The 115,343-nt window shown below is 75.0% G+C and carries 67 protein-coding genes and 1 pseudogene (1 of these 68 running past the window's edge); 34 read left to right on the top strand and 34 right to left on the bottom strand.

What is annotated here, in order from left to right; all coding sequences use genetic code 11:
- From ACFP3R_RS18805 to ACFP3R_RS18765, 9 genes are all read right to left on the bottom strand, one after another.
- Window positions 1-382, bottom strand: the beginning of a protein-coding gene (locus tag ACFP3R_RS18805; protein ID WP_380637544.1) for a cytochrome P450 family protein. It extends 770 nt beyond the left edge of the window; the window shows 382 of its 1,152 coding nt (coding positions 1-382); it begins with the start codon at window positions 380-382; its stop codon lies beyond the left edge, outside the window.
- On the bottom strand, window positions 319-1,695 hold the full coding sequence (locus ACFP3R_RS18800) for a cytochrome P450 (protein ID WP_380637530.1): 1,377 nt from the start codon (window positions 1,693-1,695) through the stop codon (window positions 319-321). The genes ACFP3R_RS18805 and ACFP3R_RS18800 overlap by 64 nt, the downstream gene beginning before the upstream one ends.
- The gene (locus ACFP3R_RS18795) at window positions 1,692-2,288 is read right to left on the bottom strand and encodes a GTP-binding protein (protein ID WP_380637529.1); all 597 of its coding nucleotides are present in this window, start codon (window positions 2,286-2,288) and stop codon (window positions 1,692-1,694) included. Before ACFP3R_RS18795 ends, ACFP3R_RS18800 begins: the two co-directional genes overlap by 4 nt.
- The gene (locus ACFP3R_RS18790) at window positions 2,266-2,619 is read right to left on the bottom strand and encodes a DUF742 domain-containing protein (RefSeq protein WP_380637528.1); all 354 of its coding nucleotides are present in this window, start codon (window positions 2,617-2,619) and stop codon (window positions 2,266-2,268) included. The genes ACFP3R_RS18795 and ACFP3R_RS18790 overlap by 23 nt, the downstream gene beginning before the upstream one ends.
- Window positions 2,616-3,014: a roadblock/LC7 domain-containing protein gene (locus tag ACFP3R_RS18785; protein ID WP_380637527.1), complete on the bottom strand. Its 399-nt coding sequence runs from the start codon at window positions 3,012-3,014 to the stop codon at window positions 2,616-2,618. The genes ACFP3R_RS18790 and ACFP3R_RS18785 overlap by 4 nt, the downstream gene beginning before the upstream one ends.
- On the bottom strand, window positions 3,011-4,273 hold the full coding sequence (locus ACFP3R_RS18780; RefSeq protein WP_380637526.1) for an ATP-binding protein: 1,263 nt from the start codon (window positions 4,271-4,273) through the stop codon (window positions 3,011-3,013). The genes ACFP3R_RS18785 and ACFP3R_RS18780 overlap by 4 nt, the downstream gene beginning before the upstream one ends.
- Window positions 4,274-5,022: 749 nt before the next feature.
- The gene (locus ACFP3R_RS18775; RefSeq protein ID WP_380637525.1) at window positions 5,023-6,060 is read right to left on the bottom strand and encodes a MerR family transcriptional regulator; all 1,038 of its coding nucleotides are present in this window, start codon (window positions 6,058-6,060) and stop codon (window positions 5,023-5,025) included.
- A gap of 57 nt (window positions 6,061-6,117) precedes the next feature.
- Window positions 6,118-6,360, bottom strand: a complete 243-nt coding sequence (locus tag ACFP3R_RS18770) for a hypothetical protein (protein ID WP_380637524.1) — start codon at window positions 6,358-6,360, stop codon at window positions 6,118-6,120.
- 318 nt (window positions 6,361-6,678) lie between these two features.
- A complete protein-coding gene (locus ACFP3R_RS18765) occupies window positions 6,679-6,843 on the bottom strand; it encodes a hypothetical protein (protein ID WP_380637523.1) in 165 nt (54 codons plus the stop codon).
- Here ACFP3R_RS18765 and ACFP3R_RS18760 point away from each other — a divergent pair.
- The 3 genes from ACFP3R_RS18760 (at window position 6,832) to ACFP3R_RS18750 (ending at window position 8,580) form a co-directional block, all read left to right on the top strand.
- Complete coding sequence (locus tag ACFP3R_RS18760; protein WP_380637522.1) at window positions 6,832-7,113, top strand: hypothetical protein; 282 nt, start codon at window positions 6,832-6,834, stop codon at window positions 7,111-7,113. The two genes, ACFP3R_RS18765 and ACFP3R_RS18760, sit on opposite strands and share 12 nt — an antisense overlap.
- Before the next feature lie 130 nt (window positions 7,114-7,243).
- A complete protein-coding gene (locus tag ACFP3R_RS18755) occupies window positions 7,244-7,693 on the top strand; it encodes a DUF2243 domain-containing protein (protein WP_380637521.1) in 450 nt (149 codons plus the stop codon).
- A 251-nt stretch (window positions 7,694-7,944) separates the two neighbouring features.
- Window positions 7,945-8,580 (top strand): cytochrome c oxidase assembly protein, encoded by a 636-nt coding sequence (locus ACFP3R_RS18750; RefSeq protein ID WP_380637520.1) that lies wholly within the window; start codon window positions 7,945-7,947, stop codon window positions 8,578-8,580.
- 6 nt (window positions 8,581-8,586) lie between these two features.
- Here the strand turns inward: ACFP3R_RS18750 and ACFP3R_RS18745 are convergent, their stop codons facing one another.
- Window positions 8,587-9,780 (bottom strand): enolase C-terminal domain-like protein, encoded by a 1,194-nt coding sequence (locus ACFP3R_RS18745; protein WP_380637519.1) that lies wholly within the window; start codon window positions 9,778-9,780, stop codon window positions 8,587-8,589.
- Complete coding sequence (locus tag ACFP3R_RS18740) at window positions 9,767-11,077, bottom strand: MFS transporter (protein ID WP_380637518.1); 1,311 nt, start codon at window positions 11,075-11,077, stop codon at window positions 9,767-9,769. The genes ACFP3R_RS18745 and ACFP3R_RS18740 overlap by 14 nt, the downstream gene beginning before the upstream one ends.
- A 101-nt stretch (window positions 11,078-11,178) precedes the next feature.
- Between ACFP3R_RS18740 and ACFP3R_RS18735 the strand changes: the two genes are divergently transcribed.
- Window positions 11,179-12,231 (top strand): LacI family DNA-binding transcriptional regulator, encoded by a 1,053-nt coding sequence (locus ACFP3R_RS18735; protein WP_380637517.1) that lies wholly within the window; start codon window positions 11,179-11,181, stop codon window positions 12,229-12,231.
- Between the two features lie 450 nt (window positions 12,232-12,681).
- The gene (locus tag ACFP3R_RS18730; protein WP_380637516.1) at window positions 12,682-17,133 is read left to right on the top strand and encodes a CHAT domain-containing protein; all 4,452 of its coding nucleotides are present in this window, start codon (window positions 12,682-12,684) and stop codon (window positions 17,131-17,133) included.
- 189 nt (window positions 17,134-17,322) lie between these two features.
- On the opposite strand, the gene ACFP3R_RS18725 is transcribed toward ACFP3R_RS18730, so the two are convergent.
- The 4 genes from ACFP3R_RS18725 to ACFP3R_RS18710 all read right to left on the bottom strand — a co-directional run bounded on the left by ACFP3R_RS18725 (window position 17,323) and on the right by ACFP3R_RS18710 (window position 22,200).
- Entirely contained in the window at window positions 17,323-19,269 is a 1,947-nt protein-coding gene (locus tag ACFP3R_RS18725; RefSeq protein WP_380637515.1) for a hypothetical protein, read from the bottom strand.
- Window position 19,270: 1 nt separating this feature from the next.
- Window positions 19,271-20,134, bottom strand: coding sequence for an SGNH/GDSL hydrolase family protein (locus ACFP3R_RS18720; RefSeq protein ID WP_380637514.1), 864 nt, complete (start codon window positions 20,132-20,134; stop codon window positions 19,271-19,273).
- Between the two features lie 103 nt (window positions 20,135-20,237).
- Entirely contained in the window at window positions 20,238-21,389 is a 1,152-nt protein-coding gene (locus ACFP3R_RS18715) for an acyl-CoA dehydrogenase family protein (RefSeq protein ID WP_380637513.1), read from the bottom strand.
- A gap of 193 nt (window positions 21,390-21,582) precedes the next feature.
- Complete coding sequence (locus tag ACFP3R_RS18710; protein ID WP_380637512.1) at window positions 21,583-22,200, bottom strand: hypothetical protein; 618 nt, start codon at window positions 22,198-22,200, stop codon at window positions 21,583-21,585.
- Window positions 22,201-22,544: 344 nt separating this feature from the next.
- On the opposite strand from ACFP3R_RS18710, the gene ACFP3R_RS18705 reads away from it, so the two are divergent.
- Entirely contained in the window at window positions 22,545-23,015 is a 471-nt protein-coding gene (locus tag ACFP3R_RS18705; RefSeq protein ID WP_380637511.1) for a MarR family winged helix-turn-helix transcriptional regulator, read from the top strand.
- A gap of 699 nt (window positions 23,016-23,714) precedes the next feature.
- The gene (locus tag ACFP3R_RS18700) at window positions 23,715-24,071 is read left to right on the top strand and encodes a MerR family transcriptional regulator (protein ID WP_380637510.1); all 357 of its coding nucleotides are present in this window, start codon (window positions 23,715-23,717) and stop codon (window positions 24,069-24,071) included.
- Between the two features lie 156 nt (window positions 24,072-24,227).
- On the opposite strand, the gene ACFP3R_RS18695 is transcribed toward ACFP3R_RS18700, so the two are convergent.
- Together ACFP3R_RS18695 and asnB are read right to left on the bottom strand one after the other, a co-directional pair.
- The gene (locus ACFP3R_RS18695; RefSeq protein ID WP_380637509.1) at window positions 24,228-26,918 is read right to left on the bottom strand and encodes an ABC transporter substrate-binding protein; all 2,691 of its coding nucleotides are present in this window, start codon (window positions 26,916-26,918) and stop codon (window positions 24,228-24,230) included.
- A 184-nt stretch (window positions 26,919-27,102) separates the two neighbouring features.
- Window positions 27,103-28,938, bottom strand: coding sequence for an asparagine synthase (glutamine-hydrolyzing) (gene asnB / locus ACFP3R_RS18690; protein ID WP_380637508.1), 1,836 nt, complete (start codon window positions 28,936-28,938; stop codon window positions 27,103-27,105).
- A 279-nt stretch (window positions 28,939-29,217) separates the two neighbouring features.
- Between asnB and ACFP3R_RS18685 the strand changes: the two genes are divergently transcribed.
- The 9 genes and pseudogenes from ACFP3R_RS18685 (at window position 29,218) to ACFP3R_RS18650 (ending at window position 68,883) form a co-directional block, all read left to right on the top strand.
- Window positions 29,218-45,831 carry an SDR family NAD(P)-dependent oxidoreductase gene (locus ACFP3R_RS18685; RefSeq protein ID WP_380637507.1) on the top strand — a complete coding sequence of 5,538 codons (16,614 nt, stop codon included), beginning with the start codon at window positions 29,218-29,220 and terminating at the stop codon, window positions 45,829-45,831.
- 49 nt (window positions 45,832-45,880) lie between these two features.
- A pseudogene (locus tag ACFP3R_RS18680) lies at window positions 45,881-57,556 on the top strand (type I polyketide synthase); the annotation flags it as partial.
- Between the two features lie 228 nt (window positions 57,557-57,784).
- A complete protein-coding gene (locus ACFP3R_RS37890; protein WP_465269996.1) occupies window positions 57,785-58,450 on the top strand; it encodes an alpha/beta fold hydrolase in 666 nt (221 codons plus the stop codon).
- Window positions 58,362-59,618, top strand: coding sequence for an activator-dependent family glycosyltransferase (locus tag ACFP3R_RS18675; RefSeq protein WP_380637505.1), 1,257 nt, complete (start codon window positions 58,362-58,364; stop codon window positions 59,616-59,618). The genes ACFP3R_RS37890 and ACFP3R_RS18675 overlap by 89 nt, the downstream gene beginning before the upstream one ends.
- Window positions 59,619-59,983: 365 nt before the next feature.
- A complete protein-coding gene (locus ACFP3R_RS18670) occupies window positions 59,984-63,046 on the top strand; it encodes a discoidin domain-containing protein (RefSeq protein WP_380637504.1) in 3,063 nt (1,020 codons plus the stop codon).
- Between the two features lie 240 nt (window positions 63,047-63,286).
- A complete protein-coding gene (locus ACFP3R_RS18665) occupies window positions 63,287-64,495 on the top strand; it encodes a cytochrome P450 family protein (RefSeq protein WP_380637503.1) in 1,209 nt (402 codons plus the stop codon).
- 301 nt (window positions 64,496-64,796) lie between these two features.
- Window positions 64,797-65,708: an AurF N-oxygenase family protein gene (locus tag ACFP3R_RS18660; RefSeq protein ID WP_380637502.1), complete on the top strand. Its 912-nt coding sequence runs from the start codon at window positions 64,797-64,799 to the stop codon at window positions 65,706-65,708.
- Between the two features lie 4 nt (window positions 65,709-65,712).
- Window positions 65,713-67,230, top strand: a complete 1,518-nt coding sequence (locus ACFP3R_RS18655; RefSeq protein ID WP_380637501.1) for an FAD-dependent oxidoreductase — start codon at window positions 65,713-65,715, stop codon at window positions 67,228-67,230.
- A gap of 69 nt (window positions 67,231-67,299) precedes the next feature.
- Window positions 67,300-68,883 (top strand): MFS transporter, encoded by a 1,584-nt coding sequence (locus ACFP3R_RS18650; RefSeq protein ID WP_380637500.1) that lies wholly within the window; start codon window positions 67,300-67,302, stop codon window positions 68,881-68,883.
- Between the two features lie 68 nt (window positions 68,884-68,951).
- On the opposite strand, the gene ACFP3R_RS18645 is transcribed toward ACFP3R_RS18650, so the two are convergent.
- Window positions 68,952-69,236, bottom strand: a complete 285-nt coding sequence (locus ACFP3R_RS18645; RefSeq protein WP_380637499.1) for a zinc-ribbon domain-containing protein — start codon at window positions 69,234-69,236, stop codon at window positions 68,952-68,954.
- A 175-nt stretch (window positions 69,237-69,411) separates the two neighbouring features.
- Here ACFP3R_RS18645 and ACFP3R_RS18640 point away from each other — a divergent pair, with 175 nt between their 5' ends.
- Complete coding sequence (locus ACFP3R_RS18640; protein ID WP_380637498.1) at window positions 69,412-69,780, top strand: STAS domain-containing protein; 369 nt, start codon at window positions 69,412-69,414, stop codon at window positions 69,778-69,780.
- A gap of 199 nt (window positions 69,781-69,979) precedes the next feature.
- Here ACFP3R_RS18640 and ACFP3R_RS18635 read toward each other — a convergent pair whose 3' ends face one another.
- Genes ACFP3R_RS18635 through ACFP3R_RS18610 form a run of 6 tightly spaced genes read right to left on the bottom strand, consistent with a single transcriptional unit; the run spans window position 69,980 to window position 78,435 of the window.
- On the bottom strand, window positions 69,980-71,263 hold the full coding sequence (locus ACFP3R_RS18635; protein ID WP_380637497.1) for a cation:proton antiporter: 1,284 nt from the start codon (window positions 71,261-71,263) through the stop codon (window positions 69,980-69,982).
- Complete coding sequence (locus tag ACFP3R_RS18630; RefSeq protein ID WP_380637496.1) at window positions 71,260-72,654, bottom strand: cytochrome P450; 1,395 nt, start codon at window positions 72,652-72,654, stop codon at window positions 71,260-71,262. Before ACFP3R_RS18630 ends, ACFP3R_RS18635 begins: the two co-directional genes overlap by 4 nt.
- Entirely contained in the window at window positions 72,651-73,850 is a 1,200-nt protein-coding gene (locus ACFP3R_RS18625; RefSeq protein WP_380637495.1) for an alpha-hydroxy acid oxidase, read from the bottom strand. The genes ACFP3R_RS18630 and ACFP3R_RS18625 overlap by 4 nt, the downstream gene beginning before the upstream one ends.
- The gene (locus tag ACFP3R_RS18620) at window positions 73,847-75,430 is read right to left on the bottom strand and encodes an NAD(P)-binding domain-containing protein (RefSeq protein ID WP_380637494.1); all 1,584 of its coding nucleotides are present in this window, start codon (window positions 75,428-75,430) and stop codon (window positions 73,847-73,849) included. The genes ACFP3R_RS18625 and ACFP3R_RS18620 overlap by 4 nt, the downstream gene beginning before the upstream one ends.
- Before the next feature lie 10 nt (window positions 75,431-75,440).
- On the bottom strand, window positions 75,441-76,898 hold the full coding sequence (locus ACFP3R_RS18615) for a class I adenylate-forming enzyme family protein (RefSeq protein ID WP_380637493.1): 1,458 nt from the start codon (window positions 76,896-76,898) through the stop codon (window positions 75,441-75,443).
- Entirely contained in the window at window positions 76,885-78,435 is a 1,551-nt protein-coding gene (locus tag ACFP3R_RS18610) for an NAD(P)-binding domain-containing protein (protein WP_380637492.1), read from the bottom strand. Before ACFP3R_RS18610 ends, ACFP3R_RS18615 begins: the two co-directional genes overlap by 14 nt.
- A 63-nt stretch (window positions 78,436-78,498) precedes the next feature.
- Between ACFP3R_RS18610 and ACFP3R_RS18605 the strand changes: the two genes are divergently transcribed.
- Window positions 78,499-80,007 carry an aromatic amino acid ammonia-lyase gene (locus tag ACFP3R_RS18605; RefSeq protein WP_380637491.1) on the top strand — a complete coding sequence of 503 codons (1,509 nt, stop codon included), beginning with the start codon at window positions 78,499-78,501 and terminating at the stop codon, window positions 80,005-80,007.
- On the opposite strand, the gene ACFP3R_RS18600 is transcribed toward ACFP3R_RS18605, so the two are convergent.
- The 5 genes from ACFP3R_RS18600 to ACFP3R_RS18580 form a co-directional block, all read right to left on the bottom strand.
- Window positions 79,988-81,484 carry a sensor histidine kinase gene (locus ACFP3R_RS18600; protein ID WP_380637490.1) on the bottom strand — a complete coding sequence of 499 codons (1,497 nt, stop codon included), beginning with the start codon at window positions 81,482-81,484 and terminating at the stop codon, window positions 79,988-79,990. The two genes, ACFP3R_RS18605 and ACFP3R_RS18600, sit on opposite strands and share 20 nt — an antisense overlap.
- Entirely contained in the window at window positions 81,481-82,128 is a 648-nt protein-coding gene (locus tag ACFP3R_RS18595; RefSeq protein WP_380637543.1) for a response regulator transcription factor, read from the bottom strand. Before ACFP3R_RS18595 ends, ACFP3R_RS18600 begins: the two co-directional genes overlap by 4 nt.
- 661 nt (window positions 82,129-82,789) lie before the next feature.
- Window positions 82,790-83,875: an NAD(P)/FAD-dependent oxidoreductase gene (locus ACFP3R_RS18590; RefSeq protein WP_380637489.1), complete on the bottom strand. Its 1,086-nt coding sequence runs from the start codon at window positions 83,873-83,875 to the stop codon at window positions 82,790-82,792.
- A 110-nt stretch (window positions 83,876-83,985) separates the two neighbouring features.
- On the bottom strand, window positions 83,986-86,376 hold the full coding sequence (locus ACFP3R_RS18585; protein WP_380637488.1) for an ATP-binding cassette domain-containing protein: 2,391 nt from the start codon (window positions 86,374-86,376) through the stop codon (window positions 83,986-83,988).
- 197 nt (window positions 86,377-86,573) lie between these two features.
- Window positions 86,574-87,569, bottom strand: coding sequence for a helix-turn-helix transcriptional regulator (locus tag ACFP3R_RS18580; RefSeq protein WP_380637487.1), 996 nt, complete (start codon window positions 87,567-87,569; stop codon window positions 86,574-86,576).
- 121 nt (window positions 87,570-87,690) lie between these two features.
- Between ACFP3R_RS18580 and ACFP3R_RS18575 the strand changes: the two genes are divergently transcribed.
- Both ACFP3R_RS18575 and ACFP3R_RS18570 read left to right on the top strand, forming a co-directional pair.
- The gene (locus ACFP3R_RS18575; RefSeq protein WP_380637486.1) at window positions 87,691-88,965 is read left to right on the top strand and encodes a winged helix DNA-binding domain-containing protein; all 1,275 of its coding nucleotides are present in this window, start codon (window positions 87,691-87,693) and stop codon (window positions 88,963-88,965) included.
- 128 nt (window positions 88,966-89,093) lie between these two features.
- A complete protein-coding gene (locus ACFP3R_RS18570) occupies window positions 89,094-89,273 on the top strand; it encodes a hypothetical protein (protein WP_380637485.1) in 180 nt (59 codons plus the stop codon).
- A 60-nt stretch (window positions 89,274-89,333) separates the two neighbouring features.
- On the opposite strand, the gene ligA is transcribed toward ACFP3R_RS18570, so the two are convergent.
- Window positions 89,334-91,325: an NAD-dependent DNA ligase LigA gene (ligA, locus tag ACFP3R_RS18565; RefSeq protein WP_380637484.1), complete on the bottom strand. Its 1,992-nt coding sequence runs from the start codon at window positions 91,323-91,325 to the stop codon at window positions 89,334-89,336.
- Between the two features lie 116 nt (window positions 91,326-91,441).
- The gene (locus ACFP3R_RS18560) at window positions 91,442-93,103 is read right to left on the bottom strand and encodes a peroxidase family protein (RefSeq protein ID WP_380637483.1); all 1,662 of its coding nucleotides are present in this window, start codon (window positions 93,101-93,103) and stop codon (window positions 91,442-91,444) included.
- Window positions 93,104-93,686: 583 nt separating this feature from the next.
- On the opposite strand from ACFP3R_RS18560, the gene ACFP3R_RS18555 reads away from it, so the two are divergent.
- The gene (locus ACFP3R_RS18555) at window positions 93,687-96,098 is read left to right on the top strand and encodes a N,N-dimethylformamidase beta subunit family domain-containing protein (RefSeq protein WP_380637482.1); all 2,412 of its coding nucleotides are present in this window, start codon (window positions 93,687-93,689) and stop codon (window positions 96,096-96,098) included.
- A 102-nt stretch (window positions 96,099-96,200) separates the two neighbouring features.
- Window positions 96,201-97,490 carry a M14 family zinc carboxypeptidase gene (locus ACFP3R_RS18550; RefSeq protein ID WP_380637481.1) on the top strand — a complete coding sequence of 430 codons (1,290 nt, stop codon included), beginning with the start codon at window positions 96,201-96,203 and terminating at the stop codon, window positions 97,488-97,490.
- Between the two features lie 61 nt (window positions 97,491-97,551).
- Here the strand turns inward: ACFP3R_RS18550 and ACFP3R_RS18545 are convergent, their stop codons facing one another.
- Complete coding sequence (locus tag ACFP3R_RS18545; RefSeq protein WP_380637480.1) at window positions 97,552-98,139, bottom strand: LURP-one-related family protein; 588 nt, start codon at window positions 98,137-98,139, stop codon at window positions 97,552-97,554.
- A 129-nt stretch (window positions 98,140-98,268) separates the two neighbouring features.
- On the opposite strand from ACFP3R_RS18545, the gene ACFP3R_RS18540 reads away from it, so the two are divergent.
- The 5 genes from ACFP3R_RS18540 to ACFP3R_RS18520 all read left to right on the top strand — a co-directional run bounded on the left by ACFP3R_RS18540 (window position 98,269) and on the right by ACFP3R_RS18520 (window position 102,122).
- A complete protein-coding gene (locus tag ACFP3R_RS18540) occupies window positions 98,269-98,748 on the top strand; it encodes a DUF2975 domain-containing protein (protein WP_380637479.1) in 480 nt (159 codons plus the stop codon).
- Window positions 98,748-99,008 carry a helix-turn-helix domain-containing protein gene (locus ACFP3R_RS18535; protein ID WP_380637478.1) on the top strand — a complete coding sequence of 87 codons (261 nt, stop codon included), beginning with the start codon at window positions 98,748-98,750 and terminating at the stop codon, window positions 99,006-99,008. Before ACFP3R_RS18540 ends, ACFP3R_RS18535 begins: the two co-directional genes overlap by 1 nt.
- Window positions 99,005-99,946 carry an ABC transporter ATP-binding protein gene (locus tag ACFP3R_RS18530; protein ID WP_380637477.1) on the top strand — a complete coding sequence of 314 codons (942 nt, stop codon included), beginning with the start codon at window positions 99,005-99,007 and terminating at the stop codon, window positions 99,944-99,946. Before ACFP3R_RS18535 ends, ACFP3R_RS18530 begins: the two co-directional genes overlap by 4 nt.
- Window positions 99,943-100,761 (top strand): hypothetical protein, encoded by an 819-nt coding sequence (locus ACFP3R_RS18525; RefSeq protein WP_380637476.1) that lies wholly within the window; start codon window positions 99,943-99,945, stop codon window positions 100,759-100,761. The genes ACFP3R_RS18530 and ACFP3R_RS18525 overlap by 4 nt, the downstream gene beginning before the upstream one ends.
- A 470-nt stretch (window positions 100,762-101,231) precedes the next feature.
- Window positions 101,232-102,122: a trypsin-like serine peptidase gene (locus ACFP3R_RS18520; protein ID WP_380637475.1), complete on the top strand. Its 891-nt coding sequence runs from the start codon at window positions 101,232-101,234 to the stop codon at window positions 102,120-102,122.
- A gap of 82 nt (window positions 102,123-102,204) precedes the next feature.
- Here the strand turns inward: ACFP3R_RS18520 and ACFP3R_RS18515 are convergent, their stop codons facing one another.
- The gene (locus tag ACFP3R_RS18515) at window positions 102,205-102,384 is read right to left on the bottom strand and encodes a hypothetical protein (protein ID WP_380637474.1); all 180 of its coding nucleotides are present in this window, start codon (window positions 102,382-102,384) and stop codon (window positions 102,205-102,207) included.
- A gap of 247 nt (window positions 102,385-102,631) precedes the next feature.
- On the opposite strand from ACFP3R_RS18515, the gene mptB reads away from it, so the two are divergent.
- Together mptB and ACFP3R_RS18505 are read left to right on the top strand one after the other, a co-directional pair.
- Window positions 102,632-104,182: a polyprenol phosphomannose-dependent alpha 1,6 mannosyltransferase MptB gene (mptB, locus tag ACFP3R_RS18510; RefSeq protein ID WP_380637473.1), complete on the top strand. Its 1,551-nt coding sequence runs from the start codon at window positions 102,632-102,634 to the stop codon at window positions 104,180-104,182.
- A 121-nt stretch (window positions 104,183-104,303) separates the two neighbouring features.
- Window positions 104,304-105,917: a glycoside hydrolase family 13 protein gene (locus ACFP3R_RS18505; protein WP_380637472.1), complete on the top strand. Its 1,614-nt coding sequence runs from the start codon at window positions 104,304-104,306 to the stop codon at window positions 105,915-105,917.
- Window positions 105,918-105,955: 38 nt separating this feature from the next.
- Here ACFP3R_RS18505 and ACFP3R_RS18500 read toward each other — a convergent pair whose 3' ends face one another.
- Window positions 105,956-106,984: a LacI family DNA-binding transcriptional regulator gene (locus ACFP3R_RS18500; RefSeq protein ID WP_380637471.1), complete on the bottom strand. Its 1,029-nt coding sequence runs from the start codon at window positions 106,982-106,984 to the stop codon at window positions 105,956-105,958.
- A 225-nt stretch (window positions 106,985-107,209) separates the two neighbouring features.
- On the opposite strand from ACFP3R_RS18500, the gene ACFP3R_RS18495 reads away from it, so the two are divergent.
- The 5 genes from ACFP3R_RS18495 (at window position 107,210) to ACFP3R_RS18475 (ending at window position 115,210) form a co-directional block, all read left to right on the top strand.
- Complete coding sequence (locus tag ACFP3R_RS18495) at window positions 107,210-108,919, top strand: glycoside hydrolase family 13 protein (RefSeq protein ID WP_380637470.1); 1,710 nt, start codon at window positions 107,210-107,212, stop codon at window positions 108,917-108,919.
- 20 nt (window positions 108,920-108,939) lie between these two features.
- Entirely contained in the window at window positions 108,940-110,322 is a 1,383-nt protein-coding gene (locus ACFP3R_RS18490) for an ABC transporter substrate-binding protein (RefSeq protein WP_380637469.1), read from the top strand.
- A gap of 3 nt (window positions 110,323-110,325) precedes the next feature.
- Window positions 110,326-111,297, top strand: a complete 972-nt coding sequence (locus ACFP3R_RS18485; protein ID WP_380637468.1) for a carbohydrate ABC transporter permease — start codon at window positions 110,326-110,328, stop codon at window positions 111,295-111,297.
- A complete protein-coding gene (locus ACFP3R_RS18480) occupies window positions 111,294-112,154 on the top strand; it encodes a carbohydrate ABC transporter permease (RefSeq protein ID WP_380637467.1) in 861 nt (286 codons plus the stop codon). Before ACFP3R_RS18485 ends, ACFP3R_RS18480 begins: the two co-directional genes overlap by 4 nt.
- Window positions 112,155-112,228: 74 nt before the next feature.
- On the top strand, window positions 112,229-115,210 hold the full coding sequence (locus ACFP3R_RS18475) for a carbohydrate-binding protein (protein ID WP_380637466.1): 2,982 nt from the start codon (window positions 112,229-112,231) through the stop codon (window positions 115,208-115,210).
- The last annotated feature ends 133 nt before the right edge of the window (window positions 115,211-115,343 follow it).

Raw genomic sequence — 115,343 nt, 5'->3', positions numbered from 1 at the left:
TCGGGATCGGGTAGGCGAACCGCTCCCGCAGGTCCACCGGCTGCTCGGCCGCGTCGAGCCCGTCCAGCAGCCGGTGGGTGATCTGCTCGATCCACGGCCGCATCGCCGCCACGCGCCGCGCCGTGAACGCCTTGGCCACCAGCGAGCGCAGGCGGCGGTGGTCGTTCCCGTACGCGGTGAACATGTTCTGCACCGACACCCACAGGTGCAGCGGCCAGTCCTCGGAGATCCCCCCGCTGGTGTAGGCCGGCCAGTGCTGCCGCGGGTCCTTCGAGACCCGCGGGTCACCGAGCAGCCTGCGTAAGGTCTCCTGCCCGGTCACCGACCACGCAACAACCTTGCCAGGGAGCTCCACCAGCGTTGCCGGCCCCCGTGCGGCGATGGCTGCGGACTCGGCGTGGAGGTCGCGACCGGTGAGGTCGAGGACGATGGGGTCGGCTGGACGTTCCAACGGGTTTCTCCAGGTGACTCGTCGGGTTGGACGGGCACGACTACCGGGGTGAAACGCACGGGGAGCGCGGTGAGCGCGCGGTGGAACGGGCCGGGTCGCCAGACCAGCTGGTCGGCGGGGACGGCCAGCCGCATGTCGGGCAGGGCGTCGAGGATCTTCTCCATCGCCACCGACGCGATCAGGCGCGCCTGCTGCTGCGCCGGGCAGGAGTGCACGCCCGCGCTCCAGGCCAGGTGGGCCCGGTTGCCGGAGCGCTGCTGACCGGCCAGCACCGGGTCGTTGTTGGCGGCCGCGAAGCTGATCACCAACGGTTCGGCGGCGGGCAGCCGGACCCCGGCGAAGTCGGTGTCCTCGACCGGGTAGCTCGCGGAGTAGTTCGCCATCGGCGGGTCGGTCCACAGCACCTCGTCGAGCGCCTCCTCGACCGGCAGGCTGCCGCCGGAGAGGTCGCCGGCGAACCGGTCGTCGGCCAGCAGCAGCCGGATGCCGTTGGCGATCAGGTTCTGCTCGGGCTCGGTGCCCGCGCCCATCAGCAGCACGAGCTGGTGGATCAGCTCCTCGTCGGTCAGCCGGGCCGGGTGGGCCATCATCCACGAGGGCATGTCCTGGCCGGGCCGCTGCCGCTTGAGCGCGACCAGCTCCAGCATGCACTGCGTCAGCTCGCCGTTGGCCCTCTCCGGGTCCACCATGTCGAAGACGCTGCGCATGGCGGAGACCAGGCGGTCGCCCAGCTGCGGCGGGCAGCCGTAGAGGTGGTTGTACATCATCAGGGGCAGCAGCTGCGCGTACTCGCCGAGCAGGTCGGCCTCGCCCTTGCGGGCGAACCGGGAGATCAGCAGGTCCGCGGTCTGCTCGACCTGGGCGCGCAGCGCGTTCGGGTCCACCCGGGCGAGGCTGTCGGTGACCACGGCGCGCAGCCGCGCGTGGGCGGCGCCGTCGGAGAACAGGCAGTTCGGCCGGTACATCATCATCGGCAGCACCGGGCAGTCCGGCGGCATCTTCGCCTGCCACCGCCGCGGGTCGCGCGGGAACGCGCTGGGGTTGCGCAGGACGTCCAGCGCGGCGGCGTAGCCGACCACGAGGTTGGCGGGCACACCGGGCGCCAGCTCGACCGGGGCGACCGGTCCGTGCTCGCGCAGGGCCCGGTACGTGGCGGCCGGGTCGGCGGCGAACCCGGGCCCGTGCAGGGGCGTGCGGCCCTGGTGTGCGGGACATGCCTGCCCGGGGGCGGCTTGCGAGGTCACGCGTTCTCCTGGTTGCGGTTCAGCAGGTACTCGACGAGGGTGACGAGTGCCCGCGTGGACGAGGTCACGTCGCGGGCGTCGCAGAACACCAGCGGGGTCTCGGGCAGCAGGTCCAGCGCGTCCCGCAGTTCCGCACCGGGGAAGGCGGGCGCGCCGTCGAAGGAGTTGACCGCCACCGCGTAGGGGATGTCCAGCTCCTCCAGCAGGCTCATGACCTCGAAGGACTGCTCCAGCCGGCGGGAGTCGGTGAGCACGAGCGCGCCGAGCGCGCCGTGGGCGATGTCCTTCCAGACCTGGGTGAACCGCTGCTGGCCGGGGGCGCCGAACAGGTAGAGCACCAGTTCGTCGCTGAGCGTCAGCCGGCCGAAGTCCAGCGCCACCGTGGTGGTGCTCTTGCCGCTCACCCCGGCGAGGTCGTCGACGAGGGCCCCGGCCTGGGTCATCGTCTCCTCGGTGCGCAGCGGGCGGATCTCCGAGAGGGTGCCGACGTAGGTGGTCTTGCCGACCGCGAAGGGACCCACGACCAGCAGTTTCACCGCCGTCCGCACGGTGTCGCGCAGGTAGACGCCGTCAGAGGCAAGCGCGGAGGCCATCGAGCACGTCCTTCAGCAGCTTCATGTCGGGGCGGGCGGTGTGCGAGACCGCGGCGTGCGTGGCGATGTGGCCGCTGTCGACCAGGTCGGACAGCAGCACCTTGGTCACGCTGATCGGCAGTGAGAGGTGCGCGGCGATCTCGGCCACCGACAGCGCGCCGCCGCGGCAGAGCTCCATCAGCCGCTTCTTCTCCGGCGTCAGGCCGGAGACCTCCTCGCGGGTGGCGATCACGACGGTGACCGCGTCGAACGTGTTGCGGCTGGCGTGGGCCCGGCCGCCGGTGACCACGTACGGCCGCACCAGCCCCCGCGAGCGCCTCTCGCCGCTCACTCCGGGCTGCCTGCGTCCTGCCGCGGCGGGCTGGTGAGTTCCTTGCCCAGCCGCTGGACCAGCTCCTGGATGCGGAAGGAGACCGCCTCCATGTCCACCCGCGAGGTCGCCGACACGGCCAGGTAGGCGCCCGGTCCGGCGGCGGCCAGGAAGACGTAGCCGCCGGTGAACTCGCTGACCGTCTGCTGCCACTCGGCGCTGGTCTGCCCGCAGAACTCGGCCGTGGCGCGGGCCAGCGACTGGAGCGCGGACATCGCGGCGGCGTGCCGTTCCGCGTCGTCCCGGCCGATGCCGGCGGAGTGGGCCATCAGCAGCCCGTCGGCGGACAGCAGGACGGCGTGCCGCGTCTCCGGCATCTTCAGTGCGTCGTCGAGCATCCAGCCCAAGTCGTTCATGCCTGGGTGTTCCCTTCAGCGACTGGCGGCGGGGTGGTGGCCCGGCCCGAATCGGTCCCGCGCTTCCAGGCGGCGAGCCCGGTCGCGACCGGTCGGTCGGGCGGCGCCGAACCGGCGGGTGCCGACGGCGGCGTGCCCTGCTCGGCGGTGCGCACCCGCCGTCGTCGGGGCAGTCCGCCGGGGGTGCGGGCGGGCTCGGTGTCGGCCGCGGGCGCGACCGGGGGCTGCTGCTCCGGCGGCGGCGCGACGGCGTTGTCCGGCACGGTGGGCTTGCTGACGCGGGTGAGCAGCTCGTTCGGCAGGAACACCACCGCGCGCACGCCGCCGTAGGGCGAGCGGGTGTCCACCGAGACGCGGAAGCCGTAGCGCTGGGCCAGCACGCCGATGACCGCGAACCCGACCTGCGGCGGGTCGCCGAGCCGGTTGATGTCGCTGGCGCCGTCGCCGGCCAGCAGCCGGGCCGCGCGCCGCAGCTCCTCGACGGTCATGCCCACGCCGCCGTCGTCGACCATGACGACCATGCCGTTGTGCGCCTGCTGGAAGTTGACCTCGACGCTGGTGTTGGGCGGCGAGTGCCGGGCCCCGTTGTCGAGCAGCTCGGCCACGGCCAGCACGACCGGCTCCACCGCGCGGCTGACCACCGCCACGTCGGACTCGGCCGGGACGTTGACCCGCAGGTAGTCGCGGATGCGCGAGGTGGCGCCGCGCACCACGTCGGTCAGCGCCGAGGCCGACCGCTGCTGCCCCGGCCAGGACCCGCAGAGCACCGCGGTGGCCTGGGCCCGGCGGTTGAGCTGGGAGTTCATGTGGTCGATGCGCATCAGGCCGGCGAGCACGTCCGGGTCGTCGTGCCGGTCCTGCATGGCGGAGATCGCGACCTGCTGCTCGTTGGCCAGGCTCTGCACCGCGCGCATCATCGACTTGAGCGTGGCGCGGGCCGACTGCTCGCCCCGCGCGGTCGCCTGCCGGACGGAGTCGGCGAACAGCGCGAGCACCTGCTCGTGGCCCTCGGCCGCCTCCGGGCGCCGCGCGCCGGGCACCTCGACGGGCCGGTGGCGCAGCGACTCGGCCAGGGCGGGGAGCCGGGCGTCGACCAGGTGCCGCTCCTCCTCGGCCAGGGCCCGCAGCCGGGCCTCGGCCGCCTCGGCCCGGAGCCGGAGCGCACGGCCGGCCAGGTGCCGGCGGACCAGCAGAAACACGGCGATCAGCACGAGGGCGAGCAGGGACCAGAACGCCATCGTGAGTCTTTGGTGATCCATCAATTCCTCTGGTGCGGGCGAGCTGCCGGATACCAGTGCGTTCAGCAGGCTCTGATCTTTATCACGGGACTTCATCGGACGCCAAGTGGTTGAGGCAGTGTCCCCCCGATGGAGCAACTGCCGGGAATACCATTACCATATGTCCACTGTGGACATTCGGCTCGGTGTCGAACTCCGGGCCGGCGGCGGGACGGCCCGTGGTGGTCCTGCTTCTGTTGTCTTGCCTGGTCAGGGGCTGGTGGTGGCTTTTCGTGCCGGGGTGGCGGCAGTGGGGGGAATCCGGGAGGAGTTCGCTCGAAATTCATGGGCGGGCGGAAGTCCCGGTCGATGCCCGATCGGCTGTCCCGGTGTCGCCCGCAGTACCACCTGCCTGCGCAAACCCATGACGGCGAGGGGGTGGGAAATGGGTGGGAATGGAATTGGCGGCGCGGTGGTGGAAACCGATGGCCGCGTGGTGTGCGCCACTTCGCCGCGCGCGGGTTCGGGTTTCCGGCCCTCGGCCCCCGCCCCCGGCCCTCGGCCCGGCCCCCGCCTCCCTGCCCGACACGCTGCCCTAAGCCCCAGCCCGACCCTCAGCCCGGCCCTCGGCCGCAGCCCCTCGGTCCGCCCCCGGCCCTCGGCTACCGGCCCACCTCCCGGCCCGGCCCTCGGCCGCGGCCACCCGGCCCGGCCCCGGCCGCCCCCCCCTGCCCCCTGGCCGCCCCCCTGCCCCCTGGCCGCCCCCTGTCCCTGGCCGCCGCCCCCGGCCGTCAGCGACCCGGTGCGTCCTCGCCCGGGGAGCCGGCCGCCCCGAGCGCCGCGGCCACCCACCGTTCGCTCTCCCGCGCCTCCTCCGGGTCCGGCTGCGGCGTCCCGCCGATGGTGGCCATCAGCGACACGTAGGCGCCGAGCAGGTCGGTGAACCCGGTGATGGCCTGCTCGGCGTGCCGGTGGGGCGCGCTGGTGTGGTCGGGGGCCACCACGGACCGCCTGGGCTCGGCGAGGCCGTCCTCGTCGAGGGGCTGTCCCGCGGTCTCGGCGGTGAGCGCGGCGAGCGAGCCCAGGAGGCGTTCGGCGATCTCCCGCGCCCGCGGCGAGTCCGGGGGCAGCCCGGCCCGCTGCGCCTCCCACGCCTCCACCTCGACCAGCCGGTGCGCCTCGATGAGCCCCATCATCGCCGGGGTGGTCACCTCCATCGCCCCGGGTGAGGAGAAGGCGTCGTGGAAGAACCGGCGGACCGACCGGCGGAAGGCGTCGTCCCGCACCAGGTCGGCCAGCTCGATCCACGCCTGGAGCTGCTCGGTGGTGGGTTCCTCCGGCAGGGTGGGCCGCATCCGGTGCAGCTGCTCGGCGAAGGACGGGTGGACGGTGAGGCCGTCGGTGACCTCGTCCCAGAACCCGTCCAGGAGCCGGTCGCGGTCGTCGTCGGACAGGGAGACGAGGTCGTGCATGAGGGCCACCCGTTCGGTCGCGGTGTGCTGGTTGACGATGGTGCGCAGGACGGCCCGCCGGGCGCGCAGGTGGCGCAGCTGCCCCTCGACGAGCGCGAGGTGGGCGGTGGCCAGGTCGTGCAGGGTCGTCTCGTCGGTCAGCAGCCGGCGGACGTCGTCCAGGCCCGCGCCCAGTTCGCGCAGGGTGCGGACGAGCTCCAGCCGGGCGATGGCGCCGACGTCGTACAGCCGGTGACCGGCGTCGGTGTGACCGGTGGGCGGGACGACGCCGGCGTCGGCGTAGAACCGGACGGCGCTCACGCTCAGCCCGGTGCGGCGCGCCACGTCCCCGATCGGGTACAGCTGGTCGTCGTGCATGGCCCCCACTGTGGGGTCTCATGCGGCTTGAGGCGCAAGTCCCCGACTCGTGAGCCCTCAACCCGCGGGTTCGCCCTCCGGGCCGGGGAGGTCGGTCGGCAGCACCTCGATGATGTGCGCCGTGTCCAGCACCGACGTGGCGCCGTCGGGCAGCATCACCGGCACCCACGTGTGGGAGGTCCGCGGGTCCACCACGTGCGGCCCCACGACCACGCCGCGCACGTAGACGCTCGGGTGGAGCACGTCGGGGTTGAGGTAGGTGACGATGGCGCCGGGATCGGGGCAGGGCGTGGTGGCCATGGCGATGTCCAAGGGCTCGGAGGCGCCTCGCCGGGGTCCCGGGCATCGAGGCGGGATGCGGATCGCCGGCTGTTCGACGTCCCCGTCGGATACCCGGGTCCGGCCGTCGAAACCACCTGTTCGTGGCCGAGTGGACCCGCCCAGGGCAAGGCGGGAACCGAGAGCCGGAACTCCGGGCGACGGGTAGTGCCCTCGTGCCCCACGAGCGAGTTGTTCTCGCACGGTAGTGGTGTTCCGGCACTCCTTTCGGTGGTCGCGGACGAGACCGCCGGGAGCACTCCTGGTCGGTCGAACAGCGTGCCGACACCCCTCGTGCGGTCATCCCGCCGGCTCCGACACCGACAGCGGCCTGCCCCTGCCGGTGGCCGGCGAGGTCGTCGACGTGGCGCGCGGGTTCGGCGCGGACCTGCGGCCGGAGCCGACCCCGGCGCGGGTGGAGAGCACCACGCCGGTGTGCCGGGGGTGCGCGAGGTGCGCGGGCACCTGCCGACCGCGCGGCCCCTCCGGCCACCTGCCGACCGCCGCGCCCCGGCCTCCCACCCGCTGGGCCGCCTCGTCCGGCACGTGCGGCCGGTGCTGCGCCGGACCGGGGAGCTGCGCGCGGTCAACTCCCTGCTCACCGAGATCCTCCAGGCAGGCAACGGGGCCGTGCGGCAGCGGCGGGCCCTCCAGCGGGACGTGCGGCCGGCGGACGTGGTGGCGGTGCTGAGCCGCCACACCGGCCAGGACTGCCTGCCGGAGACCGCGGCCTGATCGCGCCCGGTGGATCGGCGCGGGCGGTGTTTGCCCCCGCCCGCGCCGGGAACTCCGGCCCGTGGCGGAGGCCGGGCGGCGGTGCGAAGGGCGGGCACGGGTGGCGACCTCATCGGTTGGGCCGACGCGGGTGAGGACGTCGGCGCTGGCCGCGGGCGTGATCGGGGCGGCGGTGATGGCCGCGGTCGACGAGATCGTGTTCCACCAGCTCCTGGGCTGGCACCACTTCTACGACCGCTCCACCCCCACCGCGGGGCTGCTCTCGGACGGCCTGCTGCACGCGGCCGAACTGCTGGCGCTGGTGGGCGGGTTCTTCTGGTTCGCCGACCTGCGGCGGCGCGGCGACCTGGTGCCGTCGGCGGCGTGGGGCGGTGCCCTGCTCGGGGCGGGCGCCTTCCAGCTGTTCGACGGCCTGGTCAACCACAAGGTCTTCCGGCTGCACCAGGTGCGCTACGGGGTGGACGTGCTGCCCTACGACCTGGTGTGGAACTCCGCCGGCGCGCTGCTCCTGGTCGTCGGGGCCGTGATCACCCGGCGCGCTGCCCGGCGGCACCGCAGTCCGGCCCACCCGCGCGGCTGACCCGGTGCCCGCCGAACCCGGACACCCGCACCACACCGGCTACGCCGTCGAGCCGGACCCCTGGCTTCGGGCGGCGCCCGCGCTGGTGGTGGCGGCCGCGCCGGCCGTGGGCTACCTGGTCGCGGCCCGCCGCGCCGCGACCGGTCCGCGCGGCTGGAGCCGGTGGCGCACCGCCGCCTGGCTGCTCGGCTGCGCCGCGGTGGCGCTGGCCCTGTCCCCGGTGCCGGCCGGTCACGACCCCCCGCGCGCACGTGGCGCGCCACCTGCTGCTGGGCATGGTCGCCCCGCTCGGGCTGGTGCTGGGCGCGCCGGTCACGCTCCTGCTCCGCGTCGCCGACCCGCGGACCAGGCGGTGGGTCGGGCGGGTGCTGCGGTCGCGGCCCGTGCACGTGCTCGGGCACCCGGCGGTGGCGGCCCTGCTGAGCGTCGGCGGGCTGTACGCGGTCGTGCTGACCCCGCTGCACCGGGCCGCCGAGCACGACCTGGTGCTGCACCACGTCCTGAACCTGCACCACCTGGCGGCCGGCTACCTGTTCACCTGGTCCATCGCCGGACCCGACCCCGCTCCCCGCCGCCCCGGCACGACGACCCGGGCGGTGGTGTTCGTCCTGGCCGCCGCCGCCCACGCCGTCCTGGCCAAGCTCCTCTACGCCGACGCCCTCGCCCTGCCGCCGACCGGGGCGGGGGACGCCGAGGCCCTGCGGGCGGCGGCCCGGCTGATGTACCACGGCGGCGACCTCGCCGAGCTGGCGCTGGCCACCGCCCTGTTCGCCGGCTGGTACCGGCGCCGAGCCCGCACCGGCTGGTACCGGCGCCGAGCCCGCGCCCCCGGTACCGCCCACCCGCCGCCGCGCCTGCCGGACCACGTGGTCCGGCAGGCGCCGTGACGCCGACTAGGGCTGGAAGATCCAGGTGTCCGAGGTGGCGCGGGCGGTGTCCAGGTCCATGCCCAGGCCGGGTTCGGCGGGGGCGTGCAGGAGGCCGTCCACCGGGTTGACCGGGTGGCGCAGGAAGTGCTGGTGCACGGCGTTCCACTTCACCAGGTCCTCCTGGTAGGGCGTGTGGATCGGCGACTGCGTCAGCGAGAAGTGCAGGGTCGCCGCGGCCGAGTGCCCGTGGGGGATGGTGATCAGGTCGTGCGCGGTCGCGTAGGCCGCGATCTTCAGGGTCTCCGAGAGGCCCCCGCACCAGTAGATGTCGGGCTGGAGCACGTCCAGCGCCCGCGCGTCGACGAACCGCCGGAAGCCCCAGCGGGTGTACTCGTGCTCCGCGCCGGCCAGCGGGATGCCCAGCCGCTCGCGCAGCTCCCGGTAGCTGTCGACGCGGTCCGGCATCACGCACTCCTCCAGCCACCGCGGCCGGTACCGCTCGATGCGGGAGGCGAGCTCCCGGACGTAGGTCACGTCCATGGCCTGCCAGCAGTCGAACATGATGTCGTAGTCGTCCCCGACCGCTTCGCGCACGGTGCGGACCAGTTCGACGTTGCGGCGCAGGCCCTCGTGCCCGCTCGTCGGCCCGAACCGGAAGAACCACTTCTGCGCGGCGTAGCCGAGGTCCCGGTACTCGACCGCCCGCTGCCGCACCAGGTCCGGGTCCGTCACGCTGAAGCCGAGCATCGACGCGTACGCCGGCACGGTCTCCCGCGTCGGTCCGCCGAGCAGCCGGTACACCGGCCGGCCCAGCCAGCGCCCGCGCAGGTCCCACAGGGCGCAGTCCACGGCGCTGATGGCCAGCATCGCGTTCCCGGCCCGCCCGTGGACCTGGCTGCGGTGCATCTGGTCCCACAGCTTCTCGCCCGCGATCGGGTCCGCGCCGAGCAGCAGGTGTCGCAGGTCCCGCGCGACGACGTAGGCGACCTGCTCGGGCACCGGCCCGCCGCGGCCGATCAGCCCCTCGTCGGTCTCGATCTCCACGAAGTGGCTGACCAGGTGGAACCCCTCCGCCGTCTGCACCCCGCCCTCGTGGTCCTCCCGGTCCCGGTACTCCGGGTACACGTCCAGCGGCCGGACCAGCCGCTGCTCCCAGAGGTCGCCTTCGGTCGGCAGGACGCCTTCCAGCCTGCGCAGCCGGACGTCAGCGATGCGCATCGACCACACCTCCCGTTCCCGCGGTCGCCCGCGAACCCCACAACCGCAGGATCAGCGTGAGCACGAGCGCGGCCAGCACGGCCATCGCGGCCAGCCAGAGCAGCCCGCCGTTGAAGTCGCCGGTGCGCTCCCGGATCACCCCGATCACCGCGGGGTTGACCACGCTGGACAGGTTGCCCAGCGCGTTGATCAGCGCGATGCCGCCCGCCGCCGCGGTGCCCGCCAGCAGCGCGGTGGGCAGGCCCCAGAACCCCGGCAGCACCCCGAAGACGCCGAACGCGGCGAAGCACAGCGCGATGAGCTTCAGCGTCGGCTGGTCGACCAGGGCCGAGGCGACCAGGCCCACCGCCGAGATGGCCAGCGCGGTGTAGAGCGCGGTGGCGCGGCGACCGGGCCGGTCCGCGAACCGACCGATGACGAGCATCCCCACCAGGCCGAAGAGGTAGGGCACGGCGGCGACGAACGTGGTGGCGGTGTTGCCCAGGCCGAACGGCAGGAGGATCTGCGGCAGGAACGTGCTGACCGCGCCGTTGAGGTTGGTCAGGCCGTAGTAGCACAGCGCGAACAGCAGCACCTGCGGGCTGAACAGCGACTTGAGCAGGCTGTGCCCGGGACCGCCGGCGGCCTCGCGGACCAGCCGCTCCCGTTCCAGGGTGGTGCTCAGCCACTCCTTCTCCCGGGCGGTGAGGAACCTGGCGTCGCCGACCTTGTTCGGCAGCAGGAACGGGATCGCCACGCCCAGCGCGACCGCGGGCAGGGCCTCGATGATGTACATCCACTGCCAGCCGTGCAGGCCCATCCAGCCGTCGAGGTTCAGCAGCACCCCGGACAGCGGGGTGCCGATGACCAGCGCGATCGGGATGCCCGCGGTGAACCCGGCCAGGACGCGGCCGCGGTGGGCCGCCGGGATCCACTGGGTGAGGTAGAAGATGACGCCGGGGAAGAAGCCCGCCTCCGCCGCGCCGAGCAGGGCGCGCATGACGTAGAGGCTCTCCGCGTTCCAGACGATCGCGTGCAGGCCGCTGATCACGCCCCAGGTGATCATGATGCGGGCGATCCACAGCCGGGCGCCGAAGCGCTGGAGGGCCAGGTTCGACGGCACCTCCAGCAGTACGTAGGGCACGAAGAACACGCTCGCGGCCACGCCGAAGGCCGCCGCGCTCAACCCGAGGTCGGCGTTCATGGTCAGGGCCGCGACACCGAGGTTGGCCCGGTCCAGGATCGCCACGAAGTAGCCGACCACCAGGACGGGCAGCAGCCTCAGGGTCAGCTTGCGCATGACGGCGGTTTCGATCATGGGTCCTCCGTTGGACGGCCGCGGCACTCGATGATGCGCGGACGCTACCGGAAACGTTTCCGGCGAGCAACGCCGCCGCACCGGCGCGGTATCTTCGGCGCATGGGAGCCGAGGAGGGGCGCGGGGCGGCGCCGTCGCGCGGCGCGGGCATCCGCGACGTGGCCCGCCAGCTCGGCATGTCGATCAGCACCGTGTCCCGGGCGATGAACGGCCGCGGCGAGGTCAGCGCGGAGACCCGCCGGCTGGTGGCCGAGACGGCCGCGGCGCTGGGCTACCGCCCCAACCAGTCCGGTCGCAGCCTGCGCCAGGGCCGGACCAACACGGTCGCCCTGGTCATGCCCACGCAGACCGCGCGCACGCAGTCCGGCGAGACCTTCTTCCTCAACGTCTGCAACGGGCTCCAGGAGGTGCTCTGGCCGCGGGGGCTGGACCTGGTGATACTGCCGTTCGGTCCGGCCGCCAAGCCCGACGAGTTCCTGCGCAACGCGGTGGACCGGCACCTGGCCGACGCCTTCGTGCTGGCCGACACCCGCCGCACCGACCCGCGGGTGGACCACCTGGTCGAGCAGCGCGTGCCGTTCGTCAGCCTGGGCCGCACCCAGGCCCACGAGCACTCCTGGCTGGACCTGGACTTCGCCGGGGTGGCCGCGCAGTCGGTGCGCAGGCTGGCCGCCGGCGGGCACCGCCGGATCGCGGTGGCCACCGCCGACCGCGACGTCAACAGCGACGTCGAGTTCCTGCGCGGCTACCGGGAGGCGGTCGCCGAGCGCGGCCTGGACGACGACCCGGGGCTGGTCCTGCGGCTGCCGGACAACCGGGACGCGGGCGGCGTGCTGGGGGAGCGGCTGCTCGCGTCGGCCGACCGGCCGACCGCGGTGGTGCTGGCGCAGGAGACGCTGGCGCCGGGGCTCTACCGGCACCTGCGCGCCAACGGCGTGGAGCCGGGGCGCGACCTGGCCGTCATCGGGTTCCGCGAGAACCCGGTGTGCGAGCACCTGGTCCCGTCGCTGACCTGCTTCCACGTCTCGCTGGAGCACTACGGGCGCCGGCTGGGCGAGCTGGTGCTGGACCGGCTGGCGCCCGCGCCCCCGCCGCCGGTGGGCGAGCTGTGGCCGATGACGCTGGTGCCCAAGGACAGCGACCGGTCCTGCTGACCTGGCGGTGCTGCCCGGAAACGTTTCCGATCATGGTCGGGGCGCATGGTCGCGGGTCCGGCGGCCGGGATGAAAGGCCCGGCACGGACGTGGCGCGAATTCCGCGGCTTCACCGGGCTCCCGCTCGTGAATTCCCCGTCGTCGATCCTCCGCGGTAACCCCGGGGGAACGGCGCGAGATCCGCGGTCGAAAACGACAAACAATCACTTTCTCGTGTTTTCGGTTTTCCGAAGGGCGACCCCTGATCCGGTGTTCACCGCTCCTACCGGGGCGGACACTGTCGCGGTGCCGGATGCCTCACCCGAAAACCCGCGAGAAGTCACGCCTTCGCCGTGGACGGGGACGACCGGCACGGCATTCCGGTCCAACGCGGTCAGGTGGGTTTCTTCGGGCGACGGCCGCGAGTTCCTCGCGAACTGCTCGGACAACGGTTGCGGCCACCTGTGGGACGTGCGCGCGGGAGAACCGGTCACCCTGCTCTCGCGGCACGACGACCGGGCCCTGTCCATCGCGGGCGCGGTGCTGCCCAGTGGCCGGCTCGTCCTCGCCACCGGGAGCGAGGACCGGACGGTCCGGACCTGGGACGGTCGCACGGGGGAGGGGCTGCGCCTGCTCGACGGGCACGCGGGCCCGGTCAACTCGGTCGACTGGGCCGTGCTCCGGGACGGCCGCGCGTTGCTCGTCACCGGCGGCGACGACGCGACGGCCCGCGTCTGGGACGGCGCCGCGGGCCGCGAGCTGACCCGGTTGTCGGCGGGCGCGGACCACGGGCACGTCGTGCACGCGGTGTCGGTGGCGGAGCTGCCGGACGGGCGCGTGTGGGTGGCGGCGCTGGTGGACGACCGCGCCGCGCGGGTCGTCCACCTGTGGGACGCGGAGACCGGAGCCGCGGTGCGCACGCTCGGCGTCCCGGGGTCCGGGGGGCGGGGCTCCGTCGCGTTGACGATCGCCCCCGACGGGCGCGCGCTGGTCGCGGCGAACCCCGGTGGCTCGGTCCGGGTGTGGGACGCCGGGAGCGGCGAGGGGCTGTGGGCGTCGCCGGGCGCCGGGTGCCACGCCGTGGCCTGGGCCGACGCCGGCGAACCGGTCCTCGTCACGGCGACCGGGGACCGCCTCGCCGTGGTGTCCGGCGCCACGGGCCGGGAGGTGGCCGCGATCCCGGTGGTCGGCGACGGGCCGTTCCGGGGGCTGGACGCGGTGGTGACGCCGGAGGGCGACCTGCTCGTGGCGGCGGCGTGGAAGGGGGACGTGCCCGCGCGGGTGTGGCGGGTTCCCCTCCGCGCGCCGGTGGCGGTGGTGCGGCCGGCTGCGGTGGTGCGGCCGGCTGAGGCGGCGGTCTGCGCTGAGGTGCGGAACGCCGGGGTGTCGAACGCGGCGGTGTCGAGCGTGACGGTGTCGAGCGCCGGGGTGTCGAGCGCGGCGGACCCGGGCTCGGCGCTGTCCGACGAAGCGGCCGACGACCTGATCGACCGCGTCGGACAGCGCTTCGTCACCTACCTCCGGTCGCGCGACCCCCGGGTGGTCCTGGCACCGGACGCCGACCGGGACTGCGCCGACCTGCACGCCTACCTCGACGCCCGCGCGCGCGAGCGGGCCGGGGCCGTCCGGGCGGTGCCGCACGAGGCCCGCCTGCGCCTGGGCCTGCTGCACCTGGTCCGGTTCAAGGCCGCCGACCGGGACCGGGCGCCCGGCGAGCTCGCGCGCGCCGTGCTGTGCCTGCGCTCCCACACCGACGACCCGGACCCGCTGCCCCCGCCGGTGGACCGGCTCGTCGGGCCCGAGGCGCACCACGACGAGCAAGCGGGCGCGGCCACGGACTTCCTGCTCGCCTCGCAGTGGTCGGACGACCCGGCGCTGCTGGACGCGGGCATCGCCCTGCTGTCCCTCGCCCTGGCGGACACCCCCGCCGACGACCCGGAGCGGGTGACCAGGTCGGCCGACCTGTGCCTGGCGCTGCGCCGCCGGTTCGAGCGCGACGGCGACGCCCTGGACCTGGACCGGGCCGTCGGGGCGGGCGGGGTCGCGGTGTCCACCCCCGGCTCGGCCCGGGTCGACCCCGTGAACCCCGGCTTCCACCTCGCCTACGCCCTGCTGGCCAGGTTCCGGGTCCGGCACGACCCCGCCGACGCCTCGCGGGCCGCCGACCTGCTGGAGTCGGTGGCGGCGGCGTTCGGTCCCGGCCCGAACCGCTCCTCGTGGCTGGACGAGGCCGCCAAGGCGCACCTGCTGCGCTACGAGCGCACCGGGGACCCGGCGGTGCTGGAGAAGGCGATCGCCCGCGCCGGGGAGGCCGCGTCCCGGCTGCCCGAGGACCCCGCCGAGGCGGGTCCGCTCCTGTTCACCCTCGCCGGCGCGCTGTTCCGCCGCTACGAGCGCACCGCGTCCGTCGACGACCTGCGGGCCGCCGTGCGTACGGGTGAGCGGTGCCTCGACGCCCTGCCGGCCGCGCACCCGGGCCGTCCCGCCCACCTGACCTCCGTGGCCCGGTTCCACCTCGGGGCCTTCTCCGCCGGCGTCGACCCGGACGGCCTGCGCCGCGCCCGCGAGCGCGGCGAGGAGGCGGTGGCCGCGCGGCCCGGCGACCCGACCGCGGTGGCCGGCCTGCTCGCCGTCCTCCAGGAGCGCTACCGCTTCCTGGGCACCGCCGAGGACCTGGACCGCGCCGTCGAACTGGGCGAGGGCCCGCTCGCCGCCGGGGGCGACCACCGCGACCTCGCGTCGATGCTCGCCGGCGCCTACCTCGGCCGCTACCGGCACGCCGGCGCGGTGGCGGACCTGGACCGGGCCATCACCACCTGGGAGGCGGAGCTGGCGGCGCGGACCGCGGCGGGCGACCGGACCACGGGCGTGGCGTCCCTGCTGGGCAGCGCGTACCAGCAGCGGTTCACCGCCTCCCACGACCTGGCGGACCTGGAGCGCGCGATCGAGCTGGGCGAGCGGACCGTGGGCCCGGTCAACCGGCTCGACCCGGACCTGGGCGACCGCTGCGGCAGGCTCGCCACCAGCCACCAGCGCGCCCACGAGGTCGGCCTGGGCGGGGAGCACCTGCGGCGCGCGGTCGACCTCGGGGAGCTGGCGGTAGCGGCCACCCCGCCGGGGCACCCCGGCCGGGCCGGGTGGCTGGCCGACCTCGCGACCGCCTACCGGGCCCGCCCCGATCGCACGCCCGAGGACCTGGACCGGGCGGTGGGCCTGGCCGAGCGGGCGCTGGCCGAGCCGGTCGGGACCGGGACGGGCCGGATCGCCGTGGTGGGCGCCCTCGCGGGGGCCCACCGCGACCGCGCCGAGCGGACCGGGGCCGCGGTGGACGCGCGGCGGCTGCGCGACCTGGTCCGCGAACTGGCCGCGGACACCGCGCCGGCCGAACGGGTGTGGGGCCACCACCAGGTGGGGGCGCTGGCGCTCACCGCCGGCGAGCACGGGACGGCCGTGGAGGTGCTCGACACCGCCATGGCCCTGCTGCCCGACGTGCCGCCCCGGGGCGCGGGGTGGGTCGACCGGCGGTACCGGCTCGGCACGGTCGCGGGCCTGGTCGGCACGGCGGTCGCCGCCCACTGCGCCGCGGGCGACCCGGCGGGCGCGGTGGAGGTGGCCGAGCAGGGGCGCGGCGTCCTGCTGGCCGACCACGCCGGCACCCGCACCGACCTGACCCGGCTGGACCGGGTGCGACCCGACCTGGCCGACCGGCTGCGCCGGGTGCGGCGGTCGCTGAACGGGCCGGTGCCGCCCGGGACCGACCGGGAGCGGGCGTGGCGCGAGCACGACGCGGTGATCGCCGAGATCGGGGACCGCCCCGGCGGCGAGGACTTCCTGCGCCGCCCGCGCCTGGCCGACCTGGTGGAGGCCGTGGCGGGCGGTGCGGCGGTGGTGGTCAACGTGGCCGGAGACCGCGGTGACGCGGTGGTCGTGCGGTCCTCCGGCGACCCGCTGCGCGTCGGGCTGCCGGGTCTGCGGGCGGCCGAGGTGGAGGAGCGCGCCATCGCCCTGACCGAGGTGACGACCGGGACGTCCCCGGCCGACCGGCTGCGCCGGGAACGGGTGCTGCCCGAGGTCCTGACCTGGCTGTGGGACGTCGTCGCCGAACCGGTGCTGGCCGCGCTGCCGGCCGGGCCGGAGCCGCGGCGGATCTGGTGGCTGCCCACCGGCCACCTCGGGGTGTTCCCGCTGCACGCCGCCTGCCGCCCGGACCGCCCCGGCGTGCTGGACCTGGCGATCTCCTCGTACGTCCCGACGCTGCGGGCCCTGCGGGACGCGCGCCGCCGCGCGCCCGCACCGGCGCGGCGGCAGCTCGTGGTCTCCCTGGAGAGCACCCCCGGCCTGCCCGACCTGCCCGGCACCGCGCGGGAGGCCCTCGGGCTGGGCGGTCTCGGCACGCTGCTGCGCGACCGGGAGGCCACGGTCGACCGGGTCCTGGCGGCGCTGCCCGGGGCGACGTGGGCGCACTTCGCCTGCCACGCCGAGGCCGACCTGCTCTCCCCGGCCGACAGCAACCTCCGGCTCGACGACGGCCCTCTCCGGCTGCCCGCGATCGGCGGGCTCGACCTGCCCGGGGCGGAGCTGGCCTACCTGTCCGCGTGCTCGACGGCCCACCACGGCGGTCGGCACGCGGACGAGGTGCTGAACCTGGCCTCGGCGTTCCAGCTGGCCGGGTTCCGGCACGTGATCGCCGGTCTGTGGCCGCTGGACGACCGGGTGGCCGCCGACGCGGCCGCCGCCTTCTACCGCGACCTCGCCGGGACGCAGGCCCAAGCCGACATCCCCGCCGTCGACACCCCCACCGCCGCCGACACCCCCACCGCGGACGGCGCCGCCGGCGCGCTGCGCCGGGTCGCCCTCGCGCTGCGCGCCGCCGACCCGGGTGCCGCCCACCTGTGGGCCGCGCTGGTCCACAGCGGCCCGTGACGCCCGCGGCCCGCACCGAGCCGCCCACGCCGCGTTCGCCGGGGCCGTCGCGGCCGCCGGCTGGGCGTGGTCGCTGGTCGCCCCCGGTCGTGGTCGGGGTGGAAGGTGAGGGCGGGTCCCTGGTGCGCAAGGGCAGGCGAACGCGGGTCCACCGCCGCCGCCCCCTCCGGCGGCGGTGGTCCACCGGGCTCACCCCGTGGGCGGGGCCGTGCAGGGCGCTCCACCGCACACGTCGACGACCACGCCGGTGGTCAGGAAAACGGCCTTCTGCCGCCGCGCGTCGACCGACGAGCGCGGGTCGGCGTGCGGGTCGCGGCCGTGCTCCGCCCCGGTCGGCGGGGTGTTCGTGGTCGGCGGGGCGGGGGTGCCGCTGTCCCACACCACCACCGCGGAACCGGCGTGGGGCAACCGCACCGGCTCGACGCCCCAGTGCGGGACGCGGTCCGGGCTGCGGCCGGGCGCCAGGGCGGGTGCGGCGAGGCGCGCGCCGATCGTGCGGGCCTGCGCGTCCGCCGCGACGTTCGCCACCTGGTGGTCACCGAACGCGATGTGCATCAGGACGCGGCGGTCGCCGAGGTGGTTGGCGTAGCCGTTGGTCTCGCCCCGGTCCCACAGCAGTTGCAGCAGCTGGAGCACCACCTGCTGGCGCAGCCGGTCCGGGTAGGACAGGTCGAGCACCTGCTGGAACGGGGCGAAGGCGCTGCTGCGGTTGAGCAGCACGCCGTAGTTCATGCCGGTGACGCCCAGGACCGCGGTGCGGATGTCCGGCGAGGCCGCCACCAGCGCGCCGCCCAGGATGCCGCCCTGGCTGTTGCCGTCGAAGACCAGCGGGCGGGTGGTGTCGACCAGCGGGCGGCCGTCGCCGGTGCGGAACGCCGGGTGCGCCGCGAACCCCTCCGGGTGGGTCAGCGCCCGGCCCAGGAAGATCGCGTTGAGCAGGCCCTGCTGCGAGCGCTCCGGGATCGCCGGGAACGCGGTGACGTCCGCGAGCGCGGCCAGCACCACCGGGATGTCGTCCTGCGCCATGCCGATCCAGTCGGTGGCGCAGAAGGTGAACCCGTGCTCGGCGGCCATCGCCTTCACGTTGCCCGCGCCCACCTCCGAGCGCGAGCCCAGCAGCCCGTGGCCGTACAGGGCGGGCCACGACGGGCGGTCGAACGCCGAGCGCGGCACCTCGCAGCGGAACCGCGCCTCGACCGGGCCGAACGGCGAGCGGCGCGGCGCGCCGTCCCGGCCGCGCCGCAGCAGCGAACCGGGCAGGCCGCCGGGCAGCGTCAGGTAGCTGGGCACGGTGACCCGGCCGGTGACCTCGCGGGCGATGCGCGCGTCCTGCTCGGGCGTGAAGTCGGTGACCCCGGTGACGGTCGAGGCCGGCGCGCGCGACCCCAGGGCGCGCAGGGCGTCGTCGCGGAGGGTGACCAGGTCGCCGGTGAGGCTGCGCGTGCTCGCCACGGTGAAGTCCCACGCCAGGTGCAGGGAGGCCGGGTCGAGGCCGTGCGCGGCGAGCGCCGCCAGGGCCGGCCGCAGCTGCCGCTGCCGGGCGCGCAGCGGGTCGTGCCCGGCCAGGCGCGCCCCGGCGACCCGGGCGAACGCCGGGTTCGGCGGGATCTCGCGGCCGGCGGCGTCCCGCGGGCCGCGCAGCGCCACGACGTACCGGTGCCCGTCGCGGAGGTTGCGGGCGGGGTGGATCAGCAGCGCGCGCCGCCGCGGGTCGTTGGAGTCGATCTCGGCCCAGTGCGGCCACCGCTCGCCGGTCGCCTCCTCCAGCAGCACGACGGGCGAGTCCGCGTCGAGCGAGCGGCCGATGTCGGTGACCGGGGCCATCCCGCTCGCCACCGGGTCCAGGCCCGGCACGTGGGCGATCAGCGTGGCGCCGGGGGAGAAGCCGTCGGCCCGGTTCCACGCCGTCGGGTTCACCGCGCTGCCCGAAGCGTTGCGCGGCAGCACGTCCGGGGTGAACGCGACCCGTCGCCCGGTGGGCGTGGTCGGGTCGGCCCGGGTGTGCCAGTCGCTGGGGAAGGGCAGCAGGCACTCGGTGCCCCCGCCGAGCGGGTCGCAGCCCCCGGGCTGGGCGGTGGCCCGCGCGGGCGCGACGACGAGGAAGGCGACCAGGGCGACGACCGGCAGCAGCCCCATGTCACGCCCCCAGGTGGTCGGCGATGATCCGGGCGTGGTTCGCCTCACCGCGCCGGTTGGGGTGCAGGGGCGCGGCGAGGTCGGTCGGCACGTACCCCTCGACCCACTTGTCCCCGGGGAGTTGGCACGCGTCGTGCCCGGCGCTCGGCGTGCGCAGGTCGACGTACTCCGCGCCGTGCGCCGCGCTCTGCTCGGCGATGACCAGGTTGAGGCGGTCGACGCCGCCCTGGAGGAAGTCGGCGTCCGCCGGCAGGACGGGCTGGACCGGCAGGCAGCCGCCGGGCCTGAGGTAGAGGCCGTAGCCGGTGGTGACCGCGCGCGCCCGCGGCGACCGCGCGCGGATCTCGGCCAGGGCGGCGGCCAGCCGGGGCGCGAACTCGGCCAGCCGCTGGGCGAGGCGCTCCTCGTGCTCACCCCGGCACGGCGTGGCCGCGGGGTCGAGCCGCACGCAGTCCTGCGCGATGCCGACCAGGCCGACGTCGTTGCCGCCCATGGTCAGCGTGACCAGGTCGGTGTCCGGGCGCAGCGCGTCGAACTGCGGCGGCGCGGTGCCGGCGGGCAGGTCGAGCAGCGACAGCTCCTGCGGCTGGGTCAGGTGCCTGCTCGACGCGCCGCCGCACGTCACGTCGGTCAGCGCCGCGCCGAGCCGGGCCGCCAGCTCGTGCGGGTAGTTGCGCGTGGACCGGCCGCAGGCCAGGGGACCGGTCGGGGTCGGGATCAGCGGTCCGGACGCCGCGGAGTCGCCGAGCGCGACGTACGACGGGGGTTCCGCCGCCGCGACCGGCGACGCGGGTAACACCACCGGCGTGGCCAGGGCGACCACGCCCGCGGCGGCGGACAGGGCACGGCGAAGGCGTGCGTTCATCAGGGGACCTCCGGGGGAACGTGTGACCGGCGTCACTGCTCACCCGGCAGCCTGCCGGACGAGCGGTGGTCCTGACCACCGCTCCCGCCGCCGCGTCGTCCGGTCAGAGCAGCAGCGGCGTGCCCGGCTCGACCCCGCACAGCGCGCGGCCGTAGTGCTCGATGCCGGTGGTGGGGATCAGCACCGCGTGCGTGGCCAGCGCCTGGACGTCCCGGGCGATGCGGTGGAGGGGGAACGCCGTGGAGATGCCCGACGCCCCCGAGCCCAGGCGCAGCGCCTCGACCGCCTCGGCGCACAGCCGCGTCGCGTAGGCCACCTGGCCCCAGACCCTGGCCCGGTCCTGCCGGTCGCACCCCGCGCCGGTGGCCACGCGCTCGTCGAGCAGGTCGGCCGCCTGCTCGGCCAGCAGGCGGGCGGCGTCCACCTTCAGCCTGCTCTCGGCGACCTGGTGGTGGGTGATCGCGGCGTCGCGGTGGTGGGCGTGGCCGGTGTAGGCGACCGGACCGCGGCGGGGGAGGCGGTCGAGGTGGAACTCGTACGCGGCCTCGGCCAGGCCCAGGAACGACGCGGCGGCGCTGGTGACCAGGTAGGGCAGCGGGGGGTGGCGGAAGAAGGGCGAGTCCGCGTTGCGCTCGCTGCGGTGCTCCTGGTCGAGCAGCCGCGCCGACGGGATCGCGTACCGGTGCGGGACGAAGACGTCCCGGCCGGACACGGTGTTGCTGCCGGTGCCCTCCATACCGCTGACGTGCCAGTCGTCCTCGATGGTCAGGTCCCGCGCGGGGATGGCGAAGTGGGCCGGCCCGCCGCCCTCGACCACCGCCGGCTGGAGCAGGTACGAGGCGTCCAGGCAGCCGCTGTTGAACGGCCAGCGGCCGGACACGGAGTACCCGCCGTCGACCGCCACCGCCCGGCCGGGCACGGCCAACGTGGCGCAGTGGAAGGCTTCCGGGTCGGCGAAGACCTCCTCCTGCACCTCGTCGGGGAACTTGGCGAGCAGGAAGACGGAGTCCAGGTAGATCGTCGCGACCCAGGCCGTGGAACCGCAGCCCCGGGCGACCTCGGTGAGGGCCGCGAGCTTCGTGCGCACGTCGAGTTCGAGCCCGCCCAGGCGGCGGGGGAGGGCTGCGCGGAACAGACCGGTCTCGCGCAGCGCGTCCAGGTTCTCGCGCGGGACGCGGCGCTCGGCGGTGCAGCGCGCGGCGTTGGACCGCAGCAGGGGGACCAGGGCGCGCACCCGGTCGACGAGATCCGGCATGGTGTCCCCCGTACTCCCGACCCGGCGTCCGGCATGGCCACTGTGCCACAGGGATCACCGGCGATCGGGGTGCGCGGGACACGGCACCCGAACGGTGCCGACGCGCTCACCGCTGGTGCCTCCCCGGGCCGCGGCGCTGGGCCGATCGTGCCGGTCGGTGCTCGACCCGGGGGAACCCCCGCTCGGGCGCGGCTCACCGGCGCGCGGCGCGCACCAGCCGCAGCGGCGCCCACACCAGCAGCGCGAGCACGGCCACCAGCGGGTACTCGATGGCCGGGATGCGCACGACCTCGTCGACGCGGTCGTACCCGCGCCACGCGTAGACCCCCGGGGCCGCCACGCCGATCGCCCCGGCGACCCACCACCGCGTCGCGGCGCTCAACCCCACCCCGTGCGGCTGGGTGATCACGAAGATGCCGACGAACCCGAACAGGAACATGGGCCAGACCCCGTCCGGGCCCGAGTTCACCACCGCCACCAGCGTGCCGTGCAGCGCCACCATCAGCTCCAGCCCGAGCGTCCACCACCGGTTCGTGTGCGCGGTGGTGAACACCAGGCTGCTCTGGAACAGGAGCAGGAACATGTGGAAGAACCCGATGAGGTGGCCGCTGGTGCTCTCCACCGGGTGGTACCAGAACGTGTAGACCGCGGCCCAGCTGACCAGGTAGCCGTGGTAGCGCCGCACGAACGCCACGACGTCGGCCGCGATCGGCGCGGGGCGGCCGAAGAACAGGCCGCGCCGCTTGTCCTCCATCAGCAGCACGGCCACCAGCAGCAGCACGACCGAGCCCTGGGAGCTGAAGATCGACACGTCCTGGGCGGTGCCGTCGTAGGACCCGCGTCTGCGCGTGGTGGATCAACCCCCAGGACACGACCTGGTGCGCCACGTACCCGACCCACGCCGACGCGCGGGTCCAGGACGTCGGTTCGGGCAGCTGCCAGTAGTACCAGGAGGCCCCTTGTTCGGGCAGCAGGGCGATCCCGTGCAACCGCTGCCCGAGCAGTCACACCAGGCCGGTGAGCGCGACGCTGCCGACCACCCCCCACACCAGCAGCCGACTGCGGCCCCGCACAACGTTCGGCACGCGGAACATCCTGGCAAACGCTCAGCAGGCTGAACAATCGCCCTCCGGCGTGCTCTGCGAAGATGCCCGGGTGGGCCGAGGGGGCGAGCGGGAGGTGTCGGGCCGGCCGGACCGGGTGCGCGCCGACGTCGACTCCTGGCCGACCGGGCGGTTGCTGTCGGTCGCCGCGCGCGTCGTGGAGAGCCGGTTCGACGAGGTGCTGAACGGGCTGGGCCTGACGCACGCGGGCCTGATCGCGCTGCACCACCTCGCCGACGGGCCCCTGTTCCAGCGCGAGCTGGCCGCGCTGTGCCGGGTGACCGACCAGACGATGAGCCGCACCATCGAGCGGCTGGACCGCTCCGGGCACGTCACCCGCGCCGCCGACGCCCGCGACCGCCGCCGCACGCTGGTCGAGGTCACCCCGACCGGCCGGGACGTGCTGGCCGCCGCCCGCCGTGAGGAGCGGGAGTCCGAGGCGCTGCTCGGCGCGGTGGAGGACTACGACCACTTCCGCCGCCAGCTGATCACCCTGATCGCCGCGGCCACCCGGACCCGCTGAGGTTCCGCCGACCGGGCCTCCGCGCCCGGGTCCCGCGGCTCCCGGGGGTTCGCCCGTCCGGATTTCGAGGTGTTTCCCGCCGCGTTGTCGCAGGTGAGCAGGTGTGCGTCACTCGATCGAGGAAATCTATGATCGCTGGGGTAGACATTCCCCGTTCGGCAGGTGTACTGTCTTCCTTGTCGAGAGCAGAGAACGTCCTATCGGCGCGGGAGATGATGAACTACCCGCGAGTTGGGAGCAGTACGGCCCTCCCGGCCGGGACCGTGGTAAGAGGTGTTCCGGGGAGAGGTCGAAGACCATTGGCACAGGCAGTACCGGGAGCGCAACCGCAATAAGCACGACAGCAGTTCGCTTGTTCCCAGCTGATGGTCGCGCAGAGTAGTGGCAGTGCACGCAAGACAGGTAAGCAAGCAAGGTTCGGCAAGCAAGGCAAGGTCAAGGATCTAGAGGAGAAGGGAAGGGTTGCACGCCATCGGATCGCCTACCTCGGGGTGAAGTCGGCCCGGGTGGGTACCGCACTCCAATCGGATTGGATGGTGGTCTCCGGTTACGTACATGCGATCCCCGCGGGGTCCGGAGTTCGTGCGGTCGCCGTGGACACGACAAGCCGGTCTCACGACCGGTTGGTGGAAGTGAACCCACAACCCTTGGGGCCCCGGTGCCGATCGGCACCGGGGCCCCTCGTGACGCGGAGGTGCAGTGCCCCCTGAGAGAGACCAGCCGCAGATCGCGGCCGACAACTTGGACGACGACGACTACCCCGCCTACACCATGGGCAGGGCCGCGGAGATGCTCGGCACCACGCCGGGGTTCCTGCGCAGCCTGGACGAGGCGAAGTTGATCGAGCCGCAGCGCTCGCAGGGCGGCCACCGCCGCTACTCGCGCCACCAGTTGCGGATCGCCTCCCGCGTCCGGAAGCTCGTCGACCAGGGCACCGGCTTGGAAGCCGCGTGCCGGATCGTCACCCTGGAGGACCAGCTCCGGGAAGCACGTCAACTCAACGAGAAGCTCTCGCCGCCGCCCGAGCAGGACTACCCACCGCTGCGGGGCGTGTGACGCGCTCAGGCCCGGGGACGTCGGCCCGCAGGTCGGGCGACGTCCCCCGGACGACGGTGGCCGCCGGGCCCGGGTCGACCGGACCCAGCCGAACCGGCTTCGACCCAGCCGGCCTCGACCCAGCCGGCCTCGACCGATTCCGCCGCCAACCCCGCCTCAGCCGGGGCACGGCTCCGCCCGGCCGTCGCCGTAGACGAACTCGCAGCGGGGCACCGCGGTCGCGTCACCGATGTCCTCGATGCGCGCGATCATGAGCTTGCGCTGCGCCCCGGTCCGGGAGTCGCGGAAGCTGATCTCGCCGGTGGCGCCGTCGAACGGGCTGCGCTCGACCAGCTCCTGGGCGATCGCCGCGCGGTGGGGCAGGTACTCCCGGCCGTGCCCCGGGCGCTGCTGGTTGCGGCGCACGGCGGCGATGAACAGGCCCGCCGCGTCGTAGGAGAGACCGATGCCCTGCCCCGGCCACGGCGGGCCGGAGGTGTTCGCCAGCTCGCGCGCGTAGTCGTTGGCGGCCGGCGGGTTGGTGTCCAACACCTGGTACATCCGGTTGTACCCGTCGCAGAACGCGGCCAGCGACTGCTCGTTCCGGTTGGTCTCCGGGCTGCCTTTCTCGCGGCACGACCGGCCCGCCGCCACCACCCGCCCGCCCATGTCGACCCAGGACACCGGCAGGCCGTTCAGCTCGTACTGGTCGCGGCTCTCCTGCTGCGCCACGAACCTGATCACGGAGTCGTCGCCGACCACGGTCGGCGACTCCTCCCGCCCGCACAGGCTCACCACCCGGTTGAGGAACGCGGCGAACTGGTCCTCGCGGCCCGCGTAGAACGCGATCTCCCCGCGACCGCACCGCACGTCCACCTCGTCCGGCGAGCGCTCCCAGGCCACGGGCGGTCGCTCGGCCAGGGCGGGGGCGCGCTCCCGGACCGCGGCGGTCGTCTCCTCCACCAGGGTGCCGATGTACGCGTCGTCGGCGGGCGGGTGGTAGACGGTCAGCTGCCGCGACGTGCCGTGCGCGTACTCCACCACCGCCCGCGCCTGCACCCGGTTGCCGGGCGGGAGCTGGAAGTACAGCGGCGACACCTCGTCGAGGCGCTCGCCGGTGAGCACCATCGACACCACGGCCGTGCCCAGGTGCCCCAGCAGCGCGATCGCCGTCTCGGTCTCGGGCACGGTCCGGTCCATGCCGATGACGCCGAGCACGGTCGGGTCGTCGCGCAGCAGCGGCTCCAGCAGGTCCCGCACGATCCGGGCCGCGGCCGCCATGGTGTTGCCGCCGTTGGCCACGACCACCCGCAGCAGCGGCTCGGTCTGCTCCTTGCGGTTGTGCTGCTGCTGCCGGATGAGCAGGCCCTCCAGTTCCTCCGCGACGGAGTGGTCCGTGCCGGGGTCCGCCTCGGGGTGGGTCAGGCCGGAGAAGTACACGATGCTGACCAGCGGCCGTTCGCGGTTGGCCTCGTGCAGGTCGCGCGCGATGGCGTTCTGCTCGAACACGGCCAGCTGCGCCAGCCGCAGCCGCCGGTCCGAGCCGAAGACCAGGTCGCTGTTGTCGCTGTAGCCCACGCACTGGCCGAGGCCGCCGTCCCACACCGCGACGGCGCCGGAGGACGGGCTGGGCAGGCAGTCGGCGGCCCAGCGGTGCACCGCCCAGGCGCTCGCGGCCAGCACCGGCACGGCGACCAGCAGCGCCGTCACCGCCAGGGCCACGCCCCGGCGCGCCAGCCACGCGGGGGCGCGCGGCGGCAGCGAGCGGATCTTCGGCCACGCCTCGCGGTCGGCGTCGGACGGCTCGTCGGTCGGGTCGGGCAGGCGGGCGAACACGAACCGCGCCTCGCCCTCCTGCCGCTGCCGCAGCGTCGGCAGCATCCGGTACCAGCGGTCCACCACGGACTGGACGTCGCGCACCAGGGGGGTGCCGCGCGGGCTCTTCCACGACGGCGGCGCGTCGCTGCGCGCCACCACCAGCAGCGGGTCCAGGTCGCCCTTCTCGTTGCGCACGTCGTTGACCAGGCGCAACAGCTCCCAGCCCTGGTCGGTGACGTTGTCGAGCACCAGCACGACGTACGCGGTGCGCCGCCACCGCCGGGGGCGCGGGCCACGCGGCCGGTAGGCGAGGCGCAGGTCCCGCAGGAACGCGTGGACCAGCACCTTCCTGATCTGCTCCGGGTCCTCGGTGCCCCGCCGGTTGGTGGTGAGGCGCTCGGCGAAGCCCACGAACGTGGTCGAGTGCAGCGGCACCATGAACGGCTGCCGCATGAACCACCGCGGCACCCGGCCGACGATCGGCCAGCGGTGCCTCCACAGCCAGAACGGCAGCGGCCCCCCGACGACGACGAGCAGGCGCGCCCACCACGGCAGGCCGCCGTCCTCGCCCGCCATGGTCCGGGGGCGGTCCTTCTCGTACCAGGTGCGCAGCACCGCGAGGCTCGCCGCGCGCGCGTCCCGGCCGTCCGCCGGTTCGATGGTCTGCCGGGTGAGCCAGGCCGCGAGCCGGTAGTGCTGGAACCGCAGCCGCCCGCCGGTGCCCTTGTTGTCCCGCTCCAGCAGTTGGTGCACCTCGTCCAGCAGCGGCAGCAGGGAGCCGGTCGCGCCGGCCGGCGGCTCGCTCGCGTCCACCACGACGTGCGCGATCTTGTCCCGCTCCGGCTGGTTCAGCCGGAGCGCGAGCGCGCCGGGCACGTCGCCGGGCGCGGTGCCGATCAGCGACAGGATCGGCAGCGGCCGGTCGCCGCGGTACTCGCCCTCCTGGGGCTTGCGCCAGCTCCAGCGCGGTCGGTCGACGAGGTCGCGGATGACGTCCAGCAGGGCGTGCAGGCCCTGGAAGGGGGCTTCTTCCTCGGTTTTCTCGGCCATGCGGCGTCCGGCACTCCGTGGGGCGGAAGGTGACCCCGGCCCGTCGCCGGTATCACCCCCAGGTTCCAGTGATCACGTCGGTGAGCCCCGGGAACCGGTGGAATTCACCCGTTCGTAGGCAGGACGGCACCGCAGAACTGCGGTGCCGCCCGGTGCTCGCCCGCCGGCCCGCGCCCGACCGGCCTCAGGACAGCTTGAGGGTGGGCTTCGTGAGGTCCAGCCAGGCGTCGACGTCGAGGATTCGCTCGAAGGTCAGCCGGGCCGCGGGGTCCACCGCGGCGGGGTCGAGGGCGGTCGCCGCGGCGACCTTCACCGGGTCGCACACGAACAGCGCGTCGGTGCCCGGGTCGGCCAGGACGTCCCGCACCTGCCGCTGGAGCTCGGCCACGTACCGGAGGTCCTGGGTCGAGGGGTAGCCGCTCTTGCGCCGACCGGCCACCGAGTCGGGCAGCAGGTCCCGGGCCGCCGCGCGGAGCAGGCTCTTCTCGTGGCCGTCGAAGGTGTGCAGCGACCACGGGACGTTGTACAGGTACTCCACCAGGCGGTGGTCGCAGAACGGGACCCTGGTCTCGACGCCCGCGCGCATCGCGAGCCGGTCGAGGCGGTCCTCCAGGGTGCGCATGAAGCGGGTCAGGCCCAGGTAGGCGATCTCGCGCTGCTTGCGCCGCCGGGTGTCCTCGCCGTCCAGGTGCGGCACCTCGGTGAGCGCGCTGCGGTAGCTGTCCCGGCGGAACGCGGGCAGGTCGACCAGCTCGACGAACTCCCGGCTCATGTACGAGGAGGTGTTCAGCTGGGGCCAGGCCACGAACCACGGGAAGTCCTCGCCCGAGTAGACCGCCTCGGCGTGGTGCCAGAAGTGGCCCATGAAGATCTCGTCGCCCGCCTCACCGCTCAACGCCACCGTGACGTGCTCCTTGAGGGCCTTGAACAGCAGGAAGAGGGAGCTGTTCATGTCACCCATGCCGTAGGGCGCGTCCCAGGCGGCGACGACCTCCCGGCGCACCTCCGGGTCGGACAGGGCGCGGTGGTCCAGCACGAGGTGCCGGTGGTCGGTGCCCAGGCGCGCCACCACGTCGGCGATGTAGGGACCGTCGGCGCTCGGCCGGATCGTGTCGGCGGTGAAGTTCTCGGCCTGGTCGGGGAAGTCCACCGAGAAGGTGCGGACGGCCTCGCCCCGGGCGCGCAGGTGCCGGTCGGCCAGGCCGGTGAGCACGCTGGAGTCCAGGCCGCCGGAGAGCAGGACGCCCCGCGGCACGTCGGCGACCAGCTCGTGCGCGACGTTGTCCTCCACCATCGCGCGGACCGTGCGGACCGTGGTCTCGCGGTCGTCGTGGTGCGGCGCGGCCGTGAGCCGCCAGTAGGCGCGTTCGCGCAGGCCCGTGCGGTCGACGGTGATCACGGTGCCCGGCCGGGCGATCTTGATGCCGGACCAGACGCCCTCGTCGGTGGTCGGGAAGCCCAGCAGCAGCCTGCGGATGCCGTCGGTGTCCACGACCGGCTCCACCAGCGGGTGCGCCAGGAGCGCCTTCGGCTCGGAGCCGAACACGACGCCGTCCCGGGTCGGGAAGTAGTGCAGCGGCTTGGTGCCCATGCGGTCGCGGATGAGGACCAGGCGCTCGTCGCGGCCGTCCCACAGCCCGATCGCGCACATGCCGACCAGGTGCTCGGCGACGGCCTCGCCCCACTCCAGGTAACCGCGCAGCACCACCTCGGTGTCGCTGGCCGTGCGGAACCGGTGCCCACGCCGGCGCAGCTCGTCCCGCAGCTCGACGAAGTTGTAGGTCTCGCCGCTGTAGGTGAGGACGACCGGCCCGTCCGGCGTGTCGACCGACATCGGCTGGGTCCCGCCGGGCAGGTCGATGATCGACAACCTGCGGTGCCCGAGCGCGGCGTGGGTCCCGGTCCAGACACCCCAGTCGTCCGGGCCGCGCTGACGCATGGTGTGCGTCATGGTCTCGATGGTGGACCGTTCCCCGGTCAGGTCGCGGTCGAACGATATCCAGCCGGCAACTCCGCACACGGTGCGCCCCCTCCGCTCCAGCCGACCGTATCGGCACCGCGAGGCCGGTGACGAAGGGTGTAGGGGTGGTCACCGCACAAAGTAGGGGTATGTGGCCACCGGCCGGGCGTGGTGCGGTGTCCCAGGGGCGTCCGCCCGGTGGCTGCAAGTCCACAGTGGACCGAAAAATGACGGCCACCCGTTGTCGGGGCCGCGATGTGCGGCTGATCGGCGGCGCCGGGCCGGAGCGGCGGCGTGCGCGCCCGTCCCGTCACCCTGACCGGACCAGGAGGCCGTGGCATGGGTTCTTCCGAGGATGTCGCCGTCGTCGGGATGTCCTGCCGCCTGCCGGGGGCACCCGACCCGGACTCGTTCTGGCGGCTGCTGCGCGACGGCGTGGACGCGGTGACGGCGGTGCCCGCCGACCGGGTGGACGCGGGCACGGGCCGGGGTGGTTTCCTGGACCGCGTCGGGGACTTCGACCCGGCGTTCTTCGGCATCTCGCCGCGCGAGGCGGCGGCGGTGGACCCGCAGCAGCGGCTGGTGCTGGAGCTGGGCTGGGAGGCGTTCGAGGACGCGGGCATCCCGCCCGGCGGGGACGCGGGCGTGTTCATCGGCGCGATCCGCGAGGACTACGCGGACCTGCGGGACCCCGACGACATCGGCGCGCACTCCATGACCGCGCTGCAACGCGGCATGATCGCCAACCGGCTCTCCTACGCGCTGGGGCTGCGCGGCCCCAGCTTCGTGGTCGACGCGGCGCAGTCCTCCTCGCTGGTCGCCGTGCACACGGCCCGCACCAGCCTGCTGCGCGGGGAGTGCTCGATCGCCCTGGCCGGCGGCGTCACCCTCAACCTCAGCGCGACCAGCGCGCGGACCGCGGTGGAGTTCGGCGGCCTGTCCCCGGACGGCCGCTGCCACGTGTTCGACGCGCGGGCCAACGGCTACGTCCGCGGCGAGGGCGGGGCGCTGGTCGTGCTCAAGCGGCTGGCCGACGCGGTGGCCGACGGCGACCTGGTCCACTGCGTGATCCGGGGCAGCGCGGTCACCAACGACGGCGGCGGCGCGGGCCTGACCGTGCCGGAACGGGCCGCGCAGGCCGAGGTCCTCCGGCTGGCCTACCGGCGGGCCGGGGTCGACCCGGCCGACGTGCGGTACGTCGAACTGCACGGCACCGGCACCGCGGTCGGCGACCCGGTCGAGGCCGCCGCCCTCGGCGAGGTGCTCGGCGCGGGCCGCCCGGCCGACCGACCGCTGCTGGTGGGCTCGGTGAAGACCAACATCGGCCACCTGGAGGGCGCGGCGGGGGTGGCCGGCCTGCTCAAGACCGTGCTCAGCCTCAAGCACGGCGAGCTGCCCGCGAGCCTGCACTTCGGCACGCCGAACCCGCGGATACCGTTGGCGGAGTTGGGAATCCGCGTCCAGGACCGCACCGGGCCGTGGCCGGGCGAGGGGCCCCGGCTGGCGGGCGTGAGCTCCTTCGGCATGGGCGGCACCAACTGCCACGTCGTGCTGGCCGGGTGGACCGGCCCCGAACGGGCGAGCGGCACGACCGTGGCGCCGTGGGTGCTCTCCGCCAAGACCGCCCAGGCCCTGCGGGACCGGGCGTCGCGCCTGCGGGAGCACGTCGAGGCGAACCCGGCGCTCGACCTGGCGGACGCGGCCTGGACCGCCGCCACCACCCGCCCGGCCTTCGAGCACCGCGCGGTGCTGATCGCGCCGGACCGCGACCGGCTGCGCTCGGGCCTGGCCGCGCTCGCCGCGGACCTCCCGTTCCCCGGCCTGGTCCGGGGCACCGCCCGCCGGCCGGGCGGCGTCGCCTTCGTCTTCCCCGGCCAGGGCACCCAGTGGCCCGCGATGGCCGCCGAACTGCTCGACTCGTCACCGGTCTTCGCGCACCGGATGGGCGAGTGCGCCGAGGCGCTGGCCCCGCACCTGGACTTCCCGCTGCTCGACGTGGTCCGCGGGGAGGCGCGGGGCGTCGAGGTGGTCCAGCCCGCCCTGTTCGCGGTGATGGTGTCGCTGGCCGCGCTGTGGCGGTCCCTCGGCGTCGAACCCGACGCCGTGGTGGGCCACTCCCAGGGCGAGGTCGCGGCGGCGTGCGTGGCGGGCGCGCTGTCGCTCGACGACGCGGCGAAGGTCACCGCCGTGCGCAGCAGGGCCTTCCGCGACCTGCCCGGCGAGGGCGCCATGGTCGCGGTGCCCCTGCCGGAACGGGAGCTGGCGCCCCGGCTGACCGACGGCCTGTGGATCGCCGCGGTGAACGGACCCGGCTCGACCGTGGTGTCCGGCCACGCGGCGGCGGTGCGGGAGTTCGCGGCGGTGATCGAGGGCGAGGGCGTCCGGGTCCGACTGGTCCGGGTCAGCACCGCCTCGCACTCACCGCTGGTGGAGCCCCTGCGCGAACCGCTCCTCGCGGCCCTGCGCGACATCACCCCGAGGGACTGCGGCACCACCTTCGTCTCCACGGTCACCGGTGGCCCGGTGCCGGGCCCGGAGCTGGACGCGGCGTACTGGTACCGGAACCTGCGGCAGCGGGTCGAGTTCGAGCGGGCGATCCGGTCGCTGGTCGCCCTGGGCTGCGGGGTCTTCGTCGAGTCGAGCCCGCACCCCGTGCTCACCGCGCCGGTGCAGCAGATCGCCGGGAACGCGCTGGTGGTCGATTCGCTGCGCCGGGACGAGGGCGGCCTCGACCGGGTGCTGGCCTCGGCCGCCCGGCTCCACGTGCACGGCCTGCGGCCCGCGTGGGAGCGGGTGTTCGACGGCAGACGGGTCCGCCTGCCCACCTACCCGTTCCAGCGGCAGCGGTACTGGCTCGACGAGAAGCCCGCCGAAGCCCCGGGGATTCCCGAAGTCCTGGGGATTTCCGAAGTCCCGGGGATTTCCGAAGTCCCGGGGTCCGCTGGAGCCCCGACGTCTGCCGAAGCCCCGAGCACCCCGCGCCAGGTGCCCCGCGACGTCCTGGGGTTCGTGCGGGCGCACACCGCCGCCGTGCTGGGGCACCCGACCCCGGAGGCCGTCCCGGTGGACCTGGGCTTCCGTGAGCTCGGCGTCGACTCGCACCTGGCGGTGGAGCTGCGCAACCGGCTCGTCGACGAGACCGGCGTGGCGCTGCCCGTCACCGCGCTGTTCGACCACCCCACCTGCGCCGACCTGGCCGACCACCTGACCGGCCGGCACGCCGGGAGTACGCCGGTGCTCCCGGCCACCCCGGTGGACGACGGTGATCCGGTCGTGGTGGTGGGGATGGCGTGTCGCTTCCCGGGCGGCGTGTCGTCCCCGGAAGACCTCTGGGAGGTGGTGGCCGGGGGCCGTGACGTGATCTCGGACTTCCCGCCGGAGCGGGGGTGGGGGTCGGGTCTCGGTGGGTTCGTGGACGCGGCGGGGTTCGACGCGGAGTTCTTCGGGATCTCGCCGCGCGAGGCGATCGCCATGGACCCGCAGCAGCGGTTCGTGCTGGAGTGCTCGTGGGAGGCGCTGGAGCGGGCCGGTGTCGACCCGTCGTCGGTGCGGGGGAGCCGGCTCGGTGTGTTCGTCGGGGTCATGAGGGGGAACTACCCGGACGCCGGTGACTTCGGCGTGACCGGCGGCGCGGGCAGCGTGGTGTCGGGTCGGGTGTCGTACGTGCTGGGTGCGCGGGGGCCGGCGATCTCGGTGGACACGGCGTGTTCTTCGTCGTTGGTGGCGTTGCACCTGGCTGCGGAGTCGGTGCGGCGTGGTGAGAGCGAGATGGCGCTGGTCGGTGGGGTGACGGTGATGTCGTCGCCGGTGCTGTTCGAGGAGTTCGCGCGCCAGGGTGGGTTGGCGGCGGACGGGCGGTGCAAGTCGTTCGCCGGCGCGGCGGACGGGACCAGCTGGTCCGAGGGCGTCGGCGTGCTGGTCGTCGAGCGGTTGTCCGAGGCGCGTCGGGCCGGGCGTCGGGTGTTGGCGGTGGTCCGGGGTTCGGCGGTGAACCAGGACGGCGCGTCGAACGGGTTGGCCGCGCCGCACGGGCCGAGCCAGGAGGACGTGATCCGGCAGGCGCTGGCCAACGCGGGCCTGGTGGCGGCTGACGTGGACGTGGTCGACGGGCACGGCACGGGGACCCGGTTGGGTGATCCCATTGAGGCTCAGGCGGTGTTGGCGACCTATGGTCGGGGTCGGGTCGAGCCGTTGTTGTTGGGTTCGGTGAAGTCGAACATCGGGCATACGCAGGCTGCTGCTGGGGTGGCCGGTGTGATCAAGGTGATTTTGGCGATGCGGCACGGGGTGGTGCCCGCGAGCCTGCACGTGGACGAACCGTCGCCGGTGGTGGACTGGGGTTCGGGCGCGGTCGAGCTGGTGCGCGAGTCGGTGCCGTGGCCGGTGGCGGATCGGCCTCGGCGGGCGGGGGTGTCCTCCTTCGGGATCAGCGGCACCAACGCCCACGTGATCGTCGAGCAGCCCCCGGTGGTGGAGGAGCCTGCCGCGCCGACTGGTGGTGGTGTGGTGCCGTGGGTGGTGTCTGCCGCGTCCGATGAGGCGTTGCGGGAGCAGGTTCGGCGTTTGTCGGGGTGGTCGGGTTCGGCGTTGGACGTGGGTTGGTCGTTGGTCAACAGCCGGGCGAGGTTGGCGCACCGGGCGGTGCTGCTGGGAGACCGGCTGGTCGAAGGCGTCGCCGGCCCGACGGGGAAGACGGTGTTCGTGTTCCCGGGTCAGGGTTCGCAGTGGGCCGGGATGGCGGTGGAGCTGTGGGACTCCTCGCCGGTGTTCGCCGGGTGGATGGACCGGTGTGCGACGGCGCTGCGCCCGTGGGTGGAGTGGGACCTGCGTGACGCGCTGTACGCCGATCAGGTGGACGTGGTCCAGCCCGCGTTGTGGGCGGTGATGGTGTCGTTGGCCGGGTTGTGGCGGTCCTTCGGCGTCGAACCCGATGCGGTGATCGGGCATTCCCAGGGCGAGATCGCGGCTGCCGTCGTGGCCGGTGTGCTCTCGCTCGACGACGGCGCGCGCATCGTGGCCACGCGCAGCCGGGTCATCGCGCGACACCTGTCCGGCCGAGGCGCGATGGCGTCCGTGTCGCTGCCTGAAGACCAGGTGCTGGACCTGCTCGGTGGTCGGTTGTCGGTGGCGGCGGTCAACGGCCCGACCTCGGTGGTGGTGTCCGGGGACCCGGATGCGGTCGACGAGCTGTTGTCGTCGGTGCAGGGCAGGCGGATCGCGGTGGACTACGCGTCGCACTCGGCGCAGGTGGAGTCGGTCCGCGAGGAACTGCTGACCGAGCTGGCCGACATCACGCCTAACGCACCCGCACTGCCCTTTCACTCCACAGTGGAGGGTGAGACGACCCTGGACGCCGAATACTGGTACCGGAACCTGCGTCACGCGGTGCGGTTCGAGCCGGTGGTCCGGTCGTTGGGTGCTGCGGTGTACGTGGAGATGAGCCCGCACCCGGTGTTGACCGGGCACGTCGAGGACACCGTGGAAGGCGCGGTGGCCGTGGGTTCGTTGCGCCGTGAAGACGGCGGGCTGGACCGCTTCCTGACCTCGCTGGCGACGGCGCACGTGAACGGCATCGCGGTCGACTGGACGCCGCTGCTCGCCGGCGGCCGACTCGTCGACCTGCCCACCTACCCCTTCCAGCACCGGGACTACTGGCTCGACGCCAAGCGGTCCGCGCACGCGACGCACCCCCTGGTGGACACCGAGGTCGAGTTCGCGGACGGCGCGGGTTCGCTGTCGACCGGTCGGTTCTCGCTGCGCGCGCAGCCCTGGCTCGCGGACCACGTGGTGACGGGCGCGGTCCTGTTCCCCGGCACCGCCTTCCTGGAGCTGGCGGCGCACGCGGGCGGCCGGCTGGGCTGGGCCGCCGTCCGGGACCTCGTCGTGGAAGCGCCCCTCGCGCTGTCCGCGCACGACCTGGTGGACGTGCAGGTGATGGTGGGCGCGGTCGACGGTTCGGGCCACCGGCCGGTGAGCGTGCACGCCCGCTCGACGACCCACCCCCAGTGGCGCAGGCACGCGGCCGGCTCGCTGGCCGAGACCGAGGCGCCGACGACCTCCGTGCCCGTCACCTGGCCGCCGGAGGGCGCGATCCCGCTGGAGGTCCGGTACGACGTCCTGGCCGAGGCGGGCTTCGAGTACGGGCCCGCGTTCCGGGGGCTGCGCTCGGCCTGGCGGCGCGGCGACGAGCTGTTCGCGGAGGTGGACCGGCGGCCCGACCTGGCGGGCTTCGCACCGCACCCCGCGCTGCTCGACGCCGCCCTGCACCCGCTGCTGCTCGACGGGAGCGGCCTGCGGCTGCCCTTCGCGTGGACCGGGGTCCGCTGCGCCGCCACGGGGGCGACCACCCTGCGCGTGCGGCTGACCCCGGTGGGCCCCGACGCCTTCGCGGTGACCGTCGCGGACACCGACGGCACCCCGGTGGCCTCGGTCGAGTCGTTGGCGCTGCGACCCGTGGACACGGCCCGCCGCACCCTCTACGAGCTGGACTGGCAGCCCGCTCCGCCGCTCGGGCGACCGGTGGCGGCGACCGTGTTCGAGTGCCCGCGATCGGGCGCGGGGCCGGCGCGGGCGGTCCGCGACCTGCTCGGGCAGGTCGTCGGGGTGATCCGGGACTGGCTCGCGGCCGGGCACCCGCCCGAGGCGCGGCTGGTCCTGGTGACCCGGAACGCCACGGGCGCGGACCCCGACCTGGCGCACGCCCCGGTGTGGGGGCTGGTCCGGTCGGCGCAGGCCGAGCACCCCGACCGGTTCGTCCTCGTCGACCTGGACGAGGGCGGCGCGCTCCCGGACGGGGTGGGCGCGGACGAGCCGCAGCTCGCCGTGCGCGGGGGCGCGGTCCTGGTGCCGAGGCTGCGCCGGACCTCCGCCGAGCCCGGTCCCGCGCCGACGGGCACGGTGCTGGTGACCGGCGCGACGGGCACCCTGGCCGGCCTGGTGGCCCGGCACCTGGTGACCGCGCACGGCGTCCGGCGGCTGGTGCTGGCGAGCCGCACCGCGACGGCCGAGCGGTTCACCGACCTGGTCGAGCTGGGCGCGGCGGTCGACGTGGTCGCGTGCGACCTGTCCGACCGCGCCCAGGTGGCGCGGCTGCTCGCGGACCACCCCGTCGACGCCGTCGTGCACACCGCCGGCGTCCTGGACGACGGCCTGGTGGAGTCGCTGACGCCGGAGCGGCTGGACACCGCGCTGGCGGCCAAGGCGGATGCCGCCTGGCACCTGCACGAGCTGGCGGGGGACCTGACCCACTTCGTGCTGTTCTCGTCGATGGCGGGCGTGGTCGGCACCCCGGGCCAGGGGAACTACGCCGCCGCCAACGCGTTCCTGGACGCCCTCGCGGCCCACCGGCACGCCCGTGGCCTCCCCGCCGTGTCGGTGGCCTGGGGCCTGTGGGACGAGCGCAGCGGGATGACCGGCGGTGTGGGCGAGGTGGAGCGCCGCAGGCTGGCGCGCACCGGGGTGGTCCCGCTGTCCACCGACCAGGCCCTGGACCTGTTCGACGCCGCGCTGGGCGCCGGTCGCCCCGCCGTGGCCGCCACCCGCGTCGATCCCCGCCTGCTGGGCGCCGGGCCCGCGGTGCTGCGCGGCCTGGCCGAGGGCACGACGGCCGGGCGTGACCGGGCGCTCGCGGACGTGCCCGGGCCCGAGCGGCGCCGGGTCGCGATCGACCTGGTCCGCGCCCACGCGGCGGCGGTCCTCGGGTACCCGTCACCGGCGGCGGTGGCCGCCGGTCGCGCGTTCCGCGACCTCGGCTTCGACTCGCTGACGGGCGTGGAGCTGCGGAACCGGCTGGCCGCGGCCTGCGGCACGACCCTCCCGAGCACGCTGGTCTTCGACCACCCGACGCCGGAGGCGGTCGCGGACCGGCTGCTGGAGGGCCTGTCGGGGAACGACCGGGCGGCACCGGCGCGCTCCGGCTCCGCCCCGGCCGACGACGGTGATCCGGTCGTGGTGGTGGGGATGGCGTGTCGTTTCCCGGGTGGGGTGTCGTCCCCGGAGGAGCTGTGGGAGGTGGTGGCCGGGGGTCGCGACGTGATCTCGGATTTCCCCGAGGAGCGGGGGTGGGGGTCGGGTCTGGGCGGGTTCGTGGACGCGGCGGGGTTCGACGCGGAGTTCTTCGGCATCTCGCCGCGCGAGGCCGTGGGGATGGACCCGCAGCAGCGGCTGGTGCTGGAGTGCTCGTGGGAGGCGCTGGAGCGGGCGGGCGTCGACCCCTCGTCGGTGCGGGGCAGCGGGCTCGGCGTGTTCCTCGGGGTGATGCGCGGCGACTACGCGGGACCGGACGACTCCAGCCTGATCGGCCTCGCCGGCAGCGTGGTGTCGGGTCGGGTGTCGTACGTGCTGGGCGCTCAGGGACCCGCGATCTCGGTGGACACGGCGTGTTCGTCGTCGTTGGTGGCGCTGCACCTGGCTGCGGAGTCGGTGCGGCGCGGTGAGAGCGAGATGGCGCTGGTCGGCGGGGTGACGGTGATGTCGACCCCCGCCCTGTTCGAGGAGTTCGCGCGCCAGGGTGGGTTGGCGGCGGACGGGCGGTGCAAGTCGTTCGCCGGTGCGGCGGACGGCACCGGGTGGGGCGAGGGCGCCGGCGTGGTCGTGGTGGAGCGGCTGTCGGCCGCCCGTCGGGCCGGGCGTCGGGTGCTGGCGGTGGTCCGGGGTTCGGCGGTGAACCAGGACGGCGCGTCGAACGGGCTGACGGCCCCGCACGGGCCGAGCCAGGAAGAGGTGATCCGGCGGGCGCTGGCCAACGCCGGTCTCACGCCCGCCGAGGTCGACGTGGTGGAGGGACATGGCACGGGGACGCGGTTGGGTGATCCGATCGAGGCTCAGGCGGTGTTGGCGACCTATGGTCGGGGTCGGGTCGAGCCGTTGTTGTTGGGTTCGGTGAAGTCGAACATCGGGCATACGCAGGCTGCTGCTGGGGTGGCCGGTGTGATCAAGGTGATTTTGGCGATGCGGCACGGGGTGGTGCCCGCGAGCCTGCACGTGGACGAACCGTCCCCGGAGGTGGACTGGTCCGCCGGGCTGGTGGAGGTGGCGCGGGAGTCGGTGGCCTGGCCGGCGGCGGATCACCCGAGACGGGCGGGGGTGTCGTCGTTCGGGATCGGTGGGACGAACGCGCACGTGGTCCTGGAGCAGGCCCCGGTGGTGGAGGAGTCTGCTGCCCTGACCGGGAACGGCCCGGTGCCGTGGGTGGTGTCTGCCGCGTCCGCGGAGGCGTTGCGGGAGCAGGTTCGGCGGTTGTCGGGGTGGCCGGGTTCGGCGTTGGACATCGGCTGGTCGTTGGTCAACAGCCGGGCGAGGTTGGCGCACCGGGCGGTGCTGCTGGGCGATCGCTCGATCGAGGGTGTTGCCCAGCCCGTGGACAAGACGGTGTTCGTGTTCCCCGGCCAGGGTTCGCAGTGGGCCGGGATGGCGGTGGAGCTGTGGGACTCCTCGCCGGTGTTCGCCGGGTGGATGGACCGGTGTGCGACGGCGCTGCGCCCGTGGGTGGACTGGGACCTGCGTGACGCGCTGTACGCCGATCAGGTGGACGTGGTCCAGCCCGCGTTGTGGGCGGTGATGGTGTCGCTGGCCGGGTTGTGGCGGTCGTTCGGCGTCGAGCCGGATGCGGTGGTGGGCCACTCCCAGGGCGAGATCGCGGCTGCCGTCGTGGCCGGTGTGCTCTCGCTCGACGACGGCGCGCGGGTCGTCGCGGCCCGGAGCCGGGTCATCGCGGACCGGTTGTCCGGTCTGGGCGCGATGGCGTCCGTGTCGCTGTCGGAGGACCGGGTGCTGGACCTGCTGGACGGCCGGTTGTCGGTGGCGGCGGTCAACGGTCCCGGTTCGGTGGTGGTGTCCGGGAACGCGGATGCGGTCGACGAGTTGCTGTCGTCGGTGCAGGGCAAGCGGATCGCGGTGGACTACGCGTCGCACTCGGCACAGGTGGAGTCGGTGCGGGACGAGGTCTTGACGGCCCTGGCGGGGATCACGCCGCGCGCCGCCGAGATCCCGCTCTGCTCCACGGTGCCCGGCGCCGCGACGTTCGACGCCGAATACTGGTACCGGAACCTGCGCCACACGGTGCGGTTCGAGCCGGTCGTGCGGTCGCTGGGTGCTGCGGCCTACCTGGAGATGAGCCCGCACCCGGCGTTGACCGGGCACGTCGAGGACACCGTGGAAGGCGCGGTTGCCGTCGGTTCGCTGCGCCGTGAAGACGGCGGGCTGGACCGCTTCCTGACCTCGCTGGCGACGGCGCACGTGAACGGCGTGGACGTCGACTGGACGCCGCTGCTGGCCGGCGGCCGACTCGTCGACCTGCCCACCTACCCCTTCCAGCACCGGCGCTACTGGCCCGAGGTCGAAGCGCCCACCGCGGCCGACTGGCGCTACCGGATCGCCTGGCGGCGGCTGCCCGAGGCGCGGCGCGCCCTGGCCGGGCGCTGGCTCGCGGTGGTGCCCTCCGGCGGCGCGGCCCTCCCCGACCTCGGCCCGACCGTGGAGGCGGTGGCGGTGGGCGACCTCGCCGCGCGCCTGGACCGCGGCGGGGTCGACGGCGTGCTGTCGTTCCTCGCGCCGCAGGACACCCTGACGGCGGTCCGGGCGCTGGACGCGGCGGGGGTCACGGCCCCGCTGTGGCTGGTGACCTCGGGTGCCGTCGCGGCGGCCCCCGGCGATGTCGTGCGCGACCCGGGACAGGCCCAGCTGTGGGGCCTCGGGCTCACCCTCGGGCTTGAGCAGCCCGACCGCTGGGGCGGCCTCGTCGACCTGCCCGAGGTCGTCGACGGCCCGGTGCTCGACCGGCTGACCGCCGTGCTCTCCGGGGACGAGGACCAGGTGGCGGTCCGGCCGGACGGCGTCTACGCGCGGCGTCTCGTGCGCGCGCCGCGCGACCGGCCCCGGCGCACCTGGCGGCCGAGGGGGACCGTGCTGGTCACCGGGGGCACCGGCGGGCTGGGCGCGCACGTGGCCCGCTGGCTCCTCCGGCACGGCGCCGGGCGCGTGGTCCTGGTCGGCCGCCGGGGGCCCGACGCGCCCGGCGCGCCCGAGCTGGTGGCCGAACTGGGCGACCGGGTCACCGTCGCGGCCTGCGACGTGGCCGACCGCGACGCGGTGCGGGAGCTGCTGGCGTCGCTGCCCGGCCTGACGGCCGTGGTGCACGCCGCCGGGGTCGGTCGGCACGGCACCCCGGTGACCGCGATCGACGACCTCGCCGAGGTGCTGCGGGCGAAGGTCACCGGCGCGGAGAACCTGGACGCCCTGCTCGACCACGGGGCGCTCGACGCGTTCGTCCTCTTCTCGTCCGGGGCGGGCGTGTGGGGCGGAGGCGGGCAGGGCGCCTACGCGGCGGCCAACGCCCACCTGGACGCGCTCGCGCAGCGCCGCCGGGCCCTCGGCGGCAACGCCACGTCGATCGCCTGGGGCGCCTGGGCGGGCGACGGCATGGCGAGCGGCGAGGTGGGGGAGCGGTTGCGCGGGCTCGGGCTGCCCGCGATGGACCCCGGGGTGGCGGTGCGCGCCCTGCGGGAGCAGGACGAGCCCAACCTCGTCGTGGCCGACGTCGACTGGCCGACGTTCGGGCCCGCCTACGCCGTCGCGCGCGAGCGGCCGCTGCTGGCCGAGGTCTTCGCGCGGGACGCCGAGCGGCCCGGGACCCGGCGCCCGCCCGTCACCGCCGCACTGCCGCTGGTCCGCGCGCACGTGGCGGCCGTGCTGGGGATGGGCTCGGGTGACGAGGTCGACGACCGGCGCGCGTTCCGGGACCTGGGCTTCGACTCGGTCACGGCCGTCGAGCTGCGGAACCGGTTGGTCGGCGCGACCGGCCTGAGCCTGCCGACGACGGTCGTGTTCGACCACCCGAACTGCGCGGCCCTCGCCGAGCACCTGGGCGCGGACCCCGCCGAGGAGGCGGTCACGACCCGCGCCGCCGTGGACGAGCCGATCGCCATCGTGGCGATGAGCTGCCGGTTCCCCGGCGGGGTCGGCTCGCCCGAGGACCTGTGGCGGCTGGTGGCCGACGGGGTCGACGCCATCTCCGACTTCCCGACCGACCGGGGCTGGTCGGTGTCCGGCACCGGCGGGTTCCTGCACGACGCCGCCGAGTTCGACGCGGGCCTGTTCGGGATCTCGCCGCGCGAGGCGACCGCCATGGACCCGCAGCAGCGGCTGGTGCTGGAGTGCGCGTGGGAGGTCTTCGAGCGGGCGGGCCTCGACCCCGCGTCCCTGCGCGGCAGCCGGACCGGCGTGTTCGTCGGCGCGCTGGCCCAGGACTACGGCCCCCGCCTGCACCAGGCGCCCGCCGACTTCGAGGGCTACCTGGCCACCGGCAGCACCGGGAGCGTGCTCTCCGGCCGGATCGCCTACACCTTCGGGCTGGAGGGCCGGGCGGTCACCCTCGACACCGGGTGCTCCTCGGCGTTGGTGGCGCTGCACGACGCGTGCCGGGCGGTGCGCAGCGGGGAGTGCTCGATGGCGCTGGCCGCCGGGGTGACGGTGATGTCGAGCCCCGGCGCGTTCACCGAGTTCGGCCGCCTGGGCGGGATCGCGGGCGACGGCCGGTGCAAGGCGTTCGCGGACGGCGCGGACGGCACCGGGTGGGGCGAGGGCGTCGGCGTGCTGCTGGTGGAGCGGTTGTCCGAGGCGCGTCGGGCCGGGCGTCGGGTGTTGGCGGTGGTCCGGGGTTCGGCGGTGAACCAGGACGGCGCGTCCAACGGGTTGACGGCGCCGAGCGGCCGGGCGCAGCGGCGGGTGATCCGGGAGGCGCTGGCCGACGCCGGTCTGGTGGCGGCTGACGTGGACGTGGTGGAGGGGCACGGCACGGGGACGCGGTTGGGTGATCCGATCGAGGCCCAGGCGGTGTTGGCGACCTACGGCCAGGACCGGGTCGAGCCGCTGCTGCTGGGGTCGGTGAAGTCGAACATCGGCCATGCCCAGGCGGCCGCCGGGGTGGCCGGTGTGATCAAGGTGGTGTTGGCGATGCGGCACGGGGTGGTGCCCGCGAGCCTGCACGTGGACGAGCCGTCCTCCCTGGTGGACTGGTCCGCCGGGTCGGTGGAGGTGGCGCGGGAGTCGGTCGCGTGGCCTGAGGTGGATCGGCCTCGGCGGGCGGGGGTGTCGTCGTTCGGGATCGGTGGGACGAACGCGCACGTGGTCTTGGAGCAGCCCCCGGTGGTGGAGGAGCCTGCCGCGCCGGTTGGTGGTGGTGTGGTGCCGTGGGTGGTGTCCGCTGCGTCGGCGGAAGCGTTGCGGGAGCAGGTTCGGCGGTTGTCGGGGTGGTCGGGTTCGGCGTTGGACGTCGGTTGGTCGTTGGTCAACAGCCGGGCGAGGTTGGCGCACCGGGCGGTGCTGCTGGGTGACCGGCTGGTGCAGGGGGTCGCCCGGCCGGTGGGGAAGACGGTGTTCGTGTTCCCGGGGCAGGGTTCGCAGTGGGTCGGGATGGCGGTGGAGCTGTGGGAGTCGTCGCCGGTGTTCGCCGGGTGGATGGACCGGTGCGCGACCGCCTTGAGCCGGTGGGTGGACTGGGACCTGCGTGACGCTCTGCACGGTGACGAGGTCGACGTGGTCCAGCCCGCGTTGTGGGCGGTGATGGTGTCGTTGGCCGGGTTGTGGCGGTCGTTCGGCGTGGAGCCGGATGCGGTGGTGGGTCATTCGCAGGGTGAGATCGCGGCTGCCGTCGTGGCGGGCGCGCTCTCCCTGGAGGACGGCGCGCGGGTGGTGGTGTCGCGCAGCCGGGTGATCGCGGACCGGTTGTCCGGCTTGGGCGCGATGGCGTCCGTGTCGCTGTCGGAGGACCGGGTGCTGGACCTGCTGGACGGCCGGTTGTCGGTGGCGGCGGTCAACGGTCCGGGTTCGGTGGTGGTGTCCGGGGACCCGAATGCGGTCGACGAGTTGCTGTTGTCGGTGCAGGGCAGGCGGATCGCGGTGGACTACGCGTCGCACTCGGCACAGGTGGAGTCGGTGCGCGAGGAACTGCTCGCGGAGCTGGGCGAGATCGTGCCGGGTGCGCCCACCGTCCCATTTCACTCCACAGTGGAGGGTGAGACGACCCTGGACGCCGAATACTGGTACCGGAACCTCCGCCACACGGTGCGGTTCGAGCCGGTGGTCCGGTCGCTGGGTGCTGCGGCCTACCTGGAGATGAGCCCGCACCCCGCGTTGATCGGACACGTCCAGGACACCGTCGAAGGCGCGGTGGCCGTGGGCTCGCTTCGCCGCGACGAGGGCGGGCTGGACCGCTTCCTGACCTCGCTGGCGAAGGCGCACGTGAACGGCGTCGCGGTCGACTGGACGCCGCTGGTCGCCGGCGGCCGCCCCGTCGACCTGCCCACCTACGCCTTCCACCGGCAGCGCTACTGGCTCGACGCCGACGACACCGGGGCGGCGCTGCGCGACCACCCGTTCATCGGCGCCGCGACCACGCTGGCGGACTCGGGCACGGCGGTGTTCACCGGCCGGATCTCGCCGGACCGGGCGCCCTGGCTGGCCGACCACGTGGTCGGGGACGCGGTGCTGCTGCCCGGCACGGCCTTCCTCGACCTCGTGCTGTGGGCCGGGGACCACCTCGGTTGCCCCGAGGTGGCGGAACTGGCGCTGGAGGCCCCGCTGACCCTGCGGGACGCCGTCGCCGTGCAGCTGTCGGTCGACGTGCCCGACCGGTCCGGGCGGCGGCAGGTCCGCGTCCACTCCCGGGCGGCGGACGACGAGCCGTGGACCAGGCACGCGTCCGGCGTCCTCACCGCCCGGACCACGACCACCCGGACCACCGCCGACGCAGAGGAACCCGCGCCGTGGCCGCCCGAGGGCGCCGAGCCCGTGGACGTGACCGAGCTGTACCGGCGGCTGGAGGCGCTCGGCTACCGCTACGGGCCCGCGTTCCGTGGCGTGCGGGCGGCGTTCCGGGCCGGCGCGGACCTCTGCGCCGAGGTCTCGCTCCCCGAACCGCTCCGCCCGCTCGCGCGCCGGTTCCGCCTGCACCCGGCCCTGCTCGACGCGGCCCTGCACGTCGCGGGCGTCGACCGGGCCGAGCCCGCCCTGCCGTTCTCCTGGAGCGGGGTGTCGCTGCCGGCACCGGGGGCGACCAGCCTGCGCGTCCGGATCTTCCCGCGCGGCGACGGCACCGCCTCGCTGCTGCTGTCCGATGAGGACGGTGCGGAGGTCGCCCGGGTCGACCGGCTCGCGCTGCGCGCGACCGCTGCCCGGGACCCGCTGTTCCGCGTCGACTGGGTCGAGGTCGCGCCGGGGGAGCCCGAGGGGGCACACGCGGTCGTCACCGACCTGGCCGAACTCCGCGGCGAGGTGCCGGCGACCGTCTTCCTGGTGTTCGAGTGCGCCACCCGGACCGTGCGGAACGCGGTGGTCGACGTGCTGGGGGTGGTGCGGACCTGGCTGGCGGACGGCCGGTTCGCCCGGTCGCGGCTGGTGGTCGCGACCCGGGGTGACGACGTGGTCCGCGCGGCGGTCGGCGGCCTGGTGCGGTCGGCGTGCTCGGAGAACCCGGGCCGGTTCGCCCTGGTCGACCTGAACGGGGCGGACCTGCCGGTGACCTCGGTCCTGGGGGTGCTGGCGGCCGGGGAGGCGGAGTGCGAGGTGCGCGGGGGAGTTGTGCGGGTGCCCCGCTTGGCGCGGTTCACCGGGGAACCCGGGGCCGCCGGCCCGGTCCCCGCCGGTCCGGACCTCACTGGCCCGGACCTCACTGGCCCGGACCCCGCCGGCTGGGACCCCGCCGGCACGGTCCTGATCACCGGCGGCACCGGCGTGCTCGGCGCGGCCGTGGCCCGGCACCTCGTCACCGCCCACGGCGTCCGCAGCCTGCTCCTGGTCAGCCGCCGGGGCTCCGCCCCCGACCTGGTCGCGGAGCTGGAAGCGGCCGGCGCGCTGGTCGCGGTGGCCGCCTGCGACGTGTCCGACCGGGAGGCGCTGGCCCGGGTCCTGGACCGGGTGCCGGCGGAGTTCCCGCTGCGCGGGGTGGTGCACGCGGCGGGCGTGGTGGCCGACGGGATCGTGGAGTCCCTGACCCCCGAGCTGGTCGACGCCGTCCTGGCGCCGAAGGCGGACGCCGCCCGGCACCTGCACGAGCTGACCGGGGACCTGTCGCGATTCGTGCTGTTCTCCTCCGCGGCGGGGGTGTTCGGCACCCCGGGGCAGGGCAACTACGCGGCGGCGAACTGCGCCCTGGACGCCCTGGCCCGGCGCCGCAGGGCGGCCGGCCTGCCCGCGGTGTCGCTCGCGTGGGGCCTGTGGGAGCAGCGCGGCGGGCTGACCGGCGGGCTCGGCGACACCGACGTGGCGCGGATGGCCGGGTGGGGCGTGCGGCCGCTGTCCACGGCCCGGGGGCTCGCGCTGTTCGACGCCGCCTGCGCCGCCGGCGAACCGGTGGTGGTGCCGGTCCGGCTGGACACCGACGCCGTCGGGGAGGCGCCCGCGCTGCTGCGCGGGTTGGTGGTCGACCGGGTCCCGGTCGAGGTCGAGGCGGACCTGGTCCACCGGCTGGCCGCCCTGCCCGAGGCCGACCGCCGCCGCGTGGTGCTCGGCCTGGTGCGCGAGCACGCCGCCGCGGTGCTCGGCCACCCCGGGCCGGACACCGTCGAGGCCACCCGAGGGTTCATGGACTCGGGCTTCGACTCGCTCACCGCGGTCGAGCTGCGCAACAGGCTGGCCACCGCGACCGGGGTCCGGCTGCCCTCCACGCTGCTGTTCGACCACCCGACCCCGGTCGCGCTGGCCGACCGCCTGCACCGCGAGCTGCTGGGGGACCCCGGGCCGCGGACCCCGGCCGACGAGCTGGACCGGTGGGAGGCCCGGCTGCGGGAGCTGGCCGACGACGACGCCGCGCGCCCGGCGGTGGTGGGCCGCCTGCGGTCGCTCCTGGCGCACCTCGGCGGCGTCCCGGACGCCGCGCCGCTCGACCCCGCGCGGCTCGACTCCGCCACGGACGACGAGCTGTTCCAGCTGGTGGACAACGATCTCGGCATTTCCTGAGGAGCCGGTCATGGACAACGAGCAGAAGCTGCGCGACTACCTCAAACGGGTGGTCGTCGACCTTCAGCAGACCCGTCACCGGCTGCGCGAGGTCCAGGCGGAGGCCACCGAGCCCATCGCGGTCGTGGGCATGGGCTGCCGGCTGCCCGGCGGTGTGACGGGTCCGGCGGACCTGTGGCGGCTGGTCACCGGGGGCGTGGACGCCGTCTCGGCGTTCCCCGCCGACCGGGGCTGGGACGTGGACGCCCTGTACGCGCCGGGGTCCGACCGCCCCGGCACGAGCCACACCCGCCACGGCGGGTTCCTGCACGACGCCGCCCTGTTCGACCCGGGCCTGTTCGGGGTCTCGCCGCGCGAGGCGCTGGCGATGGACCCGCAGCAGCGGCAGGTGTTGGAGACCACCTGGGAGGCGTTGGAGCACGCCGCGATCGACCCGCTGTCGCTGCGGGGCAGCCGGACCGGCGTGTTCACCGGCGTGATGTACCAGGACTACGCCACCAGGCTGCACCGCGCGCCGGCCGGGTTCGAGGGGCAGCTCAGCCTCGGCAGCGCGCCCAGCGTGGTGTCCGGCCGGGTGTCCTACACCTTCGGCCTCGAAGGCCCGGCGGTCACGGTGGACACCGCGTGCTCGTCCTCCCTGGTGGCCCTGCACCTGGCGTGCCAGTCGCTGCGGCGGCGGGAGTCCTCGCTCGCGCTGGCCGGCGGCGTGACGGTGATGTCCACCCCGGTCACCTACATCGACTTCAGCCGGCAGGGCGGGCTCGCCCCGGACGGCCGGTGCAAGGCGTTCGCCGCCGCCGCGGACGGCACCGGGTTCTCCGAGGGCGTCGGCGTGCTGGTGCTCGAACGGCTGGCGGACGCCCGCCGCCACGACCACCCGGTGCTCGCCGTGGTGCGGGGCACCGCGGTGAACCAGGACGGCGCGAGCAGCCGCCTGACCGCGCCGAGCGGACCCGCGCAGCAGCGCGTGATCCGGCAGGCCCTGGCCGACGCGGGGCTCACCGCCGCCGACGTCGACCTGGTCGAGGCCCACGGGACCGGCACCACGCTGGGCGACCCGGTCGAGGCGCACGCGCTGCTGGCGACCTACGGCCAGGACCGCGCCGAACCGGCGTGGCTGGGCACGGTCAAGTCCAACATCGGGCACACCCAGGCGGCCGCGGGGGTGGCCGGGGTGATCAAGGCGGTGCTGGCCCTGCGCCACGGCGAGATGCCCCGGAGCCTGCACGTGGACCGGCCGTCACCGCGGATCGACTGGTCCCGGGGCGCGGTCGAGCTGCTGACCGCACCGCGCCCGTGGTCCGCGCCGGTCCGGCGGGCCGCCGTGTCGTCCTTCGGCGCGAGCGGCACCAACTCCCACGCGGTCCTGGAGCAGGCCCCGCCCGAGGAGGTCCCCGACCGGCCCCCGGCCGCCGGGCCGGTGCCGTGCCTGCTGTCCGCGCACGGCGCGGAGGCGTTGCGCGCCCAGGCCGACCGCCTCGCCGCCCACCTGGCGGGCACCGACCAGGACGTGCGGGACGTGGCGCGCACCCTGGCGGGCCGGGCGGCGCTCGGGCGGCGGGCCTTCGTGGTCGCGGACGACCGGGACGGGCTGGTCGAGGCCCTCGCCCACGTCGAGGGCGACCCGGTGGCCGAGCCCGGACCCGTCGCGTTCCTGTTCTCCGGGCAGGGGTCCCAGCGGGAGGGGATGGGGCGGCAGCTGCACGCCGCCCACCCCGCGTTCGCCCGCGCCTGGGACGAGGTCGACGCCCACCTGTCGGTCCGGACCGACGCGGCGGCGCTGGCCCGGACCGGGTTCGCCCAGCCCGCCCTGTTCGCGCTCCAGGTCGCCCTGTGCCGGCTGGTCGAGTCCTGGGGACTGCGCCCGGACGCGGTGCTCGGGCACTCGGTCGGCGAGGTCGCGGCGGCGCACGTCGCGGGCGTGCTGTCGCTCCCCGACGCCTGCGCGCTGGTGTCGGCGCGGGGCCGCCTCATGCAGGAGCTGCCGACGGGCGGGGCGATGGTGGCGGTCCGGGCCACCGAGGAGGAGGTGCGGCCCCTGCTGGGTCCCGGCGTCGACCTCGCGGCGGTCAACGGCCCGTCCTCGGTCGTGCTCTCCGGCGACGAGGACGCGGTGCTGGCGCTGGCCGCCCGCTTCGAGGGGGCCAAGCGCCTGCGGGTGAGCCACGCCTTCCACTCGGCGCGGATGGAGCCGGTGCTCGGGGAGTTCCGCCGGGTCGTCGAGCGCCTGACCTTCCGCGAACCGGGCCTCCGGGTGGTGGCCGGGGACGTCGCGGACCCGGAGTTCTGGGTGCGCCAGGTCCGGGAGCCGGTGCGGTTCGCCGACGGCGTGCGGGCCCTGCTCGACCTCGGCGTCCGCTCCTCCCTGGAGATCGGGCCCGACGGGGTGCTGTCGGCCATGGGCGAGGACTGCGCGGCCGGCGTGCCCGCCGCCTTCGTGCCCGCCCTGCGCCGGGACCGCCCCGAGCCGCGCTCGGTCGTCACCGCGCTGGCCCGGCTGCACGGCCGGGGCGTCCCGGTCGACTGGGGGAGCTTCTTCGCGGGCACCGGGGCGCGCCCGGTGGAGTTGCCCACCTACGCCTTCCGGCGCACGCGGTACTGGCTCGACGCGCCGCGCGCGGCCGACGACGTCGTGGTGGTCGACCTCGCCGGGTCGGACGGGCTGCTGGTGAGCCGGAAGCTGTCCGCGGCGGCGCACCCGTGGCTGACCGACCACGTCGTGCTCGGGTCGGTGCTCGTGCCGGGCACGGCGCTGCTGGAGCTGGCGGCCCTGGCCTGCGACCGGGCCGGCCTCGGCCGGGTGGCCGAGCTGACCCTGCACGCGCCCGTGGTGCTGCCCGCCACCGGCGAGGTCGAGGTGCAGGTGCGGGTGGACGGGCGACGCGCCCTGAGCATCCACTCGCGGGCCGGCTCCGAGTGGGTCCACCACGCCGACGGCGTGCCGGCCGACGAGCCGGCCGCGCCCTCCCGGCTCGTCGACTGGCCGCCGACCGGGGCGGTCGCCCTCGACGTGGCCGGGCACTACGACCGGCTCGCGGACGCCGGGCTGCGCTACGGGCCCGCGTTCCGCGGCCTGCGGGCGGCCTGGCGCCGCGACGACGAGGTGTTCGCCGAGGTCGTGCCGCCGCCGGGGGACGCCCACCTCCCGGCGCTGCTCGACGCGGCGCTGCACGCGATCGGGCTGGGACCGGTGGGCGACGCGGGCCTGGCCCACCTGCCGTTCGCCTGGCGCGACGTCACCCTGCACGCCACCGGCCCGTCGGCGCTGCGGGTCCGGGTCACGCCGACGGGACCCGCCGAGGTGGCCGTGGAGGTGGCCGACGGCACCGGGGCGCCGGTGGCCACGATCGGGTCGCTGGCGCTGCGGCCCGCCGCGGTGGACCCCCGGCACGACGGCATGTTCCTGGTCGAGTGGGTCCCCGTGCCGCCGGGACCGCCCGCCACCGACGTCGTGCTGGAGACCTGCGCCGGCGGGGCGGCGCTGCCGGCGGGCGGCCGGCGGGCGGCCCGGCACGCCCTGGAGCGGGTGCGGGCGTGGCTGGCCGAGGAGCGGCCGGAGCGGTTGGCGTTCGTCACCGGCGGCGCGGTGGCGGTCGGGGACGAGGACCTGCCGGACCTGGCGAACGCCCCGGTGTGGGGTCTGCTCAGGTCCGCGCAGAGCGAGCACCCGGACCGGTTCCTGCTGGTGGACGTGGACGACGACCCGGAGTCGACGCGGGTGCTGCCCGAGCTGCTCGGCTCCGGCGAGCCGCAGCTCGCGATCCGCGCCGGGGTCGGGTACGCGCCCAGGCTCACCCGGTTCCCGGTGGGCGGGCGGCGGCTGCACGCGACCCCCGGCGGCACCCTGGACACCCTCACCCGGGTCCCCGCGCCCGAGGCCGGGCGACCGCTGGGACCCGGCGAGGTGCGGGTGGCGGTGCTGGCCGCCGGGCTGAACTTCCGCGACGTGCTGATGACCCTCGGCCTGTACCCGGGGGAGGTCGCGCTGGGCGGCGAGGGCGCCGGCGTGGTGCGCGAGGTCGGCCCCGACGTGACCGGCCTCCGGCCGGGCGACCGGGTGTTCGGGCTGTTCCGGGGCTCGTTCGGCCCGCTCGCGGTGACCGACCACCGGATGCTCGCCCCCATCCCGGCCGGGTGGACCGCCGAGCAGGCCGCCGCGGTGCCGGTGGTGTTCCTGACCGCCTACTACGGGCTGCGCGACCTCGCCGACGTGCGGCCCGGGGAACGGGTGCTCGTGCACGCGGCGGCCGGCGGCGTCGGCACGGCGGCGGTCCAGCTGGTCCGGCACCTCGGCGGCGAGGTGTTCGGCACCGCGAGCGCGGGCAAGCAGGCCGCGACCGGCCTCGACGACGAGCACTTCGCCTCGTCCCGGGACCTGGACTTCGGCACCGGGTTCCCCCCGGTCGACGTGGTGCTGAACTCGCTGGCGCGCGAGTTCGCGGACGCGTCGCTGCGGTTGGTGCGGCCCGGTGGCCGCTTCCTGGAGATGGGCAAGACCGACGTCCGCGACCCCGCCGACCACCCCGACTTGGTCTACCGCGCGTTCGACCTGCTGGAGGCGGGCCCCGACCGGCTCGGCGAGATGCTCCGGGAGGTCGTCGGGCTGTTCGACCGGGGCGCGCTCCGCCTGCCGCCCGTGACCACCTGGCCCCTCGGCCGGGCCGGGGAGGCGTTCCGGTTCGTCGCGCAGGCCCGGCACGTCGGCAAGGTCGTGCTGACCCTGCCGAAGCCGCTCGACCCGGCCGGCGCGGTGCTGATCACCGGCGGCACCGGGGCGCTGGGCGGCCTGCTGGCCCGGCACCTGGTCACCGCGCACGGCGTGCGGCACCTGGTCCTGGTGAGCCGCGGTGGCTCGGCGCCCGCGTTGTGCGCCGACCTGGCGGCCCTCGGCGCGGAGGTCACCGCGGTGGCCTGCGACCTCGCCGACCGCGAGGCCGTCGCGGGGCTGCTGGCCTCGATCCCCCGCCCGCTGACTGCGGTCGTGCACGCGGCCGGGGTGCTCGCCGACGCCACCGTGTCCGCGTTGACGCCCGAGCGGCTCGACGAGGTGCTGCGGCCCAAGCTGGACGGCGCCTGGCACCTGCACGAGCTGACCGGGGACCTCGCCGCGTTCGTGCTGTTCTCCTCGGCGGCGGGCGTGCTGGGTGGACCGGGCCAGGCCAACTACGCGGCGGGCAACGCGTTCCTGGACGCCCTCGCCCAGCACCGCCGGGCCCGCGGCCTGCCCGCCGTCTCGCTGGCGTGGGGTCACTGGGGCCGCTCCGACGGCATGGCGGGCGGGCTCGACGAGCGGGACCGCGCGCGGATGGCCGGCTCGGGGATCGGGGCCCTGTCCGAGGAGGAGGGGCTGGCCCTGTTCGACGCCGCGCTGGGCGCGGACGAGGCGCTGCTGGTCCCGGTCCGGTTCGACCCGGCCGCGCCGCACCCGGACTCGCCGCTGCTGCGGCGCCTGGCGCGCGGTCGCGACCGGCGCGCGGTCGGGCGCGCCGCACCGGCCCCGGCGGACCTGTCCGAGGCCGCCCTGCTCGACCTGGTGCGCGACCACGCGGCGACCGTGCTCGGCTTCGGCTCGGCGGCCGAGGTCGACCGCGGCCGGCCCTTCCGCGACCTCGGGTTCGACTCGCTGACCGCGGTCGAGCTGCGCAACCGGCTCGCCGCCGCCACCGGCCTGCGGCTGCCCGCCACGCTGGTGTTCGACCACCCGACCCCGGAGGCGCTGGCCGGCCTGCTGCGCCGGCGGCTGCTCGGCGCGGCGGCGGAGCCGGGCCGGTCGGGGCCGGTCGGCCGGGATGCCCGCGACGTCGAGCCGATCGCCGCCGGGCCGATCGCCGCCGGGCCGATCGCTGCCGAGCCGATCGCCGTCGTGGCGATGAGCTGCCGCCTGCCCGGCGGCGTCGACTCGCCCGAGGCCCTGTGGGACCTGGTCGCGGCGGGCCGGGACGCCGTCGCGGGCTTCCCGGTCGACCGCGGCTGGGACCTCGGGGACCTGGGCCCGAGCGGTGGCGGGTTCCTCCACGACGCCGCCGACTTCGACGCGGGCTTCTTCGGCATCTCGCCCCGGGAGGCGCTGGCGATGGACCCGCAGCAGCGGCTGCTGCTGGAGGGGACCTGGGAGGTGTTCGAGCGGGCCGGGATCGTGCCCGCCGCGCTGCGCGGCGAACCGGTCGGCGTCTACGTCGGCGTCCTGCACAACGGCTACGCCGAGAGCCTGGGCGACGCCCGGGACACCCTGGAGGGCCACGTGGTCACCGGCACGCTCGCCGGCGTCGCCTCGGGCCGGCCCGCCTACGCGTTCGGGCTGGAGGGCCCGGCGATCACCGTGGACACGGCCTGCTCGTCGTCGCTGGTGGCGATCCACCTGGCGAGCCAGGCGCTGCGCCAGGGCGAGTGCTCGCTGGCCGTGGCCGGCGGCGTCACCGTCTCCGCGACACCGGACGTCTTCGTCGAGTTCGGCCGGCAGGGGGCGCTGTCGGCCGACGGGCGCTGCAAGGCGTTCTCGGCGGCCGCCGACGGCTTCGGCGTGGCCGACGGGCTCGGCCTGGTGCTGCTCGAACGCCTCTCCGACGCCCGGCGCCGCGGCCACCGCGTGCTGGCGGTGGTGCGCGGTTCGGCGGTCAACCAGGACGGGGCGTCCAACGGGCTGACCGCGCCCAGCGGCCCGGCGCAGCAGCGGGTGATCCGCCGGGCGCTGGCGAACGCGAGCCTGCGCCCGTCCGAGGTGGACCTGGTGGAGGCGCACGGCACGGGCACCCGGCTCGGCGACCAGATCGAGGCGCGGGCCCTGGCGGAGGTCTACGGACCGGTCCGCGTCGGCACGGTCAAGTCCAACATCGGCCACGCCCAGGCGGCCGCGGGCGTGGCCGGGGTGATCAAGGTGGTCCAGGCGCTGCGCCACGGCGTGCTGCCCAGGACCCTGCACGTCGACACCCCGCTGCCGGAGGCGGCGGACCTGCGGCTGCTCGCGGAGGCCGAGGACTGGCGGGTCGACGGCCGGCCGCGCCGGGCCGGGGTGTCCTCGTTCGGGATCAGCGGCACCAACGCGCACCTCGTGCTGGAGCAGGCGCCCGAGGAGGCCGGGGACCTGGCCGGGCCGCCCGCGCCCGCCCCGGTGGCGTGGGTGGTCTCCGCCCGCAGCGCGCCCGCGCTGGAGGCCCAGGTGGAGCGGCTGCGCGCGCACGTGCTGGCCCGACCGGACCTCGCGCCCGCCGACGTCGGCTTCAGCCTGGCCACCGGCCGGACGCTGATGGCGCACCGGGCGGTGGCGATCGGCGCGAGCCGGGACGAGCTGCTGGCAGACCTCGGCGCGGTGACCGGCGTGGCCTCGCGGTCGTCGGGCGCGGTGTTCGTCTTCCCCGGCCAGGGCTCGCAGTGGACCGGGATGGCGGCCGGGCTGCTGGCGGACTCCCCGGTGTTCGCGGAGCGGATGAGGAAGTGCGCGGCGGCCGTGCGGGCCGTGTCCGACGTCGACGTCCTCGCCGTGCTGCGGGAGGGCCGGCCGCTGGACCGGGTCGACGTCGTGCAGCCCGCGCTGTTCGCGGTCATGGTGTCCCTGGCCCACCTCTGGCGGTCCTCCGGCGTGCGGCCCGCGGCGGTGGTCGGGCACTCGCAGGGCGAGGTGGCGGCCGCCTGCGTGGCCGGCGCGCTGTCCCTGGAGGACGCGGCGAGGGTCGTGGTGACGCGCAGCAGGCTGTTCGCGGAGAGCCTGGCGGGCCGGGGGGCCGTGCTCGCGGTGGCCCTGCCCGCCGGGCGGGTCGAGCCGCTGCTGGGCCGGTGGGCCGGTCGGCTGTCGGTGGCCGGGAGGAACGGGCCCGCGTCCTCCACCGTGGCGGGTGACCTGACCGCGCTGGCCGAGTTCGCGGAGGAGTGCGCGGCCGGGGGCGTGCGGGTCCGGACCGTGCCGGACACGATCGCCTCCCACTCGGCCCAGGTGGACCGGATCCGGGACCGCCTGCTCGCCGAACTGGCCGACGTGTCCCCGCGCCCCGCGTCCGTGCCGTTCTACTCGGCGGTCACCGGCGCCCTGCTCGACCCGGCGGCCCTGGGCGCGGAGTACTGGTTCCGCAACGTCCGCGAGCCGGTCGACTTCGAGGGCGCGATCCGGTCCGCGCTCGCCGCCGGCCACTCCGCCTTCGTCGAGTGCAGCCCGCACCCGGTGCTCACCACGAGCGTCGCGGAGATCGGCGCGGAGATCGGCGCGGACGCGGGCGCGGACCCCGGCGTGGTCTCGGTCGGCTCGCTCCGCCGCGACGAGGGGCACCTGCGGCGGTTCCTGACCTCGGTGGCGGAGGCGCACGCCCGCGGCGTCGAGGTCGAGTGGTCGTTCCCGGCCGGGGCGCGGATGGTCGACCTGCCGACCTACGCCTTCCAGCGCGAGCGCTACTGGCCGGACGGCGCCCGGACGGCCGACGTGCGGTCGGCGGGCCTGAGCAGCGCGGACCACCCCCTGCTCGGCGCGGCCGTGGCCGTCGCGGAGACCGACGGCCTGGTGTGCGCCGGCCTGCTGTCGACGGGCACCCAGCCCTGGCTGGCCGACCACGTGGTGTCCGGCGCGGCGCTCTTCCCCGGCACGGGGTTCGTCGAGCTGGCCCGCCACGCGGGCGACCAGGTCGGCTGCGGCGCGCTGGCCGGGCTGACCCTGACCGCGCCGCTCGTCCTGCCCGCCGGTGAGGCCGTGCGGGTGCAGGTCGCCGTGGGCGCGCCGGACCCGTCCGGAACGCGGCCGGTGACCGTGCACTCCCGGCGTTGCGACGACGACCCGTGGACGCGGCACGCCACCGGCCTGGTCCGGCCGGCCCCGCCGGCGGACCCTCCCGCCCCGGTCCACTGGCCGCCGGCCGACGCGGTCGCGCTGGACCTGGCCGGCCTGCCCGGACAGCTGGCCGGGGTCGGCCTGGCGTACGGGCCCGCGTTCCGGGGCCTGACCGCGGCCTGGCGGCGCGGCGACGAGCTGTTCGCCGAGGTGCGCCTGCCCGCGGTGGTCCGGGACGCCGACCGGTACGGCCTGCACCCGGCCGCCCTGGACGCCGCGCTGCACGTGCTGGGCCACGCGGGCGGCGGCACGTCCCTGCCGTTCGAGTGGTCCGGGGTCTCGCTGCACGCCACCGGGGCGTCGAGCCTGCGGGTGCGGCTGACGCCCCTGGGCGCCGACGCCTTCGCGGTGGAGGTGGCCGACGCCACCGGCGCGCCGGTCGCCTCGGTGGAGTCCCTGTCGTTCCGGCCCGTCGCGGGCGCGCGGCCGGACTCGCTGCACCGGCTCGACTGGACGCCGGTGCCGGTTCCGCCGGCCACCGGTCCGGCGGCCGGGGTGGTGTTCACCGAGGACTTCGCCGACACCGCCGACGCGCTCGGGCTGGTGCAGGACTGGTTGGCCCAGGAGACCCGCGCGCGACTGGTGTTCATCACCAGGGGAGCGGTGTCGACCGGGCCCGGCGAGGACGTGACCGACCTGGACCGGGCGCCGGTCTGGGGCCTGGTCCGGTCCGCGCAGGCGGAGCACCCCGACCGGTTCGGGCTGGTGGACCTGGGTGGGGACCTGCCCGCGCACGAGGTTCCCGCGACCGCCGGGGCGGCTGTCTCCGCGGCTGGTCCCGCAGCCGTCTCCCCGGCTGTTCCCGGAGCCGTTCCCGCGGCTGTTCCCGGACCTGTTCCCGGAGCCGTTCCCACTGCCGTCCCCGCGGCCCTTCCCGTGGCCGTCGCCGCGGCCATCGAGGCGGGGGAGGCCCAGCTCGCGGTCCGCGGCGGCGAGCTGCTCGCGCCCCGGCTGACCCGGCTGGTCGACGACCCGCCGCCGACCGGCCCCTGGCGCCTGCACAGCGGCGGGGGCGGCCTGGATGACCTGTCGTTCGCCGCCTCGCCCGAGGCCGACCGGCCCCTGGCCGCGCGCGAGGTCCGGATCGCGGTCCGGGCGGCCGGGCTGAACTTCCGGGACGTCCTGGTCGCGCTGGGCCTGGTGCCCGAGGGCGACCGGGCGATCGGCGCCGAAGCCTCGGGCGTGGTCGTCGAGGTCGGCCCGGAGGTGACCCGCTTCGCGCCGGGCGACGCCGTGGCGGGCCTGTGCTCCGGCGCGTTCGGCCCGGAGGCGGTCACCGACGAACGGCTGCTGGCCCGGGTGCCCAAGGGGTGGACCCACGTCGAGGCGGCCTCCGCGCCGGTCGCCTACCTCACCGCCCACTACGCGCTCACCGACCTGGCGCGCGTCGAACCGGGCCAGGCGGTGCTGGTGCACGCCGCGGCCGGCGGGGTGGGCATGGCCGCGGTGCGGTTGGCCCAACGGCTCGGCGCCGAGGTGTACGCCACGGCGAGCGAGGGCAAGTGGGACGCCCTGCGCGCGCTGGGCCTGCCGGACGACCGCATCGCCTCCTCCCGCGACCTGCGCTTCGCGACCCGGTTCGGCCCGGTGGACGTGGTGCTGAACTCGCTGGCCGGCGAGTTCGTGGACGCCTCGCTGCGGCTGCTGCGCCCCGGCGGCCGGTTCCTGGAGATGGGCAAGACCGACCTGCGCGACCCCGCCGACCACCCGGGGGTCGACTACCGGGCGTTCGACCTGGACGAGGCCGGGCCGGACCGGATCGCGGGGCTGACCGCCGAGCTGGCGGAGCTGTTCGACCGCGGGCTGTTGGGGCCGCTGCCCACCCGGCCGTGGGACCTGCGCCGGGCCCGGGAGGCGTTCCGGTTCGTGGCGGGCGCGCGGCACGTGGGCAAGGTCGTGCTGACCGTGCCGAAGCCGCTCGACCCGGACGGCACGGTGCTGATCACCGGCGGCACCGGCACCCTCGGCCGGCTGGTCGCCAGGCACCTGGCGACCCGGCACGGCGTGCGGCGCCTGCTGCTGACCACCCGGCGGACCGACCACCCGCCGCTGGAGCCGATCCCCGGGGCGGACGTCGAGGTGGTCGTCTGCGACGTCGGCGACCGGGACGACCTGGCGCGGCTGCTCGCCCGCGTCCCCGCCGACCACCCGCTGACCGCGGTCGTGCACGCGGCCGGGGTGCTCGACGACGGCGTGGTGGAGTCCCTGACCCCGCGGCGGCTGGACGCGGTGTGGCGGCCGAAGGCGGGGGCGGCCCGGCACCTGCACGAGCTCACCCGCCACCTGGACCTGGCCGCGTTCGTGCTGTTCTCCTCCGGCGCGGGCGTTCTCGGCGCCGCGGGCCAGGGCGGCTACGCGGCCGCGAACGCGTTCCTCGACGCCCTCGCCGCGCACCGGCAGGCGCGGGGGCTGCCCGGGGTGTCGCTGGCCTGGGGCCTGTGGGCGGACCGGAGCGGGATGACCGCCGACGCCGACACCGCGCGGCTGGCGCGGGCCGGGCTGACCGGCCTGTCCGCCGAGGAGGGGCTGGCGCTGTTCGACGCGGCCCTGGCCACCGGTCTCCCGCTGGTGGTCCCGGCGAAGCTGGCGGCGCGGGCGCGGGTCCGCCGCCCGGCGGCCCGGTCGGCGCGGTCGGACGCGGACGGGCTGCGGCGCCGGCTGGCCGCCCTGCCGGCCGCCGACCGGCGCGCGGCGCTGGTGGAGCTGGTGCGCGGTCACGCGGCCGCGGTGCTCGGCCACGCCGATCCCGCGGCGGTGGACCCGGAGGGCGCCTTCCTCCAGGCCGGCTTCGACTCGCTGACCGCGGTGGAGCTGCGCAACGGCCTCAACGCGGCCACCGGCCTGCGGCTGCCGACCAGCGCGGTGTTCGACCAGCACACCCCGGCCGGGCTCGCCGCGCGCCTGCTCGACGAGCTCGACCTCGGCGGGCCCGCGACGACCGACCTGCTGAGCGACCTGTTCCGCCGGGCCGTGGCCGACGGGCGGGTGACCGAGGGCCTCGACCTGCTCAGGGCCGCCGGCGGCCTGCGGCCCGCGTTCACCTCGTCCGCGCGGCTGCCCCGGTTCCCCGAGGCGGTGCGGCTCGCCCCGGGACCGGCCGGGACGAGGCCGCCCGGCCTGCTCTGCCTGCCCTCGCCGGTGGTGATGGGCGGGGTCCAGCAGTACGCCCGCCTGGCCCGGCACTGGCGCGGGCTGCGCGAGGTGCACGCCGTGCCGGTGCCGGGCTTCGCCGAGCACGAACCGCTCCCGGCGTCGCCGGACGTCCTGGTCGACGTGCTGGCCGAGGTCGTCCTGCGCCGGGGCGAGCCCGGCGGGCAGGTGCTCGTGGGCTACTCCTGGGGCGGGCTGCTCGCGCTGGCCACCGCGGGGGAGCTGGAGCGGCGCGCGACCCCGCCCGCCGGGGTCGTGCTGCTCGACACGCACCTCACCGGCGTCGGGGACCTCTTCGAGCGGCTGCTGCACGGGCTGCTGGAGCGGGAACCGCTGTTCGGCCCGTTCACCGGCACCCGGTTGTCGGCGATGGGCCAGTACCTCCGGCTGCTCGACGGGCACCGCCCGCCGGAGGTCGCCGCGCCGGTGCTGTTCGTGCGACCGGAGGGCTCGGCCGCGCTGCGTCCGGGCTGGCCCCGCGTCCGCGACGTGCCCGGTGATCACTTCACGATGGTGCGCGAGCACGCGGGGGACACCGCGCTCGCGATCGAGGAATGGTTGGGAGAGTTGGATGAGAGTGCTGTTCACGACCCTGGCGGCCAACGCGCACCTGTACAACCTGGTGCCGCTGGCGTGGGCGCTGCGCGCGGCGGGGCATGACGTCCGGGTCGCCGCCCAACCGGACCTCACCGACGCGGTGGTCCAGGCCGGGCTGACGGCCGTCCCGGTCGGCCCCGCGCTCGACCTGGCGGAGCTGGCCCGCCAGGCGCGGGAGCGGCCCAAGGAGCAGACGGTGTTCGGCTCGCGGTACGACATCACCGAGACGCGGGAGGAGCGGCTCACCCTGGACTACGTCCGGGGCGTGTTCGCCACCTGGTCCTCGCTGGGCCTGGAGCGGCTGGCCCAGGACGCGGTGCTCGACGACGTGGTCCGGTTCGCCCGGAACTGGCGGCCGGACCTGGTCGTCTGGGACGCGCTGACCTACATGGGCCCCATCGCCGCCCGCGCGAGCGGCGCGGCGCAGGTGCGGGTGCTGTTCGGGCTCGACCACGTCGCGCGGATGCGCGCCCGCTTCACCGAGCTGGGCGGCGGCGAGGGGTCCGACCCGCTGGCGGAGTGGTTGTCCGCCAAGCTGGAGCGGTTCGGCTGCGCCTTCGACGAGGACCTGGTCCTCGGCCGGCGCACGGTCGACCCGCTGCCGCCCTGGACGAGGTTCCCCACCGCCGCGACCTACCTGCCGGTGCGCCACGTGCCCTACAACGGCCGGTCGGTGGTGCCGTCGTGGCTGGTCGAACCGCCGGCCCGGCGCCGGGTCTGCGTCACCCTCGGCCTGTCCCGGCGCGACCTGTGGGGCAGCGACCGGTTCTCCGTGGACCACCTGTTCGAGGCGGTGGCGGACCTGGACGTCGAGGTCGTCGCGACGCTGACCGCCCGGCAGGTCGAGTCGGCGTCGGCGGTGCCCGACAACGTCCGGCTGGTCGACTTCGTGCCCCTGGACGCGCTGCTCCCCAGCTGCGCGGCGGTCGTCCACCACGGTGGCGCGGGCACGACCGGGAACGCCGTGGCGCACGGTGTGCCGCAGCTCGTCGTCCCGGGCAACATGTGGGACAAGGCGGGGTTGGCGGACCTGGTGGCGGAGCAGGGCGCGGGTCTGGTGGTGGACCACGAGCGGCTCACCGCGGCGGCGTTGCGCGGGCAGCTGGTGCGGCTGCTCGACGAGCCGGTGTTCGCCGAGCGCGCGGAGAAAGCGCGCTCGTGGGCGCAGGGAGCCCCCACGCCGCACGAACTCGTGCCGGAGCTGGAGCGCGTCGCGCTCCAGCCCCGCTGAACGGGGGGCAGGCCGGGGTGCGGGACCCGCGCCCGGCCCGGCCCCCATCCCGCCACTGCCGATCGGCCCCGCGTCCCAGCCCTGCCCGTGTCCCCGTCCCACAGCCGACCGCGCCCGTCCCCCACCGCCCGCGCCCGTCCCCCACCGCCCGCCTCCCCGTCCCACCACCGACCGTGCCACCCGAACACCCACCCCACAGCCGGCCCCGGCCGGAACAGCGGCCACCCCGGGCCGAGAACCGGTCCCCGAACCCCTTGACGCCGCCCGCCGGGTGAAGTTCTCTCGTGGGAGAGCGCTCTCCCGCATCTCGCCCACCTCCCACCGCGGCCCCCGCCGCGGTGCGCACTCCCCTGCCTGGAGTCGCCATGCCCGCTGCGCTCACCCGGCACCGCCGCCGGGTCCTGCCCCTGCTCGCCGTGGTCGCGGCGCTGGTCGCCGGCCAGTTCGCCGCCACCCGCGCCACCGCCCAGAGCGCCCTGCTCTCCCAGGGCAGGCCCACCACGGCCTCCTCCACCGAGAACGCGGGCACGCCCGCCTCCGCCGCCACCGACGGCAGCACCACCACCCGCTGGTCCAGCGCCTTCGGCGACCCCCAGTGGCTCCAGGTCGACCTGGGCGCCACCGCGACCGTCGACCGCGTCTCCCTGGTGTGGGAAGGCGCCTACGCGACCGCATTCCAGGTCCAGACCTCCGCCGACGGCGCCGCGTGGACCACGGTCCACACCACCACCGGCGGCACGGGCGGCACGCAGCACCTCGCGGTCACCGGCACCGGCCGGTACGTGCGGCTGCTCGGCACGGCCCGCGCCACCGGCTACGGCTACTCGCTCTGGGAGTTCCAGGTCTACGGCACCCCCGGCGGACCGCCGCCCGCGAGCACGCCGATCTCCCAGTACAAGCAGGTCGCCGCCTCCAGTTGGGAGGGCGGCAACGCGCCCGCCGCCGCCCTCGACGGCCGCACGAACTCCCGCTGGTCCAGCCAGTTCGCCGACGACCAGTGGATCCGGGTCGACTTCGGCGGCGTCGCGGTGGTCAACCAGGTCGTGCTGACCTGGGAGGGCGCCTACGCCCGCGGCTACCGGGTCGAGCTGTCGAACGACGCGACCACGTGGACGCAGGTCTACGCGACCACCACCGGCGCGGGCGGCGTGGAGCGGCTCACCGTCTCCGGCTCCGGCCGCTACCTGCGGCTGTTCGCCACCACCCGGGCCACCGGCTACGGCGTGTCGCTGTGGGAGCTCCAGGTGTTCGGCACGGTGGACTCCTCGGCCACCACCCCGCCGCTGCTGTCGCGGCCGACCAGGGCCCCGGCGAACACCGGCCGCTTCGCCCTCACCGCGCCGGCCGACCAGGCGATGGTCACCGGCACCCGACGCCCGGCGTTCTCGTGGGCCTCCTCGCCCGGCGCGGTCCGCTACCAGGTCTGGCTCAACCTCAGCCGCGGCGACTACGACTTCGCCGCGTCCGGCAACCTGCTCGACCTCTACACGAAGGTCGCCGAGACCACCGCCACCACCTACACGCCGACCTGGGACGTCGCCGACCGGTGGACCTACCGCTGGTTCGTCGTCGCGGTGGACGGCGCGGGCGCGACCAGCGCGTCCACCATCCGGACGTTCAGCCTCTACCGACCGACGCTGTCCACTGTGGACGACGGGATTCGGGTGGTGAACGGCAGCCGGGACCTCAACCGCAACGGCGCGGTCGAGCCGTACGAGGACTGGCGGCAGCCCGTGGAGACGCGGGTCAACGACCTGGTGGGCCGCATGACCATCGAGGAGAAGGCGTACCAGCTGTTCTACAACGCGCAGGCGTTCCCCCGGTCGGGCTGGCACTTCGGGCCCGCCGAGGCGCGGGACCTGCACACCGCCCTGCTGGCCTCGTCCGGCACCCGCCTGGGCATCCCGTTCGTGTCGGCGGGCGACACCATCGCCGGGTACAAGACGACCTACCCGTTGCAGAGCGCGCTGGCCGCGGCGAAGAACTACCCGCTGGCGCACAAGCTGGGTGACGTGCAGCGGCGCGAGCAGCTGGAGGTCGGCACGCGCGGCGTCCTCGGTCCGCTGGCCGAGGTCGGCACGAAGGTGCTGTACCCGCGCATCCAGGAGGGCAACGGCGAGAGCGCCGACGTCGCCTCGGCCCAGGTCCGGGCGCTGGTGACGGGGTTGCAGGGCGGACCGGAGCTGAACCCGGCGTCCGTGCTGGCCACCGTGAAGCACTGGCCGGGCGAGGGCGCGGGCGGTGAGGCGGTCATCGTGTTCGACGAGGTGACGGTCAAGTACCACACCGCGCCGTTCCGGGCCGCGATGGAGGCCGGCGCGGTGAACATCATGCCGGGCTACGCGGGCAGCACCCTGCTCGACCCGGGCGGCCCCGGCGCGGGCGACAGCGCCAAGATCCTGGCCTACCTGCGGCAGAACCTCGGGTACACCGGCCTGATCACCACCGACTGGCTGCCGTCGGGCAGCTGGATCGGGGCGGCCAACGCGGGGTCGGACGTCATGGGCGGGGCCGATCCGGGCGCGCCGGGCTTCAGCATGGCGCAGTTCACCGCGGCCGTGCCGGCGGCGCGCATCGACGACGCGGTGCGGCGCGTGCTGCGGATCAAGTTCAAGCTCGGCGTCTTCGAGAACCCCTACGGCGACCCGGTCAACGGGCCGTACCGGTTCCACAAGCCGGAGTACGCGGCGCTGGCCAACCAGGCGTCGCGGGAGGCCATGACGGTGCTGCGCAACAACGGCGTGCTGCCGCTGCGGCTCAACCCGGGCGACAACGTCGTGGTGGCGGGCCCGCGCGCGGACGACACGGCCGCGTGCTGCATCTGGACCAGCTACTTCCACCAGGAGTACGGCTCGCGGACGATGTACCAGGCGATCCGCGACCGGGGCGCGCAGGCCGGGGTGAACGTGCACAAGGACACCGGGCCGTCGCCGAAGCTGGCCGTGGTCGCGGTCGGGGAGACCTCGTACACGCACGCGACGAGCTGGGTGAAGGAGCAGCCGTACCTGCCGCCGGACCAGTTGGCGCTGATCCGGGACTTCAAGAGCCGGGGCATCCCGGTGGTGGTCGCGCTGGTGCTGCCCCGGCCGTACGTCATCACCGAGTGGCACGAGCTGGCGGACGCGATCGTGGTCACCTACCGGGGCGGCGAGGAGATGGGCCCGGCGCTGGCCTCGCTGCTGTTCGGCGACTACGCGCCGAGCGGGAAGCTGCCGTGGCAGCTGCCCAGGGCGCTGTCGGACGTGCTGCGGCCGGGCGGCACGGACGTGCCGGCGGACGCCACCGAGGCGTGGGACCTGCCCTACGACCTCGGTGCCACGGCGGCCCAGCGCGCCGAGATCAGGGCCAGGATCGACGCGGGCCAACCCCTGCCGACCAACTACGGCAACCCGCTCTACCCGTACGGGGCCGGGCTGACCGGCTGGTGACGATCGGTGGCGGTCCCGTTCGGCGGGGCCGCCACCGGTTCCCGGCGCCCGGGGCCGCCGCCGATGCCCTGGAGCCGCCGCCGGTTGCCGACGTGCGGCGGCCCGTCACCGGTCCCCGACGTCCGGGGACCGGTGACGGGCGGGCCCTGCCGGACCGGGCCCCCGGGCGGGCCCTGCCGGACCGGGCCCTGCCGGACCGGGCCCTGCCGGACCGGGCCCCCGGGCGGGCATGATCGCGACATGACCGACGCCCTCTTCAGCCCCGCCTACCTCCGCGACCCGCACCCGGCGCTGCGGGCGTTGCGGGAGGACGGGCCCGTGCACCGGGCCGTGCTGCCGACCAGGCTCCCGGTGTGGGTGGTCGTCGACCACGAGGCCGCCAAGGCGGTGCTGGCCGACGAGCGCGTGGCCAAGGACCACCGCCGCCTCGGGGAGATCATGTCCGCGAAGCTGGAGGCGGCCGGGGGAGATCCGCGGCTCTCGGCGCTGTACCGGGGCAACATGCTGGTGATGGACCCGCCCGACCACACCCGGCTGCGCAAGCTGCTCGCCAAGGACTTCACCGGGCGCCGCGTCGAGCAGCTGCGCCCGAGGGTCGAGCGGCTCACCGCCGACCTGCTCGACGCGATGCCCTCGGACGTCGAGGTCGACCTGGTCGAGCACTTCGCGTTCCCGCTGCCCATGACGGTGATCTGCGAGCTGCTGGGCGTCCCGGAGAGCGGTCGCGCGCCGATGCGGACGTGGTCGCAGCACCTGATGGGCGAGGCGGGGGCCGCCGCCGCGCTCACCGCGTCCGGGGAGATCACCTCCTACCTGACCGAGTTGATCGCGGCGAAGCGCGCCGACCCCGGCGACGACCTGCTGTCGGCGCTGACCCGCGCGAGCGACGACGGCGACCGGCTCACCGAGGCCGAACTCCTCGGCACCTGCCTGCTGCTGGTGGTGGCGGGCCACGAGACCACCGCGGGCCTGATCGGCTCCGCCGCCGAGTGGTTGCTGCGCGACGAGCGCACCCGGGCCCGCCTGGTCGAGGATCCGGACCTGATCCCCCGCGCGGTCGACGAACTGCTCCGCCTCACCAGCCCGGTCTCCCTGACCACGGCGAGGTTCACCAAGGCCCCGGTGCGGGTGGGCGGCACCACCATCCCCGAGGGGGAGGTGGTCCTGGTCAGCCTCCCGGCGGCCAACCGCGACCCGGCCCGCTTCGCCGATCCCGACACCTTCGACGCCGACCGCCCGACCGGCCACCTCGCCTTCGGCCACGGCCTCCACTTCTGCATCGGCGCGCCCCTGGCCCGGTTGGAGGGCGAGATCGCCCTGCGGCACCTGCTGGCCCGCTTCCCCCGCTACACCGGGACCGTCCCCGCCGACGACCTCCAGCCGCGGCGCTCGCTGACGGTCACCGGCTGGCGGGCCCTCCCGGTGGTCCTCGACCCCGCCCGCCCCTGACGGCCGACGCGCCGCGCTACCCGGCGGGCGGCCGGACGACGTTCGGGCCGCCGCCGTGCGGCGTCGACACGGAGCCGGGCGCGGTTCCGGCAGCGCCGCCACGCACGCCGCGGAGCACGCGTTCACCAGCAGCTCCCGCCCACGCCGACCGCGGCCGACCCCGGCGGGGGAGGGCCCGCCTCCTCGACGCGCGCCCCGCGCGGCCACCCGGTTTTGGTGCTCGCGAAAGCGGGTATCTGTCTGTTACTGTTGGTATCAGTAACTCCGGGTAACAGCTACTTTGTCATCAGGGAGCCCCCACATGACCAGCGTCGACACCCAGGACCACGCGGGCGCGTCCGACCGCCAGGCCGTCGCGCGCCGGTTGCTGGACTCGTCCGAGGCCCTCTCCTACGACCCCGTCCACGAGGTCGACTGGGAGACCCCGCTCGACACCGACTTCCACGGCGCCAGCCCGGAGTGGAGCACCCTCTACGGGACGTCCTACTGGGACGAGATGACCCCGGAGCAGCAGCGCGAGCTGACCCGCCAGGAGGCGGCGTCGGTGGCGAGCACCGGGATCTGGTTCGAGATGATCCTCCAGCAGATGGTGCTGCGGGACTTCTACGCGAAGGACCCGACCGACCCGGCGTTCCAGTGGGCGCTGACCGAGATCGCCGACGAGTGCCGGCACTCGATCATGTTCGCCCGCGGCGCCGCGAAGCTGCGCGCCCCCGCGTACCGGCCGCGTCGCGTGGTGGTCGAGCTGGGGCGCGCGTTCAAGACCCTCGCCTCCGGCGAGGCGGCCTACGCGGCGATCCTGGTCGCCGAGGAGGTGCTCGACGTCATGCAGCGCGACTGGATGCGCGACGAGCGGGTGGTGCCCTTCGTGCGCACCATCAACAACATCCACGTGGTCGAGGAGTCCCGGCACATGAAGTTCGCCCGGGAGGAGACCCGGGAGCGGCTCCGCGGCGCGGGGTGGCTGCGCCGGCAGGTCAACGCGATCGTCGTGGCGGGCGCGTCCTACGCCATCGTCCGCAGCATGGTCAGCGACCAGGTCTACGCCACCGCCGGGTTGGACCGGGAGCGCGCCGTCCGCGAGGCCCGCGCCAACGAGCACCACCGGTCGATGCTGCGCTCCAGCTGCGCCGGCCTGATGGAGTTCCTGTCCTCGGCCGGCCTGCTGACCAGGGCCTCGACCTGGTTCTACCGGCGCGCGAACCTCATCTGACACCATGGCCTTCGCGATCACCCAGACCTGTTGCGGCGACGCGTCCTGCGTCGCGGTCTGCCCGGTCAACTGCATCCACCCGACGCCGGACGAGCCCGACTTCGGCACCGCGGAGATGCTCTACGTGGACCCGCGCACGTGCATCGACTGCGGCGCGTGCGCGGACGCGTGCCCGGTGGACGCGGTCTTCCCGGTCGACGCCCTGACCGGGCCGCTGAAGACCTACGCGAAGATCAACGCGGACCACTACGCGCACCGGGACCCGATCGAGGAGGCGGCCGACCCCGCGCCGAACTTCCACGCCTGGGGCCCGCCGGTGTTCCGCCGCACCGTCCCGGCCGACTTCGCGCCGCTGGACGTCGCGGTCGTGGGCACCGGCCCCGCCGGCATGTACGCCGTCGAGGACCTGCTGCTGCACACCAACGCCCGGGTCACCCTGATCGACCGGCTGCCCGTCGCGGGCGGCCTGGTCCGCTACGGCGTGGCGCCCGACCACCCGTCCACCAAGAGGATCGGCGAGGTGTTCGCGCGCTTCCACACCCACCCCCGGCTGCGCCTGCGGCTGGGCGTCGAGGTGGGCCGCGACGTCACCGCCGAGGAGCTGGCCGCGCGGCACGACGCGGTGGTCTACGCCGTCGGCGCGTCCGCGGCCCGCCCGCTGGGCGTCCCCGGCGAGGAGCTGCCCGGCAGCCTCGCCGCGACGACCGTCGTGGCCTGGTACAACGGCCACCCGGACGTGCCCGCGGACGCGGTCGACCTGTCCACCGGGCGCGTCGTCGTGGTCGGCACCGGCAACGTGGCGCTGGACGTCGCGCGCGTGCTGACCGCGGACCCGGCCGACCTGAAGGGCACCTCCACCGCCCCGCACGCCCTGGCCCGGCTCCGGTCGAGCGGGGTCCGCGAGGTCGTGCTCCTCGGGCGCCGCGGCCCGGACGCCGCCGCCTGCACCCGGCCCGAGCTGATCGCCCTGCTGGAGCGAGCCGGTGTCGAGGTGGTGGTCGACGCGCACGACGAGCGCACCGCCCGGACGATCGCGGCCGCCGCGCCGGCGGACAAGGCGGGCCTGCTCCAGGGCGTCGCCCGGGAGGTCGTGGACTGGTCCGCGCCGCCCCCGGCGGACCGGCGGCGCATCGTGCTCCGCTTCCACTCCGCGCCCGTGGCGGTCGTCGGGGACACCGGGGTGCGCGGCCTGCGCGTCACCGGTCCCGACGGCGAGGTGGAGATCCCCGCGGGCCGGGTCGTCCGGGCCGTCGGCTACCGGGGCACCCCGCTGCCCGGCCTGCCGTTCGACGAGGTCACCGGCACCGTCCCGCACCGCGCGGGCCGGGTCGAGGGCCTGGCCGGGACCTACGTCGTCGGTTGGGCCAAGCGCGGGCCCAGCGGCGGCATCGGCGCGAACAGGGCGTGCTCGCGGGAGACCGTCGGCTCGCTCATCGCGGACGCCGTCGCCGGCCGGCTGCCCACGCGCCGCCGGGGCCCGCTCCTGGCCGGGCTGGTCGGTCGCCTGCGCGGGCGGCCCTGAGGCGTTTGGCGGCACGGCGCGGAGGTACCTGCTGGTGGTGACGCGGGTGAGGCGAGCGGGAACGGGCTGGTGACGGCCCCGTCCGCGTGGTCGCCGCTGCGCCGCGCCACCTACCGCGCGCTGTGGCTGGCCCAGTTCGCGTCCAACATCGGCACCTGGGCCCAGACCGTCGGCGCGCAGTGGTTCATGGGCGACCTCGGCGGCAGCGAACTCCAGGTCGCGCTCGTGCAGGCGGCCACCACCCTGCCGGTGTTCCTGCTGGTGGTGCCGTCGGGGGCGATCGGGGACATCCTGGACCGGCGCCGGGTGCTGATCGCCGGCCAGGGCCTGATGCTGGTCGGCGCGGCGGCCCTGGTGGTGCTGGCCGGCAGCGGCGCGGCCACCCCGGCGACGCTGCTGGCGATGATCGCCCTGATGGGCGTGGGCCAGGCGCTGACCATGCCGTCCTTCCAGGCCGTCCAGCCCGAGCTGGTGCCGCGCGAGGAGATCCCGCAGGCGGCGCTGCTCAACGGCGTGAACATGAACGTCGGCCGCGCGATCGGGCCCGCCCTGGGCGGCGTGCTGATCGCGGCGGTCGGCCCCGAGGCGACGTTCGCGTTCAACGCCGTGTCGTTCCTGGGCGTGCTGCTGGTGCTGTGGCGGTGGCGGCGGCCGTCCGACCACCGCCCGCTGGGCGCCGAGCACGTGACCACCGCCGTGCGGACCGGCGCCCGGTACGTCCGCAGCTCGCCGCTGTTCGCCCGGGTGCTGGCCCGGTGCGTGCTGTTCGTGGTGTTCGGCAGCGGTCTGTGGGCGCTGCTGCCCGCGCTCGCCCGCGGCCCGCTGGGGCTCGACGCGGGCGGCTACGGGGTGCTGCTGGGCTGCGTCGGGCTCGGGGCGATCGGCGGGGCGTTCGCGGTGCCCCGCCTGCTGCGGCGGATCGGGAAGAACCCGCTGGTCACCCTGGCGACGTGCGCGTACGCGGCGGCCACCGCCCTGGCCGGGCTCACCGGGGTGGTCGCGGTGGCGGTGCCGGCGATGTTCGTCGTCGGCGCGGCGTGGATCGCGGTGCTGTCCACGCTCAACGCCACCGCCCAGGTGCTGCTCCCGGCGTGGACGCGGGCCCGCGCCCTGGCCTACTACCAGCTGATGCTCATGGGCGGGCAGGCGTTCGGCGCGGTGGTGTGGGGCGCGCTCGCCTCGGCCCTGGACGTGCGCGCCGCGCTGCTCGCCCCGGCCGTCGCGATGGTGCTCGTCGCGCTGGTCGCGGCGCGCCGGCTGCCGCTGACCGACCGCGTCCTGGACACCTCGCCCGCGAGCCTGTGGGACGCGCCGCCCGAGGTGGCGGACGCGGACGCCGACGCCGGGCCGGTGCTGGTGACCGTGCGGTGGCGCGTGGCGGGGGAGCGGGCGGCCGAGTTCGCGGAGGCGATGCGGAAGGTCGAGCGGTCCCGCCGGCGGACCGGCGCGACCCTGTGGGGCCTGTTCCGCGATTCCGAGGACCCCGGGCTGTTCCTGGAGACCTTCACCGTCGCCACCTGGCAGGAGCACCTGCGCCAGCACCTGGAGCGCGGCACCGGGGTGGACGTGGAGGTGGAGCGCGCCGCCCGCGCCCTCGCCGAGGGGGAACCGGTGGTCCGCCACCTGCTGTGGGCCCGGCCACCCCGCCCCTGATGCCGACCCGACCCCCGACCCCTTTCAGTCCACAGTGGACCAACGCGGGGCAGGGGCGGTGTCGGACGTCACATCCGGGGCGGGTACTGGTTCGCGCCGTACCCCCGGGGCGGCAGGGACTGGCCGCCCCCCTGCCGGAGCTGCCCGGCCTGGTCCTTGGACAGCTGGTTGGTGAAGCCGCAGAAGGTGCACTGCGTGGTGTACCGGCTCTTGACCGGGAACAGCGGGATGAAGAACAGCGTGAACTTCGTGACCGACCTGTGCAGGGGGTGTGCCGCCGGGTTGCCGCACCGGGGGCACAACAGGGTCATCATCGCCAGGACGAAGACCTTGGTCCGAAAACCGAAGATCACCACGTTCGTCGCACTCCTCGTCAACTCGTCCGACCCCCAGGGTCGCACAGGGCCGGGCGTGCCGCGGTCCGGCGCCGCGCGCATGGGATCGGCCGGCGCGGGGAAGACCATGCGTGAGGCGGGTCGTCCGGACCCGTCCGGCCACCCCGGCGCGGTTCGTGAGGGAGGCGATGTGGTGACCGATGGAGAACACCGGGACGAGCAGCTGCGGGTCCGGCGCGAGCACCGGGACGGCGCGGTCGTGGTGGAGGTGCGCGGCGAGGTGGACGGCACGTCCGTCACCCTGGTCCGCGACGAGCTGACCGCCGCCTTCCGCGAGGCGGGGTCCGGACCCGTGGTGATCGACCTGACCGGCGTGGGCTTCTTCGCCTCGATCGGCATGGCGCTGCTGGTGGAGCACCAGCGGCTCGGGGAGGTCCGGGGGACCCCGCTGCGCGTGGTGGCCCCGGCGCGCAGCCCCCTGCGCGCGCTGCGCGCCGCCCGGCTGGACCAGGTGCTCGACCTGTACCCGGACCTGGCGGCGGCCCTGGGCGCCCCCTCCTGAGCCGCCGCCACCGGACCGCCGCCCCGCCCCGCCACCTGCCCACCGGAAGCCGGGGTCACCCGTCCGGCACCGCCACCGGCGGCCCCGGTTCGGCGCGGGTCCGCTCGGCGCCCGGGAACACCGCCGCCGCGCCTTCGACGACCCCGGTGGCGTCGCCGGCGGCCGTCGCCACCGCGCCCCCGGCACTCCTCGCGCCCGGCTACCGCCGGTTCGGCAGGGGCACGGGCGACGGCGCGACCTCCTCCCGGTCCATGCCGTCGGGCAGGGACGCCCGGTAGATCGGCATCGCGGCGGCGGTGGTGACGATCGCCACCGCGACGAGGATCGCGAACAGCTCCGGCGTCACCATCCCGTGCGCGAGGCCGATGTTGATGAAGATCAGGATCATCAGCCCGCGCGCGTTCATCAACCCGCCGACCGCCGAGGCGTAGCGCCAGGAGAAGCCCTGGACGCGCACCACCGCGGCGCAGCCCAGGTACTTGCCGGCGAACGCGGCCGCCATGACCACCGCGAGCGGCAACCACAGCCCGCCGCCCGCGCCGAAGCCGGACACCTGCGTGTTCAGGCCGCTGAACGCGAAGAACACCGGCAGCAGCAGGATCGAGTTGAGGTCGGTGAGCCGGGTCTCCAGCTCCCGCCGCACCACCGCCGACTGCGGCATGGCCAGCCCGGTGATGAACCCGCCGAACACCGAGAACACGCCGATGTAGTCGGTGAACCAGCCCGCCAGCAGCACCACGAACAGCACCAGTGCCATCACGTCGCGGCTCATCCCGCCCGCCCGCTCCACCCGCTGCCCCAACCGCCCCAGCAGGGCGCGCCCCACAGTGAGCATCAGCAGCGCGAACACCGCCGCGCCCGCCACGGTGTCCAGCGCGTCGAGCGGGCTGCCCGCCGCACCGACGGCGATGATCACGGCCAGGATGACCCACGCCGCCGCGTCGTCGATCGCGGCCGCGACCAGGGTCAGGCCGCCGATGGGGGTGTTGGCGATCCCGCGCTCCTGGAGGATTCGGGCCAGCATCGGGAACGCCGTGATCGACAGCGCGCCGCCGACGAAGAGCATGAACACCCACAGGCTCGTCCCGGCGGGGCTCAGCGAGCCGAAGAACAGCGCCGCCGCGCCCGCGCCCAGCGCGAAGGTCGGCACGATGCCGGACACCGCGAGCACGGCGGCCCGCCGCATGTTCCGGCCGGCGGTCAGGCCGTGGTCGAGCGAGGACCCGACCAGGAACATGTAGAACGTCAGCCCGATGGTGCTCAGCACGTACAGGACGTCCCGCACGTCCGCGGGGAAGAGCTGGGCCTGCACGCCGGGCGCGACCGCGCCGAACAGGGCGGGGCCGAGCAGGACGCCGGCGACCATCTCGCCGACCACCCTGGGCTGCCGGACCGCCATGGCCAGGCGACCGCACAGGGTCGTCGCGGCCAGCACCGCCGCCAGCGCGGCGAACACGCGCAACGCGAACTCGATCTGGTTCACTCGGGGGTCTCCTGGGTGTGAGGCGGTCGGTGCGGCACCGGGCACCCCCGGTCGTCGCGGGTGTCGAAGTAGCGCTCGGCCAGGCGCAGCCTGCGGGCGTGCAGGACCATGACCGTGCCGAGCACGAGCTGGACCACGCTGCGCCACACGTCCTCCCACCGGTCCCGCAGGCGCAGGAGCGCGCCGAGCACGGCGAGGCGGCGAGGCGGCAGCGGCTCGCCCACCCGGACGAGCAGGCACGGGCCCCGGTTCGGCAGCGACCGGGTGTGGCCGGCGGTGGAGTGGAGCGTGACGCGCCGCAGCACCTCCCCGGTCGCGGCCCGCAGCGCCAGCGGCGAGAGCCGCCACGCCGGGCACGGCCGGTTGGCGGCGACCCCGAACGGGATGTGGTGCGCGGCGCGGGCCGGGACGCGGTCCCAGCGGTCGGGGTCGAACACCTCCGGCCGGTCGTGACCGGAGGCGTGGTAGTCGGGGTAGCTGAAGCACAGCACCGACCCGGCGGGCAGGGTGGTGCGCTCGTCGAGCGCGATGTCCCCGGTGGTGACGCGGTGCGCGATGCCGAACAGCGGGTAGAGCCGGAAGGTCTCGTCGAGCACGTGCGCGAAGTAGCGGTCGTCGTCGGGGTCGGCCGCGAGCCGGGCCGCCACCTCCGGGTGCTGGGCCAGCACGAGCAGCAGGTGGGCCATCGCCTCGGACATCTGCACCACGCCGGTGGTGAAGAGGGTGCCCTGGAGGTAGTGCACCCGCTCGGCGGGGGACAGGCTCGCGGGCAGCGGTCGCCGCACGTCGCCGGCCGCGACGCGCCGGGCGAGGTAGCGGGTCAGCCGGGCCCGCCGGGCGGGGTGGCGCAGGCCGGTGCACTTCAGCGCGCTCGCCACGTCGTCGGCGTGCCCGACGATCAGGTCCCGCGCCGCGCGGGGGCACGGCTCGCCGAACACCAGCTCGTAGAAGTACTCCGCCCACACCGGCGCCATCAGGTCGCGCAGCCGCACCAGGGTGGCCCGCCCGCCGGCCCGCTCGTCGAGCACCCGCCCGGCGCAGCGGGCCGCCGCGGCCGACAGCGCGTCGGCGGGCCCGGCCAGCAGGGCGCGGGTCGTGCGGGCCGCGTCGTCGTAGCGCGGGCCCTCCTCCAGGTGCTCCTGGTGCACCTCCGGGCCGGGGGAGAGCCAGTACCAGAACAGGTCCGAGAGCCCGGCGCCCCGGCTGCGGCCGTTCGCGGCGGGGTGGCCGTAGACCTCCAGGAACCGGTCGGGCCCGAACTCCGCGTTCGGGAACGTGATCGCGTGGTCCCCGTTGACCCCCTCGAACACCCTGCGGCGCAGGGCGACCACCCGCGCCGGCAGCCAGCGCGGCGCGGTCAGCACCGCCGCGGCCGCGAGCAACCCGGTCACCCACACCGCGCGGACACCCCCGTCCCCCGGGGCACCACCAAGTCCCGGGTGAGGTCGGCCGGGTCCCGGCCGCCGCACAGCGCCAGGACGTGGTCGAACTCGTCGCGCAGCAGGTCGAGCACCCGCGCCACCCCGGCCTCGCCGGCCGCGGCCAGGCCCCACAGCACCGGTCTGCCCACGCCGACGGCGGCCGCGCCGAGCGCGAGCGCCACGGCGACGTCACCGCCGCCCCGGACCCCGCCGTCGAGCAGCACCGGCACCCGGCCCGCGACCGCCTCGACCACCGCGGGCAGGGCGTCGACCGCCGCGGGCACCAGGTCGCACTGGCGGCCCCCGTGGTTGGACACGACGACCCCGGCCGCACCGTGCTCGACCGCGAGCACCGCGTCCCGGGGGTGGAGCACCCCCTTGAGCCACACCGGGAGCGACGTCAGCGCCCGCAGCCGGTCCAGGTCCGCCCACGACACCGCCGGCGACATCGCGATGTCCCGCGTGCCCCCGGGCGGACCACCCGGCAGGTCCCGCATGTTCTCCGCCGCGAGCCCCTCCGGCAGGTCGTGGAAGCCGTGCTCGGCGTCGCGGCGGTGCCGGCCGAACACCGGCGAGTCGGCGGTCACCACCAGGGCCGTGCAGCCGGCCCGCTCCGCCCGCCGCACCAGGCACGCCGTCACGTCGTGCTCGGGGTGCGGGTAGAGCTGGAACCACACCGCCGCGCCCGCGTCCACCTCCCGGGCCGCCGCCACCACCTCGGCGATCGCCACCGTCGAGGCCACCCCGGACACCAGCACCGTCCCCGCCGCCGCGGCCGCCCGCGCCGTGGCCAGCTCGCCGTCGGGGTGGGCCAGCCGGTGGAAGGCGGTCGGCGCGACCAGCACCGGCAGGGCGAGGCGCCCGCCGGGCAGGTCGACGGCCAGGTCACGGGTCGCCCGGCCGCGCAGCACCCGGGGCAGCAGGGCCAGCCGCCGGAAGGCCGCCTCGTTCTCGCCGAGCACGACCTCGTCCCCGACCCCGCCCGCGTAGTAGTCGTAGTGCGCCGGGTCGAGCACGGCGCGGGCCCGCTCGCGCAGCTCGGCGAGATCGCCGTGCACGGTGGGTCCGCCGCTCACGCCAGGGCCGCCGTTCGTGGAGAGGCCGCCGTTCGTGGAGAGGCCGCCGCCCGCGGTGGGGCCGCCGTTCACCGCGGGGCCGCCGCTCACGGCGCGTCCGCGGCGGTCGGCGCGAGCCGGTCGCGCAGGAACTCCAGCAGCGGCGCGCGGTGCACCTCCTCGCTGTCCCACTCGTTCTCCAGGTTCTCGGTGAGGTGGTGCTCGCCGAGCAGCTCGCCGGCGCGGAAGTGCCGCACCACCGGGTGCAGGTAGCGGCCGTCGAGCCCGCTGGTGTCCTGCTGGGAGGTGCGGCCCGCGGTGATGTCGAACGGGTTGACCCGGTCGTGGTCCGCGCCGTACTCCAGCGTCACCGCCAGGTAGGAGTCGACCTCGCCGAAGTCGCCCCGCCCGACCGCCTCGTGCAGGTGGTCCACCGGCACCTCCTCGGCGTAGCGGGTGGTCCCGTCCGGCCCGACCAGCACGGCGTCGGCCAGGAACGCGAACATCTGCCACAGCGCGGAGGTGCGGTTCACCCGCGCCACGACGGCGTCGACCACCGCCGCGGGGGTGGGGTCCAGGTCGAGGGTCGGCCAGGGCACGCCGTGGTAGCGGTGTTCGAGGACGCGGTGCAGCGCCCGCACCCCGTACCGGAAGCCGTGGATGAACCCGCTGGTCGACTTCTTGAAGTCCCGGGCCTGCGTGATGGTGCCGGCGAAGAACAGGTCGGGCACGTTCACCGACTCCCAGGCCGGGGTCTGGTCCGGGAAGCGGTCGTTGATGGTCAGCCGGGGCCGGCACTCCGGCGCGAAGATCGAGGCGTCGAAGCGGAACCCGGTCGCCAGGATCACCCGGTCGTAGCGGATCTCCTTCACCCGCTCGTCGACCCGCGCGAAGCTGACCGGCACCAGGAACCCGTCGCCGTCGGGCCGGACGGCCAGCACCCGCCCGTCCAGCACCGCGTTCTGCGACTTGAGCTGGTAGGTGTCGAGGAAGTTGTTGTTGACCGCGCGCAGGTGGCCGACGAAGTGGGTCTGCCACGCCAGCTTCAGCGAGCCGGGGCCCGCCACGTGGATGACCGCCGCGGTCTCGACGAGGTTGTCCGCGGTCTCGAACGCCGAGTTGCCGCGACCGATGATCAGCACCCGCTGCCCGGTGAAGTCGGCGGGGTCCACCGACACCTCGTCGTACCGCTCGGCGTGCTCCACCCCCTCGATCGGCGGCACGTGGGGCTTGGACACGCCGGTGGCGACGATGACCCGCCGCGCCCGGTAGGTGTTGCCGTCCTGGTCGTGCGCCACGAAGTCGTCCGGCCGGGTCACCGACACGACCCTGGTGCCGAAGCGGATCGGCAGGTCGTGCTTCGCGGCGAAGTCGCCCAGGTAGCGGACCATGTCCTCCGCGCTCGGGAAGTAGCGCGGCGTGTACCCGGTGAACAGCAGCGACGGCTCGTCGGACAGCAGCGAGTTCCAGTCGGTCCGCAGGTTCAGCTCGGGGTCGTCCCACCCGGTGTGCACCTTGTTGATGGAGATCAGGGTGCGGTGCCGGGGGAAGCGGGTGAAGAACGCGCCGGGCGCGTCCCCGGCGTCGAGCACCAGGTGGTCCCGCCCGGCCCGGGAGAGCAGGTAGGACGCCTGCAACCCCGCCGGGCCGGCCCCGATGACCAGGTACTCCGTCGAAACCTCGCTGGACACTGCTTTCTCCTCACGTCTGGGTGGACAGCAGGCGCTTGTCCGGCTTGCCGCTCGGGGCGAGCGGTGGTTCGGCGATCGCGGTCACGCGCGCCGGCGCGCACGCCGCGCCCAGCCGGTCGGTCACCAGCGCGCGCAGCGCCGCCGGGTCGGGCTCCCGGCCGGTGGTCGGCACCACGAACGCGTGCACCGCCTCGCCGGTGTCCTCGTCCGGCACCGCGACCACGTACGCCTCGGCGACGTCCGGGTGCTCGGCGAGCACCCGCTCGATCGGGCCGACGTGGTGCAGGTTCGCGTTGACGATCACCACGTCCCGGGTCCGCCCGGTCAGGTGGAGCCGGCCGTCCGGGTCGAACCGGCCCAGGTCGCGGGTGCGCACCCAGCCGCCGGTGAACACCTCGGCCGACCGTTCCGGGTCGGCCCAGTACGAACCGGCCTGGGCCGGGGTGCGGACGAACAGCTCCCCGTCGACCCCGACCGGGACCGGCGCGCCGCGCTCGTCGCGGACCTCCACGTCCACCGCCGGGGGCGGGACACCCACCGAACCCGGCGGGTCGGCGGGGCCGGCCATGGAGATCATCCCGGTCTCGGTCTGCCCGTAGCCGTGGAACACGACCGGGCCGAGCACCTCCAGCGCCTCGCGGTGCCGGGCGGCGGTCAGGGGCGACCCGGACACCACCAGCGCGCGCAGCGAGGACAGGTCGGCCGGATCGCGGCGCTGCGCGGCGACGAGCTTCGCCAGGCGCGGCACGGTGATCACGCTGGACGAGGCGCGGTGGCGGGTAATCGCGTCGGGCAGCTCGGGCCGATCGGCGACGACCACGGTGCCGCCGGCGACGACGGCCAGCACCGCGTACTCGAACACCACCTGGCTCGACAGCGTCCCGAACACCAGGTGGCGTTCGAGCCGGGGCGCCAGCTCGCGGATCACGGGCGGCCACTCGGCCGGTCGCGTGGCCCACGCCGCCGTCATCGCGGCGTAGGTCTGCGCGCACGCCTTGGGCATCCCCGTGCTGCCGCTGGTGTGGATCAGCCGGGCGACGTCCCCGGGCCGGCCGGCCGGGCGCGGCGGGCCGCCGTCGGCGCGGGTCGCGCACAGCGCGTCGACGGTGAGCGTGCGCGGGGCGTGGCGCTCGCCCGAGTCGGTGACCACTGCGGCGATGTCGAGGCCGAGGAGGTGGCGCAGCTGCGCGTCCGGCAGCCCCGGCCGCACGCCCACCACCCTGGCCCCCACCGCGTGGGCGGCCAGGACGACCGCGAACGCCTCCGGCGTGACCCCCAGCAGGAGGGCGACGCCGTCCCCCGGGCCGAGCCCCGCCTCCCGCAGCCCGGCCGCGATCCGCCCGACCAGGTCCAGCAGCTCCGCGCCGGTCACCGCGCGGGCGCCGTGCTCGACCACCGGCCGGTCCGCGGCGGCGGCGAGCGCGTCGAGCACCCGGCCCGGGAACGGCCCGGCGTCACGCGTCGGCAAGGCACTCCTTCACGAACGCCACGAGTGGCTGCCGGTGCACCTCGGGCAGGTCCCAGCGGTTCTCCAGGTTCTCCGCCAGGTGGTGGGTCGCGGTGAGCACACCGTCGCGGTGGTGGCGCACCACCGGGTGCAGGTAGCTCGCCTCGTGGGCGTTCTCCGCGTCGTTCTCCGCGACGCGCGGGACCGCGATGTCGAAGGGGTTCACCTGGTCGTGGTTCGGTCCGTACTCCAGCGTCACCACGAACCGGTGCTCGGCCGGGCCCAGCCCGCCGTCGGCGAGGTAGGCCACCGGGACCTCCTCCTGGTACCGCGCGGTGCCGCCGGAGACCGTCACCACGTCGCCCATGACCGCGAACTGCTGCCACAGCGCGGAGGACCGGTTCACCCTGGCCACCAGCGCGTCGCCGATCGCCTCCGGTGACGGGTCCAGCGCGGTCGAGGGCCACGGGACGCCGTGGTACCGGTCGGCGAGGACGCGGTGCAGGGCGCGGGCCCCGTAGCGGAAGCCGTGGATGAAGCCGCCGGTGGACTTCTTGAAGTCGCGCTGCTGGGTGAGCGTGCCCGCGAAGTACAGACCGGGCACCGTGGTCGACTCGAACGCGGACGTCTGCTCGGGGAACCGGTCGTCGATCACCAGCGCCGGGCGGCAGCCGTCGTCGAACACCGAGGCGTCGAACCCGAACCCGGTGCACGCGATGACCCGGTCGTACTCCAGCTCCTTCGGCGCCTGCGCCGCGCGGGCGTAGCGGAACAGCACCCGGAACCCGCCGCCGGGGCGGGGCTCGATCAGCTCGACCGAGCCGTCCAGGACCGCGTTCTCCGACTTGAGCTGGTAGGTGTCCAGGAAGTTGTTGTTCACCGCGCGCAGGTGCCCGACGTAGTGCGTCTGCCAGGCCAGCCGCACCGGGCTCGGGCCGGCCACGTGGATGACCGCCGCGTGCTCCACCAGCGAGTCGGCGGTCTCGAACCCCGAGTTGCCCTTGCCGAGGACGAGCACCCGCTGATCGGCGAACGACGCCGGGTCGGTGTCGAAGGTGTCGTAGCGCTCGGCGTGCTCGATGCCCGGGATCGGCGGCACGTGCAGCCGGGAGACCCCGGTCGCCACGACGAGCCGCGCCGACCGCCACGTCCGCCCGTCGCCGTCGACCACGACGAACCCGTCGGCGTCGAGGGAGATCCGGGTGACCTCCACGCCGTAGTGCGCCCGCACCCCGGTGGCCGCGGCGAAGTCGCCCAGGTAGCGGACCAGGTCGTCGGCGTGGGGGAAGTACCGGGGGCTGTAGCGGGTGAACAGCAGCTCCGGGTCGTCGGACAGCAGCGAGTTCCAGTCCACGCGCATCCGCTGCTCCGGGTCGGCGAACCCGGAGTGCACCTTGTTGATCGAGATCAGCGTGCGGTGCCTCGGGTAGCGGGTGAAGAACGTGCCCGGCCCGGCGCCGCGTTCGAGGACGGCGTAGTCGCGGCCGTCGCGCTCCAGCAGGGCGGCGAGCTGGAGCCCCGCGGGCCCGGCCCCGATGATCAGGTAGTCGTGCGCCATGGGCCAGGAAGCTACGGACGCGATCTCAGAACCCTCTGAGATCGGCCGCCTACGTTCCGTGTCGTGACCACGACCACCACCGGCGCCGTGACCGGCACCCCCGTGGACCTCGGCGCACCGCTGCGCGGTGCCGACCTCCAGCGTGCGGCATCCCCGCTCCCGGTGCTCGTCGGCCCCGCCGTCCGGGACCGGCTCGACCGCGGCCGCGAGTTCCTGCGCACCGTGCTCGCCGACGACGCGCGGCCCGTCTACGGCGCCAAGACCGGGTTCGGGGCCCTCATCGGCTTCGCCGGCCGCGCCGACGAGGCCGACCAGTGCGACAACACCCTGGCCCACCTCGGCGCGGGCCAGGGGCCCGACCTGCCCGCCGACATCGCCCGCGCCGCGCTGCTGGTGCGGACGTGGTCGCTGGCCCAGGGGCTCTCCGGGGTCTCGCCGCACGTCGTGGACGGCCTCGCCGCGATGTTCGCCACCACCTTCGTGCCGGCGATCCCCCGGTACGGCTCGGTCGGCGCGAGCGGCGACCTCATCCCGCTCGCCTACGCGACCCAGGCCCTGCGCGGCCGGGGCCACGCCTACGTCGACGGCGAGCGGTTGCCCGCCGACGAGGCCCTGCGCCGCACCGGGCTCACCCCGCTCACCCTCGACGGCCGCGACGCGCTGGCGCTCGTCAACGGCACCTCGGTCACGACCGCCGCCCTGGCCCTCGCGCTCGACGACGTGCGCGCCTCGCACCGCGCCGTGCAGGACCTCACCTGCCTGCTCGCGGACGTCCTCGGGTGCGACCCCGGTTTCCTCGACCCGCGCCTGATCACCGCGTACGGCCACCCCGGCGCGACCACCGTCGCCGACCACATGCGCGACGTGCTGGCCGGCACCGTCCCCAGCGGCGCCCGCTCCCTCCAGGAGCCCTACAGCATCCGGTGCTCCCCGCAGCTGATCGGCGCGGTCGAGGACGCGCTGCGCTACGTGGACGGCGTCGTGGCCGCCGACCTGGCCGGTGTCAGCGACAACCCGCTGTTCTTCCCCGAGGACGACCTCGTCGCGCACGGCGGCAACTTCTTCGGCCAGCCGGCCGCGATCGCCGCCGACGTGCTGGCCGCGGTCACCGCGTCGCTGGGCAACCTGGCCGAGCGGCAGCTGGACCTGCTCGTCGACCCGGTCCGCAACACCGGGCTGCCGCCGATGCTGGCGGCGGGTCCCGGGCAGCAGCACGGGCTCCAGGGCGTGCAGCTCGCCACGACCGCGTTCGTCGCCGAGATCCGCCGCGCCGCCCTGCCCGCCGGCACCCAGAGCCTGCCGACGAACCTGCACAACCAGGACGTCGTGCCGTTCGGCACCCAGGCCGCGCTGCGCGCCTACGACGTGGCCGGACTGCTCCGGCTGCTGTGCGGTTCGCTCGCGCTGGGGCTGCGGCAGGCCGTGCACGTGGGTGGCAGGCGGCCGACCGCGCCCCGGTGCGCCGCGCTGCTCGACGCGCTGGCCGACGCGATCCCGCCGGTCGACCCGGACCGCCCGCTGGACGCGGACGTCCGCCTCGCCGCCGACCTGGTCACCGGGTTCCGGTGCTGATCTCCGGTTCCGGGTCGGTCAGGCTCGGGGTGGGGCTGGGCCTGGAAGTGGGGGTGGGGGCGGTGACGGGCGCGGGGCCTGGTGCCAGGTCTCCGGGATCGGCCGCCGGCAGCCGCAGCGTGAAGCGGGCGCCCTGGCCCGGGTGCCCGGTCGCCTCGACCGTGCCCCCGTGGCCGGTCACCACCTCCCGCAGCAGCGCGAGCCCCAGCCCGAAGCGCAGCTCCGACCCGCCCGTCCCACCTGCCCCGCCCGTCCCACCTGCCCCGCCCGCCCCGCCCGCCCCGCCTACCCAACCCGCCCTGCCCGTCCAGCCCGCCTTGCCTACCCCACCTGCCCTGCTCGTCCAGCCCGCCTTGCCCGCCTTGCCCCCCTTGACCGCCCCACCCGCCCCCCGGTGGAACCGCTCGAACAGCCGATCCGCCTCGGCCTGGTCGAACCCCTCCCCGGTGTCCGAGACGGTCAGCTCGACGTGCCCGTCCCGCCCCCGCCCCAACCGCACGTCGATCCGCCCACCCGCCGGGGTGTGGCGCACCGCGTTCGCCAGCAGCTCGTCGACCGCGCGCCGCAACGCGGTCTCCACACCCGTCACCACCAGCGGCCCGGCGGGTCGCTCGACGGCCAGCGCGATCCGCCGTTCGCCGGCCCGCTCGCCCTCCGCCGCCACCGCGGCCTCCGCCAGCGCGGCCAGGTCGACGGCCCGGCCGTCGAGTCCGGCCGACTCGTCGCCCAACCGCGCCGACAGCAGCAGGTCGTCGACCACGTCCCCGAGCCCGCGGATCGAACCGGCGAGCTTGTCCAGGCCGGCGCGGTGGTCGTCGGGCAGGTGGGCCGCCGCGGCGCGGCGCACCAGCAGCTGCACCCGCGTGTGCGCCCGCGCGATCGGCGTCCGCAGCTCGTGGCTCGCGTCGGTGACGAACCGCCGCTGCCTGGCCAGCGCCTCCGCCAGCGGCGCGACCGCGCGCCGGCCCACCATCAGCCCTGTCACGACCGCCGCGACCAGACCGCAGAACTCCGCGATCGCCAGCGCCAGCAGCAGGTGCCGCCGGTCGGCGAGCTGGTAGCGGGTGTCGAACACCGCCTGCACCGCAGCGTCCTCGGCGCCCGGTCGCGTGAGCACCAGGTACCTGGTGCCGTTGCGGGTGACGGTGCGCTCGATCTCCCGGCGCGAGGCCCGCACCGCGTCGAGGTCGCCGCGCAGCGGGAACCCCCGGGGCACCCGCAGCACCCCGTCGTCGACCACGCCGCCCACGAGGGTGAACAGCCACGTGCAGCCCGGTGGTGTGGCCGGCGTCCCGTACGAGGCGCTGTACCGCAGCTCGCGCGCCACCTGCGCGTCCTGGGTGTGCGTCATGACGGCGTAGGCGATCCCGCCGACGAACGCGACCAGCACGGTGATCGCCAGGCCCACCAGCACGCCGACCCGCAGGCGCGTCCGCCGGAGCACCACGCGTTCCGCCTCGGCCCACGAACGGCTCACAACGCCCCCAAGCGGTAGCCGATCCCCGGCACGGTGTGCACCACCGAACGGTCGATCTTGTTCCGCAGGTAGTACACGTAGGTGTCCACAATGGACTGGGCGGGCGCGTCGTGGAACACCCGCCGCCGCAGCGAGGCCCGCGTGTGCACGGTGCCCGGGTGGGTCGCGAGCACCCGCAGCAGCGCGAACTCCCGGGCCGTGAGCGGCACCCGCCCGCCGTCGGGCAGCACCACCTCGCGCTGCCGGACGTCCAGGTGCCCGGCCCCGATCCGCAGCACGTCGGTCACCTCCAGCGCGCGCCGGCACAGCGCCCGCAGCCGCGCGCTCAGCTCGTCCAGGTCGAACGGCTTGACCAGGTAGTCGTCGGCGCCCGCGTCGAGCCCGTCGATCCGATCGTGCACGGTGCCCAGCGCGGTCAGCACCAGCGCCCGCGCCCGCACGGACCGCGCCCGCAGCCGCACCAGCAGGTCCAGCCCGTCCATGGCGGGCAACCCGCGGTCGATGACCACGACGTCGTAGGGGCGGGTGAGCCCGAGGTGCAGCCCGCGCTGTCCGTCCGTGGCCACGTCCACGGCGTAGCCCTCGTCGGTCAGGGCGCCGGAGAGCAACTCCACGAGCTCGTGGTCGTCCTCGACCAGGAGCAGTCGGAAGCGGTCGATCGGCGAGGTCCCGATGGCGCCCTGCACCCCATCAGAATCCCATTTCCCCGTGGTCCGTCAACGTGACGGACCACCTGCCCCCGGTGGTTGATCAGGGGGCGGCAACGCGGGTATCGCCGTTGCGCGACTACGCCTATCGGCCGTGCGACCGACAGGTGTCGGACAGTTTTTCCCGCTCACGAGACGTCCGGAGATCCGAAGATCCAGTGGATTCGCGACCGTCCCCGGTGGACCGAGGGCCGCATCGACAGCTCGGCGACAGCTTCGGCCACGGGTCCGGAGGGCGGAACTGGTGCGGTTCCTCGCACGGTTCCCGGCTCCGTGGTGTGGCGCGGCCCGTCCGACCGACGGCTGTTCGCGCACCGGCCGGCGTGGAGCCGGCACCGCCACCGCCGGGTCGGCCCACGCCGCCACCACGGTCACCGACCTCGGTCGACGCGATCGCCCGGCGCTCGGTGAACGTCACCGGGATCAACCGCGCCGGCATCGTGTCCGGCTCCGCGTCCTACGAGGACAGCGGCACCCGCGGGTGTCGGGCGACCCCCGCGGACCGAGCCGCGTGGTGCGCTGGCTCGTGGGCCGAACCGGTCGGGTGGCGGCCCGCATCGCCACCCCGACCCCGGCCCCCGGCCCGCACGGGCGCGGGTCAGCGGGCCGTCGCCGGTTCGAGCCGGGTGTTCGGGAACGACCCGTCGCCGAAGAGCAGGCGGGCGGCGGCGGCCCGGCCGAGCGGCGTGCGCAGCGCGGTGAAGGCCGCCTCGGTGGTGGCGGGGCCGCGCAGCCGGGAGAGGCCGCGGCGCAGCAGGAGCCGGAGGCGGAAGCGGGCGCGCAGGGCCCGCCCGTCGTAGTGGCGGAGCACCGAGGGGTCGCCGGTGCGCAGGTAGTCGGCGGTGACGGCGGCGGCCAGGTCCGCCATGCGCAGGCACGGGTCCAGGCCGCCCGCGGTCAGGGGTGAGACCGCGCCCGCCGCGTCGCCCACCAGCAGGCCGTCGGGGCAGGCGATCCGGCGCAGGACGCCGCCCACCGGGATGGGGCCGCCGCGGCGGTGGAGCGGGCCGGTCGGGGCCGGCGGGTCCGGGAACCCGGCGCGGAACTCGCGCAGCAGCCGGGGGAGCGGCGCGGCCAGCCGGTCGGGCAGCCCGGCCAGGCCGAGGTGCGCCTGCCGGCCGTCGTCGACGAGCCAGGCCAGGTAGCCGGGGGCCAGGCGGGGGTCCAGCACGCAGTGGAACGTCGGGGTCGAGGTGGTGGCGACCGGGAAAACCTCCTCGACGCCGGTGATCAGGTGCCGGTTGACGTCCAGGCCCAGTCGGCGGGCGACGGTCGAGCGGGCCCCGTCGGCGCCGATGGTGAAGCGCGCCTCGACGCCCCGCACGGGGTAGGGGGTGCCGAGTCGCACCCGCGCCCCCGCCCGTTCGGCCCGGGACCGGGCCTCCGCGTAGACGCCGGCCATGTCGGCCACCCGGAACTCGTCGCGGGGGCTGGTCAGCTCGACCGGCGCGCGCAGCGACGGCGGGTAGAGCAGGACGCGCCGCACGGCGGGGCCCAGGTGCCGCTCCGGCAGCGGGAAGTCCTCCAGCGTCCGCCGGACGAAGATGCCGGTGGTCCGGATGCCGACGTCCAGGTGGCGGCGGCGGTCGCACACGAGGACGTCCAGGCCCCGGGACGCCAGCAGTCGCGCCGTCTCCAGCCCGGCGAGCCCCGCGCCGACCACCACCACGTCCACGGTTTCCACAACGGCGCAACGTAGTGCGGCCGGCGCGGGAACGGCCCCGTCACCACCACACCTCCACCGGACCTCCACGGCTCCTCCACCGGAGCCGACGGGTTCAGGCGCCGACGGGTTCAGGCGCCGACGTAGGCCGCCAGGTGCTCGCCGGTGAGGGTGGAGCGGGCGGCGACCAGGTCGGCCGGGGTGCCCTCGAAGACGACGCGGCCGCCGTCGTGGCCGGCGCCGGGACCCAGGTCGATGATCCAGTCGGCGTGGGCCATGACCGCCTGGTGGTGCTCGACGACGATGACCGACTTGCCGGCGTCGACGAGCCGGTCCAGCAGGCCCAGCAGCTGCTCCACGTCGGCGAGGTGCAGGCCGGAGGTCGGCTCGTCCAGGACGTAGACGCCGCCCTTCTCGCCCATGTGGGTCGCCAGCTTGAGCCGCTGCCGCTCGCCGCCGGAGAGGGTGGTGAGCGGCTGGCCGAGGGTGAGGTAGCCCAGCCCGACGTCGACCAGCCTGGTGAGGACGGCGTGCGCGGCGGGGACGCGGGCCTCGCCGGCGCCGAAGAACTCCTCGGCCTCGCCCACCGACAGGGCGAGCACCTCGCTGATGTCGCGGCCGCCGAGGTGGTGGACGAGCACCGAGGAGTCGAACCGCCTGCCCTCGCACTCGTCGCAGGTGGTGGCGACGCCGGCCATCATCGCCAGGTCGGTGTGCACGACGCCCGCGCCGTTGCAGTTCGGGCAGGCGCCCTCGGAGTTGGCGCTGAACAGCGCCGGCTTCACGCCGTTGGCCTTGGCGAACGCCTTGCGGATCGGTTCGAGCAGACCGGTGTAGGTGGCCGGGTTGCTGCGCCGCGAGCCCTTGATGGGCGCCTGGTCGACCGGCACGACGCCCGCGGCGGCGGGGATGGAGCCGTGGACCAGCGAGCTCTTGCCGGAGCCCGCGACACCGGTGACCACGCAGAGCACCCCGAGCGGGACGTCCACGTCCACGTCGCGGAGGTTGTGCGTCGACGCGCCGCGGATCTCCAGCGCGCCGGTGGGCCGGCGCGCCGACGCCTTGAGGGAGGACCGGTCGTCGAAGTGGCGGCCGGTGGTGGTGTCGCTCGCCCGCAGCTCCTCCACCGTGCCCCGGAAGCAGATGGCGCCGCCCGCCGAGCCCGCGCCGGGACCGAGGTCGACGACGTGGTCGGCGATCGCGATGACCTCCGGCTTGTGCTCCACGACGAGCACCGTGTTGCCCTTGTCCCGCAGCCGCAGCAGCAGGTCGTTCATCCGCTGGATGTCGTGCGGGTGCAGGCCCGCGGTGGGCTCGTCGAAGACGTAGGTGGTGTCGGTGAGCGAGGAGCCCAGGTGGCGGATCATCTTCACGCGCTGCGCCTCGCCGCCCGACAGCGTGCCCGCCGGCCGCTCCAGCGAGAGGTAGCCCAGCCCGATCTCCACGAACGAGTCGAGGGTGCGACCCAGGGTGGTGAGCAGCGGGGCCACCGACGGCTCGGCCAGGCCGCGGACCCAGTCGGCCAGGTCGCTGATCTGCATCCGGCAGGCGTCGGCGATGCCGATCCCGCCGATCCGGGAGGAGCGGGCCTCCTCGCTGAGCCGCGTGCCGTCGCACTCCGGGCAGGTGCTGAAGGTGACCGCCCGGTCGACGAACGCCCGGACGTGCGGCTGCATCGCCTCCCGGTCCTTGGCCAGGAACGACTTCCGGATCCGGGGGATCAGCCCCTCGTAGGTGAGGTTGACGCCCTCGACCTTGACCTTGATCGGCTCGTGGTGCAGGAAGTCCCGCATCTCCTTCTCGGTGAACTCCCGGATCGGCTTGTTCGGGTCCAGCAGGCCCGACTCGGCGTAGGTCCGCACGGTCCACCAGCTGTCGGACTTCCAGCCGGGGATGGTGAACGCGCCCTCGGCGATCGACCTGGAGTCGTCGTAGAGCTGGCTCAGGTCGATGTCGGAGACCGCGCCCCGGCCCTCGCAGCGCGTGCACATGCCGCCGACGCGGGTGAACGTCGCCTTCACCGCCTTGGTGGCCGCGCCCCGCTCGACGGTGATCGCGCCGCTGGCCCGGACCGTGGCCACGTTGAAGGAGAACGCGTTGGGCGAGCCGATGTGCGGCCGCCCGAGCCGGCTGAACAGGATGCGCAGCATCGCGTTCGCGTCGGTGGCGGTGCCGACGGTGGAGCGGGGGTCGGCGCCCATCCGCTGCTGGTCGATGACGATCGCGGTGGTCAGCCCTTCGAGCACGTCCACGTCGGGCCGCGCCGGCGTCGGCATGAACCCCTGCACGAACGCGCTGTAGGTCTCGTTGATCATCCGCTGCGACTCGGCGGCGATGGTCCCGAACACCAGCGAGCTCTTGCCCGAGCCCGAGACGCCGGTGAACACCGTCAGCCTGCGCTTGGGGATCTCGACGCTGATGTCCTTGAGGTTGTTCACGCGCGCGCCGTGCACGCGGATCAGCTCGTGGCTGTCGGCGACGTGCCGCGCGGACGAGCGCGCGGACGACCGGGTGTCCGTCATGGAGGTCACCCTAGGTGCCGGTGGCCGGCCGGCGCTTCTCGGTTCCTGACCGATCGGCTGCCTGGTCGCGACGGCGGCCCGGTCGGCGGGCGCGGCGCGGGTCGTGGTGTCCGACACCGCGCCCGAACTCCTGGCCGCGGCCCGCGCGCCGGGTGCCGACGAGGTGCGCGACCTCGGCGCCGGCGACGTGCCGCACGTCACCCCCGGCGTCGACCGGGCAGCGCCGCGTCGGCGTAGCGGCGGGCCAGGTGCGCGCAGGCGTCCCCGAGCTCCGCCGGGCCGACGACCTCGAAGTCCGCGTCGAACCTGCCGACGGCGGCGGCCAGGCCGGACCACGACCACGAGCCCAGGACGAGCCGGCACCGGTCCGGGCCGAGCTCCTCGACGACCCCGTCCCGGGTGTGGCGGGACACGGCCGCGGCGGGCAGGTCGAGGATCACCTCGCCGCGGCAGGGCCAGTCGCCCGAGCCGTCCGAGCCCCGGAACCTGCCGGTGACGAAGGTGGCCACGTCACCGCCGGGCAGGTCGCGCGGGGTGAAGCGGGGACCGGTGGGCACGCGCGGGGTGATCCGGTCGGCGCGGAAGGTGCGCCAGTCCTCCCGGTCGAGGTCCCAGGCGACGAGGTACCAGCGCCCGCCCCGGGTGACGAGGTGGTGCGGCTGTGCCCGGCGCGGGGGCCGCGTGCCGTCGACGTCCGGGTCTCCCGGGGACGCGTAGTCGAAGCGCAGCACCTCGCGGGCCTGGACGGCGGCGCTGAGCGCCACGAGCACGGCGCCGTCGACCTGCGGTTCCGGTCGGGTCGCGGGCGGCTCGACGGCGGTGATCCGGAGGGTGTCGACGCGGTGGCGCAGCCGGGCGGGCATGACCTGCCGGACGGTGGCCAGCGCGCGGGCCGCGGCCTCCCCGAGGTCGGCGCCGGTCGTGGCGGCGACCTGGAGCGCGACGGCGAGCGCCACGGCCTGCTCGTCGTCGAACAGCAGCGGGGGCAGTTCCGCGCCGGCGTCGAGCCGGTACCCGCCGTCGGGACCCTTGGTGGCCACGACGGGGTAGCCGAGCTCGCGCAGGCGGTCGACGTCGCGGCGCACGGTGCGCGGGCTGATGTCCAGCCGCTGCGCCAGCAGCGCCCCAGGCCAGTCCCGGCGCGCCTGGAGGAGCGAGAGCAACGAGAGCAGTCGCGCTGAGGTCTTCGGCACGACCTCCATGATGCCGGGAGAAGAGGACAGGAGCTGACCGGTATCGGTGCGAGGGTGGCGCCGTGCCGAACACCACGACCACCCCGTCCACCGCGATCCCGACGCCGGGCGGGGGAACCCGGTGACGCTCCTGGACCGCCGGGCGCTCAACCGCGCGACGCTCGCCCGGCAGCTGCTGCTCGACCGCGCCGACCTGCCGGTCCTCGACGCCGTGGCGCACCTGTGCGGGTTGCAGGCGCAGGAGCCGCAGGAGCCGTTCGTGGGGCTGTGGTCGCGGTTGCGCGGGTTCGACCCTCGGGTGCTCTCGGACCTGCTGACCGGGCGGCGGGTGGTGCGGACCCACCTCATGCGCCGGACCGTGCACCTCCTCGCCGCCGAGGACGTCCTGGCGTGGCGGGCACGCCACGACGCCATGCTGCGGCAGCGGGTGCTGGGGGTCTACCGCCGCGAGCTGGACGGGGTGGACCTGGAGGAGCTGGCGGCGGCGGGCCGGGAGGTGATGGCCGACGGTCGGCCCCGCTCGATGGGCGAGCTGGCCCGCGAGGTGGCCGAGCGTTGGCCGGGGGTGGGGACGCGGGCGCTGGGGGAGGTGCTGGTGGCGGCCCTGATCCCGGTGGTGCAGCTGCCGCCGCGCGGGGTGTGGCGCGCCAAGGGGGGTGTGCGCAACGCCCTGCTCTCCTCGTGGTTGGGGCGCGAGGTCGACCCGCCGGCCGGGGATGGTCGCGATCCGGGCGGCGTGGGGCCGGGCGGCGTTGGTCCGGCCGGCGCGGGGTTGGGAGGCGCGGGGTTGGGCGGGGCAGTCCCGGCCGGCGCGGGCTCGGGTGGCGCGGGCTCGGGTGGCGCGGGCTCGGCCGGGCGCCACCCGGCCGGCGCGGGCCCGGCTGCCGGAGATCCGACCGGCACCGACCCGGTCGGCCGCGAGCTGGTGCGCCGCTACCTCGCCGCCTTCGGCCCCGCCGCGACCGCCGACCTGCGCGCCTGGTGCGGCCTGACCGGGCTGCCCACCGCGGTGGCCGCCGTCCGCGAGGAGCTGGTCCGCTTCCGCGACGAGCGCGGCCGGGAGCTGCTGGACCTGCCCGACGCCCCTCGCCCCGACCCCGACACCCCCGCCCCGGTCCGGTTCCTGCCCGCCTTCGACAACGCGATCCTGGGCTACCACGACCGCGACCGGATCATCGACCACGCCCACCGCGGCCTCTCCGTCGCCGGCCACCGCGTCGTCCTGGTCGACGGCCGGGTCTCCGCGACCTGGACCACCGAGGCGGGCACCGTGGTCGTCACGCCGCTGCACCCCCTGCCCCGAACCGACCGCACCGCCGTCGCCGACCAGGGGCGGGAACTGGCGCTGTTCCTGACCGACGGCGACAGCGACCGCGTCCGGATCGCCACCACCTAGCGGGGCCGTCCAGGGGTGTGCATCAGGTCCCGATCGACCGCTCCACCACCGCTCCCGCTCTGCCAGACTGGACCGGCCTGCGCCCACCAGGCGGCCAGGCCACCTCACCGCACCGGGAAGGAAGCGCCATGGCAAAGATCCTGCGGATGCTGCCGGTCCTCGCGCTCGCGATCGGCACGGCCCTGCTCGTCCCGGCGATCCCGGCCGCCGCCGACGAGGCCGTGTCGACCGACGGGTTCACCTGGAGCAACGGGTTCACCTGGAGCAACGGCCACCTCGGGACGAACGGGTACACCTGGAGCAACTGACCGACCGGCGGGCCCGGCTCGACGACCTGCCGAGCCGGGCCACCGCACCGCACCGCACCCCTAGGCGATGCCGGCCGCGATCAGCTGCTGCCAGATCACCCCTTGGTCGACGACCTCGACCCCGAGCTTCTCGGCCTTGGTGAGCTTGCTCGCGCCCACGTCCGCGCCGGTGATCAGGTAGTCGGTGTTCGCGGAGACCGAGGTCGCGGTGGTCGCGCCCGCCTTCTGGCACAGCCGCTGGAAGGTGGGGCGGGGCACCTTCTCGCCGGAGCGCGGGTCGCTGATCGAACCGGTGACCACCACGGTCTTGTTCGCCAGCGGCGCGTCCGAGGCGACGACGGGCGGGAGGTCCTCCTCGCGCACGTCCAGCGACACCCCGCGCTCCCGCAGCCGCTCCAGCTCCGGCCGCAGGCGGGTCAGGTGCTCGACCAGCGAGGCGGCGACCTTGGGCCCGATGTCCTCGACCTCCACGAGCCGTTCCTCGCCCGCGTCGGCGACCTCCTCCAGCGAGCCGAAGCCCGCGCGGCACAGCCGGGCCGCCGTGCCCTCCGAGGCCATCGGGATCGCCAGCCCGATCAGCGCGCGGCGCAGCCCCACGGCCCGGCTCGCGGCGATCGAGTCGATCATGCGCGTGGCCGAGACCTCGCCGATGCGCTCGAACTCCAGCAGCTGCTCCTTGGTCAGCGCGTAGAGGTCCGACGGGTTCTCCAGCAACCCGACCTCGGCCAGCCGCTCGATCCACACCGGACCGACGGCCTCGACGTCCGCCGCCGCGCGGGACGCCCAGTGGATCAGCCGCCGCACGGTCTGGGCGGGGCAGGCGACGTTGGTGCAGAACAGCTCGCGGCTGTTGCCCTGCTCGGTCAGCCCGTGCCCGCACGACGGGCACGCGTCGGGCGGCACGATCTCCCGCTCCTCGCCCGTGCGCCTGGACTCGTCCAGCACCCCGGCGACGAACGGGATCACGTCGCCGGCCCGGCGGACCAGCACCGTGTCGCCGATCCGGATGCCGCGCGCCCGGATGACCTCCTGGTTGGCCAGCGTCGCGCGGGTGACCGTGGTGCCGCCCACGAACACCGGCTCCAGGTGCGCCACCGGGGCGATCTTGCCGGTCTTGCCGACGTCCCAGACCACATCGGACAGCACGGTCGTCTTCTCCTCGGCGGCGAACTTGAACGCCAGCGCGCCGCGCGGGGAGTTCGACCGCGTCCCGGCCGCCGCGAAGGCGGACCGGTCGGCCAGCCGCAGCACCGCGCCGTCCAGGTCGAAGTCCAGGTCGTTGCGCCCCCGCTCGATGCCGGTGATCACCTCCTGCGCCTCCTCCGCGCTGCCGCAGTGGCGCATCTCGGCGACGTCGAACCCGAGCGTCCGCAACCCCTGCTCCAGGTCGGCCGCGGCGGTGTCCCCGGAGGTGTCCAGGTCGAAGGCGAAGAACCGCAGCTCCCGCCCGGCGACCGTGGCCGGGTCCTTCGCGCGCAGCGTGCCCGCGGCGGCGTTGCGCGGGTTGATCAGCGGCTTGTCCACGTGCACGGTGTTGTAGGCGGCGAACGTGGACCGCAGCATGACCGCCTCGCCGCGCACCTCGACCCGGCCCGGCACGTCGACCCGCGCCGGCACCCCGTCGGTCAGCGCCCGCACCAGCACGGTCACGTCCTCGCCGGTCGTACCGTCCCCCCGGGTGACCGCCCGCGCCAGCCGCCCGTCCTCGTAGACCAGCGCCAGCGACAGCCCGTCCAGCTTCGGCATCACCACCACCGGCTGACCGGGGAAGCGGTCGAAGAACGCGGCGACCTGCTCGGGCCTGGTCGCCTTCTCCAGCGACAACATGGGGCGCGAGTGCCGGACCGGCGCGTGCAGCACCGCCGGCGCGCCCACCTGCTCCAGCGGGTTCGGGTCGGGCGCCAGCTCCGGGTTGGCCTCGACCAGCCCCCGCAGCTCGTCCTCGATCGCGTCGTACTCCGCGTCCGCCACCTGCGGCGAACCCCGGTAGTACGCGTCGCGCAGCACCACGACCCGGTCGGCGAGTTCCCGAATGCGCTCCTGAACGTCCACGGCGGGGACGCTACCGGCCCGCACCGACGACGTCCCGCACCCCGGCCGGATCTCCGCGGACACGGTCGGGCGAGGGGCGGGACCGCCGGAGGGGTGTCGCCACCCCTCCGGGACGGTCAGTCGCCCAGCGGGTTGAGCAGGTCCGCCTTGCCGTCGAAGGCGAACAGCAGGAGGTCGGTCATCCGGAACGTCCGGCGGTCCGGGCCGAGCGTGGGCCGCCACGACGGCTCGCGCACGATGGACGTCCGGCTGCCCTCCATCGCCCGGTGGAACACCTCGGCCACGATCCGGCCGCCGACCGGTCCGAGCAGGCCGCCGGTGAACTCCGCCTCCCGCAGCACGTAGAACCACAGCGGGGTGGCGGTGGCGACGGCGTCCTTCTGCCCGTCGGTCAGCGCGTCCAGGGACGCGCCCCCGTTGCCGACCAGGACCTGCTCCGCGGTCAGCGGCTCGACGCCCAGGCACTCCGCCATCTGCTGCCCGCTCGCCAGCCGGACCATGGTCGCCCGGGTCAGGTTGCGGAAGGCGAGGTTGCGCTGGATCTCCTCGAACACCGTCCCGCGCCCGCCGAAGGTGCCGGCGGGCAGCTGGTCCAGCGGGTTCACCAGCAGGGAGTCGATCCGCATGGTGGCGTTGCCGCCGCCGGCGGGCGGCGCCAGGTCCGGCCGGTCGGCCTCGGTGAAGTCGTACAGCCTGCGGAAGTCCGCGATCCAGTTGGTGGGCAGCGCGTCGACGCTCTCGTGGTGCGGGTTGTCCAGGTCCGCCAGCGACGACCCGGGGTCGAAGTTGCCGGAGGTCCCGCTGAACACGAACAGCAGGCGCAGCGTCGCCGGGATGCCGGTGCCCGTGTTGAACACCCGGTTCCACTCGTACTGCGACCGGATCATGCTGTGGCCCAACCGGTACGCGGCCACCGCGAACTCCAGCGGCATCGTCGGGTGCGGGCCCACCGGTCGCCGCCCCCGGCGGGGCGCCTCGAAGAACCGCCTGCCGCGGGTGAACACGTCGTCCACGATCGCCGGGTCCACGATCCGGGGCAGGAGGTCGTGGCGCAGCACCCACTGGTAGTGCCGCACCACCTGGCCGCGCGCCGCCTCGAACAGCCGCCGCCCGGTCAGGCCGCGCAGCGCGAGTTCGTCGACCACCCGGTTGTGGAACCTGATGAACGCCAGGTGCGTCTGCGCCACGGCCAGGTTCTCGTCGTTGCGCGGGTCCGGGATCAGCGGGCGCCTGCGGTCCTCCTCGGTCAGCCCGCCCTGCCCGAACCGGGGCAGGTCGAAGCCCTCCACCGGCCGGGAGACCAGCTCGTCGGCCGGTGGGCCCACGGGCGAGGTCGTGCCGACCTTCAGCTTGACCCGGTCCGCGGCGTAGCACACCCGGTCGATCGGGTCGTCCGGGCCGCGCCCGTAGACCGAGTCGAGGTCGAGCGCCGGCGAGCGGCCCTGCACCAGCTCGTCGAGGGTCACGTCCTCGCCGAGCCGGGTCTCGGTCCGGTCCATCGTCAGGTCGTGGTCGACGAACTGGCCGAGGTAGGTGAACCCCGCCGGCACCGGCGGGTCGGTGGACTCCGGCTGCCCGCCCGCCGCGGTCATCGCGGTCGCCAGCGCCACCCGGGTCCCCTCGTCGAGCGGGGGACCCTCCGGCCCCATCCGGGAGAAGCGGAACCGTCGCAGCTCCTCGACCGCGGCCGGGTGGCGCGTGTGCGCCACGCCGTCGCGGTCGAATTCGATCACCCCTTCGCCGACGACGAAGAAGCTGTTCCTGCCGTGCTGTTTCATAGACTCCCCCGAGTCCGTGAGAAGTGCCCCCGACCAAAGCGGGAGCGGGGCGGTCGCACCCCCTGTGGACGCCCTCGTCCCACATGTACCAGCAAATGGTGATCGTCCGCAGGGTGATCCGCATTTCCCGGTCCCTTTGTAGTCCACCCCGCCGGGAAACCCCCGTCTCGTCGGTGTGCCGGGAATCGTGCCGGCGGTGCCCACCGCGCACCGCACGCGCCCGTGCGAAGGCACCCGCGCGGGCGGCGGCCGAGGGGACCCGGGCGACCGCGGTGGCCTGGTCGGCCGGCGCCCCGCCCCGCTCGGCGGCCTGCTCCGCGCACGGCGCCCCACCCGTACTTCCCCCATCGCGACGCCAGGGGATTTTCGCGCGTGTCAACCCGAGCCCGGTCTGACCGCCGAAATAGGGTCAGCGCGCTGTTCGGCACAACAAAAGCACCGGTCGCGTTGCGGCGAACGGGTGCACCGTTCGGGGTGTTGTAACACCCGATGTGCCGTGGTCGACTTCCGGAATGGCGAATTGCCGCTGATGCGACAGCGCTCGCACGGTGAACTGCCGGTGGCATCTGAGGGGTGGCTCGTCATGACGACGCGGTACGCGCGGTTGAGCTCAGGACCGGCGGGGACGTTCCTGCGGTTGTTCGCGGTGGTGCTGGCCACGCTGGGGCTGGTCGTGGCGGTCAACGGCGTCGTGCCGCGCGTCGTGGTGGCCGCGCCCTGCGACGCGCCGGTGGTGAACCGGGTGGCGTGCGAGAACACGAAGGCGGGGGCCGACGGCTGGCAGGTCGCCTACCGGGACCCGTCGATCGTCGGTTATTCGACCGACATCAGCGCGGTGCCGGGCGGCCGGGTCGATTTCAAGGTGCTCACCAACGCCTCCGCCTATCGCCTGGACGTCTACCGGTTGGGTTATTACGCGGGCAAGGGCGCGCGGTTCGTCGGATCGGTGTCGCGGAATTCGGCGCAGCAACAACCGGCGTGCCTCCGCGACGGCCCCTCGGCGCTGATCGATTGCGGGAACTGGGCTGTTTCGGTGAGCTGGGACGTGCCGGTGGACGCGGTCTCGGGCGTTTACTACGCGCGGGCGCACCGCGACGACACGGGCGCGGAGAACGAGATCGTGTTCGTGGTCCGCGACGACACGAGCACCTCGGACGTCCTGTTCCAGACCTCCGACGCGACGTGGGCGGCGTACAACCGGTACGGCGGCAACAGCCTGTACTTCGGCGACGGTCCGGGGCAGGGCGGGCAGGCGTACAAGGTGAGCTACAACCGCCCCTACACCGGCGGCGACGGGGACGACAACTTCGTGTTCAACGCCGAGTACCCGATGCTGCGGTTCCTGGAGCGCAACGGCTACGACCTGAGCTACACCACCGACGTGGACTCGGCGCGGCGCGGGCACCTCATCCGGAACCACCGGGTGTTCATGGCGGTGGGTCACGACGAGTACTGGTCCAACGAGCAGCGCGCGAACGTGGAGGCGGCCCGCGCGGCGGGGGTGCACCTGGCGTTCCTGACCGGCAACGAGATCTTCTGGAAGACCCGCTGGGAGAAGTCCGTCGACTCCTCGCGCACCGACTGGCGCACCCTGGCCTGCTACAAGGAGACCAAGGGCGAGCAGGACGACGGCCTGGACGACTGGACCGGCACCTGGCGCGACCCGCGCCACAGCCCGCCCCAGGACGGCGGCCGACCGGAGAACGCCCTGCTGGGCAACATCTTCACCGTCTCCGGTCGCCGCGAGGACTCCCTCCAGGTGCCCGCCGCGTACGGCAAGATGCGGCTGTGGCGGCACACCGACCTCCAGGACATGGCCGCCGGCTCCACCCACACGTTCCGGCCGGGCACCCTCGGCTACGAGTGGAACACGGTGCCGGACAACGGGTTCCAGCCCGCCGGCGTGGCGAAGATGTCGCGGACCACGGTCCAGCTCAACGGCGCCTACGTGCTGAAGAACCACGGCGACCAGTACGGTTCCGGCACCGAGACCCACGCGATCACCTACTACCGGCACCTGAGCGGGTCGCTGGTGTTCGGCGCGGGCACCGTGCAGTGGGCGTGGGGCGTGGACGACGACCACGCCTTCCTGACCAACACCCCCACCTCCGACGTCCGGATGCAGCAGGCCACCGTCAACTTCCTGGCCGACATGGGCGTGGCCGCCGCGACCCTCCAGGCGAACCTGGTCCAGGCGACCGGCGTCACCGACGCGCAGCCGCCGGCGGTCGCCTACACCAGCGTGTCCCCGATCTCCGCGGTCGGCGCGCCGTACACGTTCTCCGGCACGGTGACCGACGCGGCCGGCCGGGTCGCCGGGGTCGAGGTGTCCACCGACGGCGGCGCCCGCTGGCACCCGGCGAACTGGCAGGCCGGCCAGGGCACGTGGTCCCACACCCACACGCCCACGGCCTCCGGGCAGCTGCAGCTGCGGGTGCGCGCGGTGGACGACTCGCTGAACCTGTCCGCCCCGGTGGCGGCCTCGGTCGGCGTGTCCCCGCGGACGTGCCCGTGCGGCCTGTGGACGACGGCCGACACACCGGCCGCGCCCGACAACGCGGACGGCACCCCGCTGGAGCTGGGCGTGAAGTGGCGCGCGGGCGTCGACGGCCAGGTGCACGGCGTCCGGTTCTACAAGGGGGCCGGCAACACCGGCACCCACACCGGCTCGCTGTGGTCGGCCACCGGCCAGCGGCTGGCCACCGGCACGTTCACCAACGAGACCGCGAGCGGCTGGCAGGTGCTGACCTTCACGACGCCCGTGGCGGTCACCGCGAACACCACCTACGTGGTCTCGTACTTCTCGCCCGCCGGCCGTTACGCGGCGGACAAGGAGTACTTCAGCCGCGAGTCCCGGTACCTGGAACCGCTCACCGGCCTGCGGTCCGGCGTGGACGGCCCCAACGGCATGTACCGCCTGGGCGCCGGCTTCCCGGACCGGACCTACCAGGGCAGCAACTACTGGGTCGACGTGGCGTGGTCGCCCGTGCCGTGAGCCACGGGTGGGCGAAACGGACGAGTTGCCCATTCCATTCGTTATCGTAACTAACTACCATGCGGGTGCGTGCTCCCTGTCGCACACCGGAGGAGTCCACCCGTGCCCGTACGCAGACGATCCGCCGCCCTGATCGCCTTCAGCACCCTCACCCTGCTCGGCGCCACCGTCACCGCTCTGCCCGCCCATGCCGCGCAAGACCAGGTCATGCTGGCCACCACGTGCAGCGAGACGCCCCGCGACCTGCCCGTCAACCAGTTCACCGACCACCGCGAACTCGGGGTCGAGCTCGACCGCATCGAGCGCGTCAGCGGTGGCCGGGTCGAGGTGGAGCAGCTCGGCCACAGCAACCGCGGCCGGGCGATCTGGTCGGCGCGGGTGGGCACCGGCCGCAAGGCCGTGCTGCTGACCAGCGAGATCCACGGCAACGAGAAGACCGGGACGGACGCCCTGCTCGACCTGCTCGACTGGGTCGGCACCAGCGAGAGCGCCAAGGCCGAGCGGTGGCGCAGCGAGCTGACCATCGTGGCGATCCCCAAGATGAACCCCGACGGCGCGGAGCTGGACCGCCGCGGCAACGACATGACCTGGCAGGAGGTGACCGCGCGCTTCCCGCAGCTGCGCGGCAGCCGGCCCGCGTGGAACTACTACACCCGGTCGCTCCAGGGTGACGACTACTCGGCGCGGCCGGGCTTCGACATCAACCGCGACTACCACCCGAACCTGGACTACGTGCCGCGCGAGGAGGACTTCCCGGGCACGTCCGCGCAGACCGGCTGGTACCTCTCGCCGGAGACCCGGGCCGTCCGGGACGTCTACCGGGGCCTCACCGCCGAGTTCGGCGAGGTGGACACCTACGTGGACCTGCACCACCAGGGCGCCTGCTACGTGATGCCCGCCGAGCCGGACGAGTTCGTCACGCTGTCGATCTCCGGCAGGTTCGTCGACGACCCGGCCACCACGCCGGGCCTGGAGCAGTACGCGGACCGGTACGACCTGGACTACTCGAAGCGGCTCAACGTCGCGGTGAACAACGCCCTCCAGGCCGCGGCCGCCAACCGCCCGGCGTTCGGCAACATCACGCTCTACCCGCAGGACACGAACCTGCCCGGCACCGGGCTCGGCTCCTTCGCCCTCAACGGCAGCGGCACCGTGCTGTTCGAGGTGCGCGGGCAGACCCAGACGCTGGGCCAGCAGCACCGGGCCATGCTCGTCCGCAGCGTCTACGTCGGGCTGGACGGGATGCTGTCGAGCATCGCCAGCGGCCAGGTGAACCGGCTCGACCCGGCCGACTACGACCGCATCCCGCCCCGGGGCCCGAACATCGGCACCGGCGGCGCGGACGCCGAGCGCCGCGTCGACGACCCGCGCGTCGACGTGCTGGAGCACTGACCGCAGAGGGTCGCGAGACCGCGACGGGGCCCCGGGGGAGTTCCCCGGGGCCCCGTTCCGCCTACCGGGACTGGAGCGCGTCCACCGCGACGGCCTGCGCGATCACCACGCGCCGGTCCACCTGCGGGTCGACGATCCGGATCAGGTAGTGGTCGCGGACCCAGGTCTTCTTGTCCACGCTGAACACCGGCCGGCCGTCGCGGGTGAAGTCGAAGTGGTAGCGGAACGGGAACGGCACGTTGTTGACGAACGGGAGCAGGCCCCACACGCGGCGCAGGATCGCCAGGCCGGCGTTGCGCTCGTTGCCGGTGGCCGTCGGCGCGCCCGCCTGGTCGAGGTGCCAGGTGGAGTTGGTCAGGGACCGGCCGAAGTCCTTGCGGAACGCCCCGATGGACCGGCCGTCGCCGTCGGTCACGTCGTAGCCGCTGCCCAGGTCGATCACCTTGCGCGCGCGGAAGCCCGCGAGCACCCGGCTCCGGCCGGCGTCGGTGTAGATGGTCACCTGCTCCTTGAAGGCCATCCGCTTCTGCTCGACGAACGCGACGAGCTGTCCCGGCTCCCCGCCCTCGTCGGCGAAGACCTCGTAGCGGTTCACCATCAGGGTGACCTTCTGGTGCATGTGCAGCACGTTCGTCGCCTGCGAAAGCATCGTTCCCCCTCGACCTCGTCAACCCGCAGTCTCTCACCCGGACGGGTGACAGGCTTGACTTTGGGGCCGGATGTTGCGACACGATAGCTATCGATTGACATTCGATAGGTAGGCACCGATACTCGATGCATGTTCGCAGAGCATCGGGCAGTCGGCCCGTTGAGAATCTTCCTTGTCGTGCTGTTCGGGCTGCTGCTCCTGTTCCAGGTGATGTCGCTGCCCGGCCAGTTCGCGCACATGGCGCGGGAGTCGCCCGAGTTCGCCTACCTCAGGTGGCCGGCGACCGCCGTGACCGTGTTCTGGGTGCTGTGCGTCCAGGTGGTGGTCGTGGCCACCTGGAAGCTGCTCACCCTGGTCAAGAACGACCGCATCTTCAGCGAGGGCGCCCTGAAGTGGGTGGACGTCATCGTGTGGGCCATCGCCGCCGGGTGGGTGACGCTCGCGGGCGTGCTGCTCTACGTCGGCTTCAACGCGACCGACCCCGGCCTGCCGCTGATGCTGTTCCTGATGTCGGTGGGCGTCGCCGCGCTGGGCCTGTTGATGGTGGTGATGCGGGCGCTGCTGCGGCAGGCCACCAGGTTGCGCGCCGACATGGAGTCGGTGATCTGATGCCGATCATCGTGCGCATCGACGTGGAGCTGGCCAAGCGCAAGATGAGCGTGGGGGAGTTCGCCGAGCGCGTGGGGCTCACGCCGGCGAACGTGGCGGTGCTGAAGAACGGCCGCGCCAAGGCCGTCCGCTTCAGCACCCTGGAGGCCATGTGCCGGGTGCTCGACTGCCAGCCCGGCGACCTGCTGGAGTGGGTCGACGAGGTCGACGAGCACGGCGCGCCCGTGCCCACCGACCCCGGGGCGGACGGTCACCGGTGATCGGGGTCCGCGGGCTGACCAAGCGCTACGGCGACGTCCTGGCCGTCGACGACCTGAGCTTCGACGTCGAGCCGGGCAAGGTCACCGGCTTCCTCGGGCCGAACGGGGCCGGGAAGTCCACCACGATGCGGGTGGTGCTCGGCCTCGACCGGCCCACCTCCGGGCAGGCCCTGGTCAACGGGCGCCTCTACACCGCGTTCGCCGAACCGCTCCGGGAGGTCGGCGCGCTGCTCGACCCCGGCGCGGCGCACCCCGGCCGCACCGGGCGCGCCCACCTGCGCGTGGCCGCCAGGGCGAACGGCATCCCGGCGCGCCGGGTGGAGGAGGTGATCGAGCGGGTCGGCCTCGGCCGCGCGGCCCGCCGCCGGATCAAGGGCTACTCGCTGGGCATGAGGCAGCGCCTCGGGATCGCGGCGGCGCTGATCGGGGACCCCGGCGTGCTGCTGTTCGACGAGCCGGTCAACGGGCTGGACCTCGACGGCGTCCGGTGGATCCGCGGGCTGCTGCGGCAGCTCGCCGACGAGGGCCGCACCGTGCTGGTCTCCAGCCACCTGCTCAGCGAGATGGAGCAGATCGCGGACCGGCTCGTCGTCATCGGCCGGGGCCGCCTGATCGCGGACGCGACGACCGAGCAGATCCTGGGCGGGCTGGGCCGCCTCCAGGTGCGGGTCCGCAGCCCGCGACCGGACCTGCTCCTGGCCGGGTTCCGGGAGCGCGGCCTCGTGGTCGAGCGCGTCGACGAGCACGAGCTGCGGGTCGAGGACACCACCGCCGAGGAGGTCGGCAGGCTCGCCCACGCCTGCGACGTCCCGTTGCAGCACCTCTCCGAGGTGCGCCAATCCCTTGAGGACGCCTACGTGGAACTGACCGGTGACAGCGTGGAGTACCACGGCGGCGGCGGCGAGGCCGAGCCCGTGCCGGCGGGGGGTGCGCGGTGACGGCGCCGTCGACCCCGGCCCGGTCGACCCCGGCCCCGTCGACCCCGGCGAGGGTCCACGTCGGGCGCGTGTTCGCCCGCGCCTGCGTCGCCGAGTGGACGCGGCTGTGGACGGTCAAGGCCAGCTGGTGGTTCCTGGCCGGGTCGGCGGGGGTGATGCTGGGCATCGCGGCCATCGCCGGCTCCGAGACGGCCGCCGACCCCTCGCCGTCCCCGGGCGGTTCGGCCTGGACGGCGGCGGCCGCCCCCGTCCTGCCGGGGCAGTTCGGCCTGCTCGCGCTGGCCCTGGCCGCGGTGACGTCCGACTACGCGACCGGCGGGATCGTCCCCACCCTCCAGTGGACGCCGCGGCGCGGGGTGCTGTTCCTCGCCCGCACCACCGTGGCGGTGGCGGTGGCCGCGGTGCTCGGCGTGCTGCTGGCCGTCGCCGCCGCGCTCACGGCCTTCGCCACGGCCCGGCCGGTGCTCGACCTCACCGCGGCGCGGGGCGCGGAGGTGCTGCCCCCGGTCGCGCTCGTCTTCGCGGCCGGCGCCGCCCTCGCGGTCGGGCTCGGCTTCCTGCTGCGCAACACCGCCGGCGCGCTGGTCGCGGTCTTCCTGCTGATGCTCGTGCTGCCGCTGGTGCTGCTGAACTTCGGCCAGGAGTGGGCCACCACGGTCGCGCGGGTGCTGCCGGGGTCGGGCGCGGCGTTCCTGCTCATCGGTGAGCTGCCGGGGATGACGGCGACCTCCGCGGTGGTCACCCTGCTCGGCTGGGCCGGCGGCGCCCTGCTGCTGGGGTGGCTGCACCTGTCGCGCGACGACGCGAACCGCTGAACGGCGGGGGAACCCGCGCGGAACACCGAGGGCACGTCGTGGGCCGGGAGGAGGGGCGACCCGGTCCACGACGTGCCCGCCCGCCGATCGGCCCTGCGGGCCGGTCGCCGCACCGGGAACCAACTCGCCCACGACGACCCGGCGCAGCGCCCGAGCGACCGCACGCCCGGCGTCCGCCACCAGCAGGACGGCCCCGAGTGCCGTTGCGAAGTGCGGGGCTGTCACCACAGCGTCCACCCGCCACGTGTTCCGGAGGAGGGGTCGTGCCGGGGTGGTCTGCTGCCGGCCGGCCGCCGCCCCACCACCAACCCTGCCGCCGGCCGGCCGGTCGCCTCCCGGTCCGGAGGTCCCCGACCTCCCGCCTAATGCGAAAATTTCTCACCCGTTCGCCGGAGACGATCGCGCGTCGCGCTGAGTAACTTCCACAGCACGGTCCCTGCCTCTGATCGACCCTCGAAAGGTGGAAGATCATGAACCGTGCCGGAAAACGACTGATCACCTTAGCCGGTGCGCTAGCGTTGTGCCTGGTCAGCGTCCCCGCGGTACAAGCCGCCCCGTCCGGGACGTACTGGACACCGGAGCGCATGCGCGCCGCCGCCCCGCTCGACATCCGCACCGCGGACGCCTCGGCCCTGCGCGTCACCATCCCCACGGGCGAACCGGCCTCCGTCGCACCGATGGCCTTCCCCCACGGCGGCGGCCCGTGGACCGGCGGCGGCGCCGTCGTGACCACCGCGGGCCGCGTGTTCTTCACCTACCAGGGCCGCAACGCCTCGTGCAGCGGCAACGCCGTCACCAGCGGCAACAAGAGCACCGTCATCACCGCCGGGCACTGCGTCAAGCTCGACGGCGCGTACCACACCAACGTCGCGTTCGTCCCGGCCTACAACAACGGCAACGCCCCCTACGGCACGTGGAACGCCCGGCGCACCCTGGCCACCCCGCAGTGGGACGCGACCGAGGACATCAACTACGACATCGGCGCCATCGTCGTCGGGCAGCTGAACGGCCAGTCGCTCACCGACGTGGTCGGGTCGCAGGGCATCGCGTTCAACCAGCCGCGCGCGGTCGACGCCTACGCCTTCGGCTACCCCGCCGCCGCCCCGTACGACGGCACCAGGCTGATCTACTGCGGCGGCAGGACGTTCAACGCCTTCCTCAGCAACGGCCTCGGCATGACGTGCGACATGACCGGCGGCGCCAGCGGCGGTCCCTGGTTCCGGTCGTTCTCCGAGGCGACCGGCACCGGCACGCTCATCTCCGTGAACAGCTACAAGATCAACATCATCCCGACCTGGATGTTCGGCCCGTACTTCGGCACGGACGCCCAGAACCTCCACAACCAGGCGCAGGCCGCCTGATCCCCGCACCGCGAGCCGGGCGCGACGCCACGCGCCCGGCTCGCGCGTGAGCGCGCAAACCCTGTCGCCGCGCTCGGAAAGTCTACACAGGACAGTTCTTCTGGGACAGTGCGGCCGAGGCCGCGCGCGGCCGCCCCGGTGTGACGGCCGGGGAGCGGTGCTCGGCCGGCTCCCACACCACCCCGGTGTCGCTCGCGACGCACGTCGGCGCGCTGCCGAGCAGCCTCTCGTGCCAGGCCGGGACCGCCGGGTAGTCCCTCACCGGAATTCCCGCGAACAGGTCGAGGGGCGTGGGCGACGCACGCCCGACCGCCAAGGGGTTGATCCGTCCGATCCGGTCGCGATCCCCCGGGCGACGCGACGCCGCCGCGTCCTCCTGTGGTCGTACACGACGTGCGACCGCAGTGCGATCCGTGATGACCCCGCCGCCGACCAGGATCCCCACGGTCACCAGTTCACCGTGCGCACCCGCCCCGGCCGATCCGCGCACCGCTCCGCCCGGAGGACGGATGTCGCTCTCGACGGTGGGTCGCCCCGCGCCCGCCGCAGGTCTCCGCCCACCCGACCGCCCGGCCGGGCCCACCGGCGCCACGGGGCACGACCGGCTGCGCTGGACCGGTTTCGGCGGCGTCCTCCTGCTCACCGCGGCCGCCTGGACCGGGGTGGCGGCGTCACCGTCGTCCACCGCGGCCGCGCTGTCGCTCGCCGCCGGGGTCACCGGCGCGGGCCTGCTGGTGCTGTCGTGGGCGCTGCTCGGCCGCGCCGTGTTCACCGGTCCCACCCCGCCGACCGCGCGCGGGCTGGTGTGGACGCTGGTGCTCTGGTGCGCCCCGCTGCTGGTCGCCCCACCCCTGTTCAGCGCCGACGTGTTCAGCTACCTGGCGCAGGGGGAGATCGCCGCGCGCGGCCTGGACCCCCACGTCGTCGGTCCCGCGCGGGGGCTGGGCGCGGCCTCGGAGGTCGTCGGGCGCGTCGGGGCGCACTGGCGCGACACGCCGTCGCCCTACGGCCCGCTGTTCGGCGCGGTGGAGCGGCTGGTCGCCCGGGTGTCGGAGGGTGACCCGGTGACGGGCGTCCTGCTGCACCGCCTGATCGGGCTCCTGGGGCTGGTGCCGGTGGTGTGGGCGGTCCTCCGCCTCGCCTCGGCCGCCGGCGCGTCGCGGCGCGCGGCGCTCTGGCTCGGCGTGCTCAACCCGCTGGTGCTCTGGCACCTCGTGGCCGGTGTCCACAACGACGCCCTGATGCTGGGGCTCATGCTCGCCGGCACGGCGATCGCGCTGCGGGCGCTGGAGGCGCGCGTCGAGTGGCGGCCCCTGGCGCTGGGCGTGGTGCTCATCGCCCTGGGCGCCCTGGTGAAGCTGCCCGCGCTGGTCGCCCTGGCCGTGGTCGGCACCGCGCTCGCGCGCCGCCGCGGCGGCCGGTTCGGGGACTTCCTGCTCGCGGGCGTCGGCATGGTCGTGGCGTTCGCCGCGGTGTCCGCCGCGGTCTCGTCCCTGACCGGGCTGGGGTTCGGCTGGGTGGGCGCGCTGGGCACGTCGGGCCGGGTCGCGAGCTGGCTGGCGCCCACGAACTGGTTCGGTTTCCTGGTCGGGGGAGCGGGCGCGGTGTTCGGCGCGCAGATCACCCCGGTGGCGCTCGGCGTCGGCAGGGTCCTCGGCTCGGTGCTGGTGGTGTGCGGGATCGGGGTCCTGCTGCACCGGCAGCTGCGCGGGCGGGTCGACGCGGTCACGTCCCTGGGCGGGGCACTGGGCCTGGTCGTCGTCTTCGGCCCGGTGGTGCAGCCCTGGTACCTGCTGTGGGCGGTGATCCCCCTCGCCACGACCCGGCTCCCGCGCCGGGCGTGGACCGGTCTGGGCGCGCTCGTCGCGCTCTCCGCCGTGCTGGTGCCCCCACCGGCGGGCGACCACACCGGCCACCTCGGCCCACTCGTCTTCGGCTACGGGGTCGGCGCCCTGCTGGTCGGGGTGGCGTTCCTGCTGCTGCGCGGGGCGCCGCCGCACCGGTCCGCGCCTGGCGTGTCGATGTCGCCGGGGGCGCCACCGGCCCCGGCACCCGCGTGATCCTGTGGCGCCGCAACAACGACGGCGCGCAGCGGTGGCGGCACCGGCGTTGACACCCCTCCGACGACCGGATTACCGTCACCCCCGCAGGTCTAGCGCTAAACCTGACTGAGGGGCGCGGATGGCGACGGACGGGCAGTGGTGGCGGGACGCGGTGGTCTACCAGGTCTACCCACGCAGCTTCGCCGACTCGAACGGCGACGGCGTCGGCGACCTGCCCGGGGTGCGGTCCCGCCTGCCCCACCTGCGGGACCTCGGGGTCGACGCGGTGTGGCTGTCCCCGTTCTACGCCGGGCCCCAGGCCGACGGGGGCTACGACGTGGCCGACTACCGCGCCGTCGACCCGGTCTTCGGTACGTCGGCCGACGCCGAGGCGCTGATCGACGAGGCGCACGCGCTGGGCCTGCGGGTCGTGGTGGACCTGGTGCCCAACCACTCCTCCGACCGGCACGCCTGGTTCCGGCGGGCCCTGGCCGAGGGACCCGGCTCGCCCTTCCGCGACCGCTACCACTTCCGGCCCGGCCTCGGCCCGCGCGGCGACCGGCCGCCCAACGACTGGGGATCGCTGTTCGGCGGTCCCGCCTGGACCCGGACGACGGACCCGGACGGCTCGCCGGGCGACTGGTACCTGCACCTGTTCGCGCCGGGACAACCGGACTTCGACTGGGAACACCCCGAGGTCGCCCGGGAGTTCCGCTCGGTCCTGCGCTTCTGGCTCGACCGGGGGGTGGACGGGTTCCGGGTGGACGTGGCCCACGGCCTGGTCAAGGCGGCCGGCCTGCCCGACCACGGCCGGTCGGCCCGGCTGCTCGACCTGACCGCCACGCCGTTCTGGGACCAGGACGGCGTGCACGAGGTCTACCGCGACTGGCGGCGGCTGCTCGACTCCTACCCCGGCGGGCGGATCGGCGTGGCGGAGGCGTGGGGCCCGACCCTGGCCCGCACCGCCCGCTACGTCCGCCCCGACGAACTGCACCAGGCGTTCAACTTCCACTACCTCACCTGCGCCTGGGACCCGGCCGCGCTGCGCGCCGTGGTCGACGACTCGCTGGCCGCGATGCGCGCGGTCGGCGCGCCGGCGACCTGGGTGCTGTCCAACCACGACGTGGTCCGGCACGCCACCAGGCTCGCGCCGTGCGCCGACCGCGCGACCGGGCTGCGCCGGGCCAGGGCCGCGACCCTGCTGATGCTCGCCCTGCCCGGCTCGGCCTACCTGTACCAGGGGGAGGAGCTGGGGCTGCCCGAGGTGCCGGACCTGCCCGACGACCGCCGCCAGGACCCGGCCTTCCGGCGCACCGGCGGTCGGGACGGCCACCGCGACGGCTGCCGGGTGCCGCTGCCGTGGCACGGCGACCGCCCGCCCTACGGCTTCGGCCCGCCGGGCGGCCCGAGCTGGCTGCCGCAGCCGGACGAGTGGGCCGGCCTGTCCGTCGCCGCCCAGTCCGGCGTGCCCGGCTCGACCCTGGAGCTGTACCGGGCGGCGCTGGCGCTGCGCCGCGCCCACCCGGCCCTCGGCGGCGGGGACGACCTGACCTGGCTGGCCGGGGACGACGCCGTGCCGGCCTTCGAGCGCCGGGCCGGCGGTGCGGTGTTCCGGTGCGCGGTCAACGCGGGGGAGCACCCGGCGAAGGTCGAGGTCGAGGGGGCGCTGCTGCTGTCCAGCGCGCCCGTGGACCACGACGGGGCGCACGTGGTCCTGCCGCCGGACACCGCGATCTGGTGGACCCCCGCCTGACCCGCCCCGCGCCTGACCCGCCCCGCGCCCGGCTCGCCTCAGCCGACCCCGCCCGGCGGCGCCGTCGAACCCCGCTCCACCAGGTGCACGTCGAGCACGAGGGGCGCGGTGGGCCGCTGCCCGCCACCGGCGACGTCCAGCAGCCGGTCGACGGCGCTGGTGGCCTTCCCGACGAGGTCCTGCGCGACCGTGGTGAGCTTGGGCGTGACGTAGGCGCTGATGTCGATGTCGTCGAAGCCCACCACGGACACCCGGGCCGGCACGGGCACCCCCGCGTCGGCCAGCCCCTCGATGAGGCCGATCGCCAGTATGTCGGCCGTGGCGAACACCGCGGTCGCGGTCGGGTGGTCGGCGAGCAGCCGCCGGCCGAGCGCGACACCCTCCTCGTGCGTGGTGTTGACCGTCTCGACCGGACTGTCCTCGGCGGACAGGTCGAAGTCCTCGAAAGCCCGGCGGAAGCCCAGGAACCGCTCGTGGACCACGCCCACGTCGGTGAACCTGGGCCCGGCGAACACGATCCGCCGGTGCCCCAGGCCGAGCAGGTGGGCCGCCGCCAGGCGGGCGCCGGTGAAGTCGTCGGAGCGCACGCCCGTGGTGAGCGGGTTGGTCGAGTAGCTGTCGATCGTCAGCAGCGGGATCGGGCCCGCCACGGCCGGGCCCAGGCGGTCGACCTCCTCGTCCAGGAAGCCGAGCAGCACCGCGCCGTCGAGGCTCCAGGACCGCAGGGCCTCGGTGATCTCCGCGGTGTCGGAGATCCCGCGCAGCAGCAGGTGGTAGCCGCGCCGGCGCAGCCTGCGCTCGATCTGCCCGAAGATCGCGGTGTTGTGCGGGCTGATGGCGAGGCTGTCCTCGTCCGCGGCGGGCACCAGCAGGCCGATCAGCCGGGAGGTGCGCGCGGCCAGGCTGCGGGCCGACGCGCTGGGGACGTAGCCGCGCTCGGTGACGATGCGGCGCACCCGCTCGACGGTGTCGGCGGAGACCCGGGCGTGCCTGCCGTTGATCACGTTGGAGACGGTCATGATGCTGACGCCGGCTTCCTCGGCGATGTCCTTCAGGGTTACCCGCACCGGATCGTTCCCCTCTCTCCTCGTGGGCCAGCGTAGGAGGCGGAGCCGTCCCCCTCGTTGACACACCTGCGGCGACCGGGCTAGTGTCCCACACCACAGATATAGCGCTAAACCACATCTGATCAGCGACGATCGGCCTCTTCGCCGCGCGTCGATGCGGAAGCGAGGGGTGGGATCGTGAGTACGGGTCATCCGGCGACGGATGGGCAGTGGTGGCGGAACGCGGTGATCTACCAGGTCTACCCGCGCAGCTTCGCCGACTCCGACGGCGACGGGACCGGCGACCTGAACGGGGTGCGCACCCGGCTGCCGTACCTGCGCGACCTGGGTGTGGACGCCATCTGGTTCACCCCCTGGTACGCCTCGCCGCTGGCCGACGGCGGCTACGACGTCGCCGACTACCGGGCCATCGACCCGGCGTTCGGCACGCTGGCCGACGCGGAGGAGCTGATCGCCGAGGCCGCCGGGCTGGGCATCCGCACCATCGTCGACGTGGTGCCCAACCACGTCTCCGGCGAGCACGCCTGGTTCCGGGCGGCGCTCGCCGCCGGGCCCGGCTCGCCGGAGCGGGAGCGGTTCTGGTTCCGCGAGGGCCGCGGCGAGCACGGCGAGCTGCCGCCGACGGACTGGGTGTCGAGCTTCGCGGGCGGCACCTGGACGCGCGTGCCGGACGGGCAGTGGTACCTGCACCTGTTCGCGCCCGAGCAGCCCGACCTGAACTGGAACCACCCGGACGTGCGGCGCGAGCACGAGGACGTGCTGCGGTTCTGGTTCGACCGCGGCGTGGCGGGCATCCGGGTCGACTCGGCGTCCATGCCGGTCAAGGACCCCGCGCTGCCCGAGGTCCCGGAGACCTACGAGGCCGGCGGGCACCCGTTCATCGACCGCGACGAGCTGCACGACATCTACCGCGCCTGGCGCGCGGTCGCCGACTCCTACGCCGAGCCGCGGGTCCTGGTCGGCGAGATCTGGCTGGACGACCGGCAGCGCTTCGCCCGCTACCTGCGCCCGGACGAGATGCACTCGGCGTTCAACTTCGACTTCATGGGCCGCTCGTGGGACGCCAAGGAGCTGCGCGAGTCCATCCGGTCCACCCTGGACGCCCACGCCCCGGTCGGCGCGCCGCCCACCTGGGTGCTGTCCAACCACGACGTGACCCGCCCGGTCACCCGGTACGGCAGGCAGGACAGCGCGTTCAGCTTCGCGGCCAAGCGGTTCGGCACGCCGACCGACCTCGCGCTGGGGGAGCGGCGGGCCCGCGCCGCGGCGCTGCTCACCGCCGCGCTGCCCGGCGCGCTGTACGTCTACCAGGGCGACGAGCTGGGCCTGCCCGAGGTGGAGGACCTGCCGCCGGAGGCGCTCCAGGACCCGATGCACTTCCGCTCCGGCGGGGTGGACCCGGGCCGCGACGGCTGCCGCGTGCCGCTGCCGTGGACCCGCTCGGGGCGCACGTTCGGGTTCGGCCCGGACGACCGGGACCAGGACCAGGCCGAGCTGGGCCGGGCCGGGGTGGGCGCACCCACCTGGCTGCCGCAACCGGCCACCGGGTGGGGTGAGCGCTCGGTCGAGGCGCAGCAGCGGGACCCCGGTTCCGTGCTCGCGCTCTACCGCGCCGCCCTGGCCCTGCGCCAATCCGAACCCGCGCTGCGCGGCGAGGACTTCGCCTGGCTCGACCACGGTGAGGACGTCATCGCCTTCACCCGCGACGACGTGGTGTGCGTGGTCAACCTCGGCTCCGCACCGGTGCCGCTGCCCGACCACCGGGAGGTGCTGCTCACCAGCGCCGACCTCGACACCGACCCCAGCGCCGACCCCAACGCCACCCACCTGCCCACCCACCTGCCCACCCACCTGCCCACCCACCTGCCCACCCACCTGCCCACCCACCTGCCCACCCACCTGCCCGCCGACGCCGCCGCCTGGCTGCGCCGCTGATCCACCACGGGAGCAGAACGATGAAGTTCACCGCCGCCGCGTCGCGGTCCGCCAGGGCCGCCGCGGTCGCCCTGGTCCTGCCGCTCGCGCTGTCCGCCTGCGGCTCCGCCCCCGACGACGAGGTGGGGGCCGACGGCAAGGTCCGCCTCCGCGTCGCCCTGGACGCCGGGCTGGAGAAGGGCGCGGTCGACGCGTTCAACGCCCGCGTCGAGCAGTTCGAGGCCGCCCACCCGGACATCGACGTGGAGAGCCAGGAGTACACCTGGACCGCCGCCTCGTTCACCGCGCAACTCGCCGGCGGCACGATCCCGGACGTGTTCACCGTGCCGTTCACCGACGGCCGGGGCCTCATCGAGCGCGGGCAGGTCGCCGACGTCAGCGAGCAGATCGGGGAGCTGCCCTACGCGGGTGCGCTCAACCCGAACGTCGCCAAGGCGGGTCAGGCCGCCGATGGGAAGCAGTGGGCCGTGCCGATCGCCGCCTACGGGCAGGCGCTGCACTACAACCGCACCCTGTTCACCCAGGCCGGGCTCGACCCCGACCGGCCGCCGACGACGTGGGCCGAGGTGCGGTCCGCGGCCAGGCTGATCTCCGAGCGCACCGGCCAGGCCGGCTACGCCCAGATGACCTCCGGCAACACCGGCGGTTGGGTCCTCGCCACCCTGGGCTACGCCTTCGGCGGCCGCGTCGAGCGGATCGACGGCGACCGGGCCGAGGCCACCATCGACACCCCGGAGATGGCCGAGGTGCTGACCACCCTGCGCGCCATGCGCTGGGAGGACGACAGCATGGGCGCGAACTTCCTGTACGACTGGGCGGGCATCAACCAGGACTTCGCCGCGGGCCGCATCGGCATGTACGTCTCCGGCGGCGGCAACTACGGCAACCTGGTCACCCAGAACGGCCTCAAGCCCGAGGACTACGGCGTGGCCGCGCTGCCGCTGGCGGACGACCCCGACGCGGGCGTGCTCGGCGGCGGCACCCTGGCCGTGGTCAGCCCGAAGATCGGCGACCGGGGCAGGGACGCCGCGGTGGAGTGGATCGACTTCTACTACATGGGCAAGCTGACCGACCGGGAGGCCGCGGTCGCCGACGCCAGGACCCTCGCCGAGACCGGCCAGCCGGTCGGCGCGCCCGCCCTGCCGGTGCTCGACCGGGCCACCTACGACCGGGCCCGGGAGTGGACCCGGGAGTACGTGAACGTGCCGCTGGAGCAGATGGCGCCCTACACCGCGGAGATGTTCGACCAGCCGCTGCTGACCGAGCCCACCCGGTCGACGCAGGACGTCTACAAGATCCTCGACCGGACCGTGCAGGCCCTGCTGACCGACTCCGCCGGCGACGTCCCCACCCTGCTGGCCGAGGCGGACGCCGAGGTCCAGGCCCGGATCGACCGGGGCTGAGCCGTGACCGTGCAGTCCCCGACCCGCGCGGTGGCGGCCGGCACGCCGCCGCGCGGTCCCCGGCCCGTGCCGCGCCGCCGCCGCAACCCCGCCGGCTGGGTCCGGCGGGGCGGCCTGAGCACCCTGGTGTTCCTGCTGCCGCTGCTGGTGGTCTTCGGGGTGTTCTCCTGGGCCCCCATCGTGCAGTCGGTGGTGATGAGCTTCCAGCGGACCAACCTCGTCGGCCCCGCCGAGTTCGTCGGCCTGGACAACTTCGCCCGCGTGCTGGCGGACCCGCTGCTGTGGACGGCGCTGGAGAACACCCTGTGGTTCGCCCTGCTGGCGCTGCTGTTCGGCTACCCGGTCCCGCTGGTCGCGGCCGTGCTGATCAGCGAGGTCCGCGAGCGCAAGGGCCTGTTCAGCGCGCTGGCGTACCTGCCGGTGGTGGTGCCGCCGGTGGTGGCGGTGCTGCTGTGGAAGTTCTTCTACGACGCGAGCCCGACCGGGGTGTTCAACACCGTCCTGGGCTGGGTCGGCCTCGGGCCGTGGCAGTGGTTGCAGGACCCCGGCTCGGCCATGCCCGCGCTGGTGCTGGAGGCGACCTGGGCGGCGGCGGGCGGCACGGTCATCATCTACCTGGCGGCCCTGGCGGGGGTGCCCACCGACCTGTACGAGGCCGCCGAGATCGACGGCTCGGGCATCTGGCGCAAGGTGTGGCACGTGACGCTGCCCAGGCTGCGCGGCGTGCTGATCACCACGTTCATCCTCCAGGTCATCGGCACCGCGCAGGTGTTCCTGGAACCGTTCCTGTTCACCGGCGGCGGCCCGGCCGACTCCACCACCACGCTGCTGCTGCTCATCTACGACTACGCCTTCGCCAACAGCCTGGGCGGGGACTACGGCGCGGCCACCGCGTTGAGCGTCGTGCTCGCCGCCGCGCTCGCCCTGTTCTCCGTCGCCTACTTCCGGCTGACCCGGTCCTGGAGCACCTCGTGAGCCGCGGCCTGGTCTCGCCCTCGGAGTGGGCCACCCCCACCACGCGCCGCGTCCTGCGCGGGGCGCAGGGGCTGCTGCTGGGCGGGTTGCTGCTGACAGGCCTCGGCCCGGTGCTGTGGCTGGCCAAGGCCGCGGTCACGCCCACCCAGGACACGCTGCGCACCCCGCTGTCGGTGTTCCCGAACGGCCTCGACCTCACCAACCTCGCCACCGCGTGGACCCGGGTCGAGATCGACGAGCACTTCGTCAACACCGTGGCCCTGGCCGCCGGGTCGTGGCTGGTGCAGCTGGTCGTGGCCACCACCGCCGGGTACGCGCTGGCGGTGCTGCGCCCCCGCTACGGCGGCCTGGTCACCGGCGTGGTGCTGGGCACGCTGTTCGTGCCCTCGATCGTGCTGCTCGTGCCGCTGTACCTGACCGTGGTCGACACCGGCATGATCAACACGTTCTGGGCGGTGTGGCTGCCGTCCGGGGCCAGCGCGTTCAACGTCGTGCTCGTGCGGCGGTTCTTCGCGAGCCTGCCGCGCGAGGTGTTCGAGGCGGCCCGCGTGGACGGCGCGGGCCCGTTCCGGGTGTTCTGGTCGGTGGTGCTGCCGCTGTCGCGGCCGGTCATCGGCGTGGTGTCGGTCTTCGCCGTGGTGGCCAGCTGGAAGGACTTCCTCTGGCCGCTGCTGGTGCTGCCCGACCCGGCGGTGCAGCCGCTGTCCGTGCGCCTGCCCGCGCTCCAGCGCTACGTGGAACTGGACGTGTTCCTCGCCGCGCTGGCCATCTCGACGGTCATCCCCGTCGCCCTGTTCCTGGTGTTCCAGCGCCTGTTCCTGCGGGGCGGCGCGCTGGAGGGCGCGGTCAAGGGATGAGCCCCGGCCCGACGGCGGGCCCGCCCTGCGAAGTTCCCCCTGCGAAGTTACCCCTGCGAGGAGAGACGACGACGATGTTGAGCAGAAGCACGCCCAAGACCGGCCTGGCGGTGCTCGCCACGGTCCTCATGACAGCGGGTCTGATCACGCTGTGGAGCTCCGCCGCCCCGGCGGCCCCGGTTACCCTCGAAGCCGAGTCGGCCGCCCTGTCCGGTGGGGCGCGGGTGGAGACCGAGCACGCCGGCGGCACCGGCTCCGGCTACGTCGGTGGGTTCACCGACGCCAACCGGGGCACCGCCAGGATCACCTTCACCACCACCGCGACGGCCGGCCCGAACAGCCTGACCCTGCGCTACGCCAACGGCACCGGCTCCACGCGCACCCTCACGCTGACCGTCAACGGCAGCGCCCGCCAACTCCCCCTGCCCGCCACGGCCGGGTGGGCGTCGTGGGGCACCGCGACCGCCTCCGTGGCGCTCAACGCGGGCGGCAACACCATCGCGGTGGCCTACGGCTCCGGCGACAGCGGCAACGTCAACCTCGACCACCTCGCGCTCGACCCGACCCCGGTCGCGACCGGCACCCTCGAAGCCGAGTCGGCCACCCTGTCCGGTGGGGCGCGGGTGGAGACCGAGCACGCCGGCGGCACCGGCACCGGTTATGTCGGTGGGTTCACCGACGCCAACCGGGGCACCGCCAGGGCCACGTTCACCACCGCCGCGACGGCCGGCCCGAACAGCCTGACCCTGCGCTACGCCAACGGCACCGGCTCCACCCGCACCCTCACGCTGACCGTCAACGGCGCGGCGCGGCAGGTGTCGCTGCCCACCACGGCGTCCTGGAGCACCTGGGGCGAGGTGACGACCTCCGTCGCGCTCACCGCCGGGAGCAACACCGTCGCGGTGGCCTACGGCGACAGCGACAGCGGCAACGTCAACCTCGACCACGTCAGGCTCACCACCGCCCCGACCACCACCACGACCCCGGGCCAGCCGGGTCCCGCCGGCTCCTACGAGCTGGAGACCGCCTTCACCGCGGGCGGCGCGACCACCACCACCTCCCCGGCCGGGGCCACGGGCGCCGGGTCGGTCGTCCTCCCGGGCGTCGGCGCGCTCGTCACCCGCACGGTCAACCAGGCCGGGGCGGGCACCGCGACGGTGACCCTGCGCTACACCAACCCCGCCTCCTCCGCGCGCACGATCACCCTGTACGCCAACGGGATCAGGCAGCGGCAGCTGTCGCTGCCCGCGGGCGGCGGCTGGCAGACCACCACCCACCAGCTGGCCCTGCGCACCGGCCTGAACCTGATCGGCTACCGGGTCGTCGCCGGCGACACCGGCGGCGTGCAGCTCGACCACGTCACCGTCACCAACACCCGGGGCCTGGCGCAGCGCGGCGCGACGGTCCCGTACACCACCCACGAGGCCGAGGCCGGCGCCGGCAACGGCACCCGGATCTCCGGCCGCGCCTACACCACCGAGGCCGCCGAGGCGTCGGGCCGCGCCGCGGTGAAGCTCACCGGCACCGGTAGGCACGTCGAGATCACCCTGACCGCGCCCGCCAACGCCGTCACCGTCCGCGCGGGCCTCCCGGACAGCGCCGCGGGCACCGGCACGACCGCGCCGCTGGCCGTCTACGCCGACGGCGCCAAGGTCCGCGACCTGGCGCTGACCTCGAAGTACAGCTGGATGTACGGCCCCTACCCGTTCGCCGGCGCGCCCGGCGGCGAACGCCCGCACCGCTACTTCGACGACGCGCGGGCCCTGCTGCCGCGCACCTACCCGGCCGGCACCGTGCTGAGGTTCGCCAAGGACACCGACGCGACCCCGTACATCACCGTGGACCTGATCGACACCGAACTGGTGGACCCGGCGTTCACCGCGCCCGCCGGCTACGTCGACGTCACCGCCCACGGGGCCCGGCCGAACGACGGCGTGGACGACACCGCCGCCCTCCGCGCCGCCGTCTCCGCCGCGCGGGGCACGGCCACCCGGGGCGTGTGGATCCCGGCGGGCACGTTCTCCGTCCCCGGCCTGATCACCTTCAGCGGCGTCGACCTGCGTGGCGCGGGTCCCTGGCACACCGTGCTCCAGGGCTCGAACCGGCGTGGCGGGTTCTACGTCAACGGCGGCGACGCGCAGCTGGCGGACCTCACCTTCGACGGCGACGTGACCACCCGCGACCCGGACGGCGCGCCGAACTCCGACGCGTTCGTCGAGGGCGAGTTCGGCACCGGCTCGCTGGTGTTCAACGTGGCCACCAACCACGCCAAGGTGGGCCTGTGGGTCAAGGCCGCCAACGGCCTGCACGTGGTCGGCGCGCGGATCCGGAACACCATGGCCGACGGGGTCAACGTCAACGGCGAGACCGCCAACGTGCGCGTCGAGCAGAGCAGCTTCCGCAACACCGGCGACGACGCGCTGGCGATGTGGTCGTGGGAGTCCGCGGGCACGGTCAGCCGGAGCGTGTTCGCGTTCAACACGGTGGCGCTGCCGGTCCTCGCCAACGGCGTGGCGATCTACGGCGGCACCGACAACCGCGCCGAGGACAACCTGATCTCCGACACCGTGTTCAACGGCAGCGGCGTCATGGTGTCCACCTGGCACGCGTCCAAGCCCTTCGGCGGCACCACCGCGATCCAGCGCAACACCCTCACCCGCACCGGTTCGCGCCACTGGGACTGGCACACCCACACGGGCGCGGTCTGGTTGTTCGCCGAGCGCGCCGACATCACCGGCGCGGTCGTGCTGCGGGACCTCCAGGTCGACGACAGCTCCTACCACGGGCTGCTGCTGAGCTGGCAGCGGGCGATCGGCGACCTGACCGTGGGCAACGTGCGGATCAACGGGACCGGCGGGGCGACCGACAGCTTCGACGACGGCGCCGGGACCGTGACCAACGCCAACTCCAACGGGATGCACTTCGACCAGGTCACCGGCACCGGGCGGTTCGACGACGTCGTGGTGTCCGGGGTCCGGGGCGCCGGCAGCCAGGCGCTGGTCAACGTGGGCAACACCTTCACCGTCCAGCGCGGGGCCGGCAACTCCGGCTGGTGAGGACCGGTCGCGGGCCCGGCACAGCGTCTGGATGATCAGCGCGCCGCGAAACTCGAAGCGGGTGGTGATGTAGGCCAGCGGCAGCGCGAACAGCGAGGCCAGCCCCACCGTCATCGCCGAGACGTAGAACGAG

Source organism: Saccharothrix lopnurensis (assembly GCF_042658445.1).
Classification (GTDB): Bacteria; Actinomycetota; Actinomycetes; order Mycobacteriales; family Pseudonocardiaceae; genus Actinosynnema; species Actinosynnema lopnurensis.
The sequence above is the reverse complement of the archived record's forward strand: the minus strand, read 5'-3'. Positions and strand labels throughout refer to the sequence as shown.

What these genes read in the sequence shown, in the direction of transcription:
- ACFP3R_RS18610 (WP_380637492.1), bottom strand. Translation starts at nt 78,435, where the DNA reads ATGGCGCACGACTACCTGATCATCGGGGCCGGGCCCGCGGGGCTCCAG.
- ACFP3R_RS18745 (WP_380637519.1), bottom strand. Translation starts at nt 9,780, where the DNA reads ATGCGCATCGCTGACGTCCGGCTGCGCAGGCTGGAAGGCGTCCTGCCG.
- ACFP3R_RS18775 (WP_380637525.1), bottom strand. Translation starts at nt 6,060, where the DNA reads ATGCACGACGACCAGCTGTACCCGATCGGGGACGTGGCGCGCCGCACC.
- ACFP3R_RS18475 (WP_380637466.1), top strand. Translation starts at nt 112,229, where the DNA reads ATGTTGAGCAGAAGCACGCCCAAGACCGGCCTGGCGGTGCTCGCCACG.
- ACFP3R_RS18675 (WP_380637505.1), top strand. Translation starts at nt 58,362, where the DNA reads ATGAGAGTGCTGTTCACGACCCTGGCGGCCAACGCGCACCTGTACAAC.
- ACFP3R_RS18695 (WP_380637509.1), bottom strand. Translation starts at nt 26,918, where the DNA reads ATGGCCGAGAAAACCGAGGAAGAAGCCCCCTTCCAGGGCCTGCACGCC.
- mptB (WP_380637473.1), top strand. Translation starts at nt 102,632, where the DNA reads ATGTCGCTCTCGACGGTGGGTCGCCCCGCGCCCGCCGCAGGTCTCCGC.
- ACFP3R_RS18505 (WP_380637472.1), top strand. Translation starts at nt 104,304, where the DNA reads ATGGCGACGGACGGGCAGTGGTGGCGGGACGCGGTGGTCTACCAGGTC.
- ACFP3R_RS18685 (WP_380637507.1), top strand. Translation starts at nt 29,218, where the DNA reads ATGGGTTCTTCCGAGGATGTCGCCGTCGTCGGGATGTCCTGCCGCCTG.
- ACFP3R_RS18715 (WP_380637513.1), bottom strand. Translation starts at nt 21,389, where the DNA reads ATGCCGGATCTCGTCGACCGGGTGCGCGCCCTGGTCCCCCTGCTGCGG.
- ACFP3R_RS18725 (WP_380637515.1), bottom strand. Translation starts at nt 19,269, where the DNA reads ATGGGGCTGCTGCCGGTCGTCGCCCTGGTCGCCTTCCTCGTCGTCGCG.
- ACFP3R_RS18785 (WP_380637527.1), bottom strand. Translation starts at nt 3,014, where the DNA reads ATGAACGACTTGGGCTGGATGCTCGACGACGCACTGAAGATGCCGGAG.
- ACFP3R_RS18490 (WP_380637469.1), top strand. Translation starts at nt 108,940, where the DNA reads ATGAAGTTCACCGCCGCCGCGTCGCGGTCCGCCAGGGCCGCCGCGGTC.
- ACFP3R_RS18665 (WP_380637503.1), top strand. Translation starts at nt 63,287, where the DNA reads ATGACCGACGCCCTCTTCAGCCCCGCCTACCTCCGCGACCCGCACCCG.
- ACFP3R_RS18720 (WP_380637514.1), bottom strand. Translation starts at nt 20,134, where the DNA reads ATGAACGCACGCCTTCGCCGTGCCCTGTCCGCCGCCGCGGGCGTGGTC.
- ACFP3R_RS18570 (WP_380637485.1), top strand. Translation starts at nt 89,094, where the DNA reads ATGGCAAAGATCCTGCGGATGCTGCCGGTCCTCGCGCTCGCGATCGGC.
- ACFP3R_RS18740 (WP_380637518.1), bottom strand. Translation starts at nt 11,077, where the DNA reads ATGATCGAAACCGCCGTCATGCGCAAGCTGACCCTGAGGCTGCTGCCC.
- ACFP3R_RS18670 (WP_380637504.1), top strand. Translation starts at nt 59,984, where the DNA reads ATGCCCGCTGCGCTCACCCGGCACCGCCGCCGGGTCCTGCCCCTGCTC.
- ACFP3R_RS18655 (WP_380637501.1), top strand. Translation starts at nt 65,713, where the DNA reads ATGGCCTTCGCGATCACCCAGACCTGTTGCGGCGACGCGTCCTGCGTC.
- ACFP3R_RS18535 (WP_380637478.1), top strand. Translation starts at nt 98,748, where the DNA reads ATGCCGATCATCGTGCGCATCGACGTGGAGCTGGCCAAGCGCAAGATG.
- ACFP3R_RS37890 (WP_465269996.1), top strand. Translation starts at nt 57,785, where the DNA reads ATGGGCGGGGTCCAGCAGTACGCCCGCCTGGCCCGGCACTGGCGCGGG.
- ACFP3R_RS18770 (WP_380637524.1), bottom strand. Translation starts at nt 6,360, where the DNA reads ATGGCCACCACGCCCTGCCCCGATCCCGGCGCCATCGTCACCTACCTC.
- ACFP3R_RS18545 (WP_380637480.1), bottom strand. Translation starts at nt 98,139, where the DNA reads ATGCTTTCGCAGGCGACGAACGTGCTGCACATGCACCAGAAGGTCACC.
- ACFP3R_RS18660 (WP_380637502.1), top strand. Translation starts at nt 64,797, where the DNA reads ATGACCAGCGTCGACACCCAGGACCACGCGGGCGCGTCCGACCGCCAG.
- ACFP3R_RS18795 (WP_380637529.1), bottom strand. Translation starts at nt 2,288, where the DNA reads ATGGCCTCCGCGCTTGCCTCTGACGGCGTCTACCTGCGCGACACCGTG.
- ACFP3R_RS18520 (WP_380637475.1), top strand. Translation starts at nt 101,232, where the DNA reads ATGAACCGTGCCGGAAAACGACTGATCACCTTAGCCGGTGCGCTAGCG.
- ACFP3R_RS18540 (WP_380637479.1), top strand. Translation starts at nt 98,269, where the DNA reads ATGTTCGCAGAGCATCGGGCAGTCGGCCCGTTGAGAATCTTCCTTGTC.
- ACFP3R_RS18560 (WP_380637483.1), bottom strand. Translation starts at nt 93,103, where the DNA reads ATGAAACAGCACGGCAGGAACAGCTTCTTCGTCGTCGGCGAAGGGGTG.
- ACFP3R_RS18555 (WP_380637482.1), top strand. Translation starts at nt 93,687, where the DNA reads ATGACGACGCGGTACGCGCGGTTGAGCTCAGGACCGGCGGGGACGTTC.
- ACFP3R_RS18585 (WP_380637488.1), bottom strand. Translation starts at nt 86,376, where the DNA reads ATGACGGACACCCGGTCGTCCGCGCGCTCGTCCGCGCGGCACGTCGCC.
- ACFP3R_RS18735 (WP_380637517.1), top strand. Translation starts at nt 11,179, where the DNA reads ATGGGAGCCGAGGAGGGGCGCGGGGCGGCGCCGTCGCGCGGCGCGGGC.
- ACFP3R_RS18780 (WP_380637526.1), bottom strand. Translation starts at nt 4,273, where the DNA reads ATGGATCACCAAAGACTCACGATGGCGTTCTGGTCCCTGCTCGCCCTC.